The following is a 115343-nucleotide window of genomic DNA, read 5'->3' on the forward strand; positions in this document are numbered from 1 at the left end:
AAACCCGACAGGTTTTTAAAACCTGTTGGGTTTACTAAACGTAAAAAATCCCAAACTCCACAATTGGAATTTGGGATTTTTTTATTAAAATTTTCCGAATTTTTATTCAACTATATTAGAACTCGTAACATAGAAGTTTTTATCAACCTCAATAGTTCTTTTATCACCTGTAATTTTTTCAGATTTCCATTCTGTAGTTGGTTTTAACCACATTTCTTCACCGTTTAAAGTTACTTTTACCGGCATATCAAATTTAGCCACACAATTTGTCCAATGATATCCAAAAGCTCCATTTTTAAAAATATATTCAAAAACAGGAATTTGTGTAGTTGTTAAATATTGAGCAAATACTCTATTAAAGTTAATTCCAGATTGTGTATTGATATAATCCTGAATTTGTTGAGATGTAACCGTTTGGTGGTAAAAAGTCTTATTTAAACCTCTTAAAATCGATTTCCACTTAGCATCGTCATTTACAATCTGACGAATCGTATGCAACATATTTGCCCCTTTTGGGTACATATCACCAGATCCTTCATTGTTTACGTCATAATGTCCAATAATTGGCTTATCGTTTTCAATGATTTTTCGGCAGCCAATAACATATTCAGCACCAGCATCTTTACCATAATAATATTCCAAGAAAAGACTTTCAGAATAATTCGTGAAACTCTCATGAATCCACATATCAGCAATATCTTTATACGTAATATTGTTTGCAAACCATTCGTGACCAGATTCGTGAATAATGATAAAATCAAATTTTAGTCCCCAGCCACTTCCGCTTAAATCACGTCCTAAATAACCATTTTTAAAGCCATTTCCGTATGTAACACTACTTTGGTGTTCCATACCTAAATAAGGTGCTTCGACCAATTTATAACTATCTTCATAAAAAGGGTAAGGTCCAAACCAGTTCTCAAATGCTTTCAACATTCTTGGAACATCTTTAAAATGCTCTTTGGCTATAGCCAAATTATCTCTCAAAACGTAATAACTACAATCTAAATCGCCTTTTTCTCCTTTATATTTCTCAGAGAAATTAACATAATCTCCAATATTAATATTTACACCATAATTATTAATTGGATTCGAAACATACCAATTGAATGTTTTCGTACCATCTTTCTCTTTTTTAACGCTTTGTAATCTTCCGTTCGAAACATCAGTCAAATCTCCCGGAACATTTACGCTAATCAACATATTCTCTACTTCATCGTACATATGATCCTTACACGGCCACCAAACGCTAGCGCCCAATCCCTGACATGATGAAGCAATAAAATCTTTACCATTTTTATCTTTTTTCCAAGTAATTCCGCCATCCCAAGGTGGTTTAATAGCCTCTTTGGGTTTTCCTCCAAATGAAATTAGAATCTCTTTCGTTTCGCCTACCTTTTGAGGAGCAGTTAATTCAATAAAAAATGCATTTCCATCTCTTTCAAACTTTAGCTCTTTACCATCTTGTGTTACCTTATAGATCTGCATTGGTTGCTGCAAATCAATTTGCATTTTATTATAAGTGCTCAAAACGGTATAACGTACAGTATTTGAACCAGTAATAGTTTTCTCTTTTGGATTTACTTTTACATCTAAATGATAGTATTTTAAATCCCACCAAGCACGCTCTTTTGTAATGCTTCCGCGTAAAGTATCCTGATGAGTAAAAACCGTTTCAGACTTGTTTAAAAGTCCTTGCGCATTGGCCGTAAAACCAAATAAAAAGGCGGTCAAAGCGCCACAGAAGTATTTTTTCATACTCAGTAAATATTTTCTTTTATTGAAATAATTAAGGTTCCAAAACCTATTCAAACTTAAACAAATGTAAACATTCGAATCAAGTTTTAAATGCTTTTACAGAGGCTATTCAGAAAAAATAATGTTAAAATTTGTTTATTCTTCTGTATTTTACCGAATCAAATTCATTTTTTCTATTTATGAAAACAAGTAAAATCTTTGGGATTTTAGCCCTAATATGTTCTATCACAAATTATGCGCAAACTATTTCAATTCATAAAACAACTGAAAAAATAAGTATTAATGGAGATTTATCAGATTGGAAAAACCCATTTTTAGGTCCATTTACAATTCACAATTCCGGACAAAAAGCTTCTCAGAATACTATGGTTTCACTTTCGTGGAATGACGAAAATTTATACATCGCCTATCGCTCTACAGATTCTAAAATCGTTGGAAAATCTCAAAAAAAAGATGCTCCGATTTTTAGTACCGAAATTAAAATTCCGTTTTTGAGTTTAAAAACTATTAAAAACGGTAGTTTCAAAAAGCCAAAAATTGGAACAAAATGGAATGGAAATACTTTTAGAATTGATTACTATAAAACAACCTAATACCTTGCTTTACAAGCCTATAAAAGCTCAAGGTTTGGATTTTATCAACCACAGGAATTTGTAGTTTTTGAGTTTATGGAGTAGTATTGAGATGGTACACGGATAAGGCGGATTCGCTAAAGCGAAGACGCGGAGCTATACGGATTATTTATTTTCATTTTTGTCATTTCGAGGAACGAGAAATCACACCAGTTAAAATATAAAAATTGGAGATATACTTTACGGAATCTCTAGTGTGATTTCTCGTTCCTCGAAATGACAAGTTTATATTATTTCTGACGTTTTTTCAAAACATCTACAACATCATTCAATTGAAATCCTTTTGCTTGTAATAAAATCAAGTAATGAAATAACAAATCAGCGCTTTCACTCAAGAATAAATCATCGTTATCATCTTTGGCTTCGATAACTACTTCTACAGCTTCTTCACCAACTTTTTGAGCTATTTTATTGATTCCTTTTTCGAATAATGAAGCAACATAACTTTTCTCAGAATCAGCGTTTTCTCTTCTGGTCTTGATTGTGTTTTCTAATTGCGAAATGAAACCGTAATTTTCTTTGTTTTCTTCTTGCCAGCAGGTATCTGCGCCTGTGTGACATGTTGGACCAACTGGTTTTGCCTGAATTAAAAGTGTATCGCCATCGCAATCATTTTTAATACTTACCAAATTCAAAAAGTTACCACTCTCCTCGCCTTTTGTCCAAAGTCTTTGTTTTGAACGACTAAAGAAAGTGACTTTTTGTGTTTCTAATGTTTTTTGAAGCGATTCTTCATTCATATATCCCAACATCAAAACATTTTTTGTTTCTGAGTCCTGAATAATTGCGGGAATCAATCCGTGTGCGCTTTTTATATCTACGTTCATTTTTATTTTAGATTTTTGAGTTTAGATTTCTGAACTCTTTAATTTTAGATTAAATTTTATGTCTTGCTTCTATTTTCTAAAGTCTAACTTCAATTCCATTACCCCTAAGTTCTTCTTTCAAAGCTTTTATCTCGATTTCTTTAAAGTGAAAAACACTTGCTGCCAAAGCTGCATCAGCTTTTCCTACTTTAAAAGAATCTACGAAATGCTGAATATTTCCAGCTCCGCCCGAAGCGATAATTGGAATATTAATTAACGTTGACAATTTAGCCAAAGCTTCGTTTGCAAAACCATTTTTGGTTCCGTCATTATCCATTGAAGTGAATAAAATTTCACCTGCACCACGTTCTGCAACTTCTACAGCCCAATCGAATAAATTGAGTTCTGTTGGTACTTTTCCACCCACTAAATGCACAATCCATTGTCCGTCAATTTGTTTAGCATCAATCGCCACAACAACGCATTGGCTTCCAAATTTCTGAGCTAAATCATTAATTAACTGCGGATTTTTTACTGCAGATGAATTGATCGAAACTTTATCTGCTCCGTTATTCAAGAGAATTTCAACATCTTCAACAGACGAAATTCCGCCACCAACCGTAAATGGAATATTAATTTTTTCGGCTACGCTTCGTACCATATTAACCAACGTTTTACGTCGTTCTTCTGTTGCCGAAATATCCAAAAAAACCAATTCATCAGCGCCTTCAGCCGAATAAATTTCAGCCAATTCAACCGGATCGCCCGCATCGCGCAAGTCAACGAAGTTAACACCTTTTACAGTTCTTCCGTTTTTTATATCTAAACAAGGTATGATTCTTTTTGCTAACATTTTTTTAATGTGTCAATTTGTAAATTAGAAAATTAGTCAATTAGAAAATTAGAAAATTTAACTTTGTGCTAAATAATTATCTAATTTTCTAATTGGCACATTATCTCATTTGCTAATTATGTAATTTTCCAATTGTTTTAAGGTAATTCTTCCTTCGTAAATTGCTTTTCCAATTATGGTTCCTTCGCAGCCTAATTCAGCTAGTCTTGGTAATTCATCAAAAGTAGAAATTCCTCCGGATGCGATTAATTTAATCTCGACTCCGCTTGATTTGACATTACAGTTTTCTAAAATTTTGCCGTACAAATCAAAACTTGGCCCTTGAAGCATTCCGTCTTTTGCAATATCGGTACAAATAACGTATTGAATTCCTTTTGTTTGATAATCCTGAATAAACGGAATTAAATTTTCATTTGATTCTTCTAACCAACCCGAAACTGCAATTTTTTCGTCTTTAGCATCGGCTCCCAGAATAATTTTATCTGAACCATATTCTGAAATCCATTTTTCGAAAATTACTCTGTTTTTTACAGCAATACTTCCGCCAGTTATTTGACTTGCACCACTTTCAAAAGCAATTCTCAAATCATCATCTGATTTTAAACCACCTCCAAAATCGATCTGTAAACTCGTTTGCGAAGCAATTTGCTCCAATATTTTATAATTTACAATCTTACTCGATTTTGCGCCGTCAAGATCTACTAAATGCAAATATTCTATTCCGTGTGCTTCAAAAGATTTTGCAACTTCAAGCGGATTCTCATTGTAAATTATTTTAGTATCGTAATCTCCTTTTGATAAACGAACGCATTTTCCGTCAATGATATCTATAGCTGGTATTATTCTCATTTTTTGATATTTTAGATTTCTGATTTTAGATTTTAGATTCTAAAAATTGAAATTATTTTTTGATATTGATTTTTGATATTGAAATCTACATTTTTAAAAAATTCTCTAATATTTTCTCTCCAACTGCTCCACTTTTTTCTGGGTGAAATTGTGTACCGTAAAAATTATCTTTTTTTAATGCAGATGCGTATTCAAGTTCGTAATTGGTTGTTGCTATTGCTTCATCGCAATTTGGCGCATAAAAACTATGTACCAAATACATAAATTCATTCTCTGAAATACCTTTAAACAAATCTGATTTTAAATCATAAATCTGATTCCATCCCATTTGAGGCACTTTTACTTTTGCTGTAAATTTTACAACATCAACATCAAAAATATCTAAGCCTTTGGTATTTCCTTCTTCAGATGATTTGCACATTAATTGCATTCCCAAACAAATTCCTAAAACCGGTCGCTTTAAAGTTGGAATTAAACTATCCAAACCGCTTTCTTTGAGTTTTTTCATTGCCGAACTCGCTTCGCCAACTCCTGGAAAAATCACTTTATCTGCTGCTTGAATTTCTTCCGGATTATTACTCAAAACGGCTTTAAAACCAAGCCTTTCGATAGCAAACATTATACTCTGAATATTTCCTGCTCCGTAATTTATAATTACTATTTTCATTTATTTAGTCTTAAAGTCCAAAGTCCAAAGTCTTAAAGTCGCTTCTTGATATCCTTAATATAGAAATCTTTCGACTTTATGACTTTCAACTTTTGACTAAATTAAAGCATTCCTTTCGTCGAAGGCAAAATCATTTTTTCTGTATCTCTTTTTACGGCTACTTTTATCGCTTTTGCGAAAGCTTTAAAAATCGCTTCAATTTTGTGGTGTTCGTTTGTTCCTTCTGCTTTTATGTTGATGTTGGCTTTAGCTCCATCAGAGAACGATTTAAAGAAATGATAAAACATTTCTGTTGGCATTTTGCCTACCATTTCGCGTTTAAATTCCGTTTCCCAAACCAACCAGTTTCTTCCGCCAAAATCAATTGCTACTTGCGAAAGACAATCATCCATTGGCAAACAGAATCCGTAACGTTCGATTCCCAGTTTATTACCTAATGCTTTTGCAAAAACTTCTCCAAGTGCAATCGCGGTATCTTCAATCGTGTGGTGTTCATCAACTTCTAAATCGCCTTTTACCAGAATTTCCAAGTCCATTTGACCGTGACGCGCAATTTGATCTAACATATGATCAAAGAAAGCAATTCCAGTCTCTATTTTACTTTTTCCGGTTCCGTCTAAGTTCAAATTGATATAAATATCTGTTTCATTGGTTTTACGAGTAATCGAAGCCGAACGAGCTTCTAATTTTAAAAACTCATAAATGGCTTTCCAACTCATCGTTTGAAGAATAATCGTATCGTTTAGTTCTTCACGTTTCGATGATATTTCATTGCTTCCAATTCCATCATTATCATTGATAAAAATTGCTTTTGCGCCAAGGTTTTTCGCCAATTCAACATCTGTTAAACGGTCTCCTAAAACAAAAGAATTTTCTAAATCATATTCCGGATTATTCAAATATTTGGTTAACATTCCAGTTCTTGGTTTGCGTGTTGGTGCATTATCTTCTGGAAAAGATCTGTCGATAAATATATCATCAAATAAAACTCCTTCATTTTCGAAGGCCTTTAAGATAAAATTCTGCGTTGGCCAAAACGTATCTTCTGGAAAACTATCCGTTCCTAATCCGTCTTGATTCGTTACCATTGCCAATTCGTAATCTAATTCGCTGGCAATCTTAGCCAAATATTGAAAAGCTTTTGGATAAAATTCTACTTTCTCTAAAGCGTCTAATTGATAATTTTCAGGTTCTAAAACGATCGTTCCATCACGATCGATAAAAAGTACTTTTTTCATAATTTATATTTTTGTTCTGCCACAGATTAAAAAGATTAAAATGATTTTTATTCCTTGATGTTATTTTTTTTTGCCACGAATTTCACGAAATAGCACGAATTGAATTAGTGAAAATTCGTGAAATTCGTGGCGAAAAAAAATCTATTTAATCTATAAAATCTGTGGCAAAAAACCTTTGTTTGCTTTGCGGTTATACTTTTATTTCAATTGCTTCAACTCCTTAATCAAAACTGCATTTTCTTCTGGAATTCCAATCGTAAAACGCAGACAATTTTCGCATAGTGGCTGTGTTGTTCTGTTTCGAATTACGATACCTTTTGCAATTAATTGATCGTATCTTTTATTAGCATCGTCAACTTTTACTAGGACAAAATTGGCTTCGGTTGGATATACTTTTTCAACAAAACTAACTTCAAGTAAAACTTTAAGTAACTCTTCTCTTTGCTCAATAATAGAAGCTATTTCTTGTTTTATTTTATCAGAATCATTCAATCGAAGAATTGCTCTTTGCTGCGTTAGCTCATTAACATTGTAAGGTGGTTTAATTTTATTTAAAACCGAAATTACAGCTTCAGAACCATAACAAATTCCTAAACGAATTCCTGCTAAACCATATGCTTTTGATAAAGTTTGTGTGATAACCAAATTAGGATATTCGTCGATTTCTGTTAGCCAACTTTCTTTATCCGAGAAGTCAATATAAGCTTCGTCAATTACAACTAAACCTTTAAAATTCTGCAATAATTTCACCACACTTTCGTCCGAAAAAGAATTTCCGGTTGGGTTGTTTGGAGAACACAAAAAGATGATTTTTGTATTGTTATCAACGGCATCCAAAATCTTTTCGACTTGTGGCTGAAAATCTGTCGAAAGTAAAACTTCTCTATTTTCTACCGCATTAATATTCGCAAGAACACTGTACATTCCGTATGTTGGTGGTAACGAAATAATATTGTCAATTTTTGGCTCGCAAAATGCTCTGAAAAGTAAATCCAGAACTTCATCACTTCCGTTTCCTAATAAAATCTGACTTGATTTTACGCTATTATTCTTAGCTAAAATTGCTTTAACTGAATTCTGTTGTGGATCTGGATAACGATTTACCCCATTCTGAAATGGATTTTCGTTAGCATCCAAAAAAATCATTTCGGCAGTATCAAAATCTTCAAACTCATCACGCGCTGATGAATACGGCTTTAAAGTTTTTACGTTTTCACGTGTTATTGTGTTTATATCGAATTTCATTTTTTTATTTTTTAGGAGAGTAAAGAATCAAGAAACAACATGAAAGACTCAAATCTAATCCCTTAACTCTTACTTCTTTCCTCTTGCTTCTTGCTTCTATTCTCTTTGCTCTATATTCTTTATTCTAAACTGTTCAATCTCAAAGTTACTGCATTTTTATGCGCTTGTAAACCTTCGGCATCGGCCATAACCTCAATAGCTTTTCCAATATTTTGGATTCCTTTTTCGGATATTTTCTGAAACGTCATTGATTTCATAAAGCTATCTAAATTTACTCCGCTATAATTCTTAGCATATCCATTTGTTGGCAATGTATGATTTGTTCCTGAAGCATAATCTCCGGCGCTTTCAGGTGTGTAATTGCCTATAAAAACTGAACCCGCGTTTATGATTCCGTTGCAATAAAAATCATCAAATTCTGAACAGATAATAAAGTGTTCCGGACCATATTCGTTGATTAAATCTAAGGCAATTTGATCACTTTCCACATAAATCAATTTCGAATTTTCTATAGCTTTTTTAGCAATTTCTTTTCTTGGAAGTTCTTCTATTTGAATCTGAATTTCTTTTTCTACAGCATCAATTAGTTTTTTAGAAGTCGAAACTAAAATTACCTGACTATCTGTTCCGTGTTCTGCCTGAGATAATAAATCTGAAGCTACAAAAGTAGGAACGGCAGTATCGTCTGCAACCACCAACAATTCCGATGGTCCAGCTGGCATATCAATTGCAACTCCAAATTGTGTTGCCAATTGTTTTGCTACAGTTACAAATTGATTTCCAGGTCCAAAAATTTTATATACTTTCGGGATTGATTGTGTGCCAAAAGTCATTCCTGCAATGGCTTGAATTCCACCAACTTTTAAAATTTTAGTCACGCCGCATAGGTTCGCTGCATATAAAATTGCCGGATTTATTTTACCCGTTTTATCTGGAGGCGAACACAAAACAATTTCTTTACAGCCTGCAATTTCAGCTGGAACCGCTAACATTAAAACTGTAGAGAATAAAGGCGCTGTTCCGCCCGGAATGTACAAACCAATTTTTTGAATTGGTCGTTTTTCCTGCCAGCAATTTACACCTTCAACCGTTTCAACTGAAATTTTTTCAGTTTTCTGGGCTTTGTGAAATTTATAAATATTGGCTTTTGCCAATTGAATAGCGTCTTTTAATTCATTAGAAATTAAACTTATTGCTTCCTGAATCTCGGTTGCAGTGACCTCGTAGTTGTCTAATGAAATTCCATCAAAAATTGAAGTGTATTTTGCAACTGCTTCATCTCCTTTTTTCTGAACTTCTTTAAATATTTCTTTTACCGTAACTTCGATATCATCAATAGTTTGGGTTGGTCTTTTTAATATATCTGACCAGGTTTCTGGTTTTGGATTGTCTATTTTATTCATGCTTTTAAAATTAAATTAAATTCCAAACGCTGTGTGCATTTTTTACCGCAAAGAACGCAAGGTCTTTTATACTTTGTCTTTACAAACACAAAGTTCGCAAAGCTGTTGTCAAAGTTTGGAATTTGGAATTTTTCTATTGAAAATTTACTTATAGTACCATTTTTTCAATTGGACAAACTAAAATTCCTTCGGCTCCTGCTTCTTTTAGCTTATCGATTACATCCCAAAATGTGTCTTTGTCAATTACTGAGTGTACACTACTCCATCCTTCTTGCGCCAATGGCAACACGGTTAAGCTTCGTAAAACAGGTAAAATTTTACCAATTTCATCGATTTTATCGTTTGGAACGTTCATTAGAATGTATTTAGAATTTCGTGCTCTTAGAACGGACTGAATTCTAAATTTTAAAGTATCGATGTGTTTCTGAATTTCTGGTGAAACTTTTGGCGAAACGGCAAGAACTGCTTCACTTTTTAGAATCACTTCAACTTCTTTTAGGTTATTTTTAAATAGTGTACTTCCGCTTGATACAATATCTACAATTGCATCTGCAAGACCTATATTTGGTGCAATTTCTACAGAACCTGAAATTTGGTGAATGTCTACTGTTAATCCAAATGAGCTAAAATATTCATTTACTGTATTTGGGTATGATGTTGCAACGCGTAAACCGGCTAAATCTTGTATCGATTTGTATTCGAATGTTTTAGGAACTGCCACTGAAACTTTGCATTTTGAGAAGCCTAGTTTCTGAATTACTTCAATGTGCTTTCCTTTTTCTACTAATAAATTATCTCCTACAATCGCCAGATCTACAACTCCATCGATTAAATATTGTGGAATATCTGAATTTCTTAAATACAAAACTTCTAAAGGAAAGTTTGAAGCTTCGGCTTTTAATTGATCGTTTCCGTTGTTGATTGAAATACCACAATCTTTTAAGATTTGAATGCTGTCTTCGTTTAAACGACCTGATTTTTGAATTGCAATTTTTAACGTACTCATTTTTTTAGTTTTTGTTGGATTAATAGTCTGAGTACAAAGAATTGGTATAAAAAAACCCGTTTGATGTACTCAAACGGGTTTTAAAATATGATGATTTACACGCATACCATTAACACATCGCTTGAGAGCAATAATGAAAATGATGATGATGTAATTGAATAGAAATCATGACTTGGTTTATTTTATAATTCTTTGATTCGGTTGCAAATATACTAGTTAATTTCATAAAAAAGCAATTTTTAATTTAACTTAACGATAGTTTATTGTTAAAAAAAAGCTCAACCCTTTATTTTATTAGTTTTTTTAAATTCACGATAACGTTTTCATATTATCCTTAAAACTCAAAATTACGGTCGTTCCTATTCCTATTTCGCTCTCTATTTTAAAATCTATATCTAATAATTCTGTAATTCTTTTTACTATTGACAAACCTAATCCGGTTCCTTTAATCTCTGGATGGTCTGTAGAATTTGATCTGAAAAAAGGACTAAAAACTGATTCTAAATCCTCTTTTGCAATTCCAATTCCGTTATCGGAAATTCTACATATTATTTTATCGTTTTGCTTTAAGAGTGAAATTGCTAATTCGCCATTATCACGATTGTACTTAACGGCGTTTGAAATTACATTTCGTATCACTGTAACTAATAAAAAGCTATCCGATTTAATGTAATAATCTTCTCTTGCATCGAAATTAATTTTGATATTCTGACTGTTTATTTTATCTGAATTTAACTTTAGAACATTCATCAGGAGGGCATTCAAACAAACTGATTCTGCATTTATATTTTTCCTCGAATTTTCAAATCGAGCCAATAATAAAAGCTGATCTACTAACATATTTAAATGGTCAACTTCTTTAATGCAATAATTTACTTTTTCCTCATACTCCTTGCTATCTCGTGGCTTACGAATTAATACTTCAAGTGTTCCTTTAATAACTGTTAATGGTGTTCTTAACTCGTGCGACGCATCTGATGTAAATTGTTTTTCACGTTCAATTGTATATTCGATCCTGTTTAATAGATCGTTTATTGTCTTAGATAATGTATATAATTCATCCTTGGTTTTGGGCAAAGGAATCCGGGTTTTTAAATTATCTTTTGTAATATTCTCAGAGGTTTTTATTATTGCGTTTATGGGTTTTATGCTTCTTCCTGCAAAAAAACGGGCAATAAAAAACAGCAATATTAAAATCCCTAAAAAGGATAGTCCCATAACATCAAACAAATTATTGAGCACCACTTTAGAACCTACCAAAGACATTGCTACAATAACATATCCTATTTTTTTGTTATTTATGTGAAGTGGAACCTGAATTTGCCTAATAGCATGATTTCCCATTTTGGCATCAAACAACTCAAAATCTGCGACTGAATCATTAAATTCAATGGTTTCTGATTTTAAATTTGGTGCTTTTTCGATGATTTTTTTGTTTAAATCTAAGAACTCTACAAATACAGGATTTACGTCGATAGTATTATGCTCGCGCTCATTCCATTCTTCTTCATCGATAAGTATTATTTTATTTCCTACTTGTTTTATTTCATCCAGATGATTTTGAACCTCGATCTTTATATTTTCATCAATATGACTGTAAACGGTGTGTTTTACAATCGAATATATTACCGAAAAAACTACTAAAATCAACAAACCTGTGGTGATAATGTAGTTTAAGGCAATTCTATTTTTAAAGGAAAGTTGTACCATTTACAGATCGTTAGCGATATATCCTATACCGCGAATTGTTTTGATGTAATCTTCTTCAATTTTTAAATTGAGTTTTTTTCTAATGGCATTCATAAAAACATCAATTACTCCAGTATCATATTCAAAATTTATCTCCCAAACATCTTTTAAAATTTGGTTTCGGGTACATACTTTACCTTTGTTTTGAATTAAATAGGTCAGCAATTCAAATTCTCTTTGTGTAAGCGCTACTTCTTCATCATTTTTGAGAACAATATGCTTGGATAAATCAATTTTAATGGTTCCGAGGGTTAAAACTTCAAGACTTTTCTGATTTCTAAAATGAACTTTAATTCGTTCTACCAATTCTTCAAAACTAAACGGTTTTTTAATATAATCGTTTGCTCCTGCCTTTAATCCTTCGATAGTTTCCTGAACTGTATCTTTTGCGGTTAAAAAAATAATTGGAGTTGTTTGATCTTTTACTCTAATAGCTTTACAGAGATCTAAACCATTTATTTTAGGAAGCATCCAATCTAATAAAATTAAATCAAAATTACGTTCCTGAATAAGTTCAAAACCTTTAGAACCGTCACTTGCAGTGGTAATCTGATATCCTTCTTCCTGCAAACCTTGTTGCAAAAACTGAACAATACCTAACTCATCTTCAACTATTAGAATGTGCATTTACTTAATTAATTTAGATTAAAATATGTTTTTGTCTTTTTCAAAGATAAAAAAATTGAAGTGAGAAATAGTTAAAACCTTCAGAATAACGCAGACAAAAACATCTTAAGCAAATATTAAGTTAATGTTAAGTAATACGCAAGTTTAACTCATCTAGAACTAATTTATAAGGATTATTTTTGCGTAAAAATACCACAAATGAATTTTTACAAGAAATTATCCCCATTTTACAATCTTGCTTTATTTTATTTTGCCGTAAGCTTTATATTACGAATTGTTTTATTCTTTCATCCCATTACGCAAAGTTCGTTTTCTTTTATAGAAAGTCTAAAAATCTTTAGTTTAGGACTTATTTCAGATTTTTTTGTTTTTGTAGTTGCGAGTGTTTTTCTATGGTTGTATTTAATTTTTATTTCTAATTCTAAGTACAACAAACCTTCTGGTTATATCATTCTTGGTGTTTTTTTAGCTTTGTTTATTTATGTGGCTTCAGGTAAAAGTATTGTTACTGAATATGGCGGGGCTTTACCAGAAATTGTTTTAATTTTTATTGGAATTAAAACGGCACTTTTTGCACTTTTACTTTTTCTGCCAAGATTAAGGGATAAAATTAGATTTTGGTTGTTTGCTTTTGTAATATTCTTGTACGTTTTATTAATTCTTCAAAACGGATTGAGTGAATATTTCTTTTGGAATGAGTTTGGGGTTAAATACAATTTTATCGCTGTAAATTATTTAATTTATACCAATGAGGTTATAGGTAACATTATGCAATCTTACCCTGTGATTCCTTTATTTTCCGGGTTATTTTTAATAACTGGAATTGTAACTTATTTCATCGTTAGACGATCTCGAAATTATATTGACAATATTCCATGTCTTGCCGAAAAAGTAAAAATTACGGTTGCCTATCTTTGTTTGTTTGCTATTTCTTTAATTGCAATTCCTACTTTGGCAAAAACAGAAAATTCTAAAAATGTTTTCGTTAATGAATTACAAGCAAATGGATTGTATAAGTTTTATCTAGCATTTCAGAATAATAAATTAGATTATTTTAAATTTTACAAGACGCTTCCAAACGAAGAAGCTTTTGCATTGCTAAAAAAACAATTGCCTAACATTTCCGGACTTAGTTCTAAACGAATTATCACAGCTGACTCTCTTGAAAATCACAAAAATGTGGTTTTAATTACTATAGAAAGTTATAGCGCTGAGTTTATGAAAATGTATGGAAACAATCAAAACATCACTCCTTTTCTTGATAGTTTGGCGCAGCAAAGTTTACAATTTACAAATTTATATGCGGCTGGAAACAGAACTGTTCGTGGACTTGAAGCTGTTACTTTATGTTTACCTCCAACCGCCGGTGAAAGTGTTGTAAAAAGAGAAGACAACAAAAATAAATTCTCTACTGGAGCTATTTTTAAACAAAAAGGCTACAATGTAAAATACATGTATGGTGGAGATGCATTTTTTGATAATATGCAGGATTTTTATTCTGGTAACGGATATCAAATTGTAGATAAATCTAGCTTTACTCCAGAAGAAATTACTTTTTCGAATGTTTGGGGAGTTTGTGATGAAGATATGTATAACAAGGCGATAAAAGTTATGAATAATGAAGCTAAAGAAAATAAACCGTTCTTTAATCATATTATGACGGTAAGTAATCATAGACCATTTACTTATCCAAACAATAAAATTGATATTCCCGGTGATATTAAATCTCGTGATGGCGGCGTAAAATATACTGATTATTCATTAAGAAAGTTTTTTGAAATGGCAAGTAAACAACCTTGGTTCAAAAATACAGTCTTTGTAATTGTTGCAGATCATTGTGCGTCGAGTGCAGGAAAAACTGAACTTCCGTTGGATAAATACAGAATTCCGGGATTTATATACACTCCTGGTGCTAAACCAGTAAGGTACAATAAGCTGATGTCGCAAATTGATATAATGCCAACACTTTTTGGATTATTGAACTTTAGTTATGAAAGTAAATTCTTTGGTCAGGATGTTTTAAAACCTGATTATAAACCAAGGGCTTTTATTGCTACTTATCAGGATTTAGGTTTAATAAAGGATAATGTTTTGACTATTTTATCTCCTAAACAAAAGGTAAAACAATTCGATTTACAAATTAATACAAAACCTGGAATCGCTCCTGAATATCAAATTGATTTCAACGAAATTCCTATGAAAACGGAAAGAACTGATTTGGTAAACGAAACGATTTCTTTTTATCAAACGGCTTCGGATATGTTGAAGGGAAAGAAATATCAGAAGTAGCATTAATTGAGAGATTACAAATTTGCTTTTATTTACGTCCCGAGGCTTCAGGATAGTGTGATTTCTCCTTTGAGTCAAAATGATAAGATGTAAATACATTAACATAAAGAGGCCTCAAAATCAATAGATTTTGAGGCCTCTTTATATACTTAAGATTGTAATCTGAAACTAAAAAACTTTTATTTAGTCGTTTTGATTTTTCATTCCGAATAAATTTCCACTTTGATACAATTTTAAATCGTCTTTTAGGGCTTGAAAGTTTCTTTGTGTAACTTCTGGTGAATCTAAATCGCTAAGATCTGGTTTTCCTGCGTTTACCCATGCAGTATACCAAAAACTTGCAGTTGCTGTAATCGCTTTTCTCATTTGACTTTCCACCATTCCATTTAAATCTTTATGCAATTTCTTAGCATATTCGTCAGAGAAAACAGGCGTGTTGTATTTACTTTTCAATACTTTTCCGTCTGTATCTAATTTAAAAACTTGATTTTCCGGTGTCGCAGTTCTTAGTTTTTTATCAATGTCTAACAATGGTTTAACCAAGCTATGTGTATCATTAATCATATCCCAAGTTGCTTTATGAACATCTTGATAGTACTGCGCTTGAGGCACGTTTAATTTGTAGTTTTTAGCAAACAATTCAGGAAGTCTGCTTTCCCAAAGAGAGTGAATTCCTTTTTGATCGCTCAATTGTCCGTCATGATTAGCAGAAGTATGCAATGGCATGTGTGCATCACCAATATAATGACCTAGATCTGCAGCAAGAAATAAAATTTCGGCTCTATTCTTATCTTTAAATGCTTTAGTCAATTTAACCATCATATCTTCGATATACCAAGGTAAAATTCCGTTATCATTCAAGAATTTAGCATTGTATTTTTTCTTAGCTTCTTCCATCGTTTGTGGAATGCTGTCGACAGAACCAAAATTCTCCATATCGAAATAATGTCTTGGATTCTCATCTTTATAATTCAAGGCATATTTACGAATATCCGGTACAGAAGCTTCTTGTGTAATAAAATCAATGTGATTGTAAAAGAAAATCTGAATAGGATGCGGCAAAGCCATAACTGCAGCTTTGTTAATACGCTCATGACCAACGATTCCCCAAGATAATGTCAAAAACCCAATTCCTAACACAAATAATGCAATTAGTTTTGGTTTCATTTTAAAGTTTTTCATTTATTTTTTTTGTTTGAACCTACAAATTTATTTTATTTATATATAATTTAAAAGGATAGCCGGTAATATTATCTTATTTTAATTTTTCGAATCTTTTTAGCCTTTTAATTATCATATATTCATCTGAATATTTAGTTGTAAGTTTGTATTATTTTTACCGTTAAAATCTAATTTATGCGCCTAGTTTACCTCATTATTCTTTCTCTTACATTTACTTCTATTTGTACTGCTCAAGAAGATATTACACTTAAAAATATTAGCGATACGATTCTAAATTCTAAAAGAACACTCGAAGTAACTCATCCTTTTGATGCTGTAAAAACAATGCAAAAGTTATTTCCCGGAAAATTATACAATCTTTCTGATCAAAATACTTTTTTGAGTTGGAAATGCAAAACTTGTAAACCTACTGCGTTTACTGATGTTAATGGTGTCGAAGGAGACCAATTGTTTCCTTATCAAGAAGGCGTTGCAACGAGGCTTCTAGATAATATTAATTATGTAGATTCTAAAGGAAACGAATTTAAACTATTATTTTTCAATCATTCTGTTTATGATGCCGATGGTTTACAGACGGGTAGATTTTCCGGCGGTCTTGTAGGCGTGGCAAAGTTTGCTAAAAATAATAATGTTTGGCAAATGAGATCTTTTCAACCAGCCATTGCTGCTTTTGGTGCTTTTTCTCGTGCGCCTTCTCCTAAATTGGTAGAAATTGGTGACGATCAATATGCTTTTACATTAGTACACTCTAACGGAGGTGGCGGAGCTCCATATTATGACTACTTGTATTTAATTGTAGGTTTTAATGGAAAATATCAACCTTTGATGGAAGTTGATAATTACAGGCTTTCAAATAATGGTGGCGGCACTAACTGGGCAAGTACTTATAAAGTTGTAAATGATAATTCTAAAAAATATTTTAGAGATTTTGTCATTATAACTAGTGGATCGTATCGCAAATCAAAAGGTGGCGATGACGAATATGAAATTGATATGCCAAAAGAAGTGAGTGAAATGGCCAAAACCAAAAAACAGTTTGATTTTGTAATTGAAAGACATTATAGTTTTAAAGGTAAATGGTACAATATTGTTGGGCAACCTACTGTGAAGTTTTCTAACATCAAATAATCTATAAGAATTACTTTTAAGCGAGGTATAATATTGAAGCCAGTCCTAAACCTGCAATAAATATCCAAAGCAAAACTCCTTGCAACAAAGGCTTCACTCCTACTGATTTTAAGGTATTAATATTCAAAGTTGCTCCAATTAAAAACAAAGTTATTGTTAGTCCAATTTTAGCAATATTAACAATATGTGGCGCTACAATTGCGGTTGCAGGAACATAAGTATTTAAAAGCATTGCCAAAATAAATAAACCTATGAAGTAAGGAATCTTGATTTTCGAGTTCTTATTCTTGAAAATTGCTGCTGTTAAAAGCGAAATTGGAATTATCCATAAGGCTCTGGCTAATTTTACGGTTGTGGCAATTTGCAAAGCTTCTGCTCCGTATTTATTGGCTGCGCCAACAACAGAACTCGTATCATGAATGGCAATGGCACACCATAAGCCAAAATCTTTTTGAGATAAATCTAATTGATGCCCGATAAATGGAAAAACAAACAATGCGATTGAGTTTAGTATAAAAATAACACCCAACGCAATTGAGGTTTGATTTTCGTTTGATTTTATAACTGGCGAAATGGCTGCAATGGCACTTCCGCCACAAATTGCAGTTCCGCAAGAAATTAAATGTGAGGTTTTTTTATCCGTTTTTAACCATTTCCCTAAAAATGTCCCCAGAATTAATGTGCTGAAAATAGAGAATATTGTGAGTAAAAAACCTTCTTTTCCTGCCGAAAGCGCATCTGTAGCATTCATTCCGAAACCTAAGCCTATTACAGAAAATTGAAGCAAAAATGTTACAGCAATATGATTGTACTCTGCAAAAGGATTTCCAAAAACATTCACCATAATAACACCCAATAAAAGCGCAATTGGTGGAGAAATAAGAGCACTAAAACACAATACAATTATTAGTATAAAAATCGCTTGTTGTATATAAAGGTTAACTCCTAATAGATGCGATGCGGTATGTTGTCTTGTTTTCAAAATAATCGTTTTAATATTTCTTCTACAAAGGTCTGTTGTTTATACGGTAAACGCCAATTGTAAATTACAATCAACTATAACTCTAAGTTATAGTAAGAGGAAATATTCTGAATAAATAACTCGGATAAAGAATCTGACTTACCTAATAAAGTAATGATGTAAAAATATCTTTCGATTGATAATTTCTCTACATCCAGAACTATAAGCTCGTTGTTTTTAAGTTCTTTATCTACTGCATGTATTGACATAAAAGCAAAACAATCTGAATTTAATAAATATGATTTTATGCTTTCTGTACTTCCCAATTGCATTTCGATTTGCAAATCTGTGATTTTAAAATCGACTTGTTTGAGAGCATATTCTATAACTTCAAGTGTTCCTGATCCACGTTCTCGAGTTATGAATTTCATTGTTTTTAAATCGTCAAGCGAAATTTCATTTTGTTTTACAAAAGGATTTTTGGTGTTACAAACCAAAACCAATTCGTCTTTTAAAAACGGTATATATTTAATGGACTGATTTTTAGATTGTCCTTCAACAATTCCAATTTCGATTTCTTTATTAATTAGTGCGTTTTCAATTTGTTCTGTATTTCCATTCAGTAAATTGACTTTTATGTCTTTTTGCTTTTGATGAAAACGAGCCAAAACTGGCGAGATAATATATTGCGAAATGGTTGTGCTTGCCCCAAGTCTTAATAATCCTTGGCGTTCTTTACTAAAAGAACTCATATCAAAGTCGATTTCACGATAGATTTCGAATATATTTTTGGTGTGCTTTAATAAAATTTCGCCTGCGGGAGTTAAAGCGATTTTAGAACCATTTCGCTCAAAAAGCTTTGTTTTATAGGTTTCTTCAAGTTCTTGGATATGCTTAGAAACGGCTGGCTGCGAGATATAAAGTTCCGTTGCCGCTTTAGTAAAATTAAGGCGGAGCGCGACGGTGTAAAATACTTTTAGCCTGAAATCCATTGTATTAGTTTTTTTTATTTCATGTTTCAAGTTACAAGTTAAGCAAAACTTTGTATTATAATTGTATCGCAAAGATTCACGAAGAATTCACAAAGTTACACTAAGAATACTTTTATAAATTATAAACATAATAGTAGAATTAGTTTTCAATATTTATCTAAAACTGAAAGCTATTCAACAAATCACATGAATTCTATTCAGTAAAAAATTCGCGTTTATTCGTTAATTTCTATCTAACACTTTGCTAAAAGAACGCGGATTATGCGGATTCGCTAAAGCGAAAACACGGATTAAACGGATTTTATTTTTGATTATTTTTAAATCAGTTTTTAATCCGCGGCTTTACTTTTGTAAATCTGTATCATCCGCGTCTATTTATAGATAATTCAAGTTAAGCAAAAACTTTGAACCTTTGTTACTCTAAACCTTTGTTACTATTTAGAGTAACCCATTATACTTTCTAATAAACCACTCTGTAGTTAATAAAATAGCTATTAAGACCAATAACCAAACCCAGTCAATTAAAGGTGTTTTGGTCGAAACATTTTTCTCAATAGATTTGTATTCTTTGTTTTCTAGTAGTTGCTGAATCAAATCATCGGCTTGATTCTCAAAGAACGCTTTTCCGTTAGTTTGCAAAGCCAATTGTTTCAATTTTACAACGTCAGGATTTACAAACTGTTTTTCGATATCAAAATCTAATATCTCAAAATGACTTGAATATGATGTATTTGTATTTAGTTCTTTTACAATAAAATTATATTTCCCTGTAGATAATCCATCTAGATTTACAGAGAAAGAATTATTACCTTTTAGTAAATCGTAGTTTTTGGTTTGTTTGGTTTCTGCGTTTATAACTGTAATTGTTAGTCTTGCTTTTTCTTCAAACTCGTAATTTTTGTTGAAGTATTGTGCATTAATTTCGATTGCTTCGCCCGAATTATAAAAACTTTCGTGTGTTACAACTAAAGATTTTCGAGATGTTGTCGATGCCAAATACTGAATGATTTTATCTATAAAAACATCGTATTTCTCGAAGGATTGATTATCGATATGACTTTGCAAACGCCATTTCCAACTGTTTTCTCCTAAAAGAAAAGCGGTACGTTTTCCTTGATTTTCGGCGAAAGCCAATAATGGAGCATTTGTAGCAACGTTTCTAATTTTTGACGAAAGCAAAACGGATACGTTTCCGTTTGTTGTTATTGTTCCGAATAAATTTTGAAGTGGCGGAAAATTCTCAAAACCTATATTATCTATCGCAAACAAATTAAACTGTGATTGAAATTCAGATAAATAATCTTCTTTTTGACTACTCATTTTGAAGACTAAATTGTTTTGCTGTTGGTTCAGTAAATTAAAATCAGTATTTGTTCCGGTAATTATAAATGTATTAGTTCCTGCTAATTTATTATTATCGAAAATTGCTTTGAATGCAGTTGTTGGCTGATATAAAACCAATACTGACACATCTTGTAATTGACTAATTTCATTTGGTTCAACCAAAATCACTTTACGTTGTGCATTAACTTCAATAGAACGTTTTAATGCGGCAATATCCGGATGATTTATTGATGAAACGATAGCAATCGTAGACTTTTGATCAATGATTTCGACAGCAAAATTCTTGATATTGTTGTAGCTGTTTTTTTCTTTTGAATTGGATGAAATACTGGCTTTAAAAATTTGCAAACCAACTTTATCAGCCGGCAAAAGTAAATTTAGTGTTGCTATTTTTTTTGATGGTGAAAAAGAAACTTTTTCTTTGGCAATAATTGAGTTTCCTTGCGCAATTGTAAAATCGGCATTTACAGTTTTATCACCTGCATATTGCAGAAAAACTTCAACAGGGAATTTATTTTTATGAAATGCGTATTTGTTTACGTTTAACTGATTTATTTTTAAATCTAAAAAAGTGGTTGTATCTCCCACAACCAAAGGATAAACTTTATTAGCAGGATCAAAACGATATACATAATCATTTCCTGTAGTTTGATTTCCGTCTGTTATTATAACGGTTGGGAAAATCAGATTTTTGTTGATGCTTTTTAAATTCTTGGCAACTTCGTCAAGATTGGTTTGCTTTCCTTTAAAATCAAATTTGTCTAAAGGTTTAAAATCGGCATCAAATTGATAGGATTGAATTTCAAATTTTTCTTTTAATGCAGGATTTGAAATTAGTTTGTTGTACAATTCCTCTGCTTTTTTATCAGATTTTAAAGCTGTAATTGAACTTGAATTGTCTACTGCAATTGCTAAAGGTGTTTTGGTTATTTCTAATGATTTTTTGGTCATTATTGGGTTTATCAACAAAACCAATAGTCCAAAAATGGCCAGAAAACGTAAAAAAGCCAAAAACAAAATCACTTTGGATTTATTTTTGGCTTTAAAAAAATATTGAAAATACGATAACCCACCCGCTATTACTAAAGAAAGTAATAATAATAGAATCGTGTTTGTAGTCATATTTTATAGTTTTCAGTGGCAGTTTTCAGTAATCAGAAATAACTGAAAACCGTAAACTGAAATTTTTAGATCGTTTTAGTTATCAGTGCAAACTGAAAACCGTAAACTGAGACTTTATTTTTTAGGTAAGCATTCCTCCGCAAACATTAAGTACTTGTCCTGTAACGTAAGCACTCATATCTGAAGCTAAGAAAAGACAAGCATTTGCAACATCTTCTGCTGTTCCTCCTCTTTTTAACGGAATTCCTTCTCTCCAACCTTTTACTACATCTTCGTTTAATTTTGCTGTCATTTCAGTTTCGATAAAACCTGGAGCGATTGCATTGCAACGAATATTACGAGAACCTAACTCTAATGCTACTGATTTTGTAAAACCAATTGCACCTGCTTTTGAAGCAGCATAGTTAGTTTGTCCCGCGTTTCCAGAAACTCCTACTACTGAACTAATATTAATTATTGAACCAGCGCGTTGTTTCAAGAAAGTTTTTTGAATTGCTTTAGTCATATTGAATACTGACTTTAAGTTTACATCAATAACTTGATCAAAATCAGCTTCTGACATACGCATCAATAAATTATCTTTTGTAATTCCGGCGTTGTTAATTAAAATATCAACTGTTCCAAAATCTGCTAAAACAGCTTCAACAAAAGTTTGCGCTTCATTAAAATCTGCCGCATTTGATTGGTATCCTTTTGCTTTAATTCCTAAAGCGTTCAATTCAGCCTCAAGTGCTTCTGCAGATGCTACAGATGAACTGTATGTAAAAGCAACGTTTGCTCCGTTTTTAGCAAAAACTTCTGCAATTCCTCTTCCAATTCCACGACTAGCTCCTGTAATAATGGCAACTTTTCCTTCTAGTAATTTCATATTCAAAATTAATTTTAATAATTATTTATAGCGACCTGTATCTCATATTCAATCTTTTATAAATAGTAAAGATAAAAACAAAAGAATTTTCATTTCTACTGATTACGATCTAGCAGGGCTAAGAATGACTTGTCAAATATATGATAATTCCCTTTTTAAAAAAATAACAATAGTATAAAATATAAGAACTTCGATACTTTTAAAAGTACTCGCAAAAAAAGAAACCGTTTCGAAAATAACGAAACGGTCTTTTATCTTTCATTTTTAATAAACTAAAAATCAAATGATGGTGCCTCAATTGGATCTGGCATTGGCTCATCTAACTCTGCACATGGATAATTAGGATAATTTACTGCACTTGCACCTATAGGAGCCCAATTTTTACAAAGAGCCACAATCTGTTTTCCAACAATATTTAATTGTTGATTTCTGCTTAAAACCTCTACATCTTTAAAATTTAAAATTGTTTTTAACATAATAATTAGGTTGTTTGATGTTTGCATCCTCAATCGTTTTGAGTCTGTTGAGTTTCAGACTAAAAAAAGACATACTCATCTCATTATCAGCAATAAATATAAGAATATTTTTCTTTTAAATTTAAAAAATATAATCTTATTCTTAAATAAAAAAAAGGCAGTTCAAAAAATGAACTGCCTTTTATCCAAAATATAAAAAAAACTAAAATGATTACATGTGATTTTGCTCTGCTAAAAAGAACAAAATTCCTATTACAACAGCCATAAATAACATTCTTAAAATTGAATTTTTAAAAACATTTGTATCATTACGTTGATCTTCTTTTCTCTGTTTTTTAAGATTAATAATCATTATTGGAACGATTACTATAATTGACAAGTATAAAAAATATCTTGTGTAGTCATAATACCATTCAGAAATAGTTAAAAGTATTAATCCCCATAAAAAGATAATGCTTGTTGGTGTAATATATTTCTTCACTAGATTCACTTTTTTTAACTAAACTTACAATTGATAAGCTGTTATTCTAAACCCATTATTTGATGCATTTGCAAGTGTATATATTTTATTAGAAGCCACAATTGTGAAAGCTTCTTTTTTGATATACAGTCCATCAGGATTTGTAAGTTGTGCATCAATATCCTTTAAGATCGCTATTGTAGCAGCATTGTGCGTCCATCCAGCATCTGTTAAAACGATAGTCTTATTGGTATCGTTTACTTTTGTAGTTACAAAGTGCGTTATCGTCGCTTTTCCTCCATTAAATAGGTATTGAATATAAGTACCATTAACTGCATTGTTAAATATAACTTGAACTCTAGCTATTGACTGAGTAGCTGGTAATCCCGCGTTTATTTTATCTAATAAAGTTCTACACAATACTGAATTACTTTGTGCAGCAGTTAAATTTGGAGCAATATATCCTACTACTTTTTGCGGCTGACCTGGCGCGAAATTTTTATAATCATCTGAAATTACGAATGGAGTATCAGAATACTTAATTGATGCGCTTACTCCGTTAGTTCCTGTGGCAGTAAAACTTCCATTGGTACTATTATAAACGAAATTACTTAATTTTTGCTCTCCAACTGTGATAGCTGGACTAACCACAATACCAGTTGGCGAATATCCAATACCAAGTCCATTAACTTCAGTCGCATTAGTATAATTTGTAAATCGTGTTATTGTAGTAAATGGATTAAAATCATACGTTTTCTTGGTTGTACCATCGATAATTTCTAAACCTCTATTTGCTCCATAAACATTTCTTCCAATTACATTAGGAATCATTAAAAAGTTTTTAGGTAAATCAGTCCAATCCTGAGCTGTTGCTTTTGCAAAACGCACTTCTTGACCGTTTCTATTTGTTTTAAAGATAAGCTCACCATTTTCTTGTCCGTAGTACAGAAATTGAAAGTCTCCTAAATATCCTTTTCCAACTAGCGCAGCGGTTGGAGCTGCTGCAGGATTAGAGTCAGACAATAAGTGTATTCTATTTTTTGTAGTAAACACCAAACTTACTGTGCTTCCTAACTGAATACCATAGTCACTTGTATAGATTTTCGTATCTGTATTAAAATCAGAAGCCATATCTACTTTTCCATCAGGAGTAAACTTGAATAAATGTGTAAATCCTCCCAATTGTTTATTATCTGTAAAATAAACCGCTTTCCATCCAAACTCTGAGGTTGGTAAAACCTGTTGCAATTCAGTTTTTCTCGCATTTAGTCGCTCTGTGGGTGTTGCATCAAACTTTTGCTCAACCTCTGTTTCTGTACAAGCCGTTAGTTGAATTGCAAGTGATGCAACCACTAAATACTTGAGTATATTTTTTATTTTCATAACACTTCTTTTAAAATTTTACAATTGTTGAATAATTATTAATTATTTATAACATAAGTGGTATTTTTTTCAGCTTCGTCTCTCAAAGCATAAAAGTCCATATTAAAAGCATCTTTAAAATACTGAACTACTATTGCTTCTTTTCTCTGGATATCTGCTCTTCCTTTTGCACTTGTTATACTTGCCAATATTGCAGCATATTCAGCTTTTGTACTAATTAAAATGATTGAAGCCGTTTCTGCAAAATCTTCGACGGCGTTTGCTCTCGCATAATTAGTAATAAAACCTAACTCTCTAGACGCAGCTGTTGTTTCTAAATGCCATGTAGCTGTATATCCCGAAGGTGTTATTTTTCCCCAAGCTTGTTCATCAAAAGGCTTATTTTGATTTAAAATATGAACATACTCATGTTGAATGGTATGAATAAACTCTGCAACTATAGCACGGTTTTTCTTGTTGATGTTATCTACTTCAAAAAGTGTTATCCTTTGTCCTCCTTCGGCAATCCCCAAAGTTCTGGTACCGTTTGAGTTTGAATTAACTCCTCCTACTAATACAATTTCTCTTGGAGCAATTTTTTTAACAAAGTCAGCTCCTCCAACCGTTGCGTAACTTGCTAGCCAAATTTGCTTAACAATTTCTAATGCCGGTTGTACTTTATCAAGGGTTGGAGGGAATAAAAACCTCGTATTATCTACTGTATTTTGATTCCATTTGTACTGTGCGTTTATATTGTAAGGAACAAGATAATTGGTGTCAATCCACTTATCTAATTCTGTTCTAAGAGGTTGATTAAAATCTAATTGACTTTCTGTTGGTTGATCCTCATGTGCGCAAGATGCCAAGGTTAAAACCCCAACAAATACTGCTATCTTTTTATATGTATTTACTATTTTCATAATACTTTAAGTTTAGTTTTATCTAGGATTTTTCTCTACTCCGTTACTTGATGCACTTAGAGGAATTTGCAATGCTCTTCGTTTATCATCTTTAATCAAAGTGTTTGCTGGTTTACCAAATGTTTCATGAATTACTTCAATATTAAAACGTTTCATGTCAAAATATCTAATTCCTTCATGAATAAAATCTCTTCTTCTAGTCTCGGCAATTGCTTTAACATAAGATGTTTGTACTGGAGTCATTGCATAATAAGGAGTATACTCATTATCAATAACTGGGTATTTATCAACAACTTTTGCCTCAGTAAGCTTATCTGTTGCAGCATTGTATCCAGTAGTTCTAGTGCCAAAGAAATATTCTAATTCAGTATTTGCTTCTGCAATTCTATTTTTCATGACAAGTGCTTCTATTCTATTTAAATAGAATTCATCATTAGATAATAATACTGTTCCTAAATAAGGCTGTCCAATATTTGCAGTTAAATTTGTGTATTTGAAGTATTCTTTGAATTTTGGTGAGAAAACTGTCATACTACTATTATAAGAATAAGTTTTGTATAACCATGTTTTTCCAAAAATGTTAGTTGAACTTCCTAAAATATTTGCACTTCTGTCTCCAGCTAAATAAAATCTGTTACGACTACTTGCTCTAGCATAAATTGAATATGCAGATACTATTAATAAATTCGCAGGCTCTGTTGCTTTTGCATACTCTATAAACTGCACATTTGGATCTAAATTTGTAAAAGCTAAATAATTTCTCAATTTTCCAACTGGTTTTGATCCCAATCCAGCTGAAACTTCAAGAACTTTATCCCAATCTCCCTTTACTAAATAAAAACGACTAGCAAATGCGTTAGCAGCTTCTTTTGTAAAATGAAATTTAGGCTCAGTATAATCATTACCAACTAGTTTTAATCCTTCTTCGATATCTTTTTGTAGAAAATCAAAAACTTCTTTAACTGTATTTCTTGTATACTTTTTAATTAAAACTTCTTCTGGTTCAGTCACGTATGGAATCCCTAAATCTTTATCAGCTGTAGCAGGATTATATCTTTGAGACCAAAATGAAACTAGCATAAAATGTGAGTAAGCTCTGGCTAATAATGCTTCTCCTTTTTGAGGATTTAAACTTGATGGATTTCCTAGTTCGTTAATAGCTTGCAAGGCTTTATTTGCATGTGCAATTGCTCTATAACAAGCATCCCAATAATTGGTTTGTGTATCAACATTAGTTTCATCCTGCATTTCCCAATTATAGTTTTGCGTATTTTTTGGCAAAGATTCCGATAATTGTCCATCAGCAACATTGTCAGTCATTGTTTCTGCAAAATCCATGTAAGTCCCTCCATTTGGATAGGCATTAACCAATAGTTCAGATATTTTATCTGCCGTATTAATTTCGGTTCTATTATCAGGAGTTTCTGAAAGAAATTCATCACAGCTGCTAAGACTAATCATCAATAATAATGAAAGTGTTATTTTTATATTTTTCATAATTAATTATATTATAATGAAATATTTAAAGTAAAAGTATACTGAGAAGTGATTGGGAAAGCAACTCCTCCTGTATTTCGGAATTCAGGATCTTGACCATTTAATCTTTTATCAGAATAAATTAACCAAGGATTAACTGCTGATCCTTTTAGTGTAAAAGTGCTTAATCCTAACTTTCTCTTGAAATCTTTAGGGAATTCCCAGCTTAAAGAGATGTTTTTCAATCTAACAAAATCACCATCAGCAATTCTTACATCAGAATAATTATATGTATTATAGGCTCTTTGTAAGAAACTAGATCCTCCATAATTTTCAATTAGTCTTTTATCTGCGATAACTGGAACATTAGTAATATTTTCGTCACCTGGATTTATCCAACGATTAGTATACTCTTTGGTAAATACTGTTAAATCGTCGTATCTGCTATCATAAACTGGATTCAAACGAACTTTGTTACCTCCTGATCCTACGAAGAAAACATATAATGACCAATTTTTATAAGTGAATGTATTTGCTAAACCAATTGATTTATTTGGCTCGATAGAACCTTCATATTTCAAGTAATTTGTAACATTATCATTGTCTTGAAAATTAGCACCTGTAATTTTGTTATCTTGACCTGGAGCCATAACAAAACTAGGAAGACCTTGATTATTCAATCCTGTAAATTGATAAGAAAAAATGGAATTTCTAGGATGTCCTATTGCATTCCCGCCATTTCCATCAACTAAATCAAAAGCTGTTGGTTTATTCTCCAATTTTGTAATCTCTTGTTTGAAAACTGAGAAGTTAAGAGTTGTAGACCATTTGAAATCACGACTAACAATGTTTTGTGTTGTAAAACCAACTTCAAGACCTTTAGTCTCCATATTAGCATTGTTTCCTTGCTTAATTCTTTGACCTCCAATACCTGATGTAATTACATAATCAACTAAATCAAATGCCTTACGACGATAAACATCAGTAACAAATTGTACTCTGTTGTTAAACATTCCTAAATCTAATCCAATGTTTGTCTCAAACTGTTTTTCCCAAGTTAAATCACCATTTTGTAATTGATCTATTTCGATTCCAGTTTCTCTATCATCTAAATTTAAACGATTTGATATAAAGCTTTTATAAATAGCTAAAGAGTTTGTTGCAGGTCCAGCTGTAGCAGTTAAACCATAAGATCCTCTTAAAGCTAAATTGTTAATTGCTTTTACATTTTTCATAAATTTTTCTTCAGTAACATTCCATTTTCCACTAAATGTGTAAGTAGGCAACCAACGAGAAGAATTGCTATTTCCTTGTCTGTTTGATCCGTCATAACGTCCAGTAACAGAAGCTGTATAACGACGATCAAAAGTATATCCTACTTTTCCGAAGAAACCTACAGTACGCTCTCTTTCCTCATTAAATGCATAATAAGAATTTCCTTCATTGATAATTTTTTCAATAAGTCTAGGATCTGTAAAAGATGTAAGTCCTCTATCATATTGAAGTCCAGCTGCCGTAAAATTATCACTACTTCTATCTACAGATCTTAATTCAGTACCAAAAAAGCCTTCAAGTTCATGCTTCTCGCTAAATATATTTCTATAAGTAACACTATTTCTTATGTTATAAGAAGTCATATCATTTGTATATTTTCTTAAGAAACCACCATTTGGTAAAACTGAAACTGCTGGAGCAGTTAAGTCATTTGGATCTTTGTATAAAAAGATATTTTGATCTCTTACAATAGTAGTTTCCATTGCATTATAAGCACCTACAACATTAGAACTTTCTAACATTTTATGTTCTCTACTAGTATTTGCATAACGAGCAGATCCTGTCAAATTATAAGTAAGATGTGGTGTAATTTTGTAATCTAAGTCTAACTGAAAACGAATATCTTTTACTTTAATTTCTAAAAAGTTAGATTTTAACTCATTTATAATATTCATTGGTGCCCAGTTATTACGATAATATTCAAGATTCCCTTTTTCATCGTAAGGTCTTAGCGTTCTACTTGTATTTAAAACATAACTAAAAGGGTTGATATCAAATTCTCTAGTTACTTTTCCAAATACTTCATCTTTTTGGCTTTCATACGTTCCTGGAGCACCTTGATCTCTAATAGAAGCCAACGTAGATAATGTAATGTTCAATTTGTCATTAACATAAAAAGTACCTTTTAAGTTTGATGATAATTGTTTCACATTATCAGCAATAGTCCATCCTGGATCTGTATAATAACCTAATGATGCGTAGAATGTATTATTTTTACCACCTCCTGAAAAACTTAAAGAGTGATTTTGTGTAATAGATGGTCTAAATAAAACACTAAACCAATCTGTATTAGCTAACTCATATTTTTTTAGGAAATTATTACGGCTCACAGGATCATTATTTACTAAATACCCACCAGTTTCCGGTACATATGTGTTAATTGCTTTTCCTAATATATTGTAAATACCACCGTATCTTCCTTGTACTGTACTTGGTAAATCTAAAAATCCTTTAGATTCCATTTCTTTAAAAATACTCATTGACTCTTGAGAATTCAAAATATCGTATTGAGTATAACTTGGTACATTTCTAACTGTTTGTTCTAAATTATAAGTAACTTTTAATGGCGAATCTCTACGTCCTTGTTTAGTAGTAACAACTACAACTCCGTTTAACGATCTAGAACCGTAGATTGATGTTGCAGAAGCATCTTTTAGAATCTCAACACTTTGAATATCGTTTGCATTAAGTCCTGCAACAGATGAACTTAATAAAGTATCTGAATTTCCAGAAGCCAAATCAGCAAATGAAATATTGATAATATCTTCCTGAACAACACCATCAATTACCCATAATGGTTTTGTATCTCCAAAAATTGAAGACGATCCACGCACTGTAATTTTAGGAGCTGTACCAAATGTTCCTGTTACGTTTTGTACAGTTACCCCTGCCGCTTTACCTTCAATCATTCTACTTACATCAACTACTCCATCAACTTTTAATTCAGTTCCTGAAATCTTACTAATAGCTCCTGTAAAAGTTCTTTTAGAGGTTTTTTCGTATCCTGTAGTTACAACAACTTCTTTTAAATTTTGTCCTTCTTCACTCAAAACAATAGTTGGGTTAACGTTTCCTGTGCCAATTTCTTTGGACTCCATTCCAACATAAGAAATCACAAGTCTGTCACTATTTGTAGGCATTTCAATTGAAAATCTACCGTCAAAATCAGTAAGGACAGCGATTTTTGTTCCTTTTACTAATACAGTTGCGCCTGGTAGCGGGCTACCTGTAGCATCTGTAACTACACCTTTAATAACAGGTCCTGCAGTTAATATTTCGAATAACGAATTATTAGCTTCAGTATTTGCAAAAGGAGCTGCAGCAGCATTTTTTTGCAACACAATCTGATTGCTTACTTCTGTATAAGTAATATTAAATGGTATTAAAATTCGATTTAAAATACTTGATAAAATTTCCTGGTCTGCATCTATGCTAACTTTTTGATTAAGTTGAGGCAATCTTGAATTGTACGAAAATTTTACATGTGCAGATTTCTCTAATTTAGACAACGCATTGTCTAAAGTTAGATTCGCAACATTGATAGTAACTTTTGTATCTAACTTTTTTTGCCCATTTACATCATTTGCCATGGCCACGCTTGAAAATACAAGTGCCAATACAAACTGAAATAGTGTTATTTTCATGATTCGATGGAGTAATCGTTGTTTAACAACTGGTTTTTTCATAATTTTGGTTTGTTTTGATTAATACTGATTCGAGTGTATTTTAAGAAACATTAATGAATTACTCTTTACAGAGAGCAATTCAATAAATTTAAGTGTCGAAAATGTTACAGCATTTCGGCACTTTTTTTTACTGCATTATCTTTTACATAGGCATTTTTATTAGTTTTATTTGGTTTTGGTTAATTTTCTATTCTCTTATTATTTTAAAAATTAAAAAAATAAGCTCTGTCCTATTCTTAAAAAGAATAGAATTCATTTCAAACTTCAAATCAAATATCATATATACAATTACAGTTGTATATTATCTTAGATTAATTACAACCTTCAGATGTTATGATGATTTGATTTCCGTTCATTTCAAAACTGGTGTTATTGCCAATACTATTACAAACAATTTTAAGCTTTTCCGTTAAGGGCTGGTCACTAAGCGACGTAGTAAGATGACAATCTTTAAGTTTGTTTTTAGGATAATCGATATCCACCAAGTAAGCCTGCTCAATTGTCTCGAAAATTTGTGATACAGGAATATCCGTAAACTCAAAACTTAATTGTTCAATATTTCCAACATTACGAGTCAATGCCTGATCTTGGGTAATGTTTGTAATTTTATTAAAACTCAATTCACTACGCACAAAACGTAATGCTTGATTAGGAAGTAAAACAACTTCTTCTTGATCTGACTTTGCAACTAAATCATTAGATCTTACCTTAACTTTACCGGTGCGAACAAGAACTTCGACATCAGGCTGATCAGAATAAGCTTTAACTCTAAAACTAGTTCCAACCACCTTCGTAACGATTTCGTTTGCATAAACAAAAAAAGGCTTTTTAGGATTTTTACTAATTTCAAAGAAACCTTCGCCGGATAAATACACCTTTCTTTCGTTTCCGGTAAAGATTTTAGGATAACTTAATTTGCTATTGGGTTGTAGTAAAACCGAACTACCATCAGATAACGTGATGATTTGCGGTTTGTCCGAATTATTAGTTTGCTCAACTAATCCTTCGCTATTTTCATCTATAAGTTCTTTATAAGTAACTACTTTACTTTCTGGTCCGAAATGATTTTCATAAAACCAAACTGACGCTAAGCCGAAAACTAAAGCTGCAGCAACTCCTCTGATGAAATATTTTTTGAAAAATTTTACTTTTGAATCTTCAACTGAATCATTTAGATTTTCTTTCTCTTCAATTTTGATCCAAGTATTTTGTAAAGCGCTGTGAATATCTGATGCAGACAAAGTCGAATCTGGAACTTTCATTGCCAATAATAATAGTCTGGCATCCTCTACCAACTTAGCACGTTGGCGATTCTCTAAAGTCCATTCTTCCCAACCATCTTCATCAATCTTAAATAAAATCCATGATTGAAATGATTCATCAGATAAAAAATCTTCTATTTCGGTATATTTATTACGTTTTTGCATCTAAAAAATGAGGTTACAAAAACATAGAGGACAGCTTTCTTATTATATACTCACCAAATTGTGATTTTTTTTACTTTTTTTTAAAATAAAATTAACATGCAGTTGAAGATAGTAGAATAATTAACGAAATACTCCCCTTCCATTCTTTGCGAAGTGTAAGTAAACCGCGATGTAAGAGATTACTAGCCGATTGGTAATTTACATCTAACATATCGGCAATTTGTTCCACTGTTAATCCTTGGTGATATCTTAAATACAGAGCTTCTTTCTGGCGAGCAGGCAAATCGTTAAGTAATTTATTCAGGTGAACTACTTTTTCTTTTGTAGCATAATCATCATCAATTAGCTCATGCTCTACAGAGAATTCTAAAAGAAATGCGATAGAATCTGTACTAGTAGCTTTACGAAAAATATGATCGCGCTCGTGCAAACGTGCAATTCGCTTACGAACGCTAGACAATAGGTAAGCTTTTACAACAACAGAACTTTGTAATCCGTTTCGATACACCCAAATATCCGTGAAAACGTCCTGAACACAATCCTGCACTTTTTCGGCATAAGGAGAAAGTGAATTTCCGTAATTAACCAAATCTCCATAGTATTTTTCGAATAATATCGAAAATGATTTTTCATTTCCATCTTTCAAGTTATTCCAAAGCGTAATGTCGTCAAAAGTTTTAAATTGTAAAGTTTTGGTATTCATATTTTATTTTGGGTAGAATTCTTGAAAATAAGCTCTTGGTTTTAACATAAAGAATACGGTTTTTTAACATTATCCTTTACTTCTGTGCGATAAATATATAAAAGCAAATTTTTAAAACCAATTATTTTACACAAAAGAGGCAGTTCCGTAATGTACGAAAACTGCCTCTTTTTACTGATTTACTTAGGGGTTAGCCATAGTTTTATTATTTTTCAACATATGAATAAACATCAAAATTGTCAGATTTTACCACCATCATTTTTGTTATTTTTTTTAACAAAACTTACTCCAAAAGTCCATTTGTCTGTTTCCGTTTTTAAAACATAAACCTAAATTCAACATATTATAATCTAAAACTCTTAATACAACAAAAGCCTTGCTAATAGCAAGGCTTTTGTTGTATTCTAATTTAAAATAACTTTTAGAAAGCTACATTCCATCTAGGTAATTTTGCATTTTCATCTAAGAAATTTTGCAAAACTTGTCCTTCAACTGCAGTTGGAATCGCTTTTACGTCAGCATTAAAAGTTTCGTACCAAACCACTTCTAAAGCATCAATGCTTTCAAGTTTCATTTGAGCTGGCCACGAATACTTTCTTCCTGTTTTTGCGAACTGGTGTCCGTTTACGATTTTATCATATAAACCACCATTTTTACTTTTTAAAGTCCCGTCGTTCTGAACAGTTCCTGTAGAACCAACCATAATCAATTCTTTTGCATCACCTTCAACAGCATAAACTACAAATATTCCTGCACCACCTTCCGGAGCATTACAAACTTGTTCTAAACTGTCTTCAATAGTAAAAGTAAAACTGTTGCTTACTTTAAACTTTTCTAATTCTTTACTCATATTTTTCTTTTTTAAGCTTCTAAGGTTCTGAGAATCTGAGTTGCTAAGTTTTAAATTATATTCCGGACATTTTAAAAATGTAAAAAAGTCTCAACAAAATATTGAGACTTTTTGGGAATTTGTTATTTTGAAATTTGGAGATTATCCAAGTACTTCTCTTACTTTTTTACCAATTTCAGCTGGTGAATCAACAACGTGAATTCCGTTGTCTCTCATAATTTGTTTTTTAGCAGCAGCTGTATCATCAGAACCACCTACAATAGCACCTGCATGACCCATTGTTCTACCAGCAGGAGCAGTTTCTCCAGCGATAAAACCAACAACTGGTTTACGGTTACCATCAGCTCTAACCCATTTAGCAGCATCAGCTTCTAATTGACCTCCAATTTCACCAATCATGATGATAATTTCAGTTTCAGGATCGTTCATCAATAATTCAACAGCTTCTTTAGTTGTAGTTCCAATAATTGGATCTCCACCAATACCAATAGCTGTAGTAATTCCTAAACCTTGTTTTACAACTTGGTCTGCAGCTTCATAAGTTAAAGTTCCTGATTTAGAAACGATACCAACTGTTCCTTTTTTGAAAACGAAACCTGGCATAATACCAACTTTAGCTTCACCTGGAGTAATTACTCCTGGACAGTTTGGCCCGATTAATCTAGAGTTTCTTTCTTTAACATAATTATTTGCTTTAATCATATCTGCTACAGGAATTCCCTCAGTAATAGCAATAATTACTTTAATTCCAGCATCAGCAGCTTCCATAATTGCATCAGCAGCAAAAGCTGGTGGAACAAAAATGATAGATGTATCAGCTCCAGCTTGCTCAACAGCATCTTTAACTGTATTAAAAACCGGACGATCTAAATGGCTAGTTCCTCCTTTTCCTGGAGTAACACCACCAACAACATTAGTACCGTACTCAATCATTTGAGAAGCGTGGAAAGTTCCTTCGCTTCCTGTAAATCCTTGAACAATTATTTTGGAATCTTTATTAACTAAAACACTCATGATATATATTTTATGTAGTTTTTAAAATTGTGATGCAAAAGTAAGGTTTTGTAACGTATTTTAACCTTTTTGTCTTCAAAAAAATTAAGAAAATTGACTCATTTGATAACCACGATATAATTTATCGTCTTTTATTTGCCAAATAGTAGCAAAATGGGCTAACAACATCTCTTCTCTAGGGTTCTCAATCGTTTTCACAAAATGAGAATATCGTATTGAAACCAGATCATCTTCAGCAATAATATGACTTATTCTAACTTTGGAACGTACATAAGCACGACTTAATTCATTTGCCATATCGAGCATCGAATTATGATCCATTTCGATTAATCCTTTGGTGCTGTGCCAATCTAACTTTACATCAGTATGCAAGTAAGTTTTCATGATTTCGCTATCAATTAAGGCATCTGACTTGTAAAATTTTTGAACAAATTCTTTTATAGACATATTACTTCAATTTATTTAAAATTTCAGGAATCTTTTTGATATTGGCCAATTGTTTTAACTTCTCTCTTGATTCTTCGATTGGAGTTCCAAAATAAGATTTTCCACCTTCAACCGATTTAGTAACACCAGTTTGCCCCATAATAACAGCCTTTGCTCCTATCGTGATTCCGCTTGTTGTTCCTACTTGTCCCCAAATTGTAACTTCGTCCTCAATAACAACACAACCGGCAATACCAGTTTGAGAAGCGATCAAACATTTCTTTCCAATCACCGTGTCATGTCCAACATGCACTTGATTATCTAGTTTTGTTCCTTCGCCAATTGTTGTATCTCCTGTAACACCTTTGTCAATTGTACAAAGAGCACCAATTCCAACATTATCCTCAATAACAACTCTTCCGCCAGAAATTAACTGATCGAAACCATCTGGACGTTTTTTGTAATAAAAAGCATCGGCACCTAAAATAGTTCCGGCGTGAATCATTACACTATCTCCAATTACAGTATGATCGTAAATAGTAACATTAGGATGTATCAAGCAGTTTTTACCAATTGTAACGTTGTTACCAATAAAACAATTGGGCTGAATTACCGTTCCTTCTCCAATAGTTGCAGAAAGAGCAATCGCCACATTTGTAGCTTGGAAAGGTCGAAAATGTTTGGTTAGGGTATTAAAATCTCTGAAAGGATCATCAGAAATCAAAAGTGCTTTACCTTCTGGACAATCTACTTTTTTGTTTATTAAAACAATAGTAGCCGCTGATTGTAAAGCTTTATCATAGTATTTAGGATGATCAACAAAAACGATATCTCCTGGTTCAACAACATGTATTTCATTCATGCCTAAAACGGGAAAGTTTTGGTCACCTATAAATTCGCAGTTAAGCAAATTTGCAATTTCTTGTAAAGAATGAATCTTTGGAAATTTCATATATTTAAATTAGAAAATTTGTCAATTAGAGAATGTGTCAATTAGAAAATGAGTCAATTAGAAAATAAAAACTATTCAATTTCTGCGTATGCATTAATTTTCTAATTGACTCATTGACAAATTATCTAATTAAAAATTACTCTTTTACACGCTCCATGTAAGAACCTGAAGCTGTATCAATTTTAATTTTATCACCTTCATTGATAAACAACGGAACGTTTACAGTTGCACCTGTTTCTACCGTAGCAGATTTTGTAGCATTAGTAGCTGTATTTCCTTTTACTCCTGGCTCAGCATAAGTAACTTCAAGAATTACAGAAGATGGCATATCTACAGATAAAGGCAAATCAGTTTCAGTATTAACCTGAACCATTACGCTTGTTCCTTCTTTTAATAGACCTGGCGCATCCAAGATGTTTTTATTCAAAGAAATTTGCTCAAAAGATTCTGTATTCATAAAATGAAATTCATCTCCTTCAGCATATAAAAACTGATAATTATGCGTCTCTACACGCACATCGTCAATTTTATGTCCTGCAGAAAATGTATTATCTAATACTCTTCCTGTGGTTAAACTTCTTAATTTTGTTCTTACGAAAGCAGGACCTTTTCCAGGTTTTACGTGAAGAAATTCAACGATTTTATAAATATCGTGATTGAATTTAATACACAATCCGTTTCTAATATCTGATGTAGATGCCATTTTTTTTTATTTTATTTAATTTTTGTTGAATCGTTTATTCGTTTAATTATTTAGTCGATCAAACGATTAAACAAATAAACAATTAAACTTTTATTTTAATAATTTCCTGAATAACCTTTCATAATTCCTCGTGATGAATTTCTGATAAAATCTAAAATTTCATCTCTCTCAGGAGTAGCTTCCATTTCAGCTTCAATAATACTTAAAGCTTGTGTTGTATTGTAATTTTTTTGGTACAAGATTCTGTAGATTTCCTGAATTTCTCTGATTTTTTCAGTACTAAAACCTCTTCTTCTTAAACCAACTGAATTGATTCCTACGTAAGATAACGGCTCTTTTGCTGCTTTTGTATAAGGAGGAACATCTTTTCTAACTAAAGATCCACCAGAAATCATAGCATGATCTCCAATATGAATAAATTGGTGAATCGCTGCCAAACCACCAATAACGGCGTGATTTCCAACAACTACGTGACCTGCCAAAGCAACTCCGTTTACAATAATAGCATTATTTCCAATTTCACAATCGTGTGCGATGTGAGCGTAAGCCATTACCAAGCAGTTATTACCTAAAATTGTCTGTCCAGACGCAACTGTACCTCTATTTATAGTAACACATTCTCTAATTGTACAATTATCTCCAATGATGGCAAGAGAATCCTCCCCGCCAAATTTTAAATCTTGTGGCACCGCAGAAATTACAGCCCCTGGAAAAATATTACAATTTTTACCAATACGAGCACCTTCCATGATGGTCACATTTGAACCAATCCAAGTACCATCACCAATAACAACATTATTGTGAATTGTTGTAAAAGGCTCTATTACAACGTTTTTAGCGATTTTGGCGCCGGGATGAACATATGCTAATGGTTGATTCATCTGTAAGTTTTATATTTTATAATTAAAATAATCTAATTTGGGCAACAAACGTAAACAATAAAATTGATTAAACTATTATTGTTTTCTAGCAATTTGAGCCATCAATTCTGCCTCAGTTACTAATTTTCCGTTTGCATAAGCATTTGCCTGCATGTGACAGATTCCTCTTCTAATTGGTGAAATCAATTCACACTTAAAAATTAAGGTATCACCCGGCAAAACTTTATGTTTAAATTTAACATTGTCAATTTTCATGAAATATGTTAAATAATTTTCAGGATCTGGAACAGTACTTAAAACTAAAATCCCTCCCGTTTGCGCCATAGCTTCAACAATTAAAACTCCTGGCATAACTGGTGCTTCAGGAAAATGTCCTACGAAGAAATTTTCATTCATAGTAACATTTTTCATTCCAACCACATGACTATCAGACATTTCTATAATTCTATCGATTAATAAAAATGGAGGTCTGTGTGGTAAAACAGCCATAATTTTATGAATATCCATTAATGGCTCAAGATTTAAATCATAAACCGGTACATGGTTTCTTTGCTCAATTTTAATAATTTTTGCCATTTTTTTAGCAAACTGAGTATTTACATAATGCCCAGGCTTGTTAGCAATAATTTTTCCTTGAATACGAACGCCAATTAATGACAAATCTCCAACAACATCTAATAATTTATGTCTTGCAGCTTCGTTTGGATAGTGTAAAGTAAGGTTGTCTAAAACTCCATTTGGTTTAACAGAGATTTTATCTTTCCCAAAGGCTTTCTTTAAATTCTCCATTGTAGCATCAGATATTTCTTTATCTACATATACAATAGCATTGTTTAAATCTCCACCTTTAATTAATCCGTTTTCTAAAAGAGACTCTAACTCATGTAAAAAACTAAAAGTTCTTGAATTAGCGATTTCTTCTTTAAAATCGGCTATACTTTTCATAGTTGCGTTTTGAGTACCTAAAACTTTAGTACCAAAATCAACCATTGCAGTTACCTGATAATCATCACTTGGCATAACAAGAATCTCGCTTCCAGTAGTTTCATCTGTAAAAGAGATCACTTCTTTTACCACATAAACATTACGTTTAGCATCTTGCTCTTCGATTTCTGCCTTTTCGATTGCTTCAACAAAATATTTTGAAGAACCATCCATAATTGGAAGTTCTGAAGCATTTAACTCTATAATAACATTATCCAAATCACATCCAACTAATGCAGCTAAAACATGCTCTGGAGTTTGAATTTTAACTCCTAATTTTTCTAAATTAGTACCTCTTTGCGTATTAACAACATAATTAGCATCAGCCTCAATGACTGGTTGACCTTGCAAATCTACTCTTACAAAAGTGAAACCATTATTAATTGGAGCTGGTTTAAAAGTCATTGTAACTTCTTTCCCAGTGTGTAATCCAACTCCTGTTAGTGAAATTTCATTCTTGATGGTCTTCTGTTTAACCATTATTTCCATTTTTTGGGTTTATTATTTGTTTTTTTAATTCATCCATTTCGGCCACAATCTTAGGCAAATTCTTAAAATGAACATACGATTTATTAAAATCTGTATATCCAAGTGATGGAGTTCCTTGTAAAATTTCTCCATCTTTAATGTTTCTTGCTACTCCTGATTGAGCTTGAAGTCTAACATTATTACCTATAACTAAGTGACCTGCGATACCAACTTGCCCGCCAATCATACAGTTTTCGCCAATTTTTGTAGAACCCGCAACACCAGATTGTGCAGCGATTACGGTATTTTTACCTATTTCTACATTGTGCGCAATCTGAATTTGATTGTCTAATTTAACTCCTTGTCTAATAATAGTAGACCCAAGAGTTGCTCTGTCTATTGTGGTATTTGCACCAATGTCAACATTATCTTCTATAATAACATTTCCAATTTGCGGCACTTTACTATATACTCCTTCTTCATTTGGAACAAATCCAAAACCATCTGCACCTATAATTGTTCCAGAATGTATGGTACAATTATTTCCGATAACAGTTTCAGAATATATTTTAGCGCCTGCAAAAATATATACATTATCGCCAATAACAACATTATCGCCAATAAAACTGTTTGGATAAATTTTTACGTTATTACCTAAAACCACATTTTGTCCTATATAACTAAAACTTCCTAAATATAAATTTTCACCATATTTAGTTCCTTCAGTAATAAAAGAGTTCGTTTCGATTCCATTTTTATTCAATTTTACTTGATTATAAAAATGCAAAAGCTTCGAAAAAGAGGCATAAGCATCTTCTACTTTTATTAAAGTTGTGGTAATTTCTTGTTCTGGTATAAAGCTATCATTAACAATAGTTACTGATGCTTTTGTACTATATATGTAGTTGATATATTTCGGGTTAGCCAAAAAAGTAAGAGATCCTTCCTCACCTTCTTCTATTTTAGACAGCCGAGAAACTTCTGCATTGGGATCCCCAACAACTTCTCCTTCTAAAATTTCTGCTATTTGTTCTGCTGTAAATTTCATTGCGACAAAAATATAAAAAATAGATTTTAAATGTTAATTTTATATAAGTTGTTTTGGAAAACAGATGTAATATTTTGTCACCAACTTAGATAACGATTTCAAATTCAGCTGATCAGATGCTTCAACAACATCTTCAATTGTTTTGTCTTTTTTCAAAATTCGTATCGGTTCTGCCTCTTTACTGTATGCTTGGTTTTTTATTTTCCCCCTAAAAATAAAATAACCGGCTTCTAATTGCGAAATATGATGTACTTCGGCAAATTCTTCTTTAAGAGACTGAGACTCTTCCATTGGAATTTTCTCTGCACTTAATTTAATCTTTAACAAATCTCTATTAATAAGCATTTTACTTAACGTAGAAAGTATAAAATCATTATGTTTTTGCCAAGCTTTTAGAGCGCTAATAATATCAAAATCATCTAATTGAGAAAACAAATCTAATTTCTCTGCGTCAAAATTTTCGAGAGTAATTTTATTTTTCATGAAATACAACAGAGGCTCACTGCAAGGAAGATTTATTCCTTTTAATGTTAATTCCTTTGCTCTTTTAAGCACTTTCATCAAAATTAATTCGGCAACTAAACTTGTTTTATGCAAATATGCCTGCCAATACATCAATCTTCTTGAAAGCAAGAATTTTTCTACTGAATAAATCCCTTTTTCCTCAATAACCAAAGTACCATCAACAACATTCATCATTTGAATTAAACGCTCAGAATTGACATTTCCTTCGGCAACACCAGTATAAAAGCTATCACGTTTTAAGTAATCCATTCGATCCATATCTAATTGACTTGAAATCAATTGCAACATGAATTTCCTATGATAATCACCTTTAAAAACCTGAATCGCTAAACTCAATTTCCCGTCAAATTCTTCATTTAGCTGGTTCATAAACAATAATGAAATAGCTTCATGATTTACATCTTCAACAATACTTTTTTCCATCGCATGCGAAAACGGCCCGTGACCAATATCATGCAATAAAATAGCAATCAATAATGCATTCTCCTCTTCAGATGATATTGCTACACCTTTAAATCGAAGAGTCTCAATGGCTTTCTGCATCAAATGCATACAGCCCAGAGCATGATGAAAACGCGTGTGATTGGCTCCGGGATAAACTAAATACGATAATCCCATTTGTGAAATACGGCGTAAACGCTGAAAATATGGGTGCTGAATTAGATCGTAAATAAGTTCGTTCGGGATGGAAATAAACCCATAAATGGGATCATTGAATATTTTTAACTTATTGATATGAGTCACTATTTGGTTATTTTTAGGTCAACAAATATAAGTAAATAACTATAAACAGCTTTGCGTTTTTCACTTAAAAATCAACAATAATTCATTATGATTATCAAGGCAGTAACAAATTGCAAAAAAATTTTAATACCAAAATCGCAATACTTTATTCTATAATTTATACTATTTTTAATACTTTTTAAGTTCTATACTTCTAAATTGCATTAAAATTATATTCGTTTATGGACAAGATAAAAATACTTTGGGTCGACGATGAAATCGATCTATTAAAGCCACATATATTATTTCTGGAGAAAAAAAACTACGCTGTAACTACTTGTAACAATGGTTTAGATGCAATTACTTTATTTGAAGAAGACAATTTTGACATTGTTTTTTTAGATGAAAATATGCCAGGAATGAGTGGTTTGGAAACACTTTCAGAAATGAAAGAAAAAAAATCGGCAATTCCGATGATTATGATCACCAAAAGTGAAGAAGAATACATAATGGAAGAAGCCATTGGTTCTAAAATTGCCGATTACCTGATCAAACCCGTAAATCCAAACCAGATTTTATTGAGTTTGAAAAAGAATCTGGATCATTCGAGATTAATTTCAGAAAAAACTACACTAGATTACCAAAAGGAATTTCGAAAAATTTCAATGGAATTAGCAATGGTTAATTCCTTTGAAGATTGGGTAGAATTGTATAAAAAATTGATTTTTTGGGAATTAGAACTTGAAAATATCAACGATCAAGGAATGATTGAAATCCTTGAATCTCAAAAAGTTGAAGCGAACTCTCAATTCGGGAAATTTATAGAAAGAAACTATGAGGACTGGTTTGCACCAAAGGCAGACAAACCAATTCAATCGCACAGTTTATTTAAAGAATTAGTGGTTCCGGAAATTAAGAAGAAAGACAAACCTATTTTATTTGTTGTAATTGATAATCTTCGTTATGATCAATGGAAATCTTTTGAAACTGTAGTTTCTAATTATTATAAATTAGAAAAAGAGGTTCCTTACTTCTCTATTCTTCCAACAGCAACGCAATATGCCAGAAACTCTATTTTTTCAGGTTTATTGCCAATCGAAATGGAAAAACAATTTCCGCAATACTGGAAAAATGATGTCGAAGATGGAGGAAAAAATCTTTATGAAGCCGAATTTCTTTCGGCTCAATTAAAGCGTTTGGGATTAAATATCAAAGAAGATTATTTTAAAATCACGAATTACGCTGGAGGAAAAAAACTTGCTGAAAACTTCAAAGCATTAAAAGGAAATGACTTGGTAACAGTTGTTTACAATTTTGTTGATATGTTATCGCACGCCAAAACCGAAATGGAAGTAGTTAAAGAACTTGCTTCAGATGATAAAGCTTATCGCTCACTGACTTTGAGTTGGTTTAAAAATTCTCCGCTTTTAGAAATCATTCAGCAAGCACAACTTTTAGGATTTAAATTAATTTTAACCACAGATCATGGAACAATTAATGTAAAAAACCCTTCAAAAGTTGTTGGAGATAAAAATACAAGTTTAAATTTGCGTTATAAAACAGGTCGTAGTTTAACCTACGAACAAAAAGATGTGTATGTAGTAAAAGAGCCAAAGACAATTGGTTTGCCTGCTATAAACATGAGTAGTTCGTTTATTTTTGCCAAAAATGATTACTTTTTAGCTTATGTAAACAACTACAATCATTATGTGAGTTATTACAAAAATACATATCAACACGGGGGAATTTCGTTAGAAGAAATGATTATTCCGTTTTTGGTATTCAACCCGAAATAAGAAAAGTTTTCAGTCACAGTTTTCAGTTTTCAACTGCGACTAAAAACTGTGACTGAGACTAAAAAATTCTTTTTAAAATGTTTTTCCGAAATAGAAAAAGTAACTATTATATGAAGAGAATATTGATTTTTTCACTCTTTTTAGTTTTTTTAACGAACATTAATTTTAGCCGCGCTCAAGATTGTCCTCAGGGAATCAACTTGATACCCATGTACGGTCAAGTCAAAAAATGTACGCAACAAATACAAAGTGACAATCAATTTATTGAAGAAGCCGAGAAACAATTTAAAAATAAAAAAGCTGCTTCTGAATACTATGCCAATAAAGGATGGGAATATTTTTATAAAGATGAACTTGACACTTCAATGAAAAGATTTAATCAAGCTTGGCTTTTAGATAATGAAAATCCAAATGCCTTTTGGGGATTTGGGAATATTTTAGGAAAGAAAAAAGAATACGAAAAATCTGTTGTTTATTTAGAAAAATCCATTGCGCTAGATCCAAATAATGGAAAAGTATTTTATTGTGCAGCGGTAAGTTATGGTCAAATATTTATGGAGAAAAACGATAAAAAATATTTAGATTTAGCTATAAAAAATTTAAATAAAGCGGTTAAAATCGAACCAAAGAATGGAAGTTATTACGCGCAATTAGCAAATTCTTATGCTTATTATCAAAAAAAAGATAGCTTAAATAAGTACATCAGAAAAACAGATGAAATTGATCCTAAATTAATCAATCCAGAAGTTAGAAAGTTTGCAAAAAAATAATAAAACTAAATTAAATAATAACAATGAATATCATTTTTTCATTAGATCAAATTGAAGAAGTAGCCGAACAAATTTTAGTGTCAAATCCTAAAAAAATTATTCTTTTTAACGGAGAAATGGGTGTTGGAAAAACCACGCTTATCAAGCAACTATGTAAAAGTTTAGGAGTTGAAAGCGCAACAAGTAGCCCAACCTTTTCTTTAGTTAATGAATATTCTACCTCAAATAATCAAATCGTTTATCATTTTGATTTTTACAGACTAAACAAAGAAACTGAAGCTCTTGATATGGGTGTTGATGATTATTTATATTCTGGAAATTGGTGTTTTATTGAATGGTCTGAAAAAATTGCGAGTTTACTTCCTGAGGAAACTTCTACAATTACAATTGAGTTATTGTCTGATGGGAAAAGAGAATTGAAATTAGCTTAAATAAAACACAATGAATACCCATAATATAGTAGAAATTATTCCCTTTTCTTCAGATTTAAAAGACCCCATTAAAACTTTAAACAAAGAATGGCTTCAAAAGTATTTTAGAGTTGAAGAAAAAGACGAAATCGTACTTTCAAATCCGCAAGAAGAAATTATCGACAAAGGTGGAATGATTTTCTATGCAAAATATAATAATGAAATTCTAGGAACCGTTTCCTTGCTAAAAATTGACAATACTACTTTTGAATTGAGTAAAATGGCCGTTTCAGATAAAGCTCAAGGTCTAGGCATTGGTAATAAACTTTTAGTACATTGTTTAGCTGTAGCTGAAGAAAGAAACATCAAAAGGTTATTTTTATACTCGAATACAAAACTACTTCCAGCTATTCATTTATATGAAAAATTTGGTTTTGTTGAAATTCCGCTTGAAGATGGAGTTTACGAAAGAGCCGACATAAAAATGGAAAAATTATTACCCTAAATATTAAAACACTATTAGCACAATTTTTACATTGATTTTAAAACTTTTTACGTAATTTGTACTCTTAATATTTCGCACAACCCATGTCAATCACCTTAACTCCATTTACGAAGCAACAATTGCTGCCACAAGAAGAAAAACTTGAAATTGGCCGATTTAAAAGAGAGCTTTTCATTGGGATTCCAAAAGAAACAAGTTATCAGGAACGTCGTATTTGTTTAACTCCAGATGCCGTGAACTCTTTAACTTACGAAGGTCATCGTGTAATGATTGAATCTGGCGCAGGAGAAAGTTCTAGTTATTCTGATAAAGAATATGCTGATGCTGGTGCAGAAGTAACAAAAGACACTAAAAAAGTTTTTGGTTGTCCATTATTATTAAAAGTTGAGCCGCCTACATTAGCAGAAATCGAGATGATTAATCCTGAAACGACGATCATTTCAGCCATTCAGCTAAAAACAAAGAAGAAAACTTACTTTGAAGCTCTAGCCAAAAAAAAAATTACCGCACTTGCATTCGAATATATTAAAGATGAAGATGGATCGTATCCAGCCGTAAAATCGTTAAGCGAGATTGCCGGAACTGCTTCTATCTTAATTGCTGCCGAATTAATGATTACGGATGAATTTGGAAAAGGACTTTTATTCGGTAATATTACTGGCGTCCCTCCTACCGAAGTTGTGATTTTAGGCGCAGGAACTGTTGGAGAATTTGCTGCTAAAACCGCTATTGGTTTAGGTGCAAACGTAAAAGTATTTGATAACTCAATTACCAAATTACGTCGTTTACAAAATAACTTAAGCCAGCGTATTTTTACTTCTACAGTACAACAAAAAGCATTATTAAAAGCTTTAAGACGTTGTGATGTAGCCATTGGTGCTATGCGCGGAAAAGAACGTTGTCCTATTATTGTTACCGAAACTATGGTTGAACACATGAAAAAAGGTGCCGTAATTGTAGATGTAAGTATTGATACTGGCGGATGTTTTGAAACCTCGGAAGTTACAACTCACGAAAAACCTACTTTTATAAAAAGTAACGTTCTGCACTATTGTGTTCCAAATATCCCATCAAGATATTCTAAAACTGCCTCACTATCAATAAGTAATATCTTAACTCCATACCTACTTCAAATTGCCGAAGATGGTGGTTTAGAAAGTGCTATTAGATGCAATAAAGGACTAAAAAACGGAATTTACTTATACCACGGAATCCTAACAAACAAAGCAATTGGCGAATGGTTTGATTTACCAGACAACGACATTAATTTACTTGTATTTTAAAGGAAGTTTAGCTTACCTTTGCTAAAAATTTATTTCATGAAGTTCGTACACCGTTTTGCATATTATTTGATTGGTCTTATTATGGGATGCTTTTTTGTAGCCCTTGTTTTTAGTGGAAAAGATACTCGTTGCAACTATTTTCCAAATGCAAGAGTTTTGAATGATTTAAGAACAAAACCTTTTCAATATTCTGATAAAGCAATCCAAACCTTAAACGAAAAATGGGTTGATACAGCTGATATCAAAAACACTTTAACATACGGAGATGTTGATTTTGACCAAAGTAATGTTCCTTTCAAAAAAGGAAAATTATATGTTATTGAAGGAAAAACGACTAAAAATCAAGAAATTATTCTAAAAGTCATCAATTACGAAAAGAAAGCCGTTTTAGAAGAGATTATTAAGAAGCCTACAGATAAATAGTCTGTAAAATAGAGCAGTTTGTCATTTCGACGAAGGAGAAATCTCCACAAGTAACTCCGAAACGAAAACCCAATCTTTGTCGAGCTTCTTGTGGAGATTTCTCCTTCGTCGAAATGACAAAACTGTGAAAAGTTAGCGTGATTGGTGTTTCACTACCACTCAATTTCTTCAATTCCCTTAGATTCTAAAAAAGCATTTGTTTTACTAAAATGTTTGTTGCCAAACCATTTTCCCTGATTAGCACTCATTGGCGAAGGATGACCGGATTCTAAAATACAATGTTTTGAGCGATCAATTTTAAGTCCTTTCTTTTGAGCAAAACTTCCCCATAACAGAAAAACAACATTTTCTTTTTTATCGGAAATTGCCTGAATTACAGCATCTGTAAAAAGATTCCATTTTAAATGTTTATGACTATTTGGATTATCTTTTTGAACCGTTAAAGAAGCATTTAAAAGTAAAACACCTTGTTTTGCCCATTTTTCAAGATTACCAGAAGTTGGCATAAAAATAGTTTCAAGATCCATATTTATTTCCTTGAAAATGTTACGCAACGAAGGTGGGATTTTTACCGTATCATTTACTGAAAAGCTTAAACCATTGGCTTCGCCTTCTCCATGATAAGGATCTTGTCCAATAATTACGACTTTTACATCCTGAAAAGAGCAATTGTTAAAAGCCGAGAAAATCAATTCTGCCGGAGGATAACAAGTATGAGTTTGGTATTCGAGTTTTAAAGCTAACATTAATTCTTTAAAATACGGCTTTTCGATTTCACTTGCCAAAACTTCTTTCCAATCAGAAGAAAGATTAATTTCCATTTTATTTATTTTTTTACAAATTACGCAAAGTTTTTTCCAAAGTACCAATTAATAGTGCTATTTAGTTTTAAAACTTTGTAACTTTGAATTTTACAACTTACGATATATAATGATATCCATTACCGAAAAAACATTACAAGATTTACAATTTCCAACTGTCCTTGAAACTATTTCAGCAGGCTGCAATACAGATATTGGAAAAGAAAAAGCTTTACATATAACTCCTTTTCGAGACAAAGAAACTTTAATGCAAGCTTTAATGCAAACATCAGAGTATGTCTCTTCTTTTCAAAACAATAATGCAATTCCCAATCACGGATTTGACGCTATAACTAATGAAATTAAATTTTTAGCAATTGAAGATAGTTTCTTAGAAGTTGGAAGTTTTAGAAAAATTGCAACACTATCGTCAACATCAAATTTCTTATTGAACTTTCTTAAAAAATTCGATGATTACTATCCTAACTTAAACGCAAGAGCTTCAAAAGTAGAATACACCAAAGACATTGTTACTTTAATTGACGCTATTGTAGACAAATACGGTGAAATTAAAGACAATGCTTCACCAGCTTTACTGAGTATTCGTCAGAATATGAATATCGTTCGCGGTAAAGTAAATCAAAGTTTTGGAGTTGCGCTTACTCACAATAATAGCCTTGGTTATCTAGACGACATCAAAGAAAGTTTTGTTCAAAACCGTAGAGTTCTAGCGGTTTTAGCCATGTATCGCCGTAAAGTAAAAGGTTCGATTTTAGGAAGTTCAAAAACCGGAAGTATTGCCTATATTGAACCGGAAGCAACTTTACAATATTCAAGAGAATTAGCAAATTTAGAATACGAAGAGAAAGAAGAAATTACCAGAATTCTAAAGCAATTATCGAACGCAATTCGTCCTTTCTTGCCTTTACTAATTGAATATCAGGAATTTTTAAGTGATATTGACGTGGTTGCTGGAAAAGCAAAATATGCCAATAGAATAAACGGAATTTTACCAACAATTACGGAGGAAAGAAGATTATTTTTCAGAGAAGCTTATCATCCAATTTTATATTTGAACAATAAGCAAAAGAACGAAATCACTCATCCTCAAACTATTGAATTAAAACAAGATAACCGAATAATTGTTATTTCTGGACCAAATGCCGGAGGAAAAACAATTTCGTTAAAAACGGTTGGTTTATTACAATTAATGCTTCAATCCGGAATGTTGATTCCTGTTCACGAACGAAGCGAAACTTTTTTATTCGACAGAATCTTAACTGATATTGGAGACAATCAATCTATTGAAAATCATTTAAGTACTTATAGTTATCGTTTAAAAAACATGAATTATTTCTTGAAGAAATGCAACAAGAAAACCATGTTTTTAATTGACGAATTTGGTACAGGTTCTGACCCGGAATTAGGTGGAGCTTTGGCAGAAATCTTCCTGGAAGAATTTTATCATCGTGAAGCTTTTGGGATTATCACAACACATTATTCAAATTTGAAAATTCTGGCTAACGAATTGCCTTTTGCCACAAATGCCAATATGATGTTTGATGAAAAATCGTTAGAACCAATGTACAAACTCGCTTTAGGTCAAGCCGGAAGTTCGTTTACTTTTGAGGTTGCATTAAAAAATGGAATTCCGTTTGGTTTAATTAATCGTGCAAAAAAGAAAATTGAAGTTGGAAAAGTTCGATTTGACAAAACTATTGCAACGCTTCAAAAAGAAAGATCCAAACTCGAAAAAACTTCTATCAACCTAAAAGAAGAAGAAACCCGAGCGCGTGAAGAAAGCAAAAAGATGGAAAACATCAATGTAAAAATTAAACAAAAACTGGAGAGCTATCAGGAATTATATGATAGTAACCAAAAGACGATTTACATTGGTCAAAAAATAGAAGATATTTCAGAGAAATATTTTAATAACAAAAACAAAAAAGAACTGATTGGAGAATTTTTGAAAATAATTGAAATTGAAAATTCAAAACGAAAAAAAGCAACTCCAAAAGAAGCCAAAGCTATAGTTGAAAAGAAAAAAGAAGTAATTGCAGAAGTTTCAGTTCAAGTCGAAGAAATTCGAAAAGAGAAAAAAGAAAAGAAACTTAAACCAGTTATCGAAAAACCAAAACCAATTTTAAAAGTTGGTGATCGAGTGAGAATGCTAGACGGAAGATCGGTTGGAAGTATTGATTCTATCGAAAAAAATAAAGCAACAGTAAATTATGGAATCTTTACTTCAAAAGTAAGTTTGGATGAATTGGAATTTGTTGAAGCTGGGAAGAAATAAGTTTTCAGTTTTCGGTCGCGGTTTTCAGTTATAAAAACTGTAAAATTGATCAAAAATTAAAATAAAGCGATTTAAGAATTTGTTTTTAAAAAGATAATCATGAAGATGGATTTTTTTTAAAATTCGCTTAGAAATAAATTATGAAAGTCGTTTTCAATCTATTAAACTTATTATTTTTAAATTTACAATAGATAAAACAAATACTTTTAATTACTGACATTTTTGTCATTTCGAGGAACGAGACTCGAGCGATAGCGAATAGACGAAGTAAATCACACGAGAAACTTTAAAATGTAAATCATCAATCTTTGTCGAGCTACGAGTGTGATTTTCTCGTTCCTCGAAATAACAAAAATTAATTTTAATAAAAAAATGCAAAATCTTCCAAATAATAAAAAAATAATCCTCTTTGACGGCGTTTGCAATTTATGCAATGGCGCAGTTCAGTTTATTATCAAAAATGATAAAAAGGATATTTTTAGATTTGTGGCTTTGCAATCTGAGTTAGGAAAAGAGATTTGCAATTATATTGGAATTGATCAGAATAAAATTGACAGCATAATTTTATACAATCCTGGTGTGGCTTATTATTACAAATCTTCAGCCGTTCTGGAAATTAGCGAAGATTTGGGTGGAATTTACAACTTACTTATTATTTTTAAAATCCTTCCAGAAAAACTTCGAAATTATATTTACGATTACATTGCTAAGAATCGCTATAAGTGGTATGGCAAAAAAGAAAGTTGCATGATTCCTACTCCGGAATTAAAAACTAAGTTTTTGTAAAGTTTCAATTTGTAAAATTCCAATTTTACAAAATATTGTTATCCCTATTTCCTCGAAATAACATAATTTCTCTTTAATAAAAAAATCCCAAATTCAAATCTTTTAAAATTTGGAATTTGGGATTTTTCATTTAAAAGTTATCCGATTAGTTTCTGATTAACTTTTTGTATTTCAAACGTTTTGGAGTTAAATCACCACCTAAACGTTTCTTTTTATTCTCTTCGTATTCTGAGAATCCTCCTTCGAAATAATAAACTTCAGAATCTCCTTCGAATGCTAGAATGTGTGTACAAATTCTATCCAAAAACCATCTGTCGTGAGAAATAACTACTGCACAACCTGCGAAGTTTTCAAGACCTTCTTCAAGTGCACGAAGTGTATTTACATCCAAATCATTCGTAGGCTCATCTAATAAAAGTACGTTTCCTTCTTCTTTCAACGTCATTGCTAAGTGTAAACGGTTGCGCTCACCACCAGAAAGCATAGATACTTTTTTGTTTTGATCACTTCCACCAAAGTTAAAACGGCTTAAGTAAGCACGAGAATTTACTTGACGACCACCCATCATAATTAACTCCTGACCATCTGCAAAATTTTCCCAGATAGATTTATTAGGATCAATATTAGAGTGTGATTGATCTACATAAGCAATTTTTACAGTTTCACCGATAGAAAATTCTCCACTATCTGGCTCCTGCTCTCCCATAATCATTCTAAAAATTGTCGATTTACCAGCACCGTTTGGCCCAATAACTCCAACAATTCCAGCTTGTGGCAAAGTAAAGTTCAAATTATCATACAACAATTTATCTCCAAAAGCTTTGGCAACATTTTTAGCCTCAATAACATTTGTTCCTAAACGTGGACCGTTCGGGATATAAATTTCCAGATTTTCATCTAGTTGTTTTTGATCTTCGTTTAATAATTTGTCGTAATTCTGTAAACGTGCTTTTTGCTTTGTTTGACGACCTTTAGCTCCTTGACGAACCCAGTCCAACTCACGCTCTAAATTTTTACGACGTTTTGATGCTACTTTTTCTTCAAGTGCCATTCTGCTTGATTTTTGATCTAACCAAGAAGAATAATTTCCTTTCCACGGAATACCTTCTCCTCTATCCAATTCAAGAATCCAACCAGCTACATTATCAAGGAAATATCTATCGTGTGTTACAGCGATAACTGTTCCTGCATATTGTGCTAAATGTTGCTCTAACCAAAGTACAGACTCAGCATCTAAGTGGTTGGTAGGCTCATCAAGTAACAATACATCAGGCTGTTGCAATAACAAACGACATAAAGCTACACGACGACGTTCTCCCCCTGAAAGGTTTTTGATTGGCGTATCTCCATCTGGAGTACGCAACGCATCCATAGCGATTTCTAATTTAGTATCGATTTCCCAAGCTCCCAATGCATCGATTTTATCTTGCAGCGCCGCTTGACGATCCATCAATTTATCCATTTTGTCTTGATCTTCGTAGTTTTCCGGAAGACCAAATAAATCATTGATTTTGTTATATTCTTCTAGAACAGCCATAGTTTCGGCAACTCCTTCACGAACAATTTCGATAACTGTTTTTTCGTCATCTAATTGTGGCTCTTGCTCTAAATATCCAACTGTATAACCAGGTGCAAAAACTACATCTCCTTGATAGTTTTTATCTACACCTGCAATAATCTTTAAAAGTGATGATTTACCAGAACCATTTAAACCTAAAATACCAATTTTAGCTCCGTAAAAAAAGCTTAAATAAATATTCTTCAATACTTGTTTGTCGCTGCTTGAGTAGGTTTTACTCAATTTTGACATCGAGAAAATTACTTTCTTATCGTCTGACATTTGTTATAATTTTATTTTATTATTTAATTTTTTATTGACTTTATCCTGCAATCGATTTATCGAAATTGGTATAAAAATAGACTAAACTCTACCTTTTAATGCGTTAAAAACCCAAGCATTAGCTAAAAAACCAACTCCCGTTGCTGCAAACCCCCAACCAGATACATCTCTGTATCTAAAAGCGCCAAGACCTATAAGTAACAATCCCATAAGTATCATTATAAAAGTAGCCCATCCTAAAATGGTATTCTTATTCATTCCCATAATTGTACAGTTATTTTTTAATGTCGTTTAATTTTACGAAATGCAAATATCGTGAATTTTCACGGCTTAATTAAATATTTTATACAGCATTTCCTTTAACAGATCTGACTGCGGTAAAGCATTCGCTCCAACACCTTTACTTTTAACATCGATATCACGCAAAGATCCAACTATCTGACTAACTTTTCTCATTGGATAATTTTTAATAGCTAAATCATATTCCTTTAAAAAGTAAGGATTTACACCAATTGCTGCCGCAACATTTTTTGGATTTTTATCCTTAAGTCCATGATATTTTAAAAGCTGAACAAAAAATCCAAAAACCAATCCTGTAGTCATTACCAATGGATATTCTTTAGGATTATGTGCAAAGTTTTCGGCAATTTTATACGCTTTTAATTGATTGCGTTCTCCAATAGCTTTTCTAAGCTCAAAAACATTATAATCTTTACTAAAACCAATATTCTCTTCAATATGTTGTGGCGTAATTACCGTTCCCTGAGGCAAAATAATTTGTAGTTTTTCGAGTTCATTATTGATTTTACTCAAATCAGTACCTAAAAACTCTACCAACATAGCATTAGCTTTTGGGTCAATTGTGTATTTTTTTCCCGCCAATACACGCTTTATCCAATCACCAACCTGATTTTCGTAAAGCTTTTTACTTTCATAAACAATTCCGTTTTGAGCCAAAAGCTTTGTAACCTTTTTTCGTTTATCAAGTGTTTTATATTTGTAACAAAATACCAATACCGTAGTTTCCATCGGGTTATTGACATATGACTCGATTTTATCGATTGTTCTTGATAAATCCTGTGCTTCTTTTACAATAACAACCTGACGATCAGCCATCATAGGATAGCGCTTGGCCGTTGAAACAATATCCTCAATAGAAACATCTCTACCATACAAAACGGTCTGGTTGAATCCTTTTTCTTCTTCGGCAAGTACATTTTGCTCTATATACTCAGACAATTTATCTATATAATAAGGTTCTTCACCCATTAAAAAATATATTGGCTTTATATTTCCGGCTTTTATATCATTAACAATTTTTACAACTTCGTCCATTTATTTTAGTTTTCAGTGTTCAGTATCACAAAGGAGCTTTAAAAAAATAATTATCTAATTTTCATATTGACTAATTTTCAAATTATATTTGCGCCATGCAGCAATTAAATTTTCCTTCTTATACTTTCCGATTCAAAAATAGCGAAAATAAAGTGTCTATTTTTGATGAAATCAGGAAAAAATTTATCATTCTTACTCCAGAAGAATGGGTCCGTCAGCACGTAGTTCATTATTTAATGAATGAAAAAAAATACCCTAAATCTTTGATTAACGTCGAAAAGGTTTTAACAGTCAATGGATTAAGAAAAAGATATGATGTTGTTGTTTTTAATTCTGATGGTTCTATACATATATTAGTAGAATGTAAAGCACCAGAGGTTAAAATATCACAAGCAACTTTTGATCAAATTGCGCGTTATAATATGACAATGCAGGCACGGTTTTTGAATGTCACAAACGGTCTGAATCACTATTATTGTCAGATGGATTTTGAAAACGAAAAATATGAGTTTTTAAAAGCATTACCGGATTATAAAAAATAATATTAAAATAAATAAAAATTACTTTTGGATAAAATTGCTGTTGTCATTTTAAATTGGAACGGAATTAAACTGTTAGAGCAGTTTTTACCTTCTGTTGTTCAATTTTCTGAAGGAGCTACTATATATGTAGCCGATAATGCGTCGACAGATGATTCTGTAAATTTTGTCAAACAAAACTTCCCCGCTATTAAGATAGTTGAAAACAGCGGAAATCATGGCTTTGCAAAAGGTTATAATGATGCGCTTCAACATATTGATGCTGAAATTTATGCATTAGTAAATTCAGATATTGAAGTAACTCAAGATTGGCTAAAACCAATTTTAGAAACTTTTGAAACTGAAAAACAAACTGCTATTATTCAGCCTAAAATTCTTGATTTTAAAAACAAAGAATATTTTGAATATGCAGGTGCAGCCGGTGGATTTATTGATAAATATGGTTTTCCTTTTTGTCGTGGACGCATTTTTGATACTATTGAGAAAGATAATGGTCAATATAACGACAATTGCGAATTGTTTTGGGCTTCGGGCGCATGTTTCTTTATAAGAAAAGAAGTTTTTCATGAATTACATGGCTTTGATGAGAGTTTCTTTGCTCATCAGGAAGAAATCGATTTATGCTGGCGCGCTGCTAATGAAGGGCATATTATTAAATACAATTCAGAATCAACAGTATATCATGTTGGAGGTGCTACTTTGCAACAAGGAAACCCTAAAAAAACCTTTTTAAATTTTAGAAATTCGCTTTTAATGCTTGTAAAGAATCTACCAAAAAAGGGATTATTTTGGGTCATTTTCTTCAGAATGGTTTTGGACGGTATTGCTGGTATCCGTTTTCTTACACAAGGAAAATTCAGCCATACTTTTGCTATTTTGAAAGCACACTTTTCGTTTTATTGTATATCTTTAAAGTATCTTCGGGACCGAAAAGATTTTCAGATCCAACAATACTACAGTGTAAAAAGTATCGTTTTCTTGTATTACATAAAGAAACAGACCGTATTTAAAGAAATCTTTAACAGTAATCAAAATATTAAAAACTAAATTTGTAATCAACGTTTAATTAAATATAATACCTATGAGAAAAATAGTAATTGCACTATCAGTATTAATGGCCTTAACTTCGTGTGTATCGAAAAAGCAATACGCAGCGTTAGAAGCTAAGAACAAAGAAACCCAAGATTTATTAAACTCTTGCACTGTAAAACTAAATGCTTGTTTAACTGAAAAAGCTGCATTAGCTGCTACAGCAGACAGCTATAAACAACACAATCAAGATTTAATAAGCACTTCTAAAGACTTAACTGTATTAACAACTAAAGGAGCTGAAAATCTTGAGAAATCTTTAGAAAGTTTAAAAGAGAAAGATTTAAAAATATCTAGACTTCAAGATGCATTAACTAAAAAAGACAGTGTTACTTTAGCATTAGTTACAAGCTTAAAAGGTGCTGTTGGGATTAATGATCCAGATATCGAAATCAACGTAGAAAAAGGAGTTGTATTTATTTCTATCGCAGATAAATTATTATTCAAAAGTGGTAGCTATGATGTAACTGATAAAGCTAAAGGTGTTTTGGCTAAAGTTGCAAAAGTAGTAAATGACAAACCAGATTTTGAATGTATGGTTGAAGGGCACACAGATAACGTTCCTTACAAAAGCAACGGAGTTTTGTTAGACAACTGGGATTTAAGTGTTAAACGTTCTACATCTATTGTACGTGTATTAACAAATGACCTTGGTGTTAACCCTGCAAAATTAATCGCAGCTGGTAGAAGTTCTTATGTACCATTAGTAGCTAATGATACTCCAGATGACAGAGCTCGTAACAGAAGAACTCGTATTGTTGTTATGCCAAAAATTGATCAATTCTATGATATGATCGAAAAAGAAATGAAAAAACAAGCGAAATAATCTTCGTTTACATACATTATGATACAGAAAAAGCAGGTCAATAGACCTGCTTTTATGTATCCTTAATTTTTTTAATAACCAATTAAATATAAATCAAGAATAGCATTATTTTTAATCAACTAACTAAATTTAACTAATAATAAAGTTAGCTATTTATTTTAAAAAACGATGTAATTTCAGTATTTTTTTACAAAATATCAATATCTCCTTTTCCTTCTCTCACAATAACAGGCTCAAATTCCGACAAATCAATTATCGTTGATGCAACGTTATCTCCATAACCACCATCAATAACCATATCAACAAGATTTTGCCATTTTTCAAAAATCAATTCGGGATCTGTAGTATATTCAATTACATCATCTTCATCGCGAATCGAAGTCGACACAATAGGATTTCCTAATTGACGTACAATTTCTAAAACTATATTATTATCCGGAACACGAATACCTACAGTGGTTTTCTTCTTGAATTCTTTTGGTAAATTATTGTTTCCAGGCAAAATAAAAGTATAAGGCCCAGGTAAAGCTCTTTTTAAGATTTTAAATGTAGACGTATCGATTTGACGAACGTAATCTGATAAATTGCTCAAATCATGGCAAATGAATGAAAAATTTGCTTTCTCTAACTTCACTCCTTTTATTTTAGCAATCTTTTCTAAAGCTCTCGAATTTGTAATATCACAACCTAAACCATAAACAGTATCTGTTGGATAAATTACTAAACCTCCATTTTGAAGCACTTTTACAACCTTTGCAATTGCAGCTTCACTAGGTTTATCAGGATATATTTTTATGAACTCAGCCATTTTTTTTAGAATAAAGATGTTAGACAATAGAATAAAGACTACTCTTTAATTCTTATATTTTTTTTAAATAAATTAAGATAATTTCAATTGTAAATAGATTTAATTTTAAACTAAAGAAAAATCTAATCTCTAGAAAAACTATGAAAATTTGTTAAGATTAAAAATCAAATCCAGTAATAAAAAATTATTTTTTTCAAAAATCTATTTTCTATCATCTTTCTTTTACACTCTTTTCTTAACCAACAACATCTAATTTAGCAAATCTAAGTAACAATTTCTTGATACCTCCTACTTCAAATTTGATTTCTGCTTTTTTATCTGCCCCAACACCTTCCAGATTAACAACTTCACCTTTTCCAAAACGTTCGTGCATAACAACATTTCCAATAGTTAGCGAATTGTCAAATAAATTTGGCGCCGTACTATTTGGGTTGTTTCCTGCAACCGGTTTTAGTTTACGAATATTCAAATCAGGTTTGGGTTGATTATCGGTAACGTGTTTTGGTGGTGTTGATCCAATTGGCTTTGCTAAGCGTAATTTCGATTTATCAATATCTCCAAAAATATCTCCGTCGATTGGTGATTTATAGCGGTAATTCGTTTCTGCTGGAGTCAGATATTCTAAATATTGTCCATCGATTTCCTCAATAAAACGAGATGGTTCACTATCTGTTAGTTTTCCCCAACGGTAACGTGATTGTGCATAAGTCAAATAAGCATGGTGTTCTGCACGAGTTAAAGCTACGTAAAATAAACGACGCTCTTCTTCTAGTTCGCTTCTGGTACTCATACTCATTGCACTTGGAAACAAATCTTCTTCCATTCCCACTACAAAAACATGTGGAAACTCAAGTCCTTTTGCTAAGTGAATTGTCATTAAAGCTACACGATCTTCATCAGAAGTATCTTTATCTAAATCTGTTGCAAGTGCGACATCTTCCATAAATTCAGATAAAGCTCCTCTTGCACCATCAATTTCTTTTTGTCCTTCAGTAAAATCTTTTAAACCATTTAAAAGCTCTTCGATATTCTGAATTTTTGCCATTCCTTCCGGAGTAGCATCTTTTTTAAGTTCCTGAACTAAACCTGTTTTCTTTGCGACATAATCTGTGATATAAAATGCGTCATGATTTTGATCAATTACCTGAAAATTCTGAATCATAGTAACAAAATCCTTTATTTTGTTCTTTGTTCCAGTATTCAGTTTCAAATCGATTTTATCAATATTTACCATTACTTCCCAAATCGAACGTTTATAGTGATTGGCAGCAATAGTAAGTTTTTCGACAGTTGTATCACCAATTCCACGAGCTGGATAATTAATCACACGAACCAAAGCTTCTTCGTCTTTTGGATTGATTACCAATCGTAAGTAGCATAAAACGTCCTTAATCTCTTTACGTTGGTAAAATGATAATCCACCGTAAATTCGATACGGAATATCTCTTTTACGTAAAGCATCCTCCATGGCACGCGATTGTGCATTGGTACGATATAAAATCGCAAAAGAACCATTGTGCAATTGATTTTGCATCTTTTGCTCAAAAATGGTACTTGCTACAAAACGCCCCTCTTCAGCATCTGTCAAACTACGATGTATTTTAATTTTTGAACCAAAATCATTTGCAGTCCAAACTACTTTATCCAGTTTCGTTTTGTTGTGTTCCATCACAGTATTGGCAGCTTCAACAATATTTCTTGTTGAACGGTAATTTTGCTCTAAACGAAACATAATTACACCTTCATAATCCTTCTGGAAATTTAGAATATTATTGATATTCGCTCCACGGAACGCGTAAATACTTTGCGCATCATCTCCAACCACACAAATATTCTGAAACTTATCAGATAAAGCTCTTACAATTAAATACTGAGAGTGATTTGTATCTTGGTACTCATCAACCATAATGTATCTAAAACGGTTTTGATATTTAGCCAAAATCTCAGGAAAACGAGTCAGTAATTCATTGGTTTTTAATAATAAATCATCAAAATCCATTGCACCTGCTTTAAAGCATCGTTCTACATATTGCTGATAAATATCTCCCAATCTAGGTCTTTTCGCCATTGCATCAGCTTCAACCAATTCAGGATTGTTGAAATACGCTTTTACCGTAATTAAACTATTTTTATAATTAGATATACGTCCTAAAATCTGTTTTGGTTTATAGATATCACGATCTAATTGCATTTCTTTAATGATAGAAGAAATCAATCTAGCCGAATCCTGAGAATCATAAATTGTGAAGTTAGACGGATATCCTAAATGATCTGATTCTGCACGAAGAATACGGGCAAAAATCGAGTGAAAGGTTCCCATCCAAAGATTTTTCGCTTCAGATGCTCCCACAATATCCGAAATCCTGTGCTTCATTTCACGAGCGGCCTTGTTCGTAAACGTAAGCGATAAAATATTGAAAGCGTCAATTCCTTGCGCCATCAAATAAGCAATTCTAATTGTTAAAACACGGGTTTTGCCTGAACCCGCACCAGCAATAATAATCATTGGCCCGTCTTTTTTTAGAACGGGTTGTCGTTGCGCCTCATTGAGCTGGTCAATGTACTTTTGCATGAAATTTTTCTCCATATGATGCAAAAATAAGAATTAATGATTGAAAAAGCTACTAAGATTCGGAGGTTCTGAGATGCTAAGTTTTTTTCTTTTTTGAAGCCAAAAAATAGGCATTTTATTGAACATGGTTTCCCGCTTTCGGCTATATCTCTCCATTTCATTACGAGGATACCGCCTCTATCGGGGCTAGAAATAAATAACTGGCATTTTAAAAATATTCTATCCTCAATAGCCGTTGGTTTTAACCAACGGAATAATTGAACGAACTCTTCGGCTTTAGCCAAACTTTGTGATTTTGGCTAAAGCCATATATATTTAATCTTGAAGACCGTTGGTTAAAACTAACGGCTATTTAATATGTTTTAAAAATTCTTATATGATTTAGAATATTAAAAAAATTATTGACGATATATCTTATAATTTCTTATATCACTTACATCGTTCAAAAAGACTACTTATAGAAAACGTCGTATGCAAATCGTATTAAAGTTCCAATTACCACAACCAAAAAGAAAATACGAATAAACCCATTTCCTTTACTTATTGCTAATTTTGCACCAAGCCAGCCACCAAGACCATTGCTGATTGCCATAGGAATTGCAATTGACCAAATGATTTTTCCTTTAATCATAAACAAACAAATCGAACCAAAATTAGTTGCCAGATTTACCATTTTAGCATTAGCTGAAGCATGTAAAAAGTCAAAACCTAAAAGTGCAATAAACGCAACTACAAAAAAACTACCGGTTCCTGGGCCAATAAATCCGTCATAAAAACCAACAATTATACTTATTACTACTGCATATATTATTTGTGTCGTGGCTGAATGATCTTTTGCAACGTGTTGCCCAAAGTTCTTTTTGGCATATGTATATATAAATAGCAATGACAAAACGACCAACAAAAGTGGTTTCATAAAATCGTTACTTACCATAGTCAATAAAGTCGAACCCAAAAACGCCGATGGAACTGCTAAACACATCATTATTAGAAGCAATTTCCACTGAATCACAACTTTTTTCAAGTATTGAAAAGCAGCAAAAGCTGTTCCGCTAAAAGCTGGTAATTTTAAAGTTCCAATTACAGTAGAAACTGGTAGATTAGGCAACAAAATTAATCCCATTGGAGTCTGAATCAGTCCGCCGCCGCCAACAATAGCATCAATAAATCCTGCAGCAAAAGCAGCCAAGCAAAGAAAAAGTATTACGTATGAATCCATTAAAAGTAAATTTCGATTCTTAAAAAATAAGTTGCAAAAGTAAAGCTTCCGTTTTGTTTATTACCAAAAAATTAAAACGGATTTCTCGACAAAAAGTATATTTTTGTTGAAAAATTTACCCAAATGGATTACACAAGAATTATAGAATTAGCCAGTTATACTTTACCAGCCATTGTTACAGGTTTTGTGGCTTACCGTTTTTTTGAATTACACATTAAAAACAATGATAGAAAACGTGCTTTTTTATTGAATAAAGAATATCAAAAGCAATCTTTACCAATACGTTTACAAGCTTACGAGCGCATGACTTTATTCTTGGAACGTATTAATTTGACAAAATTATTAATTAGAATTTCGCCAATTTCTAATGATAAAAACGATTATGTAAACTTTCTAATCGAACAAATCGAACAGGAATTTGAACATAATTTAACGCAGCAAATTTATATGTCTGACGAATGTTGGACAATCATCACAACAGCAAAAAACTCGACGATACAAATTATAAGAAAAGCCGCTATGAGTGATCGTGTTGATAGCGCTGACAAACTTCGTGAAGTGATTCTAAATGATTTATTAGAAAAACAATCTCCTAGTAATGCCGCTTTGGGATATATTAAGAATGAGGTTGCTGAGCTTTGGTAAAACATTATTTTAGAGTTTATATTATTTTACTTAAAATTGTTTGAGTCCAATTCTCATCTCTTTCAGAAATTATAATGGTTTTAAATCCATATTTTTGACCTTCCATTTCAACTCCAACTGAATCATCTATATGAATATCAATATTAAAAATGGGAGGGAATTTAGAACAATTTACATCCGTTTTATTCATTCTCTTTAGATGTTTCTGTTGATTGATTACAAAATCAACAGGAATTCCATAAGAGTAAAATGTTGTCTTTATTCTTAATTCACTTCGATACGACGTTGTGTAGATATATATTTGATGCTTTTGTTTTTTTATTTCTTTAAATAAATCTATTGTTCCTTTTCTAATACTTTCAACACCTAAAAATCGCTGGAACAAATTAGATTTTTCAAGATCAAATTTATTTTTAGAAATTAAAGTATCATCAAGATCAAAAGATAGTATCATGTAAAATTAGTTTCTTCTGTTTTTAAAATCAATCTAAAATCTAAAATTACCTATTATCACTCATAACTTCAGACTTATTTTGAGCATATTCATAACCTTGTTCCCACCATTCTTTCATCACTTCTTTATTAAAAATAAGGGCATTATCCGTCAATTTAGTTGGTGTGTAATATAAGTTAAGTTTTACATTCTTATTGTTTGCCATTAGTTTTCCTATGGCAATATCATGTTTCTCAACCTGATCTAAAGCAATTCTAAACAAATCAATCATTAACGAAAACGGATTTTTACCAATAACGGTCTTATCCATATTCACCTCAGTTTCTAAAATAATTACGTCTATTTCGGTTGCACCGCGATTAATAGCTTCTCGGATTGGGACTAAACTTGAAAATCCGCCATCGCCGTATTCGCAATTATCTTTTTCGACCAAACTCATAAACGGAACGTAATTACTCGAAATCCATGACCAGTCGCAAAACTCTTCATAAGTACAATCTTTTACTGATTTGTATTCTGCTTCATTTTTAGTAAAATTAGTTACCGTAATTACAACATCGTTTTTTAGTTTTTTAAGCTTATTAAAATCCGAAATTGAAAAATTATTCCGAATATATCTCTTCAATCCTTTGCTTTCACCAAAGGTTCTCTTTCCTTTAAAAAATTGACGTAATACATTGAAGTGATTAATGGTTACAATATCTACTCCATCTTTAATTTTGATTACAAAAGGACAAATATTAAAAATGCTTGCCATCGTAACATTTGTATAAACTGAGTGAATTTTTTTGATATGACCCAATGCTAAATGCGGAATAAGCAAACTTCCTGTAGAAGTTCCTAAGAACAAATCGTATTCGTGATTTTTTTCTTCTATTAGATATTGCGCTACACCACCGGCAAATGCGCCTTTACTTCCTCCACCAGAAATAACCAATGCTCTCATATACTTATTGTAGGTTTTTATTTTTTTTTGTAGAGAGAAAAGAAAATAGAAGTAAGAATAAAGACTTATTTATAATCGTTAATCTTTGCTCTAATTCCTTACATCTTTCTTCTATTCTCTTTATTCTATCCTCTTTATTCTTTCAACAAACGATTCAATTGAAATTGTTCATCGGGGTTCAAATTAGGCAAAATTCTCTCAAACGAAGCACGTAAGTCTGATTTTTTTAATAAAATTCGAATTGTATCTCTACCATATTTTGAAAATTGCCACATATGATGCGTCGTCGCATTTACTAAATTAGACAACACCTGATCGTTAATAATTTTAAAAGCAATTAATTTTTCAAGTGCATTTTGTCGTGTTGTAGCCTCATATTTTGTCGAAGAAAATGCGATCAATTCTGAAACTAAAGCATCTGAATTATCAATGTAATTTGCAGTAGACAATGCTAATGAAAGCCAAAGCGTTCGAAGGTTATAATCATTAAAACCAATCCAATCTTTCGATTTATCTAAATAATCTACTCGATGATCTGGAAAGTTTTTCCATAAATAATACAACGCAATTTCTTGCGTTTGATACGATTTATCATTTAATAAAGTTTCGTATTCCGTTCTAAAATCTTCGGGAATTTTTGCCAGCGAACCTGCAACAGCTTGTCTAACTTGTAAATCGTTTGTGTGCAAAGCAATTAATAATAATTCTTTCTTTGCCTCGTATTTTTCAACTTCTAACTGATTGACAATTGTTTCTTTTACCGAAAAATAAACATCAGATTCTAAAGTCTTTTTAAAAAATTCTTCTTTTTCTGCCAAAGGCGTTTTTTTCAATTTATCAACTTCCAAGCGAACTTGAATAGACTTATTTTTACTCAACAAAGCATTTGCGGTTGGTGTATCAAAAACAGTAGATTCTAACCAGGTTTTCTGAAATTTTTCTAAATCAAAGCCAGATAATTTTCTAATCTCGTCAAAGAAATTTTGAGTATTTACAGTTTGGTATGCATATTTTTTTAGGTAACTTTTAATCGCTTTTTTGAATGCTTTATCTCTAATTGATTCGTGTAAAACAAACAATGCCCAAGCTCCTTTTTCGTAAAAAGTAAGCGAACTGGCTTTTGCATTCAAAACCGGAATCGAATCTGTTCTGGAAGCAAATTTTATCTGTTGGGCTGTATCATATAATTTCGAATAAAAGAAATCATCACCATAAATATCTCTTTCAGCCAAAGCGGCAAAGTAAGTCGCGAAACCTTCCTGAAGCCAATGATGTGTGCTGCTCTCGGCAGTAATTAAATCGCCAAACCAATGATGTGCTAATTCGTGCGCATCGACATTCGTGTAATTACGATCTTCAAAACCAATAGAATCTACAACGTAACGTGTTGCAAAAAGTGTCGATGTTGTATTTTCCATTCCAGCATACAAAAAATCTCGAACCGGAATTTCTCTGTATATTTTCCACGGATATTTTACTCCAATTTCTTTTTCTAAGAAATCAAAAATGCGTTTAGAGTATCGATATGTCGGTTCAAACCGATTGGTATCTTTATTTTCTAAATAGTATTCTAATGGAATTTTCGACTTTGCTTTTAATTCTTTCTTATCATACTTTCCAACAGCAAGCATTAACAAATAAGAGCTCATTGGTTTTTCCATTTCATACTGCCAATAAAACAAGTCTCCAATTGTATTTTTCAGTTTTAAAACACCATTAGAAACCACTTGATATTGTTTATCATACGAAATACCCAAATTAAAAATTACCTTTTCGTTGACATCATCAAAACTCGGAAACCAATTACTTGTATATCTACCCTGTCCTTGCGTCCAAATTTGAACATCTTGATTTTCTATATCTACAAAATACAAAGCTTGTTTTGGTTTAACCAAATATTGAAAAGTCAAATGATTTTCTCCTTTTTCAAAATTATCAATGATTTGCAATTGTTTACCGGAATTAACAAAAACGACGTCTTTATTATTAATTTGAACTTTAGAAAATTCCATGTTTTTGGCATCAATCTTAATAGTATCAATTGGTTTTAAAACCTCAAATTGATAATCGACAGAACCAGAAACCGATTTTTCTTTTACATTTAAAGTCAATTGCCCTGTAACCGATTTAAAATCGACAAATTGAGTTTGTTGCGCAAAAAGACAAGTAGTAAAAAATAGAAAGATGTATTTCATTAAAATAAATTTGAAGGCAAAATTCAAAGTTACAAAGGTTTCAGCAACAAATCGAATGAAATTTGTAAGTTTACCTCAGAAAATTAAAACATCGTGTCAATACCAAACAAAGCTTTATTTAACTGGAGCAGCGGAAAAGATTCTGCTCTGGCTTTATACAAAATTCTACAAAATTCTGATTTTAAAATCGAATGTTTATTAACAAGCGTTAACCAACAATTTCAACGAATATCGATGCATGGTGTTCGTGTTGAACTTCTAGAAGCACAGGCGAAAAGTATTGGTTTACCTTTAAAAATAATGCAGATTCCGGAAATGCCAACAATGGGAATCTACGAAAATGTAATGACCGAAAGCTTGACTGAGTTAAAAAATCAAGGCGTCACACATTCCATTTTTGGAGATATTTTTCTGGAAGATTTACGAAAGTATCGTGAAGATCAATTGGCTAAAATTGGTTTTGAAGGCGTTTTTCCGCTTTGGAAAATTCCCACACAAGATTTAATACAGGAATTTATTTTGCTTGGTTTTAAAACTATTGTCGTTTGTGTAAACGAACGTTATTTAGATAGAAGTTTTGTTGGTCGAATTATCGATCAGGATTTCATTAATGATTTACCAGATGATGTTGATGTTTGCGGAGAAAATGGCGAGTTTCATACTTTCACTTTTGATGGACCAATTTTTTCTAAACCAATCAATTTTGAAATTGGAGAAATTATTTATCGAAAATATGAAAAACCAAAAAATGAAGATTCATCAAATACAGCTTGCGATACAAGCACAAGCGATGCTTTTGATTTTGGATTTTGGTATTGTGATTTGATTACAAAATAGCTTGTCAGGCTGAGCGAAGTCGAAGCCGCTCAATATTTTTTGGCCACGAATTCACGAATTTTTATTTGCTACTATAATGTAAGTAATTCGTGAATTCGTGGCTATTTTTTGTGTTATTCAGCATACATCGCAAGCAAATTCGTAACCGTATTCCAGTTTCTAATTGTTGCGGTTACGTTTAGTTTTTTCTCTATGTATTTTTGGTCAAAACGAGTTTTTCCTGCACCAACGGCATATTTAATAAAAATTCTATTTCCATCAATACTAGCTTCGTCTGGCTTAAACTGACTGATTTTAAGATCATTTATATTCTCGCTTTTAAGTGCAATTGACACAAAAGCTACATACAGTTTTTTAGTATCTATTTCTTTCTCTTTCAAAAATGGACTGTTTTTAAAACACAATTCCAAATCATCTTTTGTAATAACAATAGTTGGAACTTCGTGTCCAAAAACCTTAAAAATTTCCTGCTTGATCATGAAACCAACTTTCGACGCGCTTTCTTCATCTGTATCAACAAAAACATTTCCAGATTGAAGATAGGTTCTCACATTTTGAAAACCAATATTTTCCAACATCGTTTTCAAGGCTTCCATTTTCATCATATTGTGGCCAGAAACATTGATTCCTCGTAAAAGAGCTAAATGTGTTATCATTTTTTAAAATTTTATGCCTCAAAGATATTATTTTCTGAACTTTAAATTCTCTCATTTTCAAAATTCCTAATTAAAATCTATCTTCGCTTTTTGAAAGAGAAAAGAAATAAGAATAAAGAAAACAGACTAAAATGAATCTAAATTTTCCTTATTCTATTCTCTTTATTCTATTTTCTATTAATCTAAGAAGTCTAAAATCTAAGGATCTAAAAAATAATGTCTAATAATCTCCTTGAAACTCCCATTGAATACTTAAAAGGTGTTGGCCCAAGTCGCGGTCAATTGCTTCGTAAGGAATTGGGTATTCATAAATACAGAGATTTAGTCAATTTTTTTCCAAACAGATATATTGACAGAACGCGATATTATAAAATCAACCAACTTCAAAACACAGGAGCTGAAGTTCAAATTATTGGTAAAATCATCAACATAAAAACTGTTGAATTTGCTAAAAACAAAAAACGATTGGTTGCCACTTTCGTGGATGATACAGGACAAATAGACTTAAATTGGTTTCAAGGACATAAATGGATTCGCGAGAGTTTAAAGCTGAATGAGGTTTGTGTGATTTTTGGAAAATGCTCACTTTACGGAAGCCAATTTAGTATGGCGCATCCGGAAATCGAATTGTTAAGCGAACACGAAAAAAGCCTGCGATCTGCAATGCAACCCGTTTATCCTTCGACAGAAACATTGACCAATAGAGGAATTTCGAACAGGACTATTAATAAGTTAATGGAGCAATTGTTTCTTGAAACTCAGGCTTTGTTTACCGAAACCTTTCCTCCTTATTTAATTGAAGAATTAAAACTGATTTCGAAAAGAGCCGCTTTATTCAACATACATTTTCCTAAAAGTACAGATGTTTTAGCAAAAGCCCAGTTTCGATTAAAATTTGAAGAATTGTTCTTCATTCAATTACAATTGATAACTAAAAACCTGATTCGTAAACACAAAATAAAAGGGCATCCGTTTACAAAAGTAGGCGAACTTTTTAATGAATTTTATCAGAATCATTTGCCTTTTAAGCTAACCAACGCTCAAAAAAGAGTAATCAAAGAGATTCGTTCAGATATGGGAAGTAATGCCCAAATGAATCGACTATTGCAAGGAGATGTTGGCTCAGGAAAAACGATTGTCGCCTTTATGAGTATGCTTTTGGCAATAGATAATGGTTTTCAGGCTTGTTTAATGGCACCAACAGAAATTCTTGCCAATCAGCATTTTATCGGTTTATCAGAACTGGCACAAACCTTAAATCTTAATATAAAAATTCTAACAGGTTCTACCAAAATCGCAGCCCGAAGAATTATTCACGAAGAACTCGAAAACGGAAGTTTACATATCTTAATTGGTACACACGCATTATTGGAAGATAAAGTCAAATTTCAGAATTTAGGTTTGGCCGTTATTGACGAACAACATCGTTTTGGTGTTGAACAAAGATCAAAATTGTGGAAGAAAAATGAAATTCCACCGCACGTTTTGGTAATGACTGCTACTCCAATTCCAAGAACTTTAGCCATGAGTTTATACGGTGATTTAGACATTTCTGTAATAGACGAATTGCCTCCTGGAAGAAAACCAATTCAAACAGTACATCGTTTTGACAGTAACAGATTGAAAGTTTGGAAATTTCTTCGAGATGAAATTGCTCTTGGAAGACAAATTTATATTGTTTATCCTTTAATTCAGGAATCTGAAAAAATGGATTACAAAGATTTAATGGACGGTTATGAGAGTATTTCTCGTGATTTTCCGTTGCCCCAATATTCGATTTCTATTTTGCATGGAAAAATGAAACCTGCTGAGAAAGATGCCGAAATGAAACGTTTCTCCGAAGGAAAAACAAACATTATGGTGGCTACAACGGTAATTGAAGTTGGTGTAAATGTTCCCAATGCCAGTGTAATGATTATTGAAAGTGCAGAACGTTTTGGTTTATCGCAACTGCATCAGCTTCGTGGTCGTGTTGGTCGTGGCGCCGAGCAAAGTTATTGCATATTAATGACAAGCCATAAATTAAGCGACGATAGTAAAACCCGAATGGGAACTATGGTACAAACCAATGATGGTTTTGAAATTGCCGAAGTCGACCTTAAACTTCGTGGTCCCGGCGATTTAATGGGAACACAACAAAGCGGTGTTTTAAACCTTCAGATTGCAGATATTGTACGTGACCGAGATATTCTGGGTTTAGCCCGAAACTATGCTATGAAAATTTTAAAAGAAGATGGTCCATTACAAAAACCAGAACATGCAGTTCTAAAAGCTGTTTTTATCGAATTAACAAAAAAGAAAAACATCTGGAATTATATTAGCTAAATTTGATCTATAAAAGCCAAAAATTGCAACATTGCAAAGTTTTTTTCTACTCCACATTAAACCATCGTAAACAAAATCAATCTAACCAAAGTCCTAATTTAAAACTTGTACGTACAAATGTTAAATTAAAGGCTTAGCTCTTTCGATTTCGCTTCAAAAAGTTAAATTTGTGAGCTTACTAAATATATACCCAAAAATACATTTACCTCAATTTTATGAAAGTAAAAAACCTAGTTTACGCCCTATTAATCATTGTAATAGGAGGATTTATTGCCTACAGAGTCGTATCGAATAAAAATAAAAACGACGAATCTAAAAAATCTGGAGACAAAGGAGCTCCAATAACTGTTAACGGAATTATTGTAAAAACTTCTACTTTTGACAATAATCTATCTTTAACAGGATCTATTGAAGCAAACGAACAAGTAGAAATTCATAGCGAAGTTTCAGGAATTGTTGAAGGAATTTACTTTAATGAGGGCAGTAATGTAAACAAAGGTCAAGTACTTTTTAAAGTAAATGATATTGAATTAAAAGCACAACTAAGACAAGCTACAACAAGAGAAGGTTTGGCTGCTGAAAACGAAAGAAGAGCCAAATTACTACTTCAGAAAGAAGCTATTAGTCAGGAAGAATTTGATGTTGCAAAAGCAGATCACGCATCAGCACAAGCACAAAGTCAATTAATAAGAGCTCAAATCGCAAAAACATCTGTAAAAGCACCTTTTTCAGGAAAAATTGGTTTGCGTTCTATTTCGCCCGGAACCTATATTACCCCAACAGTTGTGGTAGCAAAATTAGTAAACACAGGAAAATTAAAAATTACTTTTTCTATTCCCGAAAAATATGCTTCGCAAGTAAAAACGGGTTCAACTATAGAATTTACTGTTTCTGGTTCAACCAAAGTTTACACAGCAAAAATATATGCTATAGAACCTGAAGTTGCCGTTGCAACGCGTACTTTACAAATTCGTGCAATTGCAGATAATACTGACGGAAAACTATTTCCAGGAACTTTTGCTGATATAAAATTACCTTTAAACATTATTAAAGACGCGATTGTTATACCAACAGAAGCTATAGTTCCGGTTCAGGGTGGTAAAAAAGTTTTTATTTCTGATATGGGTAAAGCTAAGGAAGTTATGGTTGATGCTACCACTAGAACAGATGCTTCGATATTAGTTTTATCGGGTTTAAAAGCTGGCGATACTTTAATAACAAGTGGTGTTATGTCTTTAAAAAACGAAGCTCCTGTAAAAGTTAAAGTAAAATAAGTTTTGAATTAGGAGTTATGAATTAGGAGTTAGAAAAATCTATATTCTTTATTCTGTATTCTTAACTCTAAAAATCTGAACTCAACAATCTAAAATCTAAAATCTCACATGAGTTTATCAACCACAAGTATAAAAAGACCTGTTTTAACGATTGTACTGAATCTTTTAATTATTCTATTCGGTTTCATTGGTTATACATTTTTGGGTGTTCGAGAATTTCCTTCGATCGATCCTGCACAGGTTTCAATTAGAACAAATTACACAGGAGCCAATTCCGACATTATAGAATCTCAGATTACAGAACCTCTCGAAAAAGCCGTAAATGCCATCGACGGAATTCGAAATATTACCTCTTCTAGTAATCAAGGAAGTAGTAATATTACCATCGAATTTAATCTGGATAAAGATTTAGAAGAGGCTGCAAATGATGTTCGTGACAAAGTTTCGCAAGCAGTTCGAAGTTTACCCCAAGATATTGATGCGCCGCCAGTTGTATCTAAAGCGGATGCAGATAGTGAAGCTATTATTTCGATGACGGTTCAAAGTGATACCAGAAGCGCTTTAGAATTAAGCGATTATGCCGAAAATGTTATTTCGCAACGATTAGAAACGATTCCGGGTGTAAGTGCCGTTCAAATATGGGGACAAAAACGTTATGCTATGCGTTTATGGATTGATCCTGTTAAGTTGGCTGCATATGGTTGTACTGTTGCCGAAGTTCGTGATGCCTTAAATGCACAAAATGTCGAATTACCATCAGGAAAACTAACAGGAAATAATACAGAACTTACTGTAAAAACTATTGGAAATCTTTCTAAACCAGAGGAATTCAACAATATTATCATTCGTACCGATGGAGATAAAATCGTTCGCTTGAGCGATATTGGTGGTGCCGAATTAGGACCAGAAAATTTAGAAACAAAATTAAGCCAATCAGGATTACCATTAATTGGTTTGGCAATTGTACCTATGCCGGGTGCCAATTACCTTGACATTTCGAAAGAGTTTTATAAAAAATATGAAGCTTTACAGAAAGATCTTCCAAAAGATATCAAATTAAACATCGCTCTTGATAATACTATTTTCGTAAAAAAATCAGTTCTTGAAGTTGCTGAAACTTTGGGCATTTCTATTATTTTAGTAATTATCATTATCTATTTATTCTTTAGAGATTGGGCAATTGCCTTTAGACCTCTAATCGATATTCCCGTTTCATTGATTGCTACGTTTTTTATCATGTGGCTTTTTGGATTCTCTATCAATGTATTAACATTATTAGCAATTGTTTTAGCAACCGGTTTGGTGGTTGATGACGGAATTGTAGTTACCGAAAATATCTTCAAAAAAGTAGAAGAAGGAATGTCGCCAATCGAAGCGGCAATCAAAGGTTCTAATGAAATTTTCTATGCTGTAATTTCCATTTCAGTTACACTTGCCGCTGTATTTTTACCTGTAATTTTCTTAGAAGGTTTCGTAGGCCGACTCTTTCGGGAATTTGGAGTTGTAATTGGTGCCGCTGTATTAATTTCGGCGTTTGTGTCCTTGACTTTAACTCCAATGTTGAATGCCTATTTAATGAAAGGTGGCGAACAGAAGAAATCTAAATTCTATGTTAGAACTGAACCGTTTTTCGAAAAATTAAATAGCGGTTATGCCGATTCGTTAAAACGATTCATGGATAAAAAATGGATTAGTTTTCCAATTTTAATTGCATGTTTTGGATTAATTTATTTGTTTTTTACCATACTTCCAAAAGAAACTGCTCCGTACGACGACCGTAGTTCTGTTACGATGAGAATGACAACCCCAGAGGGATCATCGTATGAATACACAGATCGTTTTATGCAGGAAATCTCTAGATTAATTGATGATTCTATTCCGGAGAAAAAAGTGAGTTTGGTGATTACATCTCCCGGGTTTAGTTCTAATTCTGTAAACTCAGGATTGGTAAGGCTTACCCTAAAAGATGTTGACGAAAGAAAAGCATCTCAAAAAGAAATTGCCGAAAAATTAACCAAATGGACTAAGAAATATCCAAGTGCCAAAACTTCTGTAACACAACAACCTACCATTGCTGTAAACAGACGTGGAGGACTTCCGATTCAGTATATTATACAAGCGCCAACTTTTGAAAAACTAAGAGAAAAAGTTCCTGTTTTTATGGATGAAGTTGGAAAAAGCGACGTATTCTCTACAACAGATGTAAACTTAAAATTCAATAAACCTGAAATAAACGTAAGTATCGATCGTGCAAAAGCCGAAAGTTTAGGAATTTCAATTATCGATATTGCTCAAACTTTACAGCTTTCTTTAAGCGGACAACGTTTTGGTTATTTTATTAAAAACGGAAAACAATATCAGGTAATTGGTCAATTTGATCAAAAAGACAGATCTAAACCTCTGGATTTAACGTCGATGTTTGTAAAGAACAAAAAAGGCGAATTAATTCAGATGGATAACGTTGTAAATGTCGAAGAACAAAGTAATCCGCCACAATTATATCACAACAACCGTTATATGTCAGCAACCGTTTCTGCTGGTTTAGCACCTGGAAAAAGTATCAGTGATGGTATTGCAGAAATGGATAGAATTAAAGCTAAAGTTTTGGACGAAAGTTTTACAACTGATTTAAGTGGAGAATCTCGAGATTTTGTCGAAAGTAGTTCTAATACTTCTTTCGCTTTTGGGTTAGCACTGCTATTAATATTTTTAATTCTTGCAGCGCAATTTGAGAGTTTTATCGATCCGTTAATTATAATTTTAACTGTACCAATGGCGGTTGCGGGAGCTTTATTCTCGTTATGGTTATTCAATCAAACCTGGAATATTTTTAGCCAAATTGGAACTGTAATGCTTATTGGACTGGTAACTAAAAATGGTATTTTGATTGTCGAATTTGCCAATCAGTTACGAGAACAGGGAAAACCAAAATTAGAAGCTATTTTAGAAGCATCAGAAGCTCGTTTACGTCCAATTTTAATGACAAGTTTGGCGATTGCTCTAGGAGCTTTACCAATTGCAATGTCGCTTGGAGCAGCATCTACAAGTAGAATTGGAATGGGAGTTGTAATTGTTGGAGGAACTATTTTCTCATTAGCATTAACACTTTTTGTAATTCCTGCTATTTACTTTATGTGGTCTAAAGAAAGAAAGCATTATCCGGAATTTGACCATATTGACGAATACGAAAGAGAAAGTAAATAATTTATTAGCCACACATTCACGGATTGTAAAAACTACAATTCGTGAATTTTGGGCCAAAGAAAACCTTATATGAATACTAAAATTTTATTCCGCACTTTAATATTTTTCTTCTTGTGCTTTGCAAAAGTAAATGCGCAGGAAGTTCTAACTATTGAAGATGCTATGAAAATAGCTTTAGAAAATAATTTTGAAATTAAAATCGCTAAAAACAATTCAAAAATTAGCGATACCAATGTAACTATTGGAAACGCTGGAATGTTGCCAACAGCAACGGCTTCGATTACGGATAATAATAGCGTTACCAATTCGTCGCAAACACGTCAGGACGGAACTTCAACATCATTGAATAATGCCAAAAACAACAGTTTAAACTACGGCGTAAGTTTAGGATGGACTGTTTTTGACGGAATGAAAATGTTTGCAAAACTAGATCAGTTAAAAGAATTGCAAAAACTTGGAGATTCTGAATTAAAAAGAACTGTTTTAGTCAAAATTGGTCAGGTAAACAGTGCTTATTATGACTTGGTACAACAGCAACAGCAATTGGCAGCTTTAGATACTACGATTGTCATTTCTAAGCAAAGATTAACATTGGCGCAAAACCGATTCAGCATTGGAAAAGCCTCAAAACTTGAAGTTTTAAACGCTCAGGTTGACTTAAACTCAGATCAGGTTGCGTTATTGAGACAAAAGGAATCTTATGCAAATGGAAAAATTTTATTGAACCAATATTTAGCCCGTGATCCAAAAATAAATTTTACGGTAACCAAACATGTTACTGTAGATAACAAATTAGTTTTGGTTGATTTAATGGATTTAGCTCAAAAACAAAATCCGGCTTTAGAATCGCAAATAATCAATAAACGTATTGCAGAACTGCAACTTAAACAGGTAAAAGCAGATCGTTATCCAATTATTAACTTGACTTCCGGATACAATTTTAACGAAAATCAATCGAGTTTAGGATTTACAAGTTCATCTTCATCAAAAGGTTTTAATTACGGCTTTAATGCTTCTATAAATGTATTTGATGGATTGAATCAACATCGAAATGAAAAGGTAGCAAAATTGCAAATTGAGAACTCTCAAATCGCAATAGAACAGCAAAACATGATCTTGAATACGCAATTAAGCACTGCTTTTCAAACTTATCTTACTAACTTAGAATTAATTAATTTAGAAGAAGATAATGTTGTAATTGCTAAACAAAATTTAGATATTACATTAGATAAATTTAGAATTGGAACTATAACAACGCTTGATTTTAGAACTGCTCAGTTAAACTATGTAAATGCAAAAGTACGTTACAGCAATGCTCAATATGAAGCAAAATTATCTGAAATTGCTTTGAAAGAATTGGCAGGAAATATTAATTTTTAAAGTAAATTTGTTTAAAAACTTACTTTAATGATTTCGTACAATACCAAAGACTGGTTTACATTTATTTTCCATTTTCATAAATCTGATACGGTTAGAAAGCTTTTCCCTATCATGATTGCTATAGCAATTTATTCTGCTATAGTTGGTTATCTTGAAATTTACTATTTTAAGATTGGAAAAAATGATTACATCCACAATATTCCAATTATGCATGGAATGTTAGGCTTTGTAATTTCGTTATTATTAGTTTTTAGAACCAATACAGCTTATGATCGCTGGTGGGAAGGACGAAAATTATGGGGAGGTCTTGTTAATAATAGCCGTAATCTGGCTATTAAACTTTCGGCAATGCTAAAAGATGAAAACGATAGAAAATTCTTCAGAAAAATCATTCCCACTTATGCTAACGTTCTGCACAAACATTTACACGACTCTGAAACTAGCAGACAACTTTTTGACGATGTAGATTTAGAAATTGATCATCACAAACACAAACCAAATCAGGTTAAAAGAATGATGTTTCATAAAATCAATGATCTTTATGACGCTAATAAAATTACCGGAGAACAACTTATTATTCTAAACGACGAATTACAAGCTTTTACAGACATTTGTGGTGCGTGCGAGAGAATTAAAAACACACCTATTCCCTACTCTTACAGCGCTTTTATAAAAAAGTTTATCTTCTTTTATACCATGACGCTTCCTTTTGGATATTCTGTAAGTTTAGGATATCTAGTTGCTCCTGTAGTTGTTTTTATTTTTTATGTGTTGGCAAGTTTAGAGCTTATCGCAGAAGAAATTGAGGATCCTTTTGGTGAAGATGAAAATGATTTACCCACAAAAAAAATTGCTGAAAACATCAAAAAACATGTTGAAGAACTGATTTAATAAAACGTTAAATCTAAGATTGTTACAATTATTTTGATTAAATTTAAAGTCTTCACTAAAAATTTAACCGCAATGAATAATCAACGTGTTTTAATTCACCCACCTCATTTATCGAATGAAAAATCATTAAAAACGCTTGTAGAAAACAGAAGTGTTTACACCTTGAATCATTGTGAATTAAACCTATTTGAAACCTACGAATCATCTGAACTGGTTCCGCTAAAATTTAACGATTTTGTAGTAACCAGTATGTTAAGGGGTAAAAAAGTGATGCATCTTTTTGATGAACCCGGTTTTGATTATTTGCCGGGAGAAACCGTAGTTATTCCATCGAATGTCGAAATGAAAATTGATTTTCCCGAAGCTTCAAAAGAAAATCCTACGCAATGTCTGGCACTTGCCATAGACAAATCTAAAATAACAGACACGTTAAATTTCTTAAACGAACGTTACCCAAAAGAAGGAAGTGATGCCTACTGGCAACTAAATTATCAAAATTATTTCTTTTACAACAATGTTGATCTTGCCACAACCATTAGTAAACTGATTAAAGAGTGTATGAGCACTTCGATTACTAAAGATGCTTTGGCAGATTTGACTTTGCAAGAATTATTAATTCGAATCATTCAGACACAAACCATAAAATCGATCGACGAAGGAACTAGCATTCAATCGAATAATCCAATTTTTGAAGTAACCGAATTTATCAAACTTAATTTAAAAGAAAATATAAACCTTAAGAGTTTGAGTGATAAAGCTTGTATGAGCACAGCATCATTCTATCGTTTTTTTAAACGAGAATTAGGCATGAGTCCTATTGAGTATGTTTTGAATGAAAAAATCAAGCACGCCAAAAAACTACTAAGAAATCCTGGAATTCAAATTAACGAAGTCTGTTATTTATCCGGATTTGAAGATGCAAATTATTTCATTCGCTTATTTAAGAAACACGAAGGAATTACTCCGAAACAATATCAGCTGTTGTATATTAATTAGTTTTTAGACACATTCAGAGATACTGAGGTTCTGATATTTTTAGTTTTTCATCGAAAACACAAACCCGACAGGTTTTTAAAACCTGTCGGGTTTACCAAAAAAGTATGTCATTTCGACGAAGGAGAAATCACACAAGAAATTCCGTATTTAAAATTGTCAATCTTTGTCGTCTTACGCGTTTGATTTCTCCCTTTGGTCGAAATGACAAGATTAATAAAACCTTTGTCCCTTTGCCCCTCTGAACCTTTGAACCTCCTTTAATCAATTGTTAATTAAAAAAGTTACCTCAAGTAACAACGACCTTAAGGTGGTTATTGCGGCGGGGCTCACCTCTTCCCATCCCGAACAGAGTAGTTAAGCCCGCCTGCGCAGATGGTACTGCAGTTATGTGGGAGAGTATGTCGTCGCCTTTCTTTTCAAAAACCCTATCCAATCGGATAGGGTTTTTTTGTTTTTTAAGTTTTGAAAAAGTATCGATAGTTTTCTGTTAAATTATAGTCATTTTTGGGTTTTAGTTTGTGTCGGGTTAGCCTTTTTAGATGTGAATCTGTATTTTTGTGTTAAATATTATAATTTAGATATGAAAAAAAGTATTGTATTGTTGACATTGTTTGTTATCTCAAATTTAAGTGCTCAACAGCGCCCTAAGTTAGTAGTTGGTATTGTCGTAGATCAAATGAAAATGGAATATTTGTATCGATTTTCAGATGATTTTTCACCAAACGGATTTAAAAGGTTAATGAATAATGGATATACTTTTCAGAATATGCATTATAATTATATGCCAACTTATACAGCTCCTGGACACGCTTCAATTTATACTGGTACTACGCCTGCGACCCACGGGATTGTAGGAAATGAGTGGTTTAGCAGAACACTTGGAAAAGAAATGTATTGTACAGATGACGCTAATGTGAAAACTGTTGGTGATGGTACTGCAGAAGAAGGTGCTATGTCTCCTAAAAATTTGCAAAGTACTACAATTACTGATGAAGTACGTATGGCAACTAATTTTGCGGGTAAAGTTATAGGTATGAGTCTTAAAGATCGTGGTGCAATTTTGCCTGCTGGTCATTTTGCAAATTGGGCTTTTTGGTATAGTAAAACTGGTTCTTTTATATCTAGTACTTTTTATGGTGATAAATTACCAGAATGGGTTTCTCAATTTAATAGTGAGAAACATTATATGCCCTATATAAATAAAGGTTGGGATTTGTACAAGCCAGCTTCAACGTATAATGAGAGTTTAGAAGATAATAACCCATACGAGGGGAAATTATATGGTAGTGCGGCTCCAGTTTTCCCCTATGATTTAAAAAAAATGTATGAGAAAAATGATGCTGGAATTTTAAGAGCAACTCCTTATGGAAATGATTTATTGGCTGAGTTCGCGATGAAAGCCATCGAAAAAGAAGAATTAGGTAAAGATAATATTACAGATTTCTTAACGGTTAGTTTTTCTTCAACAGATTATGTAGGTCATTTACTTGGGCCTCGTTCTATGGAACTTCAGGATACTTATTTGAGATTAGATCAAACTATTGCAGACTTTTTGAATTATTTGGATAAAACAGTAGGGAAGGATAATTACTTACTTTTCTTAACTGCAGATCATGCTGGTGCAGAGAATGTGATTTATCTTAAAGATCATAAATATAATGTCGATAATTATCCGTCAAAAGAGGTTAAAAAGAGTTTACAAGATTTTTCAACAAAAACTTTTGGTGTTGATTTAATTCAAAACTATTCTAATTTTAATGTGTTTTTTAATAAACAAATTATAAAAGACAAAGCTTTAGATTTAGTAAAAGTGAAAAAATCATTTAAAGACTTTTTAATTTCACAACCACAAGTTAAAAGAGTTTATACAGAGGAAGAAATCTTGGCAAATGGAGGAAATGATTATTACTTGAATTTTGTTGCCAAAGGTTATGATGTTACTCAGAATGGTGATTTAGTAATTATAGATAAGCCAGGAGATATCGAGTATTCGACTACAGGTACTTCACACGGAACTCCTTATTCTTACGATACTCACGTACCAGCAATTTTTTACGGTTGGCATATTAAAAAAGGTGAGTCTTATGATAAAAAAGCAATTACAGAGATTGCTCCTACAATAGCTCAGAAAATCAAAGTTACTTTTCCGAATGGTACTGAAGCAAAAGTTTTGCAAGAAGTATTAGATGAAAAATAAGATATAATAACGCATAAATAAAAAGCCTGTCATAATAATTTTATGACAGGTTTTTTTATTTTATGCTCAAAAAAAGGCTTTTCAATTAAGAAAAGCCCTTTAGTAGTGATTTAGTAAGCACTTATTTTAATGTTAACACTATGCGTTTGTTAACACTAATTCTTCGTTGAATGGAAGATTCCATGCTTCAGCAACTCCTTTGTAAAGAATTTTTCCATTAGCGATGTTTAATCCCTTTTTTAATTCTTCATTTTCATTACAAGCTTTTTCCCATCCTTTATTAGCTAATTGTACTGCATACGGTAAAGTTGCATTTGTTAAAGCTAAAGTAGATGTATAAGGTACAGCACCAGGCATATTTGCAACACAATAGTGTACAATGTCATCGATGATAAATGTTGGGTTTTCGTGAGTGGTCGGTGTACATGTTTCGATACAACCACCTTGATCAACTGCAACGTCAACAACTACAGTCCCTGGGCGCATTAATTTTAGCATATCGCGAGTAATTAAGTGAGGTGCTTTTGCTCCTGGAATCAAAACAGCTCCAACAATTAAATCAGCTGTTGCGATTGCTTTTGTGATATTGTAGTGATTAGACATTTCTGTATTTACGTTCGCTGGCATAATATCATCTAAATGGCGTAAACGTGGTAAACTTAAGTCCATAATAGTAACTTGAGCTCCTAAACCTGCAGCCATTTTTGCAGCTTGAGTTCCTACGATTCCTCCTCCTAATACTAAAACTTTTGCTGGCGGAACACCCGGAACACCTCCTAAAAGAATTCCTCTTCCTTTTAATGGTTTTTCAAGGTATTTTGCTCCTTGTTGAATAGCCATACGACCTGCAACTTCAGACATCGGAACTAATAATGGTAAACTACGATCTGCTTTTTCAACTGTTTCGTAAGCTAAACATACTGCACCTTTTTCTAACATAGCGCGAGTTAAAGGTTCTGATGAAGCAAAGTGAAAGTAAGTAAATAATAATTGATCTTTTTTGATTAATGGATATTCAGATGCTATAGGCTCTTTTACTTTAATAATCATTTCGGCAATAGCATATACCTCTTCAATAGTTCCTAGAACTACTGCACCTGCAGTTGCGTATTCCTCATCGCTAAAACCACTTCCTAAACCTGCAGTGGCTTGTACATAAACAACATGTCCATGTTTTTTCATTTCAGAAACACCTGCTGGAGTTAATGCAACACGGTTTTCATTATTTTTTATTTCTTTTGGAACACCTATTATCATTTTGTTATATTTTTTTGTTTTTATTGAATTTGTTTTACAAAACTACAGATAGAGAATATATTATTGATTAATGAGGAATAAATAAGAAAATATTATTTTATTTAATACTTTTACAGAAAAAAATACTGTTTAAGGAAATAAAAAAGCCTTCAAAAAGAAAAAATGACTAAATTTTATTAATCAATGAAAACGTTTTCGTTATGGCTTTAGATGAAATTGACAAAAAAATCTTACGACTTTTGCAAGAAAATGCGCATTATACTTTAAAAGATATCGCAAACAAAATAAATTTGTCTTTAACGCCTGTTCATGATCGTGTGAAACGCCTTGAAAAAGAAGGTGTTATAGAAAAGTATGTTTCTATTTTGAACAAGAAAAAGCTAGGGAATAATCTAACTGTTTATTGTCAAGTTACGCTTACAAAACAAACTTATGATACATCAGAAGGATTTAATCAATCCATTTTAAATTTGCCTGAAGTAGTAGAGTGCAATTATGTTTCCGGAAATTTTGATTATATGCTCAAGATAATTATTCCCGATATGGAAAGCTATCATCATTTTCATCAAAAGAAGTTGTCTATTCTGCCTGAGGTATCTCTTATTAATACCGTATTTGTAATTTCTGAAGTAAAAAGTACTACCGTTCTTCCTATATAAAAAAACCACCAAGAAAAAACTTGATGGTTTTAAGAAAATTGGTTTTGGTTGTATTTATTTAATAATAAGTAAAACGTCTTACTTTGGCAATATATTTTGCCAAACGAATTACTTGGTGACTGTAGCCATATTCATTGTCGTACCAAATATAAAGTACAATGTTTTTTCCGTCTTTAGAGACAATTGTAGCATTACTGTCATAAATAGAAGGAGCCGAAGTTCCAACAATGTCAGATGAAACCAATTCATTGTTTAATGAATATTTGATTTGTTCTACCAATTCTCCTTCAAGAGCATATTTTTTCATTATTTTATTAATAGCAGGAATCGAAGTTGCTTTTTTAACTTCTAAATTCAATACTACTAAAGAACCATTTGGCACAGGAACTCGAATAGCGTTCGATGTTAATTTTCCTTCTAAAGATGGTAACGCTTTTGCAACCGCACTTCCTGCACCAGTTTCAGTAATTACCATGTTTAAGGCAGCGGCTCTTCCACGACGATATTTTTTATGCATATTGTCGACCAAATTTTGATCGTTTGTATAAGCATGAATGGTTTCCAAGTGACCTTTTACAACCCCTAAAGTATCTTCTATAGCTTTTAAAACAGGTGTAATTGCATTTGTGGTACATGAAGCAGCCGAAAAAATATCTATTTCGTCAGGATTGTATTCGTTATGATTTACTCCATGTACAATATTTGGAACTCCTTTTCCAGGAGCGGTCAATAAAACTTTGCCTACCCCATTTGAGGTTAAATGTCTTTTTAAAGCTTCTTCAGTAGTAAAGGCACCTGTATTATCAATGACCAATGAATCATTGATTCCATATAATGTATAATCAATTTCTTCTGGAGAGTTTGCCGTAATAATATGAACGGTAGTTCCGTTGATAATTAAGGCATTGTTTTTTATATCGGCAATTACAGATCCTTGAAAATCTCCGTGAATTGAATCGTATCTTAAAAGAGAAGCTCGTTTCTCTAATGTAGATGCATCATTTTTGTCGCGGGTAACAATTGCTCTCAGTCGCAATTGATTTCCTTTACCGGTTTTAGACATTAATTCTCTAGCCAATAAACGACCAATTCTTCCAAAACCATATAATACAACATCTTTTGGTTGGATTTCTTCTGATGATTTTGCTTTTTTCAATTTGTCTAGTACAAAATATCGCGCATCAGGATATTTTTCGTCCTCTAAACGATATTCATAAGTTAGTTTTCCAAGATCTAATTTCGCAGGCGGAAGATCTAATGATAAAATAACTTTTGCGATTTCAACCGAATCAAAAATGGTGATAGGCTTGCCTACAAATTCACCGGCATATTGATGCAAATTGATAATATCGCTGACATTTTTATCCAATAATTGGTTTTTAAATAAAACCATTTCAATGGATTTGTCATACCATAAATCGCTTATGATTTTAATTAATTCGACACCAGCTCTTCTTCGGTCGACTTGTAATGATACCTCTTTTTGGTACAAAGATTTTTTGCTCATAATTGATTAAATTGAAAAAATAAATACGTGACTATTTTAAAATTTTGCGCAAAAGTATCCATTTCAATCGATTTCGTAAACTATTTTATGATTTATTTTTGAAAATAAAAAAAGCCACCTTAATTTCTAAGATGGCTTTTTTGAGTTTTTAGTCTCAGTCTCGGTTGTCAATTTTTCGAGTCTGAATGCAGTGAATGTAAACCGAGATTAAATAATAATTCTAAGTATTTCTCCGTCTTTATTTATCATTTCAAGACGTACACTTTGACCTTCGTCTTTTTTGTTTAACAGTTTCGAAACTGTTTCAATATTTGTTGCTTTAATATTGTCAATACTTAAAATAATATTGCCTTGTAATTCATTTTGGTATTGCATCAAATTTTCATTACTGACATTTTTAATCTTTACACCGTAATTAATTCTAAATCTCTTTTTATCATTAGCATCGATATTTTCTAGTTCGATTCCTTTAAATTCAGTGCTAAAAAATTCATTTTTACTTAAAGTTACCGGAACTGTTTTTGTTTTTCCGTCTTTGATATAAGTCACCTTAACAACATCGTTAGGTCTTTTTGTATTAATGTAACCTGAAAGATCAGCGTAAGTTGAAATATTTTGATCATCAAGTTTGATAATAATATCTCCTTTGCCAAGTCCTGCTTTTTCGGCTCCGGAATTTTTAGAAACTTTACTGATGTAAAAACCTTGTGTTTCGGTAATGCCTAATTCTTTTGAAGCAGAACTATTTAATTCGCCACCCTCAACACCTAAGATTCCTCTTTGTACATTTCCAAACTCCATAATATCTTCGATAATTTTTCGAGCAATATTAGATGGAACCGCAAATGAATATCCAACATAAGAACCTGTTGTAGAAGAGATCATAGTATTGATACCAATTAATTCTCCTCTTGTATTTACTAATGCACCACCACTGTTACCAGGGTTTACAGCAGCATCAGTTTGTATAAATGACTGAATTCCGTTTGTGTCTAAATTTCTGGCTTTCGCCGAAACAATTCCCGCAGTTACCGTAGAAGTTAAGTTATAAGGATTTCCAACTGCCAAAACCCATTCGCCAACTTTTACAGAATCAGAATTTGCAAACGCAGTATATGGTAATTTTTCATCGGCATTGATTTTTAGTAATGCAATATCCATTTTAGAATCAGTACCAATTAATTTTGCTTTGTATGATTTTTTATTGTTTAACGTAATTTCAATTTCAGTTGCATCTTTAATAACGTGATTATTGGTTACAATATACCCATCTTCAGAAATAATAACACCAGATCCGGTACCAACTTGTTCTTGTTGCTGTTGACCACCGTAACCATAGAAATATTCTAACATAGGATTACTAACTGTTCTTCGCGAAACATTTTTAACGTGAACTACAGTATGTATTGTTTTATCTGCGGCAGCTGTAAAATCGACTGTTTCGGCAGATAAAGCTACATTTCTTCCAAAAGAATCCGGAGCTACTGTTACCACAGAATTTCCTTTTCCAAAAAAAGAGTTGTTACTCTCAAATAATAACTTGTAGGCACCAAGGGTCGTAGCACCACTTAAAAGAGACACTAAAAATAAGGTTGAAAATCGTTTCATAGTTGATTAGTATTTAAGTTATCTATTGTAAAAATAATTCAAAAAAAAGCTGAAGTAAAGTGGTTTAACTCACTTTAACAATGATTAACATTTCATTAATTATTTGTTCGTACTTTTGTGTTACTAATGTAAAAAAAATGCAAATAGAATTTTATAAATACCAAGGTACGGGAAACGATTTTGTAATGATTGATAATCGTTCAAATTTTTTTCCAAAAGAAGATATTAAATTAATTGAACGTCTGTGTGACAGACGTTTTGGCATTGGAGCAGATGGACTTATTTTGCTGGAAAACGATAGTGAAACTGACTTCAGAATGGTGTATTATAATTCAGATGGAAATCAGAGTTCAATGTGTGGAAATGGCGGACGTTGTTTAGTGGCTTTTGCTAATCAATTGGGCGTTATCGATGGCAAAACTACCTTTATTGCGACCGATGGTTTGCACCATGCTTCTGTTGGAGACGATGCTATTATTTCATTACAAATGATTGATGTTGATGAAATAAAAAAATATAACGAATACACTTTTTTAAATACAGGTTCTCCACATCATGTTCAAATCGTAGATGATTTGGAGCATTATAATGTAAAAGAAAACGGTGCAGCAATTCGTTATGGAGAGTTGTATGGAGAAAAAGGAAGCAATATTAATTTTGTAAAAAAGGTTGATGACAGTACTTTTTCTTTACGTACTTATGAAAGAGGTGTTGAAGATGAAACTTTGGCATGCGGAACAGGAGCAACAGCAGTTGCAATTGCAATGAATGCAACTGGTCAAACAGATAAAACTTCTATAAATCTAAATGTTGAAGGAGGAAAATTAGTGGTTTCTTTTGATAAAATTGGAGATCATTATACCAATGTTTTCTTAACTGGTCCAGCTAAATTTGTTTTTAAAGGAACCATAGAAATCTAAAATTTTCAATATAAAAATCTAAATAAATCAATGATAACTCTTAAAGGCGAAAATATTTATCTCCGTGCACTAGAACCTAATGATTTAGAGTTTGTATACGCAATGGAAAATGATGAAAGCATTTGGGAAGTCAGTAATACATACACGCCATACAGTCGTTTTTTGGTTAGGCAATATCTCGAAAATGCACAGCAGGATATTTACGAAGCAAAGCAATTACGATTGGCTATTTGTCAAGACGAAGATTTTCCCGCCATTGGATTGATCGATTTGTTTGAATTTGATCCCAAAAATAATAAAGCGGGTGTTGGAATCGTTATTCAGAAAGACGAAAACAAAAGGCAGAACGTTGGTTCTGAGGCATTAGAGCTTTTAATAAAATATGCCTTTCATAATTTAAATTTGCATCAGCTTTATGCAAATATTAGTGTAGAAAATGTAGCGAGTATAGCTCTTTTTACTAAATTTGGATTCGAGAAAATAGGAATTAAAAAGGACTGGATTTTGCTAAATAACCACTATCAAGACGAAGCAATGTTTCAGTTAATTAACAAACAAATTTAAAATCTAAACTTTGGGCTTAAAAAAAATTATCACGATAACCGCTGTAGCCGTAATTTCAGTTTTAATGATTTACGGATTCATTTTAATCAGCAAAATTTTTAGTGCCAACACTAAATTTGAAGAGAAAGAACTTTATGTTTATGTTCCTACAGGCGCAAATTATAGCGATGTTAAAAAAATACTACAACCATACATTAAAAATTTCGACAATTTTGAAATGGTGGCGAACAAACGCAGCTATCCTGAAAACGTAAAATCAGGTCGTTTTTTACTTAAAAAAGACATGAATAATATGGATTTGGTTAGAGCAATGCGTTCTAATGTTCCGGTAAAACTAGCTTTTAATAATCAAGAACGTTTAGAAAATTTTGCTGGTAGAGTAGGTGCACAAATAGAAGCAGATAGTTTGTCATTAATGAAAGCTTTTAAGGATTCTACTTTCTTAGCGACAAATGGTTTTAACGAAGAGAATGTTTTTGCTATGTTTATTCCTAATACATATGAAATCTATTGGAATACTTCTGCTGAAAAATTCCGTGATAAAATGATCAAGGAATATCATAATTTTTGGACTCCGGAAAGAATTGCAAAAGCAAAGAAACAAGGATTAACTCCTGTTCAAGCAACAATTTTAGCTTCGATTGTTCATAAAGAATCAGTAAAGAAAGATGAAAGACCTCGTATTGCAGGAGTTTATTTAAATCGTTTACGTTTAGATATGCCCTTGCAAGCAGATCCAACAGTAATTTATGCGTTAAAATTAAAAGACAACAATTTTGATCAAGTCATAAAAAGAGTATTCTATAATGATTTGCTTATGAAATCACCATATAATACTTACGTGAACATAGGATTGCCTCCTGGGCCAATTGCAATGCCAGATATTACAGCTCTGGAAGCAGTTTTAAACCCGGAGAAAAACGATTATATTTATTTTTGTGCTAGTGTTGATCGTTTCGGATACCACGAATTTGCTGCAACTTTAGCGGAACATAATGTAAATGCAAAAAAATATTCAGACTGGATTGCTAGTCAGGGCGTAACAAGATAGTTTTGGATTTTAAAGGAAAAGTTCTCTTATCGGTTTTATTTTTATCGAGTTTTTACTCCATTAGGGCGCAAAACAAATTTGAAAGCTTTTTAACGCCTTCTGATACTTTAAATAAAAAAAGACAAAATACAGTAATAGTAACTGAGGCCACTTTGGCCTCAGTTACTTTATTAGGCTTAAACCAACTTTGGTACGCTGATTATCCGCGTTCGAATTTTCATTTTATAAATGATAATAATGAATGGCTTCAAATGGATAAAGTTGGACATATGTATTCTGCATATCATTTGGGCAGATTTGGTGCCGAAATGATGAATTGGAGTGGTGCAAGTCAAAAAAATCAGCTTGTTTATGGTGCAACTTTAGGATTTGCTTTTTTAACTGCTGTCGAAGTTTTAGATGGTTTTTCATCAGAATGGGGAGCTTCATCAGGAGATATTATTGCTAATGCAACTGGAACAGCATTATATGTTTCTCAGGAATTACTTTGGAGAGAACAACGAATTACTCCAAAATTTTCTTTTCATACCACACATTACGCAAATTTAAGACCAGAATCTTTAGGAAGCTCATTAAATGAACAGCTCTTAAAAGATTACAATGGACAAACTTATTGGCTCTCAGTAAATCTTCATTCTTTTGCCAAAGAAACAAAAATTCCGAAGTGGTTAAATGTTGCTTTTGGATATGGAGCTGATGGAATGTTAACGGGAAATTTACAAAATGATAATGTTAATTCTATCCAAAACCCCGAAAGATTTCGTCAGTTTTATCTTAGTTTAGATGTTAATTTAGCTAAAATTGACACAAAATCACATTTTTTAAAGACTGTTTTCTCTATTTTTAACACAATTAAAATTCCCGCTCCAACGCTCGAATACTCCGCTAATAAAGGGCTTAAAGCATATGCCTTATATTTTTAAAATATTGTAACTTATTGATTATTAGTATTATTTTGTTTTTATTATCTTTGCACCGTAGAAATTTCAAAAAGGTGATAGCGTTTTGAAGAAAAACAATTTATGATAAAGAAGTGGTATTTTTATGCGAGTTTGATCGTTATTATTACATTTTTAAGTGTGGGGTTTAAACCCTTTAATCGAGAAACCAAACCTTGGTTTTTAATTGAAAAAACAGATGGATCAGAATACTTATTTCCATCGCTAGAAGAGGATGATTATCCTGAAGTAAAACAAGTAAATGTCCTATTTACTAAAAAACGCCTTATAAGTTTTAAAGAAGCAGTAGCTTTTAAAGAATCTCAAGGAAAATACCGTTTGGTAAATTCACTTGGTTATATGGGAAAATACCAATTTGGTATCCAAGCTTTAAAATCTGTTGGTGTTAGAAACAGCAAAGCCTTCTTAAAAGATCCTGCATTACAAGAAAAAGCTTTTATTGCATTATTATCCAAAAATAAATGGATTTTACGTAATGAAATCGAGAGGTATGAAGGAAAAATGGTTGCCGGTGTTGAAATTACCGAATCTGGTATTTTAGCAGCTGCACATCTTGGAGGAGCAGGCTCTGTAAAAAACTTCTTCAAAAATAAAGGGAACAGATATTTTAGAGATGCTTTTGGAACTTCGTTAAGAAGTTACATGAAAGCCTTTGGAGGTTATGATCTTTCTCATATTGAAGCAGATAGTAATGCGACAATACATAATATATAAGGAGATTTATACTTTATAAAAAAGCCAGCATTATTTTAATGCTGGCTTTTTTATTTTAGGAGGTCATCTAGTCAATCAAAATTTCTAAAATTTTAATTGCTGCTTCGCTTATTTTTGTTCCGGGTCCAAAAACGGCAACTGCTCCTGCATCAAATAAAAATTGATAATCTTGCGCAGGAATTACACCTCCAACAATAACCATGATGTCTTCTCTTCCATGTTTTTTAAGTTCTTCTATTACCTGAGGAACTAATGTTTTGTGACCAGCTGCCAAAGATGAAACACCTAAAATGTGTACATCATTTTCAACGGCTTGTTTTGCTGCTTCTGCAGGAGTTTGAAAAAGTGGGCCAATGTCTACATCAAAACCAACATCGGCATAACCAGTTGCTACCACTTTTGCGCCGCGATCATGCCCGTCTTGCCCCATTTTGGCAATCATTATTCTTGGGCGTCTTCCTTCTTGTTTTGCAAAAGCATCAGCTAGCTGTTTTGCTTTTTCAAAATTTTCGTCATTTTTTATTGCTGCACTATACACACCGCTAAAGGATTTAATTTGTGCTTTGTATCTGCCAAAAACACTTTCCAGAGCATCGCTAATTTCACCTAAAGTTGCTCTTTCTCGAGCAGCTTCAATTGCAATTTCAAGTAAGTTTCCCTGACCAGTTTTGGCACAAAGAATTAATTTTTCTAGTGACTCATTTACTTTTTCGGTATTTCTTTTTTCTTTTATCTCTATAAGACGTTCAATTTGTTGTTTACGAACCATTTGGTTGTCTACATCCAAAATATGTAACGGATCTTCTTTTTCTAATCGATATTTATTTACGCCAACAATAATATCTTGACCGCTATCTATTCGCGCTTGTTTTCTTGCGGCAGCCTCTTCAATTCTAAGTTTTGGAATTCCAGCTTCAATCGCTTTTGTCATTCCGCCTAATTCTTCTACTTCTTCAATAAGTTTCCAGGTACTTTCTAGAATTTCGTTCGTTAAGCTTTCAACATAATAACTGCCGGCCCACGGATCAACGGTTTTAGTAATTTTAGTTTCTTCTTGTAAAAAGATCTGCGTATTTCGTGCAATTCTTGCCGAAAAATCAGTTGGTAGAGCAATTGCTTCGTCTAATGCATTAGTATGCAAAGATTGTGTTCCGCCAAAAGCTGCCGCTGTTGCTTCAATACAAGTACGAGCCACATTATTAAAAGGATCTTGTTCTGTTAAACTCCAACCGCTGGTTTGGCAGTGCGTTCTAAGTGCTAAAGATTTATCGCTTTTAGGATTAAATTGCTGAATTAATTTTGCCCAAATCATTCGACCCGCTCTCATTTTGGCAATTTCCATAAAATGATTCATTCCAATTGCCCAAAAGAAAGAAAGGCGTGGAGCAAACTCATCAATGGTCATTCCTGTTGATAATCCGGTTCTAATATATTCTAAACCATCAGCCAAAGTATAGGCTAATTCAATATCAGCAGTTGCTCCGGCTTCTTGCATATGATATCCCGAAATAGAAATCGAATTGAACTTCGGCATTTTTTTGCTCGTAAATTCAAATATATCAGCAATAATTTTCATTGACGGCGTTGGTGGGTAGATATAAGTATTACGCACCATAAACTCTTTTAAAATGTCATTTTGGATTGTGCCTGATAATTTTCCAATTGGAATACCTTGTTCTTCGGCAGCAACAATATAAAACGCCATAATTGGTAAAACAGCACCGTTCATGGTCATAGAAACCGACATTTCATCAAGTGGAATTTGATCAAAAAGTACTTTCATATCTTCTACAGAATCGATTGCGACTCCTGCTTTTCCTACATCACCAACAACTCTTTCGTGATCTGAATCGTAACCACGATGCGTTGGTAAATCAAACGCGATAGATAATCCTTTTTGTCCGGCAGCAAGATTTCTTCTGTAAAAAGCATTGCTTTCCTCAGCCGTTGAAAATCCCGCATATTGACGAATTGTCCACGGACGTCGTACATACATCGTAGCGTAAGGCCCACGTAAATTGGGTGCAAAACCAGCTCCGAAATCCAAAAACTCTAAGTCTTCTATATCTTTTTCAGAATAAGTTTTTTTAAGCTCAATTCCTTCAGCTGTTGTGAAGTTATGAGTTGTATGTTGTGAGTTATGCGTTTGTTCGCCTAACTCACTGCTTTTAAAATCTAACTTAATATGTCTAAGGTCTTTTCTCATTTTATATGGATACTAATGAAGATTTTTAAGGGCTTTAAGCATATTATTCATCACTATATAATATGGTAAATAATAAAACATTATTCCTAGCGCGAAGGCTGCGGTGGCTATAAAAATCTTTTTATAGTTTTTATATGTAATCCCAATCGTCAAATAAATTAAACAAGCAATTATCATAATGAGTGATAACACCCAAAAAACAACAAAATATATTCCCATATTATTCTTGCTCTAATCTTTCTTGCTCCAGTTTTTCGGCTAATCTTTTTTCTATAATGGGAGTAATTAAAGTTTTTCTAGGTTTTATTTTTACAAAAGGAAACAATTCTAAATCATGTTTCATCTTATCGTCTTTGTTTGGGTATTTATTTGTACCTAGTAAAACTTCTTTTTTGGAGTCAAATAATTCCTGCTCTTTTGCAGCACTTTCCTGAATTTTCTTTTTGATGGTTCCATCGTTCAAAAGTTTCAAGAATCCTCCATTAGCTTCAATATCTTTAAATAAAGCTAAACTTTTTTCGGCCAATTGCATGGTTAGACTTTCTATGTAGTAACTTCCATCGGCAGGATTATCAACTTTGTCAAAATAACTTTCGTGTTTTAAAACCAATAGTTGATTCCTGGCAATTCGATCGCCAAATTCATTATCCTTATGGTACAACGAATCGTATGGCAAATTGGCAATAGCGTCTGCACCGCCCAAAATTGCCGACATGCATTCTGTCGTTGTACGAAGCATGTTTACATTGTAATCGTAAATGGTTTTATTACGTTTAGTCGGAGTTACCAAAAAATGACATTCTAAATCAGGATTATACTCCGAAGCAACTAGTTTAAAAAGCATTCGTAAAGCACGAAGTTTTGCAATTTCGAAGAAATAATTGGTTCCAACCGAAATTTGAAAAACAATTGGTTTAGTAATAGTTGATAAACGATTTAAATATTCGTTTGCATGTGCTAAACTATATGCAATTTGTTGCGTGATATTGGCACCTGCATTTTGGTACAAACCTAGATCGACACTTAGTAAAGAAAGATTTGTTGTTGCTTTTGAAATATTTTCAAGTGTTTCAAAATTATTTTTATCAGATGTTGTAAACCAATTACCTTCTCTGGCAAAATGACCAATAGGATCTATATTGCAATAAAAAAGGGCTTTTTTCTGAATCGAAATAGTGTCTAAAAGCTTTACGAAATCGATTGAAATAAAGCTCAAATTAAAGTAAACAGTTCTATTTTCTAAAGGAAGAGTTTCTAATAATTTTTCTACGTTAGTTTTTTCATTTTCGATCGTAAAGCGCAAACTTTCGGCACCTCTTTCAATGGTATTAAGAGCACGCTGAATCGATTTGTCGATATCATGAACAAAAATATTTTGACAAATTTTGAAATTTGAAGCTTCAGTTTTTACAACGGCAGCTTTTGAGAATTCGTCTCTATGGTAAAACGGCTTTACTTGAATATCTTCTGGAGAATGCCAAATAACAGTTTCGTTATAATCGGCTCCATCTAATTCAAACTGAATTTTTTGTTTCCATTGTTTGGATGAAATCGGATTAAAATCGTCGAATAGGGTAGTTGCCATTGGTTGTTTTTCTGATTATTCTTTAGTGTCTTGAATAGTATCTCCTTCAAATTGGATGATGTAAATATCTTCGCTGTCTTTTTTCATAAAGTACTTTTCGCGGGCATATTTTTCTATTTGTTCAGGATTTTTAAGTTGCTTGATCTGTTCCTGATCTTTTTTTATTTCGTCCTGATAATATTTTTTATTGTCTTGTAATTCGTTAATCTGTCCGTCTAAAAAACGATGATCAAAATAGGAATAATTGTCTAAAAACATCATCCAGACAACAAAAAACAGCAAAACCCAAACATATTTGTTGCTTAGGAGTTTAAACCATCGTTTACCTTTATATGGATTTTTTAGTTTCATTTTCTCTTTAACAGATTACTTCTTATAAATTTGATTGGTGTTCTAGCCCCGATAGAAGTGAAAATACTTTTGTGCCGTGGTTCGGCACAAAAGATTGAAACGTATAGCGGGAAATAGCTCCTAATTTCTATGGAATAAATTTACGATAAAAATTATGAAATTCGTTGATTAATTACAGCACGTACCACATCAATTGCTACGGTATTGTATTTGTCATTTGGTATAATAATATCTGCAAAAGCTTTTGATGGCTCAATAAATTGCTCGTGCATAGGCTTTAAAGTATTTTGATAACGGGTTAAAACCTCGTCAATATCACGTCCGCGTTCTGAAATATCTCTTTTTAAACGACGAATTAATCTTTCGTCAGAATCTGCGTGAACATATACTTTTACATCAAAAAGGTCACGTAATTCCGGATTTGTCAAGATTAAAATTCCTTCAACAATCATTACTTTTCTTGGATGAGTTGAAACAGTATCGTCAGTTCTGTTATGTTGTATAAAAGAATATACTGGTTGGTCAATTGTTTCGCCAGCTTTTAAAGCTTTTAAATGTTTTACCAGTAATTCGAAATCAATAGCACGAGGATGATCGAAGTTGATTAATGCTCTTTCGTCAAATGATAAATTGGTAGTTTCTTTATAGTATGAATCTTGCGAAATTACACCAACTTCAGTGTCTGGTAATTCATTCATGATTTGGTGTACTACTGTTGTTTTTCCACTTCCTGTTCCTCCTGCAATTCCAATAATGAGCATAAATTTGATATTATATATTTGTTTGGCAAAAATAATAATTTAACTGAATTGTTTAAAAATATTAACGAATTAAACCATAAAAGTGACATAAGTAAATTTAAGCAAACATATATTTAAACAATTTATTACTTCGTTGAACTAATATTACTTATATGGTAAAAACATAAAAAAATCCCGAAAGTAAAACCTTCGGGATTTCGTGCAATCAGTATAGTTTTAATAAAATATTCTGAATTTAGTAAGCACTTGTAATTATTTATTCTTTTTTGCTTTTATCATCATTTCTAGCTGATCCCAAAGTTCTTCAGGAATCGCTTCTAATAAATTGAATTGCCCAGCTCCTTTCAACCATTCGCCGCCATCAATTGTAATAACATCTCCATTTACATAAGCTGAAAAATCAGAAACTAAGTAAGCCGCTAAATTGGCTAATTCCTGATGATCACCTACACGTTTCAATGGTACTTTTTTTGCCATGTCAAACTTTTCAGCAAGATCGCCTGGTAATAATCTGTCCCAAGCACCTTTTGTAGGGAATGGTCCCGGAGCAATTGCGTTAGAACGAATTCCGTATTTGGCCCATTCTACAGCAAGACTTCTTGTCATAGCCAGAACTCCTGCTTTTGCAGTTGCACTAGGCACAACATATGCAGATCCTGTCCAGGCATAAGTGGTAACAATATTTAAAATCGTTGCCGATGTTTGTTTACTGTCAATCCAGTGTTTTCCAAAAGCAAGCGTACAGTTTTTAGAACCTTTTAGTACAATATCAATAACAGTATCAAAAGCATTTGCAGATAAACGTTCTGTTGGAGAGATGAAATTTCCGGCAGCATTATTTAAAAGAACGTCAACTTTTCCGAAAGTTTTTAAAACTTCCTGAAGCATATTTTCAACTTCTTCGTAATGACGAACATCACATTGAAGTGGTAAACATTTTCCTCCAGTTTCAGTTTCAAGTTCGTTAGCAGTATTTTTAAGCTTTTCTAAATCTCTAGAAGTAATGGCTACTTGAGCTCCTAATTCTAAGAAATATTTAGTCATTGCCTTTCCTAAACCACTTCCGCCGCCTGTAACTACAATGACTTTACCTTTTAAAGCGTCATCTCTTAACATTTTATCTGTATAGCTCATATTTTTATTTTTTTTACAATATTAATTAAATAAATAGGATGCACGCATAATAAAGTTATAAAATTTTGAAAAACTTTATATATCACATAATTTTTTTGCTGCTAATTCTAATGTGAGATTGTCTTTGGCAAAGCAAAAACGTATTAATTTTTGGTCTTTATGATCTGAATAGAAAGTAGAAATTGGTATGGCGGCAACGCCATGATCGATAATTAGTTTTTTGCAAAAAGAGACATCATCATCGTTTGAAATGTTGGTGTAGGAAGCTACTTGAAAATAAGTTCCTTCGCAAGGTTTTAATTCAAAGCGGCTATTTTGAAGGAGTTCCTGAAAATAATCACGTTTTTCCTGATAGAATTTACCAAGCAAATTTACATCGACAATATCTAAATATTCACTGATAGCGGCTTGCGAAATACTGTTGACGCTAAATACTAGAAATTGATGTACTTTTTTAATTTCTTTCATTAAATATTCGGGAGCAACGGTGTATCCAATTTTCCAACCTGTAATATGAAATGATTTTCCGAAAGAAGAAACCATAATGCAACGATTCAGGAGAAATTCTTTAGTATGTGCTGAAATATGTTTTTCTTCGAAAGTAATATATTCATAAACCTCGTCTGATAAAACAAGAAGATCAGGATATTTTGAAAGTAATTTTTCCAGTTGAAGAAAATCGTCTTCAGTTAAAATTTTTCCGGTTGGATTATGCGGATTGTTAATGATAATTAGTTTTGTTTTTGAGGAACAAGCTTTTTCAATTGTTTCCCAATTTGGTGTATAATCATCGTTTAAAGCTACCCGAACAGGTTTTGCATTACACAGTAAAACCGGAGATTCGTATGAATCGTAACTAGGATCCAAGATAATCACTTCGTCGCCCGTTTTTACCAATGCCAAAATTGTTGTAAAAATTCCCTGAGTTGCGCCAGCGGTAACCAAAATTTCTGTCTCGGGAATAATGGTTCTGTTATACGAACTTTTGACCAGTTTTGCAATCTGATTCATCAAAGGCGGAAATCCAGCCATTGGTGTATATTGATGTACATTTTCTTTTGCAAGTTTTGCGACAATATCGGTCAGTCTTTCATCAACGGGAAAATTTGGAAATCCTTGCGAGAGATTAATTGCATTATATTCAGATGCCATTTTAGACATTACGGTAAAAATACTAGTGCTAACATTTGGGAGTTTACTCATAATTATAATTTGCAGAAATTGTATTTATAAAAGTACTTGTTTTTTATACATATAAAAAGACATTAAAAAAAAGCTTGTGTTTGTAGCTGTTTTTTAATGTCTTTTTTTTGAAATTATTTTTATTGGATAATTTCTCCAGTTGGTTTGACTATAATTTTGCGAACGTCATTGTCTTTTTTGATTTTCAGATTATATTCTTTTTTTTGTATATCGCCTTCTTTTTGTGTGTAAAGAAATTTGTCTTTTACAATTGTCCATCCAGGATAATCTTTATAAATAGAGTAAATAACTTTAGCCGGAAGTTGTACGTTTTGATAATTTTCGACAACGCTGGTTAATTTTCCATTATGGTTATAGGTTGCAGATAAGGAGCCTTGTTGGGATTCTAAGACTACTAAATAAGTGTCATAACCTTCGTAGTCTTTTCCTAAATTATAAGAAATAAACTCTTGTTGAAGTGCTCTAACATTTTCATCAGGATTTCTGTCAGGCAAATAAACAGAAAAATCTTTACCTGCGCTTTTGATTACAACCGCAGGTAAATCGGTCATTTTACTTTCTTTTTCTCTTGAACTGGCATCTTCACCTTGAGAAAAAGAGTTCGTTGTTAAACTAAAAAATAATAAAATAATAAGAAATGCTTTCATGATATATATATTTTAAATATTAATTTTTTAGGTTAATCTTAATGATTTAAAAATATATGAAGGTTTCTTTTTTCTTCCCCTTTTTGATGTTGTTTTAATGGTTAAATCATTAAAGTTTAAGGCTTAACAATTATTTTTTGAATCCGATAAAAATAATTCTTTTACTCACGTATACGCGTTAAAAGTATCTTTATGTATTGTTAATTTAAAGAGCTTTGATTTTGGTTTTTTAGGAAGAAAATATGCTGTAATTATTATAATACAAGTTTGAATAATACCTTTCTATTTTTGACACTATTGTAAAACTGCTAATGTTTAATTTAGAGTAGTAATCTTGAGAAAGATTGATTGAGTAAAAGAGTAATCAAAATCTTATTGTTCAACTGGTACCACAAGCGAATGTAAAGTTCTAACTTCTTTATTGTTTTGTTTTCCTGGTTTCCATTTTGGAGATAATTTTAGAACTCTTACTAACTCATCTCCAGTGCCAAAACCAATATCTCGAAGAACTTTTACATCGCTTAATGTGCCATTTTTTTCAATGATAAAAGTAGCAAATAGTTTTCCTTGTAAAGTTGGTTTTTTGTTCGTTTTTCTATAGTTGTCGTCAATAAATTGATGAAATTTAACTGTACCTCCAGGAAATTCCGGTTTTATTTCTAAATCTAAAGGATTATATATTTTATTATCATCAGTGTTTATAGCTTCGGTTTGCATTTTTGGAGTTTTGCAAATTTTTTTATTTTCTTTTTGAGAATATGCATTTTGGATAACAAAACTTAAAACCAGAAGTAAAAACTTTTTCATCACGATGATTTTAAAATTAGCTTACATTTTATGAATAATAAAAATCGTTGGTCGATTATGTAAATCAACTTTCAGTTTCTTCCAGTCGGAGACACGCATTGTTTTAATGAATTCTGTTGGTAACGTAATATCAGTTGCAATACAAAGATGTGTAGAAGGATTTATGATTTGCAAAATATCTTCAACCAATTTGTTGTTTCTGTACGGCGTTTCGATAAAAATTTGTGATTGATTTTTATCTTGAGATAATTTTTCGAAATGCTTTAAAGCTGATTTTTTTTCGTCTTTATCAATGGGCAAATATCCATTAAAAGTAAAGCTTTGACCATTCATTCCAGAAGCCATCATGGCTAATAAAATAGAAGATGGGCCAACCAAAGGTACAACCTGAATTCCTTTTTCGTGCGCCAATTTTACAATAACAGCACCAGGATCTGCAACGCCAGGACAACCGGCTTCGCTCATTAAACCTACGTTTTTTCCTTCTAATAAAGGTTTGATGAAGTCTAAATGCTCACTTGGTTCCGTTCGCTTGTTAAGCGTAAAAAGAATTAGTTCTGATTGTTTTTTCTCAGGAGAAACGGCTTTTATCGATTTTCTCGCCGTTTTTTCGTTTTCAACAATATAATGATCTATAAAATCAATACTTCTTTTTACTGTTTGTGGTAAAACATCCATTGGATCGCTTTCGCCCATTGTAGTTGGAATTAAATATAGTTTTCCTAGAAGTTTCATTTTGAGGTATTTTATAGTTTAAAAACAAAAAAGTATTTCAATTATATAAGAACAATTGAAATACAAATTAAATTATGAATGCTTTTCGATAAGTTTTTTTGCAATTATATCCGTTACTTCATTTAACATTTGGTAGACATTGTCAAATCCGTTAGTTACTCCAAAGTAAGGATCGGGAACATCAACATTTTCGTCTGGAAATAATTCATTTAAAATGAGACGGACTTTGTTTTTGTGTTCTTCAGTTTTGGCAAGTTTGATAACGTCGTTATAATTAGAAGAGTCCATTACGTAGATGTAATCGAAATCAGTAAAGTCTGAAGTTTGAAACCGTCTTCCTTTTTGATTTTGAATATTTAATCCGTTTTTTTTGGCAACAGCAATAGATCTCTTGTCAGGAGAATGACCTACGTGCCAAGATCCTGTTCCAGCTGAATCAACGATGAAATTTTCTTTGGGTAATTTTGATGCTAAAATACCTTCTGCTAAAGGTGATCTACAAATATTTCCCAAACAAACCATTAAAACTTTTACAGGCATGATGCGCGTTTATAGCGTTAGTTTTTTGTTGATGTCTTCGACAAATTTTTTGAATTGTTTGTCTGTAGAAACTAAATTGTCGACAGTTTTACAAGCGTGTAATACGGTAGCGTGATCACGATCTCCAATTTGTGAGCCAATGTTTGCCAAAGAAGCTTTTGTGAATTTCTTTGCAAAGAACATAGCTAATTGCCTCGCTTGAACAACGTGCCTCTTTCGAGTTTTAGATTGAAGTGTTTCAATATCCAACTGAAAGTAATCTGACACAATTTTTTGAATATAATCGATGGAGATTTCTCTCTTTACGTTTTTAACAAATTTCTCTACAACGCTTTTTGCTAACTCAATCGTAACTTCTTTTTTGTTGAAAGAAGATTGAGCGATCAACGAAATAATTGCGCCTTCAAGTTCACGAACATTAGATTTGATATTGCGAGCTACATATTCGATAATATCTTCCGGCATTTCAACACCATCGCGATAAAGAATATTTTTTAAGATCGAAATACGAGTTTCGTAATCTGGCTGGTGTAATTCAGCAGATAATCCCCATTTAAAACGTGATAATAAACGTTGTTCAATATCTTGCATGTCAACAGGAGCTTTGTCCGAAGTCAAAATAACCTGTTTTCCATTTTGGTGCAAATAGTTAAAAATATGGAAGAAAACGTCCTGAGTTCCAGATTTTCCAGATAAAAACTGAACGTCGTCAATGATTAGTACGTCGATTAATTGATAAAAGTGAATGAAATCATTACGATTATTCTTTTTAACCGAATCAATATATTGTTGTGTGAAAATTTCGGCAGAAATATATAAAACCGTTTTTTCAGGATATTTATCTTTAACTTCTACACCTATAGCATGCGCTAAGTGTGTTTTTCCTAAACCAACTCCACCAAAAATCAATAACGGATTAAATGATGTTCCTCCAGGTTTGTTGGCAACAGCCATACCTGCAGAACGAGCCAAACGGTTAGAATCCCCTTCTAAGAAATTGTCAAAACTATAGTTTGCATTTAACTGCGATTCAATTTTTAGATTTCTAATTCCAGGAATTACAAACGGATTTTTAAGCTCAGGATTTAAGTTTTTAAACGGAGCATCAACCTCTTGAGGTTTCATTGGCACTCTGTTGGCACTTGGCAACTGTTCGGTAAACGGTTGTTTATTGCCATAAGTGTTCTCCATTTTAATTTTATAGAGTAACTTTGCGTTTTTTCCTAGTTCTTTGGTAAGCGCAACTTTTAATAATTTTACGTAATGTTCTTCTAACCACTCGTAGAAAAATTTACTTGGTACTTGAATGTATAACGCGTTGTCGGTTAGCTCAACTGATTTGATTGGTTCGAACCAAGTTTTATATGCTTGATCTTGAATATTGTCTTTTATAAAGGACAAACAGTTTTCCCATACCGATTGAGCAGTTTTAGTCATAGATTCAGATAAGTTTTTATATTATTAATAAAGATTCTCCTTATAAAATAGGAGCAATTTTATTCCGTATTTCGGGATAACAAATATGTGAACAAATTTCTGTAAAAAAAAATATTTTGGTATCTAATTTTATAAAAAAATGTTGTACGTGAACTTTAGGAAGTTTAATTTTTTTAATCTATAAATAATGAAAAATCATCAAACGCAAGTGCGTGTTCGTTACTCAGAAACTGACCAAATGGGAGTTGTTTATCACGGAAATTACGTCCCATATTTTGAGATTGGACGCGTGGAATGGCTTAGAAATAAAGGGGTTTCGTATAAAAGTATGGAAGAAAGTGGAATTGGATTGCCAATCGTTTCTATGCAAATAAATTATAAAAAATCGGCACGTTATGATGAGCTTTTAACAATTCATACCACTTTCAAAAGTCAGTCGAATGTTAAGATCGAATTTGACTGCGCAATCTATAATGAGGCAAATGAGTTATTAACAACTGCAGTGTTTATTTTAGTATTTATTTCGTTAAAATCAGGTCGTCCAACTGCTCCTCCGGATTATATTTTAGAATTGTTTAAAACACTTGAATAATTGTTAAAACGAGGTGTATTTTTCTAATAATTTATATAATTTTAATATCGATTTCAAACATTAAATCAAAAATGTCGAATACTGATTCGGCATTTTTTTTTCGTGTTTTCGTGATAATTTTGCCAATTGGAAGACCAGAATCTTCATTAATTTCCATTTCTTGAGATGTAATTTCCAGCTTTTTTTCTTTAATAACACGCATTACTTTATTCATGTTTTTGTAGTCAAAAGAGATTAAAAAGTGAACATCTATAGTTTTTTCGATAATTTCGCAAACTTCCAGCGTCATTTGTGCTGTTGTTTTATAAGCAGCAATTAATCCGCCAACACCTAATTTTACTCCGCCAAAAATTCGAACTACAACTATAAGAACGTTTGTTAGTCCAAAAGATTGTATTTGTCCATAAATTGGAGCTCCGGCAGTATTACTAGGTTCGCCATCGTCATTGGCACGATAAGATATTTTTGGCGCGGTTCCTAATTGATATGCGTAGCAATAGTGTACTGCATGCGGATGTTGTTTTTTTAAACCTTCAATAATTGGTTTTACTTCATCTTCACTTTCTATCGGATAAGCGTAGCCAAAGAATTTACTGCCTTTTTCTTTAAAAAGTATTTCTTCAGATTCAAAAGCAATGGTTTTGTAAGTGTCGTTGTATTCCAAAAGTAAATTTCTAAATTATGTTTAATGATTTCTTTGCCACAGATTACAAGATTTAAAAGGATTTTTTTTACCAGCTATTGTAGATTTTTTTTACGCAGATTTAAAAAGATTAAAGCTGATATGCGCAGCTAATAATCAAAATTTAATCTGCTCAAATCTTTTTAAATCTGCGTGAAAAATTTGTGCTAATTTGTGAAATTTGTGGCAAAAAATCTTTTTGTAGCTATAGTATTTTTTTATCAAATAAATCGACAACATCTTCTTGACCTACTTGTAAGTTCCAAACATGAAGACCTAAAGCAGCGGCAGCATCTGTATTTTCTTTTTTGTCATCAACAAACAAAGTACGTTTTGGAGATAATTCGTGTTTGTTAATTACATATTGAAAAACATCAGCATTTGGTTTTCGCATTCCAATTTCGAAAGAAAAATAAACTTTTTCAAAACACTGATAAAAATCGCTGTAAAAGGAAATTCCAGTTTTAGTCTCAAAAGTTTCAATATGAATAGAATCTGTATTACTTAACAAAAACAAACGGTATTTTTGAGAAAGCATTTGTAAAAACTCCAATCTATACAATGGAAAGTCAGCTAAAATAGCATTCCATGCTTCCAGGATTTCTTCGATTGAAGCGTTTGGAAGTTCTTTTTGAAAACCGGCTAAAAATTCTTCAGTAGTGATATCGCCAGTTTCAAATAATTGGTTTAAACGATCAAATTCCGAATTCCATTCAGTCATGCCTAATTTTTGCAATCCCGAAATAGTAGCTTGTTTATCTAAATTGATAAAGATATCTCCAAAGTCAAAAATTATAGTATCAATCATGATTTCTAACGTTAATTAATTCGTCGGTTTGAATATAAGTTTTGGTCGTTGTTTTCTTTTGTAGAACTGGAGCTGTTGTTCCTTTATTAAAATTGATTTTTCCGATAAATATTCGGGCTTCATCCCAAATATTGGCATCAATAAAAGATTGTAAGGTTTGTAAACCACCTTCTATAATTATAGACTGAATTTGATTTTGATACAAAACAGCTATAATTTGAGGAATTACATTTTGATTAAAATCGATTACTTCAAAGATAGTGTTTTCTGTCGAAAACTGGTTTTCTGATTTTGTAAAAAGAATGGTTTTGACACTGTTATCAAAAATAAAACTCTCCTTAGAAATTCGATTGTTTTGATCAAGAACAACTCTAACAGGATTGTTTCCGGACCAATTTCGAGTGTTTAATTTCGGGTTGTCGTCGACAACAGTTTGCGTGCCTGCTAAAATGGCTTGTTCTTCGCTTCGCCATTTATGAACCAATTGTCTGGAATAAGTATTGGTAATCCAAACAGGTTTGCGTTCCTGATTAAGTATTTTTTCCGGTGCTAAAAAGCCATCTTGGCTTTCTGCCCATTTTAAAATAATATAAGGTCTCCTTTTTTGGTGGAAAGTAAAAAAGCGTTTATTGAGTTCGTTACATTCGTTTTCTAAAACTCCTACAACAACATTTGCTCCCGCAGCAATTAGTTTTTTAATACCATTGCCGGCAACTTTTTCGTTAGGATCTACAGTTCCAACAACAACATTCGGAATTTCATTTGCAATAATTAAATCGCAACAAGGAGGTGTTTTTCCAAAATGACTGCAAGGTTCTAAACTAACATAAATTGTAGCTTTTTTTAATAGCGATTTATCTTTTACAGATCGAATAGCATTGACTTCGGCGTGAGGTTCTCCGGCTTTTTTGTGCCAGCCTTCGCCAATAATTTTATCGTTGTAAACAATTACACTTCCTACCATTGGGTTTGGGTAAGTTGTTCCAAAACCATTCTGAGCAAGTTCGATGCAGCGTTTTATATATTTTTCATGTGTATTCACAGTGCAAAAGTAGTTATTTTTGAGATTAATCCTGATAGTTTCGGGTTAGTTAAGGGAACTATCAAAAAACTATTTTTACTTTTGTAGTTAAGTTACACGAATAAATTATTATGGAAAATTGGATGATCAGAGCAATTGAGAAAAAAGATAATCAGGCAGTTGCTCAATTAATACGATCGGTTTTTGATGAAATGGAAATCCCAAAAGTGGGTACAGCATATGAAGATGCTTATTTAGATTTAATGTTTGAAGAATACAATAAACCAAAGTCAGTTTATTTTGTTGTTGAAAAACAAGGTAAAATTGTAGGTTGTTGCGGAATAGCTCCATTAGAAAACGGCGCGCCAGAAATTTGCGAATTGCAAAAAATGTATTTTTTGCCTGAAACTCGTGGTTTAGGAATTGGTGCTACAATGATGGATAAATGTTTGCAACAAGCAAGAAATTTTGGTTTTGAAAAATGTTACATAGAAACGATGCCATTTATGAATGCGGCTCAAAAATTATATAAAAAATCAGGTTTTGAATATTTAGATGCTCCAATTGGAAATACTGGGCACAGTTCTTGCCCCGTTTGGATGTTAAAAGTTTTGTAGAATGAGAATGTAACAATTTTGGTTTTACAATACTTATGTTGAAGTGAAATACGATTGGTCTAGCTAGAAAATAATGCTCAAATACGCAAAATGAGAATCAAACAATACCGTACAGAATTTATTAAAGAATTATCACCTTTTTACGATGCGTACGAAGCGGAGAGCTTTTTCTATTTAATTTTAGAAGACAAACATAAGCTACGCCAAATCGATTTGGCTCTAAATCATGAATTGAGCTTTGTACAAACAGATTTTGTAGTTTGGGATTTAATTTTGAATCAATTAAAAAAAGAGATTCCAATTCAATATCTATTAGGAAAAACTCATTTTTACGGTTTAGAATTTGAAGTAAATGAGAATGTTTTAATTCCGAGACCAGAAACAGAAGAATTGGTCGAATGGATTATTAACGAAAATTCTAAAACTGATAAAACCAAGAAAATAAAGATTCTTGATATTGGAACAGGAAGCGGATGTATTGCAATTTCATTAGCGAAAAATATTCCTAATGCAGAGGTTTATGCCATTGACGTTTCTAAAAAAGCAATCGAAACAGCCAAAAGAAATGCCATTAGAAATAATGTAGAGGTTACTTTTATACTTCAGGATATTTTAAAAACCGATGAATTGAAATGTAATTTTGATATTATAGTTTCAAATCCGCCATATGTTCGAAATTTAGAGAAAGAAGAAATCAAAAAGAATGTACTGGATTACGAACCGCATCTGGCGCTTTTTGTTGAGGATAACGATGCATTGATTTTTTATAGAAAAATTGCAGAATTGGCTAAAAAAAATCTTTCAGAAAACGGACAGCTGTATTTTGAAATTAATCAATATTTAGGAAAAGAAATGACCAATTTACTCGAAAAATTGGATTTCAAAAAAATAGAACTTCGAAAAGATATTTACAATAATGACCGAATGACAAAGGGGGTTATTTAGTTTTCGGTCGCGGTCTCAGTTTTCAGTCTTGTTGCAGGCTAATACTGTAAGCTGAAAACTGAGACTGAAAACTGAGACTGAAGACTAAAAAAAAACTACTCGTAGCGCAAAGCTTCGATAGGGTCAAGTTTTGAAGCTTTTATTGCAGGATATAATCCAGAAACAATTGCAACGGTAAAACTGGTTGCAAAAGCTGCAAAAATTGCCATCCACGGAATTACAAAAGCAAAATTTAAAATAGCAGAAAAAGCATATCCAATTAATATTCCGAAGATAATACCAACAAAACCTCCAATTTGTCCAATTAGTAATGTTTCTATAAAAAACTGTACCGAAATCGTAATTTTAGTAGCTCCCAGTGCTTTACGAACGCCAATTTCTCTTGTACGTTCCGTAACCGAAACAATCATAATGTTCATTAAAGCAATAGAGGATCCTAAAATAGTTATGATGCTTATAATCCAGGCTGCCCAGCCTAAATATTTAGTGATTCCAAGTATTCTATTGATTAAATCATCACTACGACCAATTCCAAAATTATTGTCGCGAACTGGACTTAATTTGCGCACGCGTCGCATGGTGCTTGTTGCATTGTCTATAGCTTCGTCTAAAAGCTCTTTTTTAGAAACCATGACACTTATCGTATAGTTAATTTTTGGAGCCGTAAATAAAGAACGTGCGACTTGAATTGGAATTAAAACACGTAAATCTTGACTGTGTCCAAAAGTGGAGCCTTTTTCCTTTAAAACTCCAATAACTTTAAAACGGGCACCACGAATAGAAATGATTTTGTCAATTGGATTAACATCTTTTAATAAGCCTTTTTCAAAATCAGAACCAACAATACAAGAGTAAGTATTGTTTTCGATATCAAATTGATTGAAAGAACGTCCAGAAGTAGTTTCTAAACCAGAATTGGAAATATAATGCTCGTCGACGCCAAGAATAGTGATTTCCGGATCTGTTTTTTGGTCTAAATATTTTACTTCTGCTTTTGTTGAAGCCGTAAACGAAAGAGAAGTTTCAGTAAAAGGATATTTATATTTGTTTTTAAAAGCGACTGCTTCAGGATAAGAAATAATAGGATTAACAATTTCACGTTCGTTTCCGCCACGATTTTTAAGATTGTTTTCGTATTGGTTGATGTTGAAAGTATTAGCTCCCATCGAAGCAAAATTAGTTGAAACAGTATTTTCAATAGCTGTTACAATAGTTAAAATTCCAACCAAAGCTGTAATTCCAATCGCAATAATTAATACAGTAAGAATAGTACGCAATAATTGTGTTTTGATAGAACCAAAAGCAATTCGGATATTTTCTTTAAATAATTTTAGCATCATGACCAATTTGTCACGAAAATACGTTTTTTGTTACAAGTTTGTTTTCGAACTACCATTATTTATTTTAAAAAATAAGATATTTGCACACGATTTAAGAGATATGAAATCTAAAATCTAAAATCAGAAATCTAAAATAAAAAAGAGATGGCTTCAAAACCAAGCATACCACAAGGAACAAGAGATTTTTCGCCAGCAGAGGTGTCAAAACGTCAATATATTATTCAGACAATAAAAAGTAATTTTGAGAAATTTGGTTTTCAGCCTATAGAAACTCCTTCGTTTGAAAATTCAGATACCTTAATGGGAAAATATGGAGAAGAAGGAGATCGTTTGATTTTTAAAATATTAAACTCAGGTAATTTTTTCTTCAACAAAAATAAAATTGAATTACCGGAATCTATAGAAGCTTTACAATCTAACTCGGCAGAAACAATTGATCTGAGTCAAAGAATTGAATTGAATAAATTTACAGGAAAAATTTCTGAAAAAGCTTTACGTTATGACTTAACAGTTCCGTTTGCGAGATACGTTGTACAGCACCAAAACGAAATTGAATTTCCTTTTAAAAGATATCAAATTCAACCCGTTTGGAGAGCTGATAGACCACAAAGAGGGCGTTACAGAGAATTTTATCAATGTGATGCCGATGTTGTAGGTTCAAAATCATTATGGCAAGAAGTAGAGTTGGTACAATTGTACGATACAGTTTTTACCTCTTTAGGATTAGAAGGTGTAACTATTAAAATTAATAATAGAAAAATATTATCTGGAATTGCCGAAGTTATTGGCGCATCGGATAAATTGATCGATTTTACAGTGGCACTTGATAAATTAGATAAAATTGGAGAAGACGGGGTAAAGAAAGAAATGATAGAAAAAGGTATCGCTGAAGAAGCGTTAGTTAAAGTTCAGCCACTCTTTAACTTTACCGGGACATTTGCAGATAAAATTAGTCAGCTTTCAGATCTATTAGCAGAATCTGAAGAGGGAATGAAAGGTGTTGAGGAATTGAAATTTATTTGTGACAATGTGGCAACTTTAGGATTGGCAACCGCGACATTAGATCTTGATGTGACTCTTGCTCGTGGATTAAATTATTACACGGGAGCTATTTTTGAAGTAGCTGCGCCAAAAACCGTTTCGATGGGTTCTATTGGTGGTGGTGGAAGATATGACGATTTGACTGGTATTTTTGGTTTAAAAAATATGAGCGGAGTTGGAATTTCTTTTGGCCTTGATCGTATTTATTTAGTTTTGGAAGAATTGCAATTGTTCCCTGAGACAGTAGCGGCAACATCAAAAGCATTGTTTATTAATTATGGAGATGCAGAAGCTTTATATGCTTCGCAAGCCATTCAGAAATTGAGAAAAGAAAATGTAAAAGTAGAATTGTATCCAGATAATGTAAAAGTGGGGAAACAATTTCAATATGCAGATAAACGTTTAATTCCGTTTGCAGTAATTGCTGGAGAACAGGAAATGGCATCAAATACGTACTCACTTAAAAATTTAGTTTCAGGAGAGCAAATTTCTGTTGGTTTTGAAGGATTGAAAGCTGCTTTACTAGCTTAAGATTTTAACTGCAAAGTGCACTAATATTTAATTTTACTTCACGCATAGAAAATACAAAGTTCGCAAAGCTAGATCAACACAAAGCTTTGCGAATTTTGTGTTTTTATAAAACCAGACTTTTAAAAAACTTTGCGAACTTTGCGGTTATTTCGCAAAGTTCGCAAAGTTTTTGTTTTGAATGAAAAATAAAAAAATCACAAAGTTCTGAAAGTGATTGTGTTAATAAATCTCAGCCTTTATCTGCTTGAATCTTTTTAAAATTTGCCTGAAATAGTTGGTAGAAAAGAAAAAAAAGCCTTTAATTTGCGGCCTTGAGTTACGGGCGTAGTTCAAGGGTAGAATAGCGGTCTCCAAAACCGTTGATGGGGGTTCGAATCCCTCCGCCCGTGCAAAAAAATGTCAAATAACAATCATTATTAATTGTTTGTCAAAGGCCTTAGATTGGTAAAGGCAAAAGAATAAAAAAAAGCTTCATCTAAAATAGGTGAAGCTTTTTTTAATATAAGGTAAACTTGAATTAATAATTATTTATAAAGCCGAGGCTAAACCCTTAAATTCAATTTTGATAGGTAATAATTTAGACTCAAATATACTTTAAACTAAAACGTAATAGTCTTAAAATTATACTAAATTTTAAAAGTTAGGTTTCGTTTTTTAAGTGGCTCAGTTTTAATAAAGTGACAATTTGACATTTTAAAAGGTTTGGCAGTACTTTTGCAATCCAACAGAAAGAATAAAAAATGAAGTTTAAGAATATTTTTAAAAATAAAAGTAATATGACTACGGAAAATACAGAGTTCGATCAGGAATTAGATGATGTAACGTTAGAGAACAACGCCAACGGTGAACAATTAATTGTTGAAGAATTAAGTGTTGAAGAGCAATTGGCTCAAGACTTGGCAAAAGAAAAAGATAAGTTTTTGAGACTATTTGCTGAATTTGAAAATTACAAAAAAAGAACTTCAAAAGAACGTATCGATTTATTTAAAACAGCAAATCAAGACGTTTTATTAGCGATGCTTCCTGTTTTAGATGATTTCGACAGAGCGATTGTAGAGATCAACAAATCTGATGATGAGAATTTGAAAAAAGGTGTTGAGTTGATTCATGAAAAATTAAAAAACACTTTAGTTTCTAAAGGTTTAGAGCAAATTGAAGTAAGAGCAGGAGATGCTTTTAATGCAGATTTTGCTGAGGCAATTACCCAAATTCCAGCTCCGTCTGAGAAATTAAAAGGGAAAATTGTTGATGTTATTGAAAAAGGATACAAATTAGGAGACAAGATTATTCGTTTCCCTAAAGTTGTAACTGGAAACTAAAAAATGCAAATAAAATATTTTGAAGTTCAGAAGTTTAATAACTGAAGTTTAAGATTAAAGATTTGGAATTTATTCAATTATGAAAAAAGATTTTTACGAAATACTAAGCATTTCAAAAAGTGCTGATGCTGTCGAAATTAAAAAAGCTTACCGAAAAAGTGCGCTAAAATATCACCCGGATAAAAATCCAGGCGACAAAGAGGCAGAAGAAAACTTTAAATTAGCGGCAGAAGCTTATGAAGTTTTAAGTGATCCGCAAAAAAAAGCAAAATACGACCAATACGGACATCAAGCATTTGATGGTTCTGGCGGATTTGGCGGTGGTGGCCATGGTGGTATGAATATGGATGACATTTTCAGCCAGTTTGGTGACATTTTTGGTGGCGGATTCGGCGGATTTGGTGGCGGCGGAGGCGGTGGTCCTCGTCGTGCTAAAGGAAGCAATCTTCGAATTAAAGTAAAATTGACTTTAGAAGAAATTGCAAATGGTGTTGAGAAAAAAGTAAAAGTTAAACGTAAAGTTCAGGCTAAAGGAGTAACATACAAAACTTGTTCGACTTGTAACGGTCAAGGACAGGTAATGCGTGTAACTAATACCATTTTAGGAAGAATGCAATCTGCGTCAACTTGTCCTACTTGTGGCGGTTCAGGTCAGATTTTAGATAAAAGACCATCTGAAGCAGATGCTCAAGGAATGATTTTGGAAGATGAAACAGTATCAATCAAAATTCCTGCTGGTGTTGTCGATGGTATGCAATTAAAAGTTTCGAACAAAGGAAACGATGCTCCCGGAAATAGTATTCCTGGTGATTTGATTGTAGCAATCGAAGAATTGGAACACGAATTTTTGAAGCGTGAAGGTGAAAATATTCACTACGATTTATACATTAGTTTTCCAGAAGCTGTTTTAGGAGTTTCGAAAGATATCGAAGCCATCAACGGAAAAGTTCGTATTAAGTTGGAAGAAGGAATTCAGTCTGGAAAAATCTTAAGATTAAAAGGAAAAGGAATTCCAAGCATCAACGGATACGGAAGCGGAGATTTATTGGTACATGTAAATGTTTGGACTCCAAAAACGTTGAATAAAGAGCAAAAACAATTTTTTGAAAACGCTCTAAACGACGAACATTTTGTTCCGAGTCCTGAAAAAACTGAAAAATCATTTTTTGAAAAAGTAAAAGATATGTTTTCATAAGCTGAACTTTTCTAAAATGTTTAAATAATAAATTTAAAAACCCATTCTAGTGTAAATTAGAATGGGTTTTTTGTATTAATAGTGTAAACTTTCGCTGCGAATTATTTACTTTTACACACGCAATACCATAAAGGTCAAACTGACTAGGAAAATCTTAAAAATAGCATGAGCAACTTACTCGAAGTACATAAAGTCGTAAAACAATACGGTGATTATGTAGCGCTTAACGAAGTTTCATTAAATGTGCCAAAAGGTAGTATTTATGGGTTATTAGGCCCGAATGGAGCTGGAAAAACCTCTCTTATCCGAATCATCAATCAAATTACATTGCCAGATAGTGGCGAAATAATTTTAGATGGAGAAAAACTGCAGCCAAAACATGTGCAAACCATTGGCTATCTTCCAGAAGAAAGAGGTTTGTATACCTCTATGAAAGTGGGCGAACAATGTTTGTATTTGGCACAAATGAAAGGACTTTCTAAAGCCGAAGCAAAACTGCAATTAGAGTACTGGTTTGATCGTTTAGGAATTCAGGGTTGGTGGAACAAAAAAATCCAGGAACTTTCTAAAGGAATGGCGCAAAAAATTCAGTTTGTAGTTTGCGTATTGCACAAACCAAAGCTGTTGATTTTTGATGAACCTTTTTCAGGATTTGATCCCGTAAATGCAAATGTCATAAAAGATGAAATTTTGGCATTGAAGGAGCAAGGCGCTACAATTATTTTTTCGACACATAGAATGGAAAGTGTAGAAGAACTTTGCGATCATATTGCTTTAATTCATAAATCGAATAAATTAATAGAAGGAAAACTTAGCGATGTAAAACGTCAGTTTAGAACCAATAGTTTTGAAGTTGGTATTTTGACAGATAATGTCGAAGGTTTAATGTACGATATCACACAAAAATTTACCGTTTCGCCAGCAAGTTTTAAATCATTAAATGATGATTTAAAGTTAGATATTCAGATTGGAAATGCAACACCAAACGAATTACTAAACATTCTGACACAACGTGGACAAGTGACGCATTTTGTAGAAAAAATTCCAAATGTAAACGATATTTTTATTCAAACAGTAACTTCGTAGATCTTTAGATCATTAGACTGGCTTAGATTTTTAGACTGATGTTAGAAGTCAAAAAAATAATCTGAGAAGTCTAACGAAAGTCTAAAAATCTAAGAAGTCTAAAATCTAAAATCTAAAATTATTTATGAGCATCATCTCGTTGATTATAAAAAGAGAATTTATTGCAAAAGTTCGCAATAAATCTTTTGTTGTTATGACTTTTTTAAGTCCGCTATTGTTTGTTGCGATAGCTGGATTTATTGGTTATTTAAGTTCGATGAAAGCTGAGACAAAACAAATTGCCATTTATGACGAAACAGGTTTGTTTGCCAATGATTTTGTAAAACAGAATAAGAAAGATGGGGAATTTAAATATCTGAATCTGTCAGAAATTGATGTAAAAGCTTTAAAAGATAGTATAACCAAAGAAAGTTTTAATGGTTTAATCATTATCCCAAAGACAAACAATTTAAAAGATTTAGAAACTAAAATCGAATATGTTTCAAACAATAGTCCGAGTATTATTTTTATCGAGAAAACTCAAGATATTATTGGCGAAAAAATCACAAAGCTTAATTTAGAAAAAGCAAAATTAGATACATTGGCCATTAAAAAAGCTCAGGCTGATGTTAGTATTCACTTGGCGAAAACATCAGGAGAAGAAAGTTTAAAAGGACTAAATGAAATAAAAATTGGAATTGGAGGTGCATTTGGTTATCTCATCATGATGTTTATTATCATTTACGGAAATATGGTAATGCGAAGCGTTATCGAAGAAAAAACAAACCGAATAATCGAAATCATCATTTCATCAGTAAAACCATTTCAGTTAATGATTGGAAAAATTGTTGGAACTTCGCTTGCAGGATTATTACAATTTATGATTTGGGCGATAATTGGTCTGGCATTAATGTTTGCAGCTTCGGCGTTTTTTGGCGTAAATGTTGGGCCAACGGCAAAAATTCCACCAGAATTAATGCACAGCGCGCAACAAGAGTTTTCAGGATCAGCACAAATGTATATTAGCGAATTATGGAATTTACCTATTGCAAGTATCTTAATTGGTTTTGTAATTTATTTTATAGGAGGTTACTTTTTATACAGTTCGTTTTATGCCGCAATTGGAGCCGCAGTTGATAATCAAACAGATTCTCAGCAATTTCTTTTGCCTATCATAATGCCACTTATTTTAAGTGTTTATATCGGATTTTTTACGGTTGTAAATGATCCGCACGGAACAATTGCAGTTGTGTTTTCAATGATTCCGCTTACTTCGCCAATCGTAATGTTGATGAGATTACCGTTTGGAGTGCCGTGGTGGCAAATCGCGATTTCGGTATCATTATTGTTTGCTACCTTTTTCCTAGTTGTTTGGTTCGCTGCAAAAATTTACCGAGTAGGTATTTTAATGTACGGCAAAAAACCAACCTGGAAAGAATTATATAGATGGCTGAAGTATTAGTGTTTAAAAAGTTACAAAGATTCAGAGTGACAAAGGCTCAAAGGTTTTTGAATTTGAATTTTTAGTAACTTAGAATAGATAACTTTAAGATCACGCTAAGCATAAAAGAGATAATACGAATAACAGGTTAAAAAGGCAACAATAGCGACAAAGATCTTAAACTTTGTACCTCTGAACCTTTGCGACTTTGAACCTTAAGAAAAGAGAATGAGTAAAATACTAATTATAGAAGACGAAGCATCGATTAGAAGAGTTTTGGTAAAAATTTTATCAGAAGAAAATGATGCGTATCAGGTTGATGAAGCAGAAGATGGTGTCGTAGGTCTTGAAAAAATAAAAAACAACGATTACGATTTGGTTTTGTGCGATATAAAAATGCCAAAAATGGATGGTGTTGAAGTTTTAGAAGCGGCCAAAAAAATCAAACCAGAAATACCAATGGTTATGATTTCTGGTCACGGAGATATGGAAACAGCAATTCACACTATGCGTTTAGGAGCATTTGATTATATCTCAAAGCCACCAGATTTAAATCGTTTATTGAATACAGTTCGCAATGCTTTAGATAAAAAACAACTAGTAGTTGAAAATAAAATTCTGAAGAAAAAAGTTAGTAAAAACTACGAAATGGTTGGCGAAAGTGAAGCTATTAATCATATAAAAATGATGATTGATAAAGTTGCTCAGACTGAAGCCAGAGTTTTAATTACTGGACCAAACGGAACCGGAAAAGAATTAGTGGCGCATCAATTACATGAAAAAAGCGAACGTGCTAATTTCCCTTTAATCGAAGTAAACTGTGCTGCGATTCCAAGTGAATTAATCGAAAGCGAATTGTTTGGTCACGTAAAAGGAGCTTTTACATCGGCAGTAAAAGATCGTGCAGGAAAGTTTGAAGCGGCAGACAAAGGAACTATTTTCTTAGATGAAATTGGAGATATGAGCCTTTCGGCGCAAGCCAAAGTATTACGTGCTTTACAAGAAAGTATGATTACCAGAGTGGGTGCAGAAAAAGATATAAAAGTTGATGTTCGTGTTGTGGCTGCAACCAATAAAGATTTAAAAACCGAAATTGCCGAAGGTCGTTTCCGTGAAGATTTATATCATCGTTTAGCAGTTATTTTGATAAAAGTACCGCCATTAAACGAAAGACGTGATGATATTCCGGCTTTGATAAGACACTTTGCAGAAAAAATCGCTTCGGAGCAAGGAAATGTTGTGAAAGTATTTTCGCAGCAAGCTATAAAATTATTGCAAGAATACGATTGGACAGGAAATATTCGTGAACTTCGAAATGTAGTAGAAAGATTGATTATCTTAGGTGGAACTGAAATTTCTGAAACCGACGTAAAAATGTTTGCAAGCAAATAATGATTTGGTTTTCAATTTGAAATCTAAAATCTAAAATCTAAAATTTAGAAATGAAACTAAAAAAAATAAACGAGAAATTACAAGACGCTTTAATCGAGAATGGTTTAACAGAAGCAAATGCATTGCAACAAGAAACATTTTCGACCATAAAAAGTGGTTCTGATTGTATTATACTTTCTCCAGCAAAAAGCGGGAAATCGACAACAATTGTATTGAATGTTATTCAGCAATTGGCAGGTCATATAGAAGAGTCGCCACGTGCGTTGATTTTTGTAGAAGACAAAACCAAAGTATTAGAGATGGTGGAGCTTTTTGCTAAATATGGTAAATTTTCGAATCTGGAAGTTTATGGTGTTCATGATAAAGGCGATATGGATTACGATAAAAACTATATTTCGACAGGAATCGACGTTTTAATTGGAACTCCAAATAAATTGAGCGATATGTTTACAACCGCAGGATATAATGTAAACCGTTTAAAGATGTTTATTATCGACGATGCAGATCCAATTTTGAAATTACGTCACGAAACCAAAATCATGCGTATTTCAAATAGTATCACCAAAACGCAACGTATTATTTTTGCTGAAACATTAACAGAACGAATCGAGATTTTGGCAGATAAAATGATGCTAGAGCCTTATTTATTTGATATGGATGAAGAAGGAGAAGAAGAGCTTGATGAGGAAGATGACGATATTCAGGAAGAGGAATAAAGTCGCGGTTTTCAGTCTCAGTCTCAGTCTCAGTCCGTACTGAAAACTGTAACTGCGACTGAAGACTAGATAATAACTATAAAAAATAAAATGTTATGGGATTAATGAAAGTATTTTCGGGAAGTGAAGTTTTAGCTATTGCTTTACAAGAAAGATTAGAAGAAGCAGGAGTAGAAACAAGTAAAAAAGATAATATTCAATCAGCTCGTATGGCTGGTTACGGTGGTTCAGATTTGGCTGTTGAAGTTTTTATTCAGGAAACAGATTTTGCAAAAGCAAATCCAGTGATCGAAGAATTCAGAATGAGTCTTTAAAATATAGTAAATAGTCTCAGTTTACAGTTTGTAGTCGCAGTCTCAGTAGAGAGCGGTAAATTGTAAACTGCGACTGAAAACTAAAAAAACATGCAATACAAAATGTTGGTGCTCGACATGGATGATACCTTGTTGACAGACGATCATAAAATTTCAGATTTAAATAAAAAAGTACTTCTAGAAGCTCAGGCAAAAGGCGTTTATGTTGTTTTGGCTTCAGGTCGACCAACATCTGCGATGACTGCTTATGCAAAAGAGCTAGAATTAGATTTAAATAATTCGTACATGCTTTCATTTAACGGTGCTATAATTAGTGCGGTAAAAGATGATACAATATTATTTGAACAACAATTAACCGTTAAACAAATTCATGATTTATACGATTATAGTGTAAAAATGAAAACTCACATTATCACGTATCTTGATGGTGAAATTATAAGCGAAACCGATTCTGAATATATAGAAATCGAAAAAGAAATTACGGGATTACCACACAAAAAAGTTCCTAATTTTAAAGAAGCCGTT

At 32.3% G+C, this 115343-nt stretch carries 103 protein-coding genes, 1 tRNA gene and 1 rRNA gene (1 of these 105 running past the window's edge); 43 read left to right on the plus strand and 62 right to left on the minus strand.

Annotated elements, in window-relative coordinates; translation table 11 throughout:
- Positions 1 to 102 precede the first annotated feature (102 nt).
- The gene (locus IW18_RS07265; RefSeq protein WP_041516937.1) at positions 103 to 1758 is read right to left on the minus strand and encodes a M1 family metallopeptidase; all 1656 of its coding nucleotides are present in this window, start codon (positions 1756 to 1758) and stop codon (positions 103 to 105) included.
- Between the two features lie 179 nt (positions 1759 to 1937).
- Between IW18_RS07265 and IW18_RS07270 the strand changes: the two genes are divergently transcribed.
- Positions 1938 to 2351, plus strand: a complete 414-nt coding sequence (locus IW18_RS07270) for a DOMON domain-containing protein (protein WP_052480111.1) — start codon at positions 1938 to 1940, stop codon at positions 2349 to 2351.
- A 269-nt stretch (positions 2352 to 2620) separates the two neighbouring features.
- Here the strand turns inward: IW18_RS07270 and hisIE are convergent, their stop codons facing one another.
- The 10 genes from hisIE to IW18_RS07320 all read right to left on the minus strand — a co-directional run bounded on the left by hisIE (position 2621) and on the right by IW18_RS07320 (position 12833).
- Entirely contained in the window at positions 2621 to 3223 is a 603-nt protein-coding gene (hisIE, locus tag IW18_RS07275; RefSeq protein ID WP_304364082.1) for a bifunctional phosphoribosyl-AMP cyclohydrolase/phosphoribosyl-ATP diphosphatase HisIE, read from the minus strand.
- A 70-nt stretch (positions 3224 to 3293) separates the two neighbouring features.
- Positions 3294 to 4049 (minus strand): imidazole glycerol phosphate synthase subunit HisF, encoded by a 756-nt coding sequence (gene hisF, locus IW18_RS07280; RefSeq protein WP_041516939.1) that lies wholly within the window; start codon positions 4047 to 4049, stop codon positions 3294 to 3296.
- Positions 4050 to 4154: 105 nt separating this feature from the next.
- Complete coding sequence (gene hisA, locus IW18_RS07285; protein ID WP_041516940.1) at positions 4155 to 4898, minus strand: 1-(5-phosphoribosyl)-5-[(5-phosphoribosylamino)methylideneamino]imidazole-4-carboxamide isomerase; 744 nt, start codon at positions 4896 to 4898, stop codon at positions 4155 to 4157.
- An 85-nt stretch (positions 4899 to 4983) separates the two neighbouring features.
- Positions 4984 to 5565 (minus strand): imidazole glycerol phosphate synthase subunit HisH, encoded by a 582-nt coding sequence (gene hisH / locus IW18_RS07290; protein ID WP_041516941.1) that lies wholly within the window; start codon positions 5563 to 5565, stop codon positions 4984 to 4986.
- Between the two features lie 101 nt (positions 5566 to 5666).
- Positions 5667 to 6803, minus strand: coding sequence for a bifunctional histidinol-phosphatase/imidazoleglycerol-phosphate dehydratase HisB (gene hisB / locus IW18_RS07295; protein WP_041516942.1), 1137 nt, complete (start codon positions 6801 to 6803; stop codon positions 5667 to 5669).
- Positions 6804 to 7001: 198 nt separating this feature from the next.
- Positions 7002 to 8048, minus strand: a complete 1047-nt coding sequence (gene hisC, locus IW18_RS07300; protein ID WP_041516943.1) for a histidinol-phosphate transaminase — start codon at positions 8046 to 8048, stop codon at positions 7002 to 7004.
- 119 nt (positions 8049 to 8167) lie between these two features.
- Positions 8168 to 9451, minus strand: coding sequence for a histidinol dehydrogenase (gene hisD / locus IW18_RS07305; RefSeq protein ID WP_041516944.1), 1284 nt, complete (start codon positions 9449 to 9451; stop codon positions 8168 to 8170).
- Between the two features lie 148 nt (positions 9452 to 9599).
- On the minus strand, positions 9600 to 10457 hold the full coding sequence (hisG, locus tag IW18_RS07310) for an ATP phosphoribosyltransferase (protein WP_041516945.1): 858 nt from the start codon (positions 10455 to 10457) through the stop codon (positions 9600 to 9602).
- 309 nt (positions 10458 to 10766) lie between these two features.
- Positions 10767 to 12167, minus strand: coding sequence for a sensor histidine kinase (locus IW18_RS07315; protein WP_041516946.1), 1401 nt, complete (start codon positions 12165 to 12167; stop codon positions 10767 to 10769).
- The gene (locus IW18_RS07320) at positions 12168 to 12833 is read right to left on the minus strand and encodes a response regulator transcription factor (RefSeq protein ID WP_041516947.1); all 666 of its coding nucleotides are present in this window, start codon (positions 12831 to 12833) and stop codon (positions 12168 to 12170) included.
- A gap of 198 nt (positions 12834 to 13031) precedes the next feature.
- Here IW18_RS07320 and IW18_RS07325 point away from each other — a divergent pair, with 198 nt between their 5' ends.
- Entirely contained in the window at positions 13032 to 15122 is a 2091-nt protein-coding gene (locus IW18_RS07325) for an LTA synthase family protein (RefSeq protein WP_041516948.1), read from the plus strand.
- Positions 15123 to 15305: 183 nt separating this feature from the next.
- Here IW18_RS07325 and IW18_RS07330 read toward each other — a convergent pair whose 3' ends face one another.
- Complete coding sequence (locus IW18_RS07330) at positions 15306 to 16304, minus strand: zinc dependent phospholipase C family protein (protein WP_041516949.1); 999 nt, start codon at positions 16302 to 16304, stop codon at positions 15306 to 15308.
- Between the two features lie 174 nt (positions 16305 to 16478).
- Between IW18_RS07330 and IW18_RS07335 the strand changes: the two genes are divergently transcribed.
- Positions 16479 to 17432 (plus strand): hypothetical protein, encoded by a 954-nt coding sequence (locus IW18_RS07335; protein ID WP_041516950.1) that lies wholly within the window; start codon positions 16479 to 16481, stop codon positions 17430 to 17432.
- A gap of 16 nt (positions 17433 to 17448) precedes the next feature.
- On the opposite strand, the gene IW18_RS07340 is transcribed toward IW18_RS07335, so the two are convergent.
- The 21 genes from IW18_RS07340 to IW18_RS07435 all read right to left on the minus strand — a co-directional run bounded on the left by IW18_RS07340 (position 17449) and on the right by IW18_RS07435 (position 41878).
- Positions 17449 to 18414: a YeiH family protein gene (locus IW18_RS07340; RefSeq protein ID WP_041516951.1), complete on the minus strand. Its 966-nt coding sequence runs from the start codon at positions 18412 to 18414 to the stop codon at positions 17449 to 17451.
- A gap of 74 nt (positions 18415 to 18488) precedes the next feature.
- Positions 18489 to 19385, minus strand: a complete 897-nt coding sequence (locus IW18_RS07345; protein WP_041517280.1) for a LysR family transcriptional regulator — start codon at positions 19383 to 19385, stop codon at positions 18489 to 18491.
- Positions 19386 to 19823: 438 nt separating this feature from the next.
- Entirely contained in the window at positions 19824 to 21851 is a 2028-nt protein-coding gene (locus IW18_RS07350; protein ID WP_041516952.1) for a hypothetical protein, read from the minus strand.
- Between the two features lie 121 nt (positions 21852 to 21972).
- On the minus strand, positions 21973 to 22719 hold the full coding sequence (gene fabG, locus IW18_RS07355; protein ID WP_041516953.1) for a 3-oxoacyl-[acyl-carrier-protein] reductase: 747 nt from the start codon (positions 22717 to 22719) through the stop codon (positions 21973 to 21975).
- A 272-nt stretch (positions 22720 to 22991) separates the two neighbouring features.
- The gene (locus IW18_RS07360) at positions 22992 to 23222 is read right to left on the minus strand and encodes a hypothetical protein (RefSeq protein ID WP_041516954.1); all 231 of its coding nucleotides are present in this window, start codon (positions 23220 to 23222) and stop codon (positions 22992 to 22994) included.
- A 184-nt stretch (positions 23223 to 23406) separates the two neighbouring features.
- A complete protein-coding gene (locus tag IW18_RS23100; protein ID WP_123902606.1) occupies positions 23407 to 23676 on the minus strand; it encodes a hypothetical protein in 270 nt (89 codons plus the stop codon).
- 24 nt (positions 23677 to 23700) lie between these two features.
- Positions 23701 to 25038, minus strand: coding sequence for a DUF4302 domain-containing protein (locus tag IW18_RS07365; RefSeq protein WP_041516955.1), 1338 nt, complete (start codon positions 25036 to 25038; stop codon positions 23701 to 23703).
- Positions 25039 to 25076: 38 nt separating this feature from the next.
- Positions 25077 to 25937, minus strand: a complete 861-nt coding sequence (locus IW18_RS07370) for a zinc-binding metallopeptidase (RefSeq protein ID WP_041516956.1) — start codon at positions 25935 to 25937, stop codon at positions 25077 to 25079.
- 18 nt (positions 25938 to 25955) lie between these two features.
- Positions 25956 to 27434, minus strand: a complete 1479-nt coding sequence (locus IW18_RS07375; RefSeq protein ID WP_052480112.1) for a RagB/SusD family nutrient uptake outer membrane protein — start codon at positions 27432 to 27434, stop codon at positions 25956 to 25958.
- 11 nt (positions 27435 to 27445) lie between these two features.
- On the minus strand, positions 27446 to 31153 hold the full coding sequence (locus IW18_RS07380) for a SusC/RagA family TonB-linked outer membrane protein (RefSeq protein ID WP_041516958.1): 3708 nt from the start codon (positions 31151 to 31153) through the stop codon (positions 27446 to 27448).
- 311 nt (positions 31154 to 31464) lie between these two features.
- Positions 31465 to 32580, minus strand: coding sequence for a FecR family protein (locus IW18_RS07385; RefSeq protein ID WP_041516959.1), 1116 nt, complete (start codon positions 32578 to 32580; stop codon positions 31465 to 31467).
- A 91-nt stretch (positions 32581 to 32671) separates the two neighbouring features.
- Positions 32672 to 33283, minus strand: a complete 612-nt coding sequence (locus tag IW18_RS07390; protein ID WP_041516960.1) for an RNA polymerase sigma factor — start codon at positions 33281 to 33283, stop codon at positions 32672 to 32674.
- Between the two features lie 421 nt (positions 33284 to 33704).
- Positions 33705 to 34133, minus strand: coding sequence for a hypothetical protein (locus IW18_RS07395; RefSeq protein ID WP_041516961.1), 429 nt, complete (start codon positions 34131 to 34133; stop codon positions 33705 to 33707).
- 141 nt (positions 34134 to 34274) lie between these two features.
- On the minus strand, positions 34275 to 35147 hold the full coding sequence (sucD, locus tag IW18_RS07400; protein ID WP_041516962.1) for a succinate--CoA ligase subunit alpha: 873 nt from the start codon (positions 35145 to 35147) through the stop codon (positions 34275 to 34277).
- Positions 35148 to 35231: 84 nt separating this feature from the next.
- Entirely contained in the window at positions 35232 to 35594 is a 363-nt protein-coding gene (locus IW18_RS07405; RefSeq protein WP_041516963.1) for a hypothetical protein, read from the minus strand.
- Position 35595: 1 nt separating this feature from the next.
- Positions 35596 to 36525, minus strand: a complete 930-nt coding sequence (locus IW18_RS07410) for a UDP-3-O-(3-hydroxymyristoyl)glucosamine N-acyltransferase (RefSeq protein WP_041516964.1) — start codon at positions 36523 to 36525, stop codon at positions 35596 to 35598.
- A 136-nt stretch (positions 36526 to 36661) separates the two neighbouring features.
- Complete coding sequence (gene efp / locus IW18_RS07415) at positions 36662 to 37228, minus strand: elongation factor P (protein WP_035624093.1); 567 nt, start codon at positions 37226 to 37228, stop codon at positions 36662 to 36664.
- Positions 37229 to 37323: 95 nt separating this feature from the next.
- Complete coding sequence (gene lpxA / locus IW18_RS07420) at positions 37324 to 38109, minus strand: acyl-ACP--UDP-N-acetylglucosamine O-acyltransferase (protein WP_029270176.1); 786 nt, start codon at positions 38107 to 38109, stop codon at positions 37324 to 37326.
- Between the two features lie 75 nt (positions 38110 to 38184).
- A complete protein-coding gene (locus IW18_RS07425) occupies positions 38185 to 39573 on the minus strand; it encodes a bifunctional UDP-3-O-[3-hydroxymyristoyl] N-acetylglucosamine deacetylase/3-hydroxyacyl-ACP dehydratase (protein WP_041517281.1) in 1389 nt (462 codons plus the stop codon).
- Positions 39566 to 40609 carry a UDP-3-O-(3-hydroxymyristoyl)glucosamine N-acyltransferase gene (gene lpxD, locus IW18_RS07430; RefSeq protein WP_041516965.1) on the minus strand — a complete coding sequence of 348 codons (1044 nt, stop codon included), beginning with the start codon at positions 40607 to 40609 and terminating at the stop codon, positions 39566 to 39568. The genes IW18_RS07425 and lpxD overlap by 8 nt, the downstream gene beginning before the upstream one ends.
- Before the next feature lie 39 nt (positions 40610 to 40648).
- Positions 40649 to 41878, minus strand: a complete 1230-nt coding sequence (locus IW18_RS07435) for an HD domain-containing protein (RefSeq protein ID WP_041516966.1) — start codon at positions 41876 to 41878, stop codon at positions 40649 to 40651.
- Between the two features lie 221 nt (positions 41879 to 42099).
- On the opposite strand from IW18_RS07435, the gene porX reads away from it, so the two are divergent.
- The 6 genes from porX to IW18_RS07465 all read left to right on the plus strand — a co-directional run bounded on the left by porX (position 42100) and on the right by IW18_RS07465 (position 47044).
- Positions 42100 to 43653, plus strand: a complete 1554-nt coding sequence (gene porX, locus IW18_RS07440; RefSeq protein ID WP_041516967.1) for a T9SS response regulator signal transducer PorX — start codon at positions 42100 to 42102, stop codon at positions 43651 to 43653.
- 110 nt (positions 43654 to 43763) lie between these two features.
- The gene (locus tag IW18_RS07445; protein ID WP_041516968.1) at positions 43764 to 44423 is read left to right on the plus strand and encodes a tetratricopeptide repeat protein; all 660 of its coding nucleotides are present in this window, start codon (positions 43764 to 43766) and stop codon (positions 44421 to 44423) included.
- A gap of 23 nt (positions 44424 to 44446) precedes the next feature.
- Positions 44447 to 44854 carry a tRNA (adenosine(37)-N6)-threonylcarbamoyltransferase complex ATPase subunit type 1 TsaE gene (gene tsaE / locus IW18_RS07450; RefSeq protein ID WP_041516969.1) on the plus strand — a complete coding sequence of 136 codons (408 nt, stop codon included), beginning with the start codon at positions 44447 to 44449 and terminating at the stop codon, positions 44852 to 44854.
- Between the two features lie 10 nt (positions 44855 to 44864).
- Positions 44865 to 45338 (plus strand): GNAT family N-acetyltransferase, encoded by a 474-nt coding sequence (locus tag IW18_RS07455; protein ID WP_041516970.1) that lies wholly within the window; start codon positions 44865 to 44867, stop codon positions 45336 to 45338.
- A gap of 83 nt (positions 45339 to 45421) precedes the next feature.
- Positions 45422 to 46621: an alanine dehydrogenase gene (locus IW18_RS07460; protein WP_041516971.1), complete on the plus strand. Its 1200-nt coding sequence runs from the start codon at positions 45422 to 45424 to the stop codon at positions 46619 to 46621.
- A 36-nt stretch (positions 46622 to 46657) separates the two neighbouring features.
- Positions 46658 to 47044, plus strand: a complete 387-nt coding sequence (locus IW18_RS07465; protein WP_041516972.1) for a DUF4258 domain-containing protein — start codon at positions 46658 to 46660, stop codon at positions 47042 to 47044.
- Between the two features lie 152 nt (positions 47045 to 47196).
- Here IW18_RS07465 and IW18_RS07470 read toward each other — a convergent pair whose 3' ends face one another.
- Positions 47197 to 47865, minus strand: a complete 669-nt coding sequence (locus tag IW18_RS07470; protein WP_041516973.1) for a uracil-DNA glycosylase — start codon at positions 47863 to 47865, stop codon at positions 47197 to 47199.
- Between the two features lie 109 nt (positions 47866 to 47974).
- Between IW18_RS07470 and IW18_RS07475 the strand changes: the two genes are divergently transcribed.
- Both IW18_RS07475 and IW18_RS07480 read left to right on the plus strand, forming a co-directional pair.
- Complete coding sequence (locus tag IW18_RS07475) at positions 47975 to 50140, plus strand: endonuclease MutS2 (RefSeq protein ID WP_041516974.1); 2166 nt, start codon at positions 47975 to 47977, stop codon at positions 50138 to 50140.
- A gap of 372 nt (positions 50141 to 50512) precedes the next feature.
- Positions 50513 to 50926, plus strand: a complete 414-nt coding sequence (locus IW18_RS07480; RefSeq protein ID WP_041516975.1) for a thiol-disulfide oxidoreductase DCC family protein — start codon at positions 50513 to 50515, stop codon at positions 50924 to 50926.
- Positions 50927 to 51071: 145 nt separating this feature from the next.
- On the opposite strand, the gene ettA is transcribed toward IW18_RS07480, so the two are convergent.
- From ettA to holA, 3 genes are all read right to left on the minus strand, one after another.
- The gene (gene ettA, locus IW18_RS07485; protein ID WP_041516976.1) at positions 51072 to 52766 is read right to left on the minus strand and encodes an energy-dependent translational throttle protein EttA; all 1695 of its coding nucleotides are present in this window, start codon (positions 52764 to 52766) and stop codon (positions 51072 to 51074) included.
- A gap of 81 nt (positions 52767 to 52847) precedes the next feature.
- The gene (locus IW18_RS07490) at positions 52848 to 53030 is read right to left on the minus strand and encodes a CAL67264 family membrane protein (RefSeq protein WP_041516977.1); all 183 of its coding nucleotides are present in this window, start codon (positions 53028 to 53030) and stop codon (positions 52848 to 52850) included.
- A gap of 66 nt (positions 53031 to 53096) precedes the next feature.
- Positions 53097 to 54101 (minus strand): DNA polymerase III subunit delta, encoded by a 1005-nt coding sequence (holA, locus tag IW18_RS07495; protein ID WP_041516978.1) that lies wholly within the window; start codon positions 54099 to 54101, stop codon positions 53097 to 53099.
- Positions 54102 to 54196: 95 nt separating this feature from the next.
- On the opposite strand from holA, the gene IW18_RS07500 reads away from it, so the two are divergent.
- Genes IW18_RS07500 through IW18_RS07510 form a run of 3 tightly spaced genes read left to right on the plus strand, consistent with a single transcriptional unit; the run spans position 54197 to position 56555 of the window.
- Entirely contained in the window at positions 54197 to 54643 is a 447-nt protein-coding gene (locus IW18_RS07500) for a type I restriction enzyme HsdR N-terminal domain-containing protein (RefSeq protein ID WP_041516979.1), read from the plus strand.
- A 24-nt stretch (positions 54644 to 54667) separates the two neighbouring features.
- A complete protein-coding gene (locus IW18_RS07505; protein WP_041516980.1) occupies positions 54668 to 55687 on the plus strand; it encodes a glycosyltransferase family 2 protein in 1020 nt (339 codons plus the stop codon).
- Positions 55688 to 55721: 34 nt separating this feature from the next.
- Positions 55722 to 56555: an OmpA/MotB family protein gene (locus IW18_RS07510; protein WP_041516981.1), complete on the plus strand. Its 834-nt coding sequence runs from the start codon at positions 55722 to 55724 to the stop codon at positions 56553 to 56555.
- Positions 56556 to 56742: 187 nt separating this feature from the next.
- Here IW18_RS07510 and IW18_RS07515 read toward each other — a convergent pair whose 3' ends face one another.
- The 3 genes from IW18_RS07515 to IW18_RS07525 form a co-directional block, all read right to left on the minus strand.
- Complete coding sequence (locus IW18_RS07515) at positions 56743 to 57363, minus strand: L-threonylcarbamoyladenylate synthase (protein WP_041516982.1); 621 nt, start codon at positions 57361 to 57363, stop codon at positions 56743 to 56745.
- Between the two features lie 235 nt (positions 57364 to 57598).
- Positions 57599 to 59935, minus strand: coding sequence for an ATP-dependent helicase (locus IW18_RS07520; RefSeq protein ID WP_041517282.1), 2337 nt, complete (start codon positions 59933 to 59935; stop codon positions 57599 to 57601).
- A gap of 451 nt (positions 59936 to 60386) precedes the next feature.
- Positions 60387 to 61154, minus strand: coding sequence for a sulfite exporter TauE/SafE family protein (locus IW18_RS07525; RefSeq protein ID WP_041516983.1), 768 nt, complete (start codon positions 61152 to 61154; stop codon positions 60387 to 60389).
- Positions 61155 to 61277: 123 nt separating this feature from the next.
- Here IW18_RS07525 and IW18_RS07530 point away from each other — a divergent pair, with 123 nt between their 5' ends.
- Positions 61278 to 61799 carry a DUF7935 family protein gene (locus tag IW18_RS07530; RefSeq protein WP_041516984.1) on the plus strand — a complete coding sequence of 174 codons (522 nt, stop codon included), beginning with the start codon at positions 61278 to 61280 and terminating at the stop codon, positions 61797 to 61799.
- Between the two features lie 16 nt (positions 61800 to 61815).
- On the opposite strand, the gene IW18_RS07535 is transcribed toward IW18_RS07530, so the two are convergent.
- From IW18_RS07535 to IW18_RS07545, 3 genes are all read right to left on the minus strand, one after another.
- Positions 61816 to 62253 carry a hypothetical protein gene (locus IW18_RS07535; RefSeq protein WP_041516985.1) on the minus strand — a complete coding sequence of 146 codons (438 nt, stop codon included), beginning with the start codon at positions 62251 to 62253 and terminating at the stop codon, positions 61816 to 61818.
- 46 nt (positions 62254 to 62299) lie between these two features.
- A complete protein-coding gene (locus IW18_RS07540; protein ID WP_041516986.1) occupies positions 62300 to 63199 on the minus strand; it encodes a patatin-like phospholipase family protein in 900 nt (299 codons plus the stop codon).
- A 134-nt stretch (positions 63200 to 63333) separates the two neighbouring features.
- Entirely contained in the window at positions 63334 to 65394 is a 2061-nt protein-coding gene (locus IW18_RS07545) for a M1 family metallopeptidase (protein WP_041516987.1), read from the minus strand.
- Positions 65395 to 65493: 99 nt separating this feature from the next.
- On the opposite strand from IW18_RS07545, the gene IW18_RS07550 reads away from it, so the two are divergent.
- Positions 65494 to 66231, plus strand: a complete 738-nt coding sequence (locus tag IW18_RS07550) for a Dph6-related ATP pyrophosphatase (RefSeq protein WP_089081970.1) — start codon at positions 65494 to 65496, stop codon at positions 66229 to 66231.
- Between the two features lie 113 nt (positions 66232 to 66344).
- Here the strand turns inward: IW18_RS07550 and IW18_RS07555 are convergent, their stop codons facing one another.
- Positions 66345 to 66887: a DUF1697 domain-containing protein gene (locus tag IW18_RS07555; RefSeq protein WP_041516989.1), complete on the minus strand. Its 543-nt coding sequence runs from the start codon at positions 66885 to 66887 to the stop codon at positions 66345 to 66347.
- Between the two features lie 216 nt (positions 66888 to 67103).
- On the opposite strand from IW18_RS07555, the gene recG reads away from it, so the two are divergent.
- The 8 genes from recG to pafA all read left to right on the plus strand — a co-directional run bounded on the left by recG (position 67104) and on the right by pafA (position 79154).
- A complete protein-coding gene (recG, locus tag IW18_RS07560) occupies positions 67104 to 69212 on the plus strand; it encodes an ATP-dependent DNA helicase RecG (protein WP_041516990.1) in 2109 nt (702 codons plus the stop codon).
- Between the two features lie 215 nt (positions 69213 to 69427).
- A complete protein-coding gene (locus IW18_RS07565; RefSeq protein ID WP_041516991.1) occupies positions 69428 to 70486 on the plus strand; it encodes an efflux RND transporter periplasmic adaptor subunit in 1059 nt (352 codons plus the stop codon).
- Positions 70487 to 70594: 108 nt separating this feature from the next.
- The gene (locus IW18_RS07570) at positions 70595 to 73690 is read left to right on the plus strand and encodes an efflux RND transporter permease subunit (RefSeq protein WP_041516992.1); all 3096 of its coding nucleotides are present in this window, start codon (positions 70595 to 70597) and stop codon (positions 73688 to 73690) included.
- A gap of 69 nt (positions 73691 to 73759) precedes the next feature.
- Positions 73760 to 75070, plus strand: a complete 1311-nt coding sequence (locus IW18_RS07575) for a TolC family protein (protein ID WP_041516993.1) — start codon at positions 73760 to 73762, stop codon at positions 75068 to 75070.
- A gap of 27 nt (positions 75071 to 75097) precedes the next feature.
- The gene (locus IW18_RS07580) at positions 75098 to 75961 is read left to right on the plus strand and encodes a bestrophin family protein (protein ID WP_041516994.1); all 864 of its coding nucleotides are present in this window, start codon (positions 75098 to 75100) and stop codon (positions 75959 to 75961) included.
- Positions 75962 to 76033: 72 nt separating this feature from the next.
- The gene (locus IW18_RS07585) at positions 76034 to 76957 is read left to right on the plus strand and encodes an AraC family transcriptional regulator (RefSeq protein ID WP_041516995.1); all 924 of its coding nucleotides are present in this window, start codon (positions 76034 to 76036) and stop codon (positions 76955 to 76957) included.
- A gap of 303 nt (positions 76958 to 77260) precedes the next feature.
- Positions 77261 to 77370 (plus strand): 5S ribosomal RNA (gene rrf / locus IW18_RS07590).
- Between the two features lie 167 nt (positions 77371 to 77537).
- Positions 77538 to 79154, plus strand: coding sequence for an alkaline phosphatase PafA (gene pafA / locus IW18_RS07595; protein WP_041516996.1), 1617 nt, complete (start codon positions 77538 to 77540; stop codon positions 79152 to 79154).
- A gap of 138 nt (positions 79155 to 79292) precedes the next feature.
- On the opposite strand, the gene ald is transcribed toward pafA, so the two are convergent.
- A complete protein-coding gene (gene ald, locus IW18_RS07600; protein ID WP_041516997.1) occupies positions 79293 to 80411 on the minus strand; it encodes an alanine dehydrogenase in 1119 nt (372 codons plus the stop codon).
- 200 nt (positions 80412 to 80611) lie between these two features.
- Here ald and IW18_RS07605 point away from each other — a divergent pair, with 200 nt between their 5' ends.
- Positions 80612 to 81070, plus strand: coding sequence for an Lrp/AsnC family transcriptional regulator (locus tag IW18_RS07605; RefSeq protein ID WP_041516998.1), 459 nt, complete (start codon positions 80612 to 80614; stop codon positions 81068 to 81070).
- 58 nt (positions 81071 to 81128) lie between these two features.
- Here IW18_RS07605 and IW18_RS07610 read toward each other — a convergent pair whose 3' ends face one another.
- Positions 81129 to 82577 carry a glyceraldehyde-3-phosphate dehydrogenase gene (locus IW18_RS07610; RefSeq protein ID WP_041516999.1) on the minus strand — a complete coding sequence of 483 codons (1449 nt, stop codon included), beginning with the start codon at positions 82575 to 82577 and terminating at the stop codon, positions 81129 to 81131.
- A 207-nt stretch (positions 82578 to 82784) separates the two neighbouring features.
- Positions 82785 to 84185 carry a trypsin-like peptidase domain-containing protein gene (locus IW18_RS07615; protein WP_041517000.1) on the minus strand — a complete coding sequence of 467 codons (1401 nt, stop codon included), beginning with the start codon at positions 84183 to 84185 and terminating at the stop codon, positions 82785 to 82787.
- Between the two features lie 137 nt (positions 84186 to 84322).
- Between IW18_RS07615 and dapF the strand changes: the two genes are divergently transcribed.
- The 5 genes from dapF to IW18_RS07640 all read left to right on the plus strand — a co-directional run bounded on the left by dapF (position 84323) and on the right by IW18_RS07640 (position 88393).
- Entirely contained in the window at positions 84323 to 85105 is a 783-nt protein-coding gene (gene dapF / locus IW18_RS07620; RefSeq protein WP_041517001.1) for a diaminopimelate epimerase, read from the plus strand.
- Positions 85106 to 85135: 30 nt separating this feature from the next.
- Positions 85136 to 85669 carry a GNAT family N-acetyltransferase gene (locus IW18_RS07625; protein WP_041517002.1) on the plus strand — a complete coding sequence of 178 codons (534 nt, stop codon included), beginning with the start codon at positions 85136 to 85138 and terminating at the stop codon, positions 85667 to 85669.
- A gap of 10 nt (positions 85670 to 85679) precedes the next feature.
- Positions 85680 to 86720 (plus strand): endolytic transglycosylase MltG, encoded by a 1041-nt coding sequence (gene mltG, locus IW18_RS07630; protein ID WP_041517003.1) that lies wholly within the window; start codon positions 85680 to 85682, stop codon positions 86718 to 86720.
- 2 nt (positions 86721 to 86722) lie between these two features.
- Complete coding sequence (locus IW18_RS07635; RefSeq protein WP_041517004.1) at positions 86723 to 87643, plus strand: DUF2279 domain-containing protein; 921 nt, start codon at positions 86723 to 86725, stop codon at positions 87641 to 87643.
- A 99-nt stretch (positions 87644 to 87742) separates the two neighbouring features.
- Positions 87743 to 88393, plus strand: a complete 651-nt coding sequence (locus IW18_RS07640; protein WP_041517005.1) for a hypothetical protein — start codon at positions 87743 to 87745, stop codon at positions 88391 to 88393.
- Between the two features lie 67 nt (positions 88394 to 88460).
- On the opposite strand, the gene scpA is transcribed toward IW18_RS07640, so the two are convergent.
- The 11 genes from scpA to dnaA all read right to left on the minus strand — a co-directional run bounded on the left by scpA (position 88461) and on the right by dnaA (position 99799).
- Positions 88461 to 90599 carry a methylmalonyl-CoA mutase gene (gene scpA / locus IW18_RS07645; protein WP_041517006.1) on the minus strand — a complete coding sequence of 713 codons (2139 nt, stop codon included), beginning with the start codon at positions 90597 to 90599 and terminating at the stop codon, positions 88461 to 88463.
- 220 nt (positions 90600 to 90819) lie between these two features.
- Positions 90820 to 92184: a methylmalonyl-CoA mutase subunit beta gene (locus IW18_RS07650; protein WP_041517007.1), complete on the minus strand. Its 1365-nt coding sequence runs from the start codon at positions 92182 to 92184 to the stop codon at positions 90820 to 90822.
- A gap of 15 nt (positions 92185 to 92199) precedes the next feature.
- Complete coding sequence (locus IW18_RS07655) at positions 92200 to 92535, minus strand: FtsB family cell division protein (RefSeq protein ID WP_041517008.1); 336 nt, start codon at positions 92533 to 92535, stop codon at positions 92200 to 92202.
- A gap of 152 nt (positions 92536 to 92687) precedes the next feature.
- Positions 92688 to 93296 (minus strand): uridine kinase, encoded by a 609-nt coding sequence (udk, locus tag IW18_RS07660; RefSeq protein ID WP_041517009.1) that lies wholly within the window; start codon positions 93294 to 93296, stop codon positions 92688 to 92690.
- Positions 93297 to 93548: 252 nt separating this feature from the next.
- On the minus strand, positions 93549 to 94430 hold the full coding sequence (locus IW18_RS07665; RefSeq protein WP_041517010.1) for an SDR family oxidoreductase: 882 nt from the start codon (positions 94428 to 94430) through the stop codon (positions 93549 to 93551).
- A 75-nt stretch (positions 94431 to 94505) separates the two neighbouring features.
- Entirely contained in the window at positions 94506 to 95633 is a 1128-nt protein-coding gene (locus IW18_RS07670; RefSeq protein ID WP_041517011.1) for a methionine aminotransferase, read from the minus strand.
- A 119-nt stretch (positions 95634 to 95752) separates the two neighbouring features.
- Positions 95753 to 96280 (minus strand): hypothetical protein, encoded by a 528-nt coding sequence (locus IW18_RS07675; protein WP_041517012.1) that lies wholly within the window; start codon positions 96278 to 96280, stop codon positions 95753 to 95755.
- Between the two features lie 372 nt (positions 96281 to 96652).
- Positions 96653 to 97087, minus strand: coding sequence for an energy transducer TonB (locus IW18_RS07680; RefSeq protein ID WP_052480113.1), 435 nt, complete (start codon positions 97085 to 97087; stop codon positions 96653 to 96655).
- A 21-nt stretch (positions 97088 to 97108) separates the two neighbouring features.
- Positions 97109 to 97822 (minus strand): SAM-dependent methyltransferase, encoded by a 714-nt coding sequence (locus IW18_RS07685; protein ID WP_041517013.1) that lies wholly within the window; start codon positions 97820 to 97822, stop codon positions 97109 to 97111.
- A 72-nt stretch (positions 97823 to 97894) separates the two neighbouring features.
- Positions 97895 to 98362, minus strand: coding sequence for a low molecular weight protein-tyrosine-phosphatase (locus tag IW18_RS07690; protein ID WP_041517014.1), 468 nt, complete (start codon positions 98360 to 98362; stop codon positions 97895 to 97897).
- Between the two features lie 9 nt (positions 98363 to 98371).
- Positions 98372 to 99799 carry a chromosomal replication initiator protein DnaA gene (dnaA, locus tag IW18_RS07695; protein ID WP_041517015.1) on the minus strand — a complete coding sequence of 476 codons (1428 nt, stop codon included), beginning with the start codon at positions 99797 to 99799 and terminating at the stop codon, positions 98372 to 98374.
- Between the two features lie 187 nt (positions 99800 to 99986).
- Here dnaA and IW18_RS07700 point away from each other — a divergent pair, with 187 nt between their 5' ends.
- Positions 99987 to 100391: an acyl-CoA thioesterase gene (locus IW18_RS07700; protein ID WP_041517016.1), complete on the plus strand. Its 405-nt coding sequence runs from the start codon at positions 99987 to 99989 to the stop codon at positions 100389 to 100391.
- Positions 100392 to 100422: 31 nt separating this feature from the next.
- Here IW18_RS07700 and IW18_RS07705 read toward each other — a convergent pair whose 3' ends face one another.
- The 3 genes from IW18_RS07705 to ribD form a co-directional block, all read right to left on the minus strand.
- Entirely contained in the window at positions 100423 to 101055 is a 633-nt protein-coding gene (locus IW18_RS07705; protein WP_041517017.1) for an IMPACT family protein, read from the minus strand.
- A 223-nt stretch (positions 101056 to 101278) separates the two neighbouring features.
- Entirely contained in the window at positions 101279 to 101881 is a 603-nt protein-coding gene (locus IW18_RS07710; RefSeq protein ID WP_041517018.1) for an HAD family hydrolase, read from the minus strand.
- Positions 101874 to 102923: a bifunctional diaminohydroxyphosphoribosylaminopyrimidine deaminase/5-amino-6-(5-phosphoribosylamino)uracil reductase RibD gene (gene ribD / locus IW18_RS07715; protein ID WP_041517019.1), complete on the minus strand. Its 1050-nt coding sequence runs from the start codon at positions 102921 to 102923 to the stop codon at positions 101874 to 101876. Before ribD ends, IW18_RS07710 begins: the two co-directional genes overlap by 8 nt.
- A 110-nt stretch (positions 102924 to 103033) precedes the next feature.
- On the opposite strand from ribD, the gene IW18_RS07720 reads away from it, so the two are divergent.
- Together IW18_RS07720 and prmC are read left to right on the plus strand one after the other, a co-directional pair.
- Positions 103034 to 103519 (plus strand): GNAT family N-acetyltransferase, encoded by a 486-nt coding sequence (locus tag IW18_RS07720; protein ID WP_041517020.1) that lies wholly within the window; start codon positions 103034 to 103036, stop codon positions 103517 to 103519.
- 90 nt (positions 103520 to 103609) lie between these two features.
- A complete protein-coding gene (gene prmC / locus IW18_RS07725; RefSeq protein ID WP_041517021.1) occupies positions 103610 to 104464 on the plus strand; it encodes a peptide chain release factor N(5)-glutamine methyltransferase in 855 nt (284 codons plus the stop codon).
- A gap of 95 nt (positions 104465 to 104559) precedes the next feature.
- On the opposite strand, the gene IW18_RS07730 is transcribed toward prmC, so the two are convergent.
- Entirely contained in the window at positions 104560 to 105804 is a 1245-nt protein-coding gene (locus IW18_RS07730) for an ABC transporter permease (RefSeq protein ID WP_041517022.1), read from the minus strand.
- A gap of 144 nt (positions 105805 to 105948) precedes the next feature.
- Between IW18_RS07730 and hisS the strand changes: the two genes are divergently transcribed.
- From hisS to IW18_RS07780, 10 genes are all read left to right on the plus strand, one after another.
- Positions 105949 to 107376, plus strand: a complete 1428-nt coding sequence (gene hisS, locus IW18_RS07735) for a histidine--tRNA ligase (RefSeq protein WP_041517023.1) — start codon at positions 105949 to 105951, stop codon at positions 107374 to 107376.
- A gap of 318 nt (positions 107377 to 107694) precedes the next feature.
- Positions 107695 to 107765 (plus strand) — tRNA-Trp (locus IW18_RS07740).
- 351 nt (positions 107766 to 108116) lie between these two features.
- On the plus strand, positions 108117 to 108695 hold the full coding sequence (locus tag IW18_RS07745; RefSeq protein WP_041517024.1) for a nucleotide exchange factor GrpE: 579 nt from the start codon (positions 108117 to 108119) through the stop codon (positions 108693 to 108695).
- Between the two features lie 79 nt (positions 108696 to 108774).
- Complete coding sequence (gene dnaJ / locus IW18_RS07750; RefSeq protein WP_041517025.1) at positions 108775 to 109890, plus strand: molecular chaperone DnaJ; 1116 nt, start codon at positions 108775 to 108777, stop codon at positions 109888 to 109890.
- A gap of 165 nt (positions 109891 to 110055) precedes the next feature.
- On the plus strand, positions 110056 to 110976 hold the full coding sequence (locus IW18_RS07755; RefSeq protein WP_041517026.1) for an ABC transporter ATP-binding protein: 921 nt from the start codon (positions 110056 to 110058) through the stop codon (positions 110974 to 110976).
- 124 nt (positions 110977 to 111100) lie between these two features.
- Positions 111101 to 112417, plus strand: coding sequence for an ABC transporter permease (locus IW18_RS07760; protein WP_041517027.1), 1317 nt, complete (start codon positions 111101 to 111103; stop codon positions 112415 to 112417).
- 207 nt (positions 112418 to 112624) lie between these two features.
- A complete protein-coding gene (locus tag IW18_RS07765) occupies positions 112625 to 113788 on the plus strand; it encodes a sigma-54-dependent transcriptional regulator (protein WP_041517028.1) in 1164 nt (387 codons plus the stop codon).
- A gap of 50 nt (positions 113789 to 113838) precedes the next feature.
- Positions 113839 to 114504 (plus strand): DEAD/DEAH box helicase, encoded by a 666-nt coding sequence (locus IW18_RS07770; RefSeq protein ID WP_041517029.1) that lies wholly within the window; start codon positions 113839 to 113841, stop codon positions 114502 to 114504.
- Between the two features lie 95 nt (positions 114505 to 114599).
- Positions 114600 to 114818 (plus strand): putative signal transducing protein, encoded by a 219-nt coding sequence (locus IW18_RS07775; protein ID WP_041517030.1) that lies wholly within the window; start codon positions 114600 to 114602, stop codon positions 114816 to 114818.
- A gap of 90 nt (positions 114819 to 114908) precedes the next feature.
- Positions 114909 to 115343 carry the 5' portion of a Cof-type HAD-IIB family hydrolase gene (locus tag IW18_RS07780; RefSeq protein WP_041517031.1) on the plus strand. It continues 366 nt past the right edge of the window, so 435 of the gene's 801 nt are visible here — the first part of the coding sequence; the start codon lies at positions 114909 to 114911; the stop codon falls past the right edge of the window.

Source organism: Flavobacterium hibernum, assembly GCF_000832125.1.
Taxonomy (GTDB): domain Bacteria; phylum Bacteroidota; class Bacteroidia; order Flavobacteriales; family Flavobacteriaceae; genus Flavobacterium; species Flavobacterium hibernum.

Coding starts and splice junctions, on each gene's coding strand:
- IW18_RS07265 (WP_041516937.1), bottom strand. CDS start 1,758: ATGAAAAAATACTTCTGTGGCGCTTTGACCGCCTTTTTATTTGGTTTT.
- IW18_RS07270 (WP_052480111.1), top strand. CDS start 1,938: ATGAAAACAAGTAAAATCTTTGGGATTTTAGCCCTAATATGTTCTATC.
- hisF (WP_041516939.1), bottom strand. CDS start 4,049: ATGTTAGCAAAAAGAATCATACCTTGTTTAGATATAAAAAACGGAAGA.
- hisA (WP_041516940.1), bottom strand. CDS start 4,898: ATGAGAATAATACCAGCTATAGATATCATTGACGGAAAATGCGTTCGT.
- hisH (WP_041516941.1), bottom strand. CDS start 5,565: ATGAAAATAGTAATTATAAATTACGGAGCAGGAAATATTCAGAGTATA.
- hisB (WP_041516942.1), bottom strand. CDS start 6,803: ATGAAAAAAGTACTTTTTATCGATCGTGATGGAACGATCGTTTTAGAA.
- hisC (WP_041516943.1), bottom strand. CDS start 8,048: ATGAAATTCGATATAAACACAATAACACGTGAAAACGTAAAAACTTTA.
- hisD (WP_041516944.1), bottom strand. CDS start 9,451: ATGAATAAAATAGACAATCCAAAACCAGAAACCTGGTCAGATATATTA.
- hisG (WP_041516945.1), bottom strand. CDS start 10,457: ATGAGTACGTTAAAAATTGCAATTCAAAAATCAGGTCGTTTAAACGAA.
- IW18_RS07315 (WP_041516946.1), bottom strand. CDS start 12,167: ATGGTACAACTTTCCTTTAAAAATAGAATTGCCTTAAACTACATTATC.
- IW18_RS07320 (WP_041516947.1), bottom strand. CDS start 12,833: ATGCACATTCTAATAGTTGAAGATGAGTTAGGTATTGTTCAGTTTTTG.
- IW18_RS07325 (WP_041516948.1), top strand. CDS start 13,032: ATGAATTTTTACAAGAAATTATCCCCATTTTACAATCTTGCTTTATTT.
- IW18_RS07330 (WP_041516949.1), bottom strand. CDS start 16,304: ATGAAAAACTTTAAAATGAAACCAAAACTAATTGCATTATTTGTGTTA.
- IW18_RS07335 (WP_041516950.1), top strand. CDS start 16,479: ATGCGCCTAGTTTACCTCATTATTCTTTCTCTTACATTTACTTCTATT.
- IW18_RS07345 (WP_041517280.1), bottom strand. CDS start 19,385: ATGGATTTCAGGCTAAAAGTATTTTACACCGTCGCGCTCCGCCTTAAT.
- IW18_RS07350 (WP_041516952.1), bottom strand. CDS start 21,851: ATGACTACAAACACGATTCTATTATTATTACTTTCTTTAGTAATAGCG.
- fabG (WP_041516953.1), bottom strand. CDS start 22,719: ATGAAATTACTAGAAGGAAAAGTTGCCATTATTACAGGAGCTAGTCGT.
- IW18_RS07360 (WP_041516954.1), bottom strand. CDS start 23,222: ATGCAAACATCAAACAACCTAATTATTATGTTAAAAACAATTTTAAAT.
- IW18_RS07365 (WP_041516955.1), bottom strand. CDS start 25,038: ATGAAAATAAAAAATATACTCAAGTATTTAGTGGTTGCATCACTTGCA.
- IW18_RS07370 (WP_041516956.1), bottom strand. CDS start 25,937: ATGAAAATAGTAAATACATATAAAAAGATAGCAGTATTTGTTGGGGTT.
- IW18_RS07375 (WP_052480112.1), bottom strand. CDS start 27,434: ATGAAAAATATAAAAATAACACTTTCATTATTATTGATGATTAGTCTT.
- IW18_RS07380 (WP_041516958.1), bottom strand. CDS start 31,153: ATGAAAAAACCAGTTGTTAAACAACGATTACTCCATCGAATCATGAAA.
- IW18_RS07385 (WP_041516959.1), bottom strand. CDS start 32,580: ATGCAAAAACGTAATAAATATACCGAAATAGAAGATTTTTTATCTGAT.
- IW18_RS07390 (WP_041516960.1), bottom strand. CDS start 33,283: ATGAATACCAAAACTTTACAATTTAAAACTTTTGACGACATTACGCTT.
- IW18_RS07395 (WP_041516961.1), bottom strand. CDS start 34,133: ATGAGTAAAGAATTAGAAAAGTTTAAAGTAAGCAACAGTTTTACTTTT.
- sucD (WP_041516962.1), bottom strand. CDS start 35,147: ATGAGTGTTTTAGTTAATAAAGATTCCAAAATAATTGTTCAAGGATTT.
- IW18_RS07405 (WP_041516963.1), bottom strand. CDS start 35,594: ATGTCTATAAAAGAATTTGTTCAAAAATTTTACAAGTCAGATGCCTTA.
- IW18_RS07410 (WP_041516964.1), bottom strand. CDS start 36,525: ATGAAATTTCCAAAGATTCATTCTTTACAAGAAATTGCAAATTTGCTT.
- efp (WP_035624093.1), bottom strand. CDS start 37,228: ATGGCATCTACATCAGATATTAGAAACGGATTGTGTATTAAATTCAAT.
- lpxA (WP_029270176.1), bottom strand. CDS start 38,109: ATGAATCAACCATTAGCATATGTTCATCCCGGCGCCAAAATCGCTAAA.
- IW18_RS07425 (WP_041517281.1), bottom strand. CDS start 39,573: ATGGTTAAACAGAAGACCATCAAGAATGAAATTTCACTAACAGGAGTT.
- lpxD (WP_041516965.1), bottom strand. CDS start 40,609: ATGAAATTTACAGCAGAACAAATAGCAGAAATTTTAGAAGGAGAAGTT.
- porX (WP_041516967.1), top strand. CDS start 42,100: ATGGACAAGATAAAAATACTTTGGGTCGACGATGAAATCGATCTATTA.
- IW18_RS07445 (WP_041516968.1), top strand. CDS start 43,764: ATGAAGAGAATATTGATTTTTTCACTCTTTTTAGTTTTTTTAACGAAC.
- tsaE (WP_041516969.1), top strand. CDS start 44,447: ATGAATATCATTTTTTCATTAGATCAAATTGAAGAAGTAGCCGAACAA.
- IW18_RS07455 (WP_041516970.1), top strand. CDS start 44,865: ATGAATACCCATAATATAGTAGAAATTATTCCCTTTTCTTCAGATTTA.
- IW18_RS07460 (WP_041516971.1), top strand. CDS start 45,422: ATGTCAATCACCTTAACTCCATTTACGAAGCAACAATTGCTGCCACAA.
- IW18_RS07465 (WP_041516972.1), top strand. CDS start 46,658: ATGAAGTTCGTACACCGTTTTGCATATTATTTGATTGGTCTTATTATG.
- IW18_RS07470 (WP_041516973.1), bottom strand. CDS start 47,865: ATGGAAATTAATCTTTCTTCTGATTGGAAAGAAGTTTTGGCAAGTGAA.
- IW18_RS07475 (WP_041516974.1), top strand. CDS start 47,975: ATGATATCCATTACCGAAAAAACATTACAAGATTTACAATTTCCAACT.
- IW18_RS07480 (WP_041516975.1), top strand. CDS start 50,513: ATGCAAAATCTTCCAAATAATAAAAAAATAATCCTCTTTGACGGCGTT.
- ettA (WP_041516976.1), bottom strand. CDS start 52,766: ATGTCAGACGATAAGAAAGTAATTTTCTCGATGTCAAAATTGAGTAAA.
- IW18_RS07490 (WP_041516977.1), bottom strand. CDS start 53,030: ATGGGAATGAATAAGAATACCATTTTAGGATGGGCTACTTTTATAATG.
- holA (WP_041516978.1), bottom strand. CDS start 54,101: ATGGACGAAGTTGTAAAAATTGTTAATGATATAAAAGCCGGAAATATA.
- IW18_RS07500 (WP_041516979.1), top strand. CDS start 54,197: ATGCAGCAATTAAATTTTCCTTCTTATACTTTCCGATTCAAAAATAGC.
- IW18_RS07510 (WP_041516981.1), top strand. CDS start 55,722: ATGAGAAAAATAGTAATTGCACTATCAGTATTAATGGCCTTAACTTCG.
- IW18_RS07515 (WP_041516982.1), bottom strand. CDS start 57,363: ATGGCTGAGTTCATAAAAATATATCCTGATAAACCTAGTGAAGCTGCA.
- IW18_RS07520 (WP_041517282.1), bottom strand. CDS start 59,935: ATGCAAAAGTACATTGACCAGCTCAATGAGGCGCAACGACAACCCGTT.
- IW18_RS07525 (WP_041516983.1), bottom strand. CDS start 61,154: ATGGATTCATACGTAATACTTTTTCTTTGCTTGGCTGCTTTTGCTGCA.
- IW18_RS07530 (WP_041516984.1), top strand. CDS start 61,278: ATGGATTACACAAGAATTATAGAATTAGCCAGTTATACTTTACCAGCC.
- IW18_RS07535 (WP_041516985.1), bottom strand. CDS start 62,253: ATGATACTATCTTTTGATCTTGATGATACTTTAATTTCTAAAAATAAA.
- IW18_RS07540 (WP_041516986.1), bottom strand. CDS start 63,199: ATGAGAGCATTGGTTATTTCTGGTGGAGGAAGTAAAGGCGCATTTGCC.
- IW18_RS07545 (WP_041516987.1), bottom strand. CDS start 65,394: ATGAAATACATCTTTCTATTTTTTACTACTTGTCTTTTTGCGCAACAA.
- IW18_RS07555 (WP_041516989.1), bottom strand. CDS start 66,887: ATGATAACACATTTAGCTCTTTTACGAGGAATCAATGTTTCTGGCCAC.
- recG (WP_041516990.1), top strand. CDS start 67,104: ATGTCTAATAATCTCCTTGAAACTCCCATTGAATACTTAAAAGGTGTT.
- IW18_RS07565 (WP_041516991.1), top strand. CDS start 69,428: ATGAAAGTAAAAAACCTAGTTTACGCCCTATTAATCATTGTAATAGGA.
- IW18_RS07570 (WP_041516992.1), top strand. CDS start 70,595: ATGAGTTTATCAACCACAAGTATAAAAAGACCTGTTTTAACGATTGTA.
- IW18_RS07575 (WP_041516993.1), top strand. CDS start 73,760: ATGAATACTAAAATTTTATTCCGCACTTTAATATTTTTCTTCTTGTGC.
- IW18_RS07580 (WP_041516994.1), top strand. CDS start 75,098: ATGATTTCGTACAATACCAAAGACTGGTTTACATTTATTTTCCATTTT.
- IW18_RS07585 (WP_041516995.1), top strand. CDS start 76,034: ATGAATAATCAACGTGTTTTAATTCACCCACCTCATTTATCGAATGAA.
- pafA (WP_041516996.1), top strand. CDS start 77,538: ATGAAAAAAAGTATTGTATTGTTGACATTGTTTGTTATCTCAAATTTA.
- ald (WP_041516997.1), bottom strand. CDS start 80,411: ATGATAATAGGTGTTCCAAAAGAAATAAAAAATAATGAAAACCGTGTT.
- IW18_RS07605 (WP_041516998.1), top strand. CDS start 80,612: ATGGCTTTAGATGAAATTGACAAAAAAATCTTACGACTTTTGCAAGAA.
- IW18_RS07610 (WP_041516999.1), bottom strand. CDS start 82,577: ATGAGCAAAAAATCTTTGTACCAAAAAGAGGTATCATTACAAGTCGAC.
- IW18_RS07615 (WP_041517000.1), bottom strand. CDS start 84,185: ATGAAACGATTTTCAACCTTATTTTTAGTGTCTCTTTTAAGTGGTGCT.
- dapF (WP_041517001.1), top strand. CDS start 84,323: ATGCAAATAGAATTTTATAAATACCAAGGTACGGGAAACGATTTTGTA.
- IW18_RS07625 (WP_041517002.1), top strand. CDS start 85,136: ATGATAACTCTTAAAGGCGAAAATATTTATCTCCGTGCACTAGAACCT.
- IW18_RS07640 (WP_041517005.1), top strand. CDS start 87,743: ATGATAAAGAAGTGGTATTTTTATGCGAGTTTGATCGTTATTATTACA.
- scpA (WP_041517006.1), bottom strand. CDS start 90,599: ATGAGAAAAGACCTTAGACATATTAAGTTAGATTTTAAAAGCAGTGAG.
- IW18_RS07650 (WP_041517007.1), bottom strand. CDS start 92,184: ATGGCAACTACCCTATTCGACGATTTTAATCCGATTTCATCCAAACAA.
- IW18_RS07655 (WP_041517008.1), bottom strand. CDS start 92,535: ATGAAACTAAAAAATCCATATAAAGGTAAACGATGGTTTAAACTCCTA.
- udk (WP_041517009.1), bottom strand. CDS start 93,296: ATGCTCATTATTGGAATTGCAGGAGGAACAGGAAGTGGAAAAACAACA.
- IW18_RS07665 (WP_041517010.1), bottom strand. CDS start 94,430: ATGAGCTATACAGATAAAATGTTAAGAGATGACGCTTTAAAAGGTAAA.
- IW18_RS07670 (WP_041517011.1), bottom strand. CDS start 95,633: ATGAGTAAACTCCCAAATGTTAGCACTAGTATTTTTACCGTAATGTCT.
- IW18_RS07675 (WP_041517012.1), bottom strand. CDS start 96,280: ATGAAAGCATTTCTTATTATTTTATTATTTTTTAGTTTAACAACGAAC.
- IW18_RS07680 (WP_052480113.1), bottom strand. CDS start 97,087: ATGAAAAAGTTTTTACTTCTGGTTTTAAGTTTTGTTATCCAAAATGCA.
- IW18_RS07685 (WP_041517013.1), bottom strand. CDS start 97,822: ATGAAACTTCTAGGAAAACTATATTTAATTCCAACTACAATGGGCGAA.
- IW18_RS07690 (WP_041517014.1), bottom strand. CDS start 98,362: ATGCCTGTAAAAGTTTTAATGGTTTGTTTGGGAAATATTTGTAGATCA.
- dnaA (WP_041517015.1), bottom strand. CDS start 99,799: ATGACTAAAACTGCTCAATCGGTATGGGAAAACTGTTTGTCCTTTATA.
- IW18_RS07700 (WP_041517016.1), top strand. CDS start 99,987: ATGAAAAATCATCAAACGCAAGTGCGTGTTCGTTACTCAGAAACTGAC.
- IW18_RS07710 (WP_041517018.1), bottom strand. CDS start 101,881: ATGATTGATACTATAATTTTTGACTTTGGAGATATCTTTATCAATTTA.
- IW18_RS07720 (WP_041517020.1), top strand. CDS start 103,034: ATGGAAAATTGGATGATCAGAGCAATTGAGAAAAAAGATAATCAGGCA.
- prmC (WP_041517021.1), top strand. CDS start 103,610: ATGAGAATCAAACAATACCGTACAGAATTTATTAAAGAATTATCACCT.
- IW18_RS07730 (WP_041517022.1), bottom strand. CDS start 105,804: ATGATGCTAAAATTATTTAAAGAAAATATCCGAATTGCTTTTGGTTCT.
- hisS (WP_041517023.1), top strand. CDS start 105,949: ATGGCTTCAAAACCAAGCATACCACAAGGAACAAGAGATTTTTCGCCA.
- IW18_RS07745 (WP_041517024.1), top strand. CDS start 108,117: ATGAAGTTTAAGAATATTTTTAAAAATAAAAGTAATATGACTACGGAA.
- dnaJ (WP_041517025.1), top strand. CDS start 108,775: ATGAAAAAAGATTTTTACGAAATACTAAGCATTTCAAAAAGTGCTGAT.
- IW18_RS07755 (WP_041517026.1), top strand. CDS start 110,056: ATGAGCAACTTACTCGAAGTACATAAAGTCGTAAAACAATACGGTGAT.
- IW18_RS07760 (WP_041517027.1), top strand. CDS start 111,101: ATGAGCATCATCTCGTTGATTATAAAAAGAGAATTTATTGCAAAAGTT.
- IW18_RS07765 (WP_041517028.1), top strand. CDS start 112,625: ATGAGTAAAATACTAATTATAGAAGACGAAGCATCGATTAGAAGAGTT.
- IW18_RS07770 (WP_041517029.1), top strand. CDS start 113,839: ATGAAACTAAAAAAAATAAACGAGAAATTACAAGACGCTTTAATCGAG.
- IW18_RS07775 (WP_041517030.1), top strand. CDS start 114,600: ATGGGATTAATGAAAGTATTTTCGGGAAGTGAAGTTTTAGCTATTGCT.